Here is a 115,343-nt window from a genome sequence, read left to right as displayed (position 1 = left end):
TCTCCGTCATCGCCACCGATGACGCGATGCTGGTGATGCCCTCCGACCGCAGCCAGGATGTGAAGGAACTGGTTTCCCGCCTGAAGTCCGCCAAACGGAACGAGGTGGACGAGCACCTGACCATCCACCGTCCGTGGGGCACCTACCAGACCGTCTGCCGCGGCGACCGTTTCCAGGTGAAGAAGATCGTGGTGGAGCCGGGCGGCGTGCTCTCCCTGCAAAAGCACCACCACCGCGCCGAGCACTGGATCGTGGTGCGCGGCACCGCCGAGGTGACGCTCGCGGAACGCAAGTTCACGGTGAACGAGAACGAATCGACTTACATCCCCATCGGCGGCGTCCACCGGCTCGCCAATCCTGGGCGGATCCCGCTGGAACTCATCGAGGTCCAGACCGGCTCCTACCTCGGCGAGGACGATATCCACCGCTTCGAGGACATCTACCAGCGCGCCTGAGGCAACTCGGGCGTGGCGCCGTCAGGCCGCCCCGCCCACCCTCAGCAGCACCGCGAAGGCCGTCACGATGTGATAAAAGGAGGAGGCAGGCGCGGCCTCATCCACGAAGCTGCCATCGGCCAGAAGCTGATCGCGCCAGAGGCCGGGCACCCCTACGTCGAGATAGGACCGCGTGACCGCGAAGGCCTCCTGCGCCGCCGCGATGAACGGCGCGCGCTCCCCCTCCTCGGCCGCCTCTGCGAAGACGAGGGCCGTGCGCAGGCGCTCCGTCTGCGCCCAGAGGCGCGCACGCGGATCGATGACGGCACCCGCCGCATCGAGGGCGAACACCGCAGCGCTGCGCGCGGGATCGATGCCGAAGCGATCGCCGAAGGTATAAAGGCGCCGGCTCTCGACGTGCCGGTCCTCACCCAGCAGCGGGCCGGCGCAGTCCAGCAGGTAGGCCCATTCGAACTGATGACCGGGCTCGCGCACGCCGCCATCGGGCGCGGGCGCGAAACGCCAGTCGCCGTCGTAATATTCGCCGATAGCGCCGGTCTCGGGATCGATCATGCGCCGCGCCGCGAGCGCCACGATCTCCCGAGCCACATCAGCGAACGGCGCGTCGATGCCCGCTGCCACCCACGACAGGTTCGCCTCGAGCATGTGCATGTGAGGATTGGAGCGCAGCGGCAGCGCGCGGGGCTGCGCCTCCTCGAAACCGGCCTCGGGATGGGCGTGCTCGGACTTCAGCGTCGCAATCAGCGTGCGCGCGGTGTCAACCAGCGTCCCATCGCCCAGCCCCATCGCATGGGCCTGGGACAGCGCGAAGAGAACGAAGGCCTGATCGTAGAGATCCACGGTATCGTCGAGGGGCGCGCCCTCGGCCGAGACGAGGGTGCGGAACAGCCCGTCCGGCCTGCGGTAGCGAGCCAGCAAGAAGCCGAGCCCGTGCTCGGCCGCCGCGCGCCATGGACCTTCCCAGCCTAGACGACCGGCCTCCGCATAGACATAGGCCTGCCGGGCCTGGACCCGCAGCCTGCGCGGGGCGGAAACAGGCTGGCCGTCCAGCCCGATCTTCTCATAGAAGCCGCCCCGGCTGTCAGCGCCGCGCTCCCACCACAGCGGCAGCGCCTTGTCGAACAGCCATTCCCGCGCCCAGCGGGCCTCGCTTTCCATCAACGCCATTACCCTACTCCCAGCAGCCTGACGCGAGGATATCGCGGCGTTTGCCGCAGTGCGAAGAAGGCTCGGAGATTGTCTCCGGGGATGGACAATTTGCCACATCGCGCAGAGGCAGGGCGGACGCGAGCCCATATTGGTCAGCCGGCTGTCATTGAAGCCGCAGCATCGTCCTGTATATCGGCGTTGCGTCGTCCGGGGTGACGCTCCAGGTTGAGGTTCATGGGTGCTACATGCAAGTTGCAATGATTGGTGCGGGTTATGTGGGCCTTGTTTCCGGCGCCTGCTTTTCTGACTTCGGCCACCGCGTCACCTGCGTGGACACGGACACGGCGAAGATCGCCGCGCTGAAGGGCGGGGAAATCCCGATCTACGAACCGGGCCTCAGCGAGCTTGTGGCCACCAATGTCGCCGCCGAACGCCTGTTCTTCACCACCGACCTTGCGGGCGCGCTTGAGGAGGCGGAGGCCGTCTTCATCGCGGTCGGCACCCCCTCGCGGCGGGGCGATGGCCATGCGGACCTGTCCTACGTCTACCAGGCGGCGCGCGACATCGCCCGGGCCATCCGCCGCTATACCGTCGTGGTGACGAAATCCACGGTCCCGGTGGGCACCGGCGACGAGGTGGAGCGCATCATCCGCGAGTTGCGGCCGGACGCCGAGTTCGCCGTGGTCTCCAATCCCGAATTCCTGCGCGAGGGCGCGGCCATCACCGATTTCAAGCGGCCGGACCGCATTGTGGTCGGGACCGAGGACGAGCGCGCGAAGCAGGTGATGACCGACCTCTACCGGCCGCTCTATCTCAATCAGGCGCCCCTGCTCTTCACCTCCCGCCGCACGGCGGAGCTCACGAAGTATGCGGCGAACGCCTTCCTCGCCACCAAGATCACCTTCATCAACGAGATCGCCGATTTGTGCGAGAAGGTGGGCGGCAACGTCCAGGACGTGGCGCGCGGCATCGGTCTCGACAACCGGATCGGCTCGAAGTTCCTGCATGCCGGGCCCGGCTATGGCGGCTCCTGCTTCCCCAAGGATACCCTCGCCCTCATCAAGACCGCGCAGGACCACGGCGCCCCCACCCGCATCGTCGAGACGGTGGTGGCGGTGAACGACCAGCGCAAGCGCGCCATGGCCCGCAAGGTGATCCAGGCGCTCGGCGGCTCGGTGCGCGGGCGGACAGTCGGCATCCTCGGCCTGACCTTCAAGCCCAACACCGACGACATGCGGGACGCCCCCTCCATCGCCATCATCACCGCGCTGCAGGATGCCGGCGCCATCGTGCGCGCCCACGATCCCGAAGGCGTCGAGCAGGCCCGGCTGGTGCTATCTGACGTCACTTATGTGGACAGCCCTTACGAGGCGGCGACGGGCGCGGACGCCCTCGTCATCGTTACCGAGTGGGACGCCTTCCGCGCCCTCGACCTGAAGCGCATTCGCGCGCTGATGGGTCAGCCGGTGGTGGTGGACCTGAGGAACATCTACCGTTCCGACGAATGGCTGCGCTGGGCTTCGACTATTCGAGCGTGGGGCGTGAGCTGTCGCCCGGCTGAGACCTTCTGCCGCGACCCGGCTACCGGCCGCCTTGCGACCCAACTTCTCCCAGGTTTCCCATCGACCGAAAACCCATTAGAAGCCATGCCATGACCGCATTCACTCCGCTTGCCATCCCGGATGTCGTCCTGGTCCAGCCGCGCCGCTTCGGCGACGCCCGCGGCTATTTCTGCGAGACCTATGTGAAGCCGCGCTACGCCGCCAACGGCATCGGGGCGGACTTCGTGCAGGACAACGAGTCGCTGTCGGCCGAGACGGGCACCATCCGTGGCCTGCACATGCAGGCGCCTCCCTTCGCACAGGCCAAGCTCGTGAGGGTGCTGAGCGGCGCCATCTATGACGTTGCGGTGGATGTGCGCAAAGGCTCGCCGACCTATGGCCGATGGGTGGGGGCGCGGCTCACCGCCGAGGGGGGCGAGCAGCTCTACATTCCTCAGGGTTTTGCTCACGGCTTTTGCACCCTCGCGCCGGACACGCGCGTCGCCTATAAGGTGGACGCGGGCTACGATCAGGCGAGCGAGCGCGGAATCATCTGGAATGATCCCGACCTTGCCATCGACTGGACCTGCGGCGACGGCGAGAAGATCCTCTCGGACAAGGATCGCATCCTGCCGCGCCTCAAGGACTTCGACAGCCCGTTCGCCTATCAGGGCACGGCGAGCGAAAGGTAGATTGATGCGGGTGCTGGTGACGGGAGGGGCGGGCTTCATCGGCTCGGCGGTGGTGCGGCACCTCGTGGGGCTCGGCCACCATGTTCTCAATTTCGACAAGCTGACCTACGCCGGGAATCTCGCCTCCCTCGCGCCGGTCGCGGACAGCCCGCTTTACGCCTTCGTGCAGGCCGACATCTGCGACGCCACCGCTGTGCGCACCGCGCTAGAGGGGTTCAAGCCAGACCTCGTGATGCACCTCGCGGCCGAGTCGCATGTGGACCGTTCCATCGACGGGCCGGGCGACTTCATCTCCACGAATGTGGTGGGCAGCTACACGATGCTGCAGGAGGCCCTGCGCTACTGGCGGGCGCTGCCGGGGCCGCAGAAGGAGGCCTTCCGCTTCCATCACATCTCCACCGATGAGGTGTTCGGCAGCCTCGGCGCGGAGGGGCTGTTCCGGGAAGACACCCCTTACCAGCCGAATTCGCCCTACTCCGCCTCCAAGGCGGCCTCGGACCATCTCGTCCGTGCGTGGTTCCACACCTATGGCCTGCCGGCGGTGATGTCGAACTGCTCGAACAATTACGGGCCGTACCACTTTCCCGAGAAGCTCATCCCCCTCGTCACGCTGAACGCGCTGGAAGGGGCCGAGCTGCCGGTCTACGGCACGGGCGAGAACGTGCGCGACTGGCTGTTCGTGGAGGACCACGCGGAGGCGCTGGTCCTCATCGCCACCAAGGGCCGTCCCGGCGAGAGCTACAATGTGGGCGGCGCCTGCGAGCGGCGGAACATCGACGTGGTGCGCACCATCTGCGCCATCCTCGACGATATCGTGCCGGATGCCGCTATCGGAAGGCGTGAGGGGCTGATCCGCTTCGTCACCGACCGGCCCGGCCATGATGCGCGCTACGCCATCGACTTCTCCAAGCTGAACGCCGAGCTCGGCTGGTCGCCGCGCGAGACGTTCGAGACGGGGCTCGAGAAGACCATCCGCTGGTATCTCGCCAACCGCCCGTGGTGGGAGCCTCTGCGCCAGCGCTATCAGGGCCAGCGGCTGGGGCTGGACAAGGCGCCGGCGACCGGCGCCAAACTGGGGCTCGCATCTTGACGCGCATTCTTCTGTTCGGAGCCGGTGGGCAGCTCGGACGCGAAACCGTGGCGCTGGCCGCCGAGCGCGGCATCGAACTCACTGCCCTCGGCCATGCCGAACTCGATATTTCCGATCCGGTCGCCGTCGCGCGCGCGCTCGAGGCCGCGCGGCCGGATGCGCTCATCAACGCTGCCGCCTACACCGCCGTGGACAAGGCCGAGAGCGAGCCGGACCTCGCGGCCCGCATCAATGCCTTCGCGCCCGGCCTCATCGCCGAACGCTGCGCCCGCTACCGCACGCCGCTGGTGCATGTCTCCACGGACTATGTGTTCGACGGCACCAAGCGCGGCGCTTATGTGGAGGCGGACCCCGTGGCGCCGCTCGGCGTCTACGGCCGCACCAAGGCGGCAGGCGAGGCGGCGCTGCGCGCGGCCTATGATCGCCACGTGATCGTGCGCACCTCGTGGGTCTACGGCGTCCACGGGAACAACTTCCTGAAGACCATGCTGCGCCTCGCGGGCGAGCGCGACCAGCTGCGCGTGGTTGCCGACCAGCACGGCTGCCCCACGGCCACGCGCGACCTCGCCGAGGCGGTGCTGGCCGCGGCTCTCGCGGCCGCGAGCGGCGATGCCCGCTGGGGCACCTACCATTTCGCCGGGCGCGGCGTGACCACCTGGCACGACTTCGCCAGCGCCATCGTCGCAGCGGCGGAGCCCCACACCGGCCGCAAGCCGCAGGTGACGCCCATCACCACGGCCGACTATCCGACCCCCGCCAGCCGGCCGAAGAATTCCGAGCTGGCCAGCGACCTGTTCGAACGCGCCTTCGGCGTGCGCGCCGCCCCGTGGGAGCAGCGCACCCGCGAGGTGGTGGACACGCTGCTGGCCAAAGTGCCCCAGCCGGAGGCGCCCGCACATTCCGCGCCGGCAACGCCCGCGCCGCAATCCGAGGAAGCATCGTGAAGGGTATCATTCTGGCCGGCGGCTCCGGCACCCGGCTTCACCCCATCACGCTGGTCGTCTCCAAGCAGCTACTGCCGGTCTACGACAAACCGATGATCTATTATCCGTTGTGCACGCTGATGATGGCGGGCATCCGGGACATCCTGATCATCACCACGCCGCACGATTCCGCGCTGTTCCAGGCGCTGCTGAAGGACGGCAGCCAGTTCGGCATCAACCTCACCTATGCGGTGCAGGAGCATCCGCGCGGGCTCGCCGACGCCTTCATCGTCGGCCGCGAGTTCGTGGGCAACGACCGCGTGGCGCTGGTGCTGGGCGACAACCTCTTCTTCGGCCACGGCCTGCCCGAGTTGCTGGCCGGCGCGGCGCGGCAGGAGACGGGGGCGACGGTGTTCGGCTATCCGGTCCACGACCCCGAGCGCTACGGCGTGGTGGAGATGGATGCATCCGGAAAGGTCCTCTCGCTGGAGGAGAAGCCGAAGGCGCCGAAATCCAACCTCGCGGTGACGGGTCTCTATTTCTACGACAACCGGGTGGTGGACATCGCCGCCGACCTCGCCCCCTCCCCCCGCGGCGAAATCGAGATCACCGACGTCAACAAGGCCTATCTGGAGCTCGGCGCGCTGCACGTCGCCATGATGGGCCGGGGCTTCGCCTGGCTCGACACCGGCACGCCGGATTCCCTCGTCGAGGCCGCGCAGTTCGTGCAGATCCTGGAGAAGCGGCAGGGCCTGCGGATTTCCTCGCCCGAGGAAGTGGCCTATCGCGCCGGCTTCATCGACCGGGCGGGCCTCGAAGCGCGGGCACACGACCTCGCCAAGTCCAGCTACGGCCAGTATCTGGCGCGCGTTGCGGCCGGAACCGCCTGAACAGGGCTCGGTCCGAGGGGCAACTGCGGACTCCCGCCGCACTTTTGAAGCGCGGCCGCATCCTGTAGGGTGACGGCCGTCTTCCCTTGAGCATTGCGGGATTTTCGCCATTCCGGCGCGCCGCACCTTGTCGAGACCGGACTTTCGAGATGAGCAATTTCAACGAAGAGACCGTCACCAGCGTCCACCACTGGACCGACAACCTCTTCTCCTTCACCTGCACCCGCGATCCCGGCCTGCGCTTCCTCAACGGCCAGTTCACGATGATCGGCTTGCTTGTGGACGGCAAGCCGTTGCTGCGCGCCTATTCCATGGCGAGCGCAAACTACGAGGAAGAGCTGCAGTTCTTCTCCATCAAGGTGCAGAACGGCCCGCTCACCTCGCGCCTCCAGCACCTCAAGGTAGGCGACAAGATCCTCGTCGGCCGCAAGCCCACCGGCACGCTGGTGCAGGATAGCTTGCTGCCCGGCAAGCGCCTCTACCTCCTGTCCACCGGTACGGGCCTCGCGCCCTTCCTCTCGGTGGTGAAGGACCCTGACGCCTACGACCGCTTCGAAAAGGTCATCCTCATCCACGGCACCCGCACCGTGGCCGAGCTCGCATATGACGAGTACCTGACCAAGACTCTGCCTGACGACGAGATCCTCGGCGAGGAAGTGCGGGAAAAGCTCGTCTATTACCCGACCGTGACGCGCGAGCCCTTCCGCAACCAGGGCCGCATCTCCGATCTCATCACCTCGGGCAAGCTCTTCACCGACCTCGGCCTGCCGGTGATCTCGCCGGAGGAAGACCGCCTGATGCTCTGCGGAAGCCCGCAGATGCTGAAAGACGTGGTGGAGATTCTGGAGTTGCGCGGCTTCAGCGAGGGCAGCCAGTCAGCTCCCGGCCAATATGTGATCGAAAAGGCATTTGTGGAGCGCTGAGAGCCCTGAAGGATGGCCCGCTCTCGTAGATCCTTTGAAGCGCCGTTGAACTTGCGGTGTCGATGCTCCCTCTGGCCGGCATCATATGATGTCTGCGAGCGACTCAGTGGCGCTCTCAGGGCAGGAGTGTCAATGGGCGTGGAAACCTGACTCCCTATCGGCGCCGAATGTTGCCCCTGTCGGGGGTCAATGGTGGCGGAGGTCAGGCGCGGTTCTTGAAGCGCCAGCTCTCGTTTTCGGTCTCGACGATGTCGCAGTGGTGGGTGAGGCGATCGAGGAGCGCCGTGGTCATCTTGGGGTCGTTGAAGACGCTCGGCCACTCGCCGAAGGAGAGGTTCGTGGTGACGATGACCGAGGTCTGTTCGTAGAGCCGGCTGACGAGGTGGAACAGGAGCTGGCCGCCGGACTGGGCGAAGGGCAGGTAGCCGAGCTCGTCGAGGACGATGAAGTCCTTGCGGGAGAGATAATCGGCCAATATTGCGTTCTTTGCGGACCCTGGCGGCCGGATCGGGCCTCGGCCTCCAGCTTGTTGACGAGGTCGACGACGTTAAAGAAGCGGCCGCGGGCACCCGAGCGGATGCAGGCCCGGGCAATGGCGATGGCCAAATGGGTCTTGCCGGTTCCGGTGCCCCCGATCAGCACCACGTTGCGCTGGTGGGCGAGGAAGTTGCCGCCGGCGAGGTCGCGCACCAGGGTCTCGTTGATGGGGGTGTCGTCGAACACGAAGTCGTCGATGTCCTTGGCCAGGGGCAGCTTGGAAGGGGAGTGTCAGGAATACGGGGGGCTTTGCGTCGGGCCATCGGGAACCTCCTTAGGGAGTGTCAGGAATTTCGTGTGGGGGCGGCGGGTTGAAGATCAGGCCGCCATGGCCTTTGAGAAGCGCTCGCCGAAGATAACGGCGAACTGCGCCTTTGCCATCGCCCATTCACGAGGCGCCATCTTCCACTCCTTTTCGGCGCGGTTCAAGACCAGGAAGAGGAGCTTCAGGGCAGCATCGTCCGTGGGGAAGTGTCCCCTGGCCCGCACGGCGCGGCGCAGCTTGGCGTTGAGCGCCTCGATGGCGTTCGTGGTGTAGAGGATGCGGCGCACCTCGGCGGGGAAGGCATAGAACGGCACGACCTCGCTCCAGGCCCGCCGCCAGCTCTGGGCGATGGCCGGATAGCGCCGGCCCCAGGCCGTGTCCTCGAAGGCCGTGAGCGCCGCCTCGCCGGCGGCCGCATCCACGGCTCGATAGATGTCCTTCAGCGCCGCGGCGACAGCCTTGCGGTCCTTGTACGATACGAAGTCGAGGCTGTGGCGCAGCAGGTGGACGATGCAGGTCTGGACCACCGCTTCGGGGAACACCGCCCGGATCGCGTCGGGAAAGCCCTTCAGGCCGTCGACGACGGCCAGCAGCAGGTCCTCGACGCCGCGGTTCCGAAGCTCGTTCATAACGCGCAGCCAGAACTTGGCGCCCTCGTTCTGCTCCAGCCACAGGCCGAGGATCTCCTTGGCGCCATCGGCGCGCACGCCGAGCGCGATGTGGACCGCCTTGTTGCGGACGATGCCCTCGTCGCGCACCTTGACCCGCAGGGCATCGAAAAACACCAGGGGATAGACCGGCTCGAGCGGCCGGGCCTGCCACGCGGCGATCTCCTCCAGGACGGCGTCGGTGACGACGCTGACGAGATCAGGCGAGACCTCGATACCATAGAGCTCGCGCAGATGCCGACGATCTCCCGGGCGCTCATGCCCCGGGCATACATGGACACGATCTTGTCGTCGAAGCCGGGGAAGCGCCGCTGGTACTTGGCGATGAGCTGGGGATCGAACGTCGCCTGACGGTCCCGCGGGATCTCCAGCTCGATCCGGCCGGTCTCGGTGGTGACGGTCTTGCGGCCATAGCCGTTGCGGCTGTTGCCGGCCTCCTCGCCCGCCAGGTGATGGTCCATCTCGGCGTTCAGGGCGCGCTCGGCCAGCGCCTTCTTCAGATCGTCGAGCAGGCCATTGGTGTCGAAGGCCGTCTTGGGATCGGCACCGGCCAGCAACTGGTCCAGCAGTTCGTCAGGAATACGGGGGGCTTTGCGTCGGGCCATCGGGAACCTCCATAGGGTCCATCATGACCGCCCCCACACGAAATTCCTGACACTCCCCGCTGGCCTGCGTGGGCGTCGAACACCATCTCCTGCGTCTCGCGCGGATAGGCCCGCACGAACAGCATCCGCGAATGGCACAGCCCGCACATGGGCGACGCGCACCGACACCGTGGTGCCGTTGATCAGGACAGCTCCCGCACGATCTCCTTGATGGACTTGCCGCGCACGAAATGCTCGCGCCGGATCCGCGCAATCGTATCCACGCCCTTCATCCCCAGCCCGCCCGTCGCAACAAAACGACGGACCATGAGCCAAGAGGGGGGGCAAAATTACACGCCGATCCCCCTCACAACGGGGTCAATCTTCCATGCCGAAACACACCTAAACACCGTCATTCAGCTTTTCTGCCCGTAAGAAGAGACCAAAGAGCCATCATCTGTGGCCTTGCAATTAAAAAGAGAAGTACCGGATAAGACATGCCCCCAAAGGCGATAAGGATGACAATTCGCTCACTGGCCGGAAGGGACGACAGGACGGAATGCATTGCTTCAATCCCCAGCCACATAAAAAGCGCAGCGACGAGAGGGCGCGCAAATGCGACCAAAAATTCAACAGAATTGACGGAATAATATTTCCGCGCCAACCAGGCGGATAGTGTCAAGCCAAAAAAACTAGCTCCAACTGAATATACAATACAAACTAGAAATGCCGAATGAAATGCAGCTACAACACATGGTATTATAACGAGAAAATATATTGCGATCGTGCGTCTAAAAACAACAGTCGCCATCCCTCCGGCGACGAGGGCCTGATTTACTATCGAAACCGGGATTTCAAAAGGACCATATACCGAGATCAACCGGAACAATTCGACGGTTGGCCCGCCATTCGACTGGCCAAGAAGGAGAGGAAGCAAGTCGGGCGCAACTGCTAGCATTCCAACGTAAACAGGTGAGGCGATGCAGCTTCCGGCTGAGATGGCGCGCACGATTCCTCGTCGCAATGCCTCAGAATTACCCTGCACTCGGGCGAATAGCGGGAGCGCTATGAAGCGGAGCGGTGCTACCACCAAAGCGGACAACAACGTTTGAAGGCGGAAGGCCAACTGCAGGGTTCCACCTGTTGCCAAACCAAGTTGTGCTGTCGCTACCAATTGAATGAGAGGCGTAGTGATCGATGAAAGCCAATATCGCCCGACTATGGCACCGAGCTTTGGACCAATTCCTTTGAGAAAATTCAAATCGATAACGAAAGCTGGGCGCCAGGGATGACTAACCAGTGTGAGAGTTGTGGACGTGATCGAATTTACCAGTATAAAAGCGACCATCGCCCAACCTTCAAAACCACGAAGGGCTAGAATGATGGACGCGGTTCCGGCGATAGAGGAGGCGATCGTGGTCCGAACCGCCAGGAATCGCATATTCAAAGATTTCCTGAGCAAGCCCTCGTGAACGCACGCAATGGATAAAATCAGAGGGCCGGCCGAGAGGGCTTGGAAAAACGGCAGCACTTCTGGCTCTCCAACCAATCGTGTGAAGGTCGGACCGAGGCATAGCAGCAAGATTGAACTGGCTAAGCCTACGATCACAGACATCCAGAAATATGACGCGAGCTTGATCTCGCTCGGCTCCCTTTCCTGCACAACCGACTCCGGCACAGCTGCAACGAAGGCGGACTGGAACATGAGCACAGGTGCTTGCGCAGCAGCAACCGCACCGATGTCCGATAGACCGATCCATCGCGAGAGAACGATGAATACAGCTGCGTTTAAGCCGATACGTGACCATTGCAGCATTACCGACCAGAGGCCCGCCCATGCATTTTGGCTGAGGAAAGCCATTACTCTTGTCTCCCTCTAGTAGTAGGCAGCCACGTCATTCAATCAGCGCTGACCTGTGCCGCGTTTCTCCTCCGGTTGAGGAGCGAGTCCGCCGGCTGATTTGTGACCTCAGGCGGCCACGGTTTCTAGTGTGATTGTTGCGGCATAATCGGCCGGGGGGATCGATTGCCCAGCGCCGGAGGGTGTAGTTCAGGTTGTATTCCTCCTTCTTCGGTTACAGCCCTCTTGCCATTATGAACCGCCCCGGGTCTGCCGGAGGCTGTTTGATGTGAATCACGCCGCCCGTTTCTGCTCGTCGAGCATGGCGTAGTAGCGTTCCTTGGCTGCGACCGGCGGGATGTTGCCGATGGGCTCCAGCAGCCGGCGATGGTTGAACCAATCGAACCAGGCCAGCGTCGCGAACTCGACGGCCTCGAAGGATCGCCAGGGACCCCGCCGATGGATGACCTCGGCCTTGTAGAGGCCATTGATCGTCTCGGCGAGAGCGTTGTCGTAGCTGTCACCCACGCTGCCGACGGAGGGCTCGATGCCGGCTTCCGCCAGGCGCTCGCTGTAGCGGACACTCTCGTATTGGGCGGATTCAATCGGTCGTCGCAACAGGGTTTTCCGTCCTATTCTAGCCATCTGTCCAGCGACATTCGGAACTGACCCTTTTCGTCATGAAGAACTGACCCCCATGCCGATTGCCCTTCAGGCGGTTGCGGGTTGAGGCGTCGCAGCGGCCTTTTGCAAAAGGCCGCTGCGACGCTTTTCGCGGAGCCGATAGCTATCTCCGCGGATGGTGATGACGTGGCTGTGGTGGAGCAGCCGATCGAGGATGGCGGTCGCGACGACGGGATCGCCGAAGACCGAGCCCCATTCTCCGACGGCCCGGTTGGAGGTCACGAGCATGGCGCCGCGCTCATAGCGGCGGCTGACGAGCTGGAAGAACAGATGCGCGGCGTCGGGTTCGAACGGCAGATAGCCGAGTTCATCGACGATCAGCAGCTTCGGCTTGGCGTAGTGGGTCAGCTTCTCCTCGAGCCGCCCTTCGCCATGGGCCTTGGCCAGTTGTGCGACCAGCGTCGTCGCCGGCGTGAACAGGACCGAGTATCCGGTGACGATGGCTTCGCGCCGGGAGTGTCAGGAATTTCGTGTGGGGGCGGTCATGATGGACCCTATGGAGGTTCCCGATGGCCCGACGCAAAGCCCCCCGTATTCCTGACGAACTGCTGGACCAGTTGCTGGCCGGTGCCGATCCCAAGACGGCCTTCGACACCAATGGCCTGCTCGACGATCTGAAGAAGGCGCTGGCCGAGCGCGCCCTGAACGCCGAGATGGACCATCACCTGGCGGGCGAGGAGGCCGGCAACAGCCGCAACGGCTATGGCCGCAAGACCGTCACCACCGAGACCGGCCGGATCGAGCTGGAGATCCCGCGGGACCGTCAGGCGACGTTCGATCCCCAGCTCATCGCCAAGTACCAGCGGCGCTTCCCCGGCTTCGACGACAAGATCGTGTCCATGTATGCCCGGGGCATGAGCGCCCGGGAGATCGTCGGCATCTGCGCGAGCTCTATGGTATCGAGGTCTCGCCTGATCTCGTCAGCGTCGTCACCGACGCCGTCCTGGAGGAGATCGCCGCGTGGCAGGCCCGGCCGCTCGAGCCGGTCTATCCCCTGGTGTTTTTCGATGCCCTGCGGGTCAAGGTGCGCGACGAGGGCATCGTCCGCAACAAGGCGGTCCACATCGCGCTCGGCGTGCGCGCCGATGGCGCCAAGGAGATCCTCGGCCTGTGGCTGGAGCAGAACGAGGGCGCCAAGTTCTGGCTGCGCGTTATGAACGAGCTTCGGAACCGCGGCGTCGAGGACCTGCTGCTGGCCGTCGTCGACGGCCTGAAGGGCTTTCCCGACGCGATCCGGGCGGTGTTCCCCGAAGCGGTGGTCCAGACCTGCATCGTCCACCTGCTGCGCCACAGCCTCGACTTCGTATCGTACAAGGACCGCAAGGCTGTCGCCGCGGCGCTGAAGGACATCTATCGAGCCGTGGATGCGGCCGCCGGCGAGGCGGCGCTCACGGCCTTCGAGGACACGGCCTGGGGCCGGCGCTATCCGGCCATCGCCCAGAGCTGGCGGCGGGCCTGGAGCGAGGTCGTGCCGTTCTATGCCTTCCCCGCCGAGGTGCGCCGCATCCTCTACACCACGAACGCCATCGAGGCGCTCAACGCCAAGCTGCGCCGCGCCGTGCGGGCCAGGGGACACTTCCCCACGGACGATGCTGCCCTGAAGCTCCTCTTCCTGGTCTTGAACCGCGCCGAAAAGGAGTGGAAGATGGCGCCTCGTGAATGGGCGATGGCAAAGGCGCAGTTCGCCGTTATCTTCGGCGAGCGCTTCTCAAAGGCCATGGCGGCCTGATCTTCAACCCGCCGCCCCCACACGAAATTCCTGACACTCCCAAGCGCGTGCGGCGCCTCATGGCCCGCATGGGGCTGGCCGCCATCTACCAGCGGCCGAAGACCACAGTGCGGCATCCGCAGCACCGCGTCTTCCCCAATCTCCTGCGGAACATGGCGATCGACGAGCCTGACCAGGTCTGGTGCGCCGACATCACCTACATCCCGATGCGGCGCGGGTTCCTGTACCTGGTCGCCATCATGGACTGGCACAGCCGCAGGGTTCTGTCCTGGCGGCTGTCCAACACCATGGAGACCGACTTCTGCATCGAGGCACTGGAGGAGGCCTTGTCCCGGTTCGGGCGGCCGGGCATCTTCAACACCGACCAAGGCAGCCAGTTCACCAGCCCGCGGTTCACCCAGGTGCTGCTGGATACCGGCGTGCGGATCTCCATGGATGGCCGCGGCCGGTGGATGGACAACGTGTTCATCGAGCGCCTCTGGCGGTCGCTGAAATACGAGTGCATCTACCTCAACGCCTTCGAGACGCGGGCCGGGATCGGCCGATGGATCACCTACTACAACCGCACGAGGCCCCACTCGGCTCTCGGCGGCAGAACGCCGGAGGAGGTCCATACGGCCTGCGACGGCATCAACATGGCGGCGTGACACACACCAGAACCAAGCTTAGCGAAGCCGCCAAACTGTCCGCCAATGCGGGACCACCTCAATGCCTGCCAAGCTGCAGCTATTCTTGCCCAGATCGATCCCGAGCACGGCGATGGGGGCCTCGTCATCGGTCCTCTCCTCCAAATCCGACATCGTCATCATGCCGGGAAGTGTGGGGCGGGCCATTCCATAAAAGCCGCGCTCATCTTCGGAGCGGCCTCCCGATGAAGTTCGGGTTCGTCGATGAGCATCGCGCTGTGTGGCCAGTTCGCGTGATGTGCGCGGCCCTCGGGCTGTCGGCCAGCGGCTATTATGCCTGGCGTGCCCGGCCGGAGAGCTTGCGCGCGCACACCAACCGGGCGCTCACCGACGACATCCGGCTGATCCACGCGCAGAGCAGCGGGACCTATGGCGCGCCCCGGATCCATGCGGTCCTGAGGGGGCACGGTCGGCGCGTGGGCCGGTCCCGGATCGAGCGGCTCATGCGCCGCGCCGGCATCCGGGGCCTGGCCGCCGTGCCAAGGCGCACGCGGACGACCGACAGCCGCCATTCCTATCCGATCGCTCCCAACCGGCTCGCCCGCAACTTCATGACCCAGGCCCCGAACCAGGTCTGGCTGGCGGACCTCACTTGCATCCCCACAGGCGAAGGCTGGCTCACCCTTGCCGGCGTGCTCGACATGCACACCCGCAAGCTGGTCGGCTGGTCCATGCGCGAGACATTGCACACCCAGATCGCGCTGGAAGCCCTCGCCATGGCCATCGAGCGCCAGCGGCCGGCACCCGGCCTGATCTACCATTCGGACCGCGGCATCCAATACGCTTCCGAAGCCTATCGCGGGGCGCTGCCACCGCGGGCATCACCCCATCCATGAGCCGCAAGGGCGATTGCTGGGACAATGCGCCAATGGAGAGCTTCTTCCACACCCTGAAAACCGAGCGGGTCCACCATCGCCTCTATGCCACCAGGGCCGAGGCGCGACGGGATCTGTTCGGATACATTGAGGGCTTCGACAATCCCCGCCGCCTGCACTCGGCCCTCGGCTACATCAGCCCGGCCGAGATGGAACGCAGAGCGGCTTAACCCCGTCCACTTTTTCGGGGAAGATCAGAACCGGAACTTATACCAACTAGCCTCCGCTGAAGCTCGAAGGGTTCAAAAATACAAGCGGCCGGCACCTAAAGCGGCGGCACGGCATAATCCACAATAGCGGTCCACCCCCCACGGACTGCAGCAATTTCGGAGCAGAACTACATGCCATACCTATCTCGACGCGACATATTGGTGTCTTCAGGAGTCGCATTGTTAGCAAATGCAACCCCGATTGCCGCCCGCCCGGCTCGCGCGAGGACGCTTGATGCACAAGCTTTCAGTCCGGAGGCAGGCGCCGGCGACGATGGCTCAGGCGCTGACAGCACCGATGCGCTTCAGGCCTTTCTTTCTGAACTGTCGCTAGGTAATTATACTCATGCTCGCATTCCTCCGGGACGGTATCGTTTGACGCGGTCGCTCTCGGCCGTATCGCCATCAATTGGCGACCTCGTCTTAGAGGCGACTGGGACCGAGTTTGTTTTCGACATTCCGAAACCCGAACGAAATCGGGCGTATCTGAGGATCAGCAACTCCGCCCGATTGGGTGGACGGCTTACACTCGTCGGCCTCACTACGCGCCTTGCCCGCCCGGCCATACGGGTCGGGGGATCTGACATGATCCGTCTGTCGGGCTTTCGCGAATATAATGTCGCGGGCATCGCAATTCCGTCCGCTGACAATATGGGGCTGACCATAGGACGCGGCGACCCCATGGGCTGGACACCGGACCGAATTATCGTTGAAAGCTGCATCTTCGGGGGACGCCGGGAGTCGCGTCTACACTCGCATGGATCGATCGGCGACACGGCAGTATGGATCGTGAGTCCGGCTATCGAAACTCGCGTAACCGGATGCCGTATTAGCGAAACAGGGGACGATGCTATCTATGTCGGCCATTCCAACACTAAGGCGGTCCTCCGGGTCGAAATTCGCGAAAATACCCTTGCCGATATCGGGGTGGGAATCGGAATTTCCGTTCCCGGTGCCGAAGTTGTCGGCAACCGAATCGACCGCACGAATGTGTGTGCCATTCGCTGCGAGCGCCAGAACGACAACCAAGCCTCCGGCGCGATAATTGAAGGAAACGTTATCTGCCGCGCCGGCCAACTCGAGGCTGGCGACATCGGAGAACACATCATCCCCAAGACCCACCCACACGCGATATTCGTGCACGAACCGGTTGGTCGAGTAACAGTCAGCAATAATCAAATCAAAGGGACACGAGGATGTGCACTTGTCGTTCTTTCTCATAATGACGGCCCTACAGAGAGCCTCTACGTCGAAGGGGGCCAATATGATCGAATTGGAATTGATCGCAATGGTACTCCGCTTGCCCACGGACGCTCCGCCGTATTTCGCCGTGCCGGGTTCGTCCCAAATGAGATCAGAAATTTCATCGCCCGCGGCGTGAGTGTGAGAGGCAGCAACCACCCGTTGTTAGATTGGACCGTATCAGGCTTTCATGCGGACGGACCGATATCGATGCTAGACGCACAGCTCATAGGCTGCGACTTGGGAAACCAACCTATCATCAAGCTTACAAGCCGATTTGGCGCCGGCCTCGAACCTGTCCATGTAAGTTACTCCAAAGAGAATTCGAAGATCACCAAAGCGGTCGAGACGTCGTACTTCCTCCAGGATCCGGACTTGAACGTGGCAGAAAAGACGTAAGCGTCGTCCTCAGGCCACGTTGCTGAGAACCGGCTGTGCCGGGTTGGCCCATGGCATCAGGTCGTCGATGCGGCTGTTGGGGTGGCCGTTGACGATGCGGGTGATGACGTCCGCGAGGTAGGCCTGAGGGTCGATGGCGTTGAGCTTGCAGGTCTCGACCAGCGAGGCGATGACAGCCCAGTGCTCGGCGCCGCCGTCGGAGCCGGCGAAGAGCGCATTCTTCCGGGTCAGGGCCAGGGGCCGGATCGAGCGCTCGACGATGTTGTTGTCCAACTCGACGCGGCCGTCGTCGAGGAACAGGGTCAGCCCCTCCCAGCGCGAGAGCGCGTAGCGGATCGCCTCCGCGAGCTTGGTCTTCTTGACGTTGCCCCCAACTTCTATCCAGCGGTGAGTTCGTTCTGGCGGTTGGATTTGCCCTGTCGGGCGTGCTGGGCGGCGGGGGCAGATGCGGAGCCGTTCATGTTGCGGAGCGTCTGATCCCGCCGCGGGTGGAACGTCGAGGCGAAGGCGCTTGGCGTCTGCCATCCGAGCTTCGAGTGCGGCCGGTCGGTGTTGTAATCGACCTGCCACCGGCCGAGAGCGGCTCTGGCCTGAGACAGGCTGGAGAACAGCGTCTCGTTCAACAACTCGTCCCGCAGGCGGCCGTTGAAGCTCTCGATGAAGCCATTCTGCATCGGCTTGCCGGGCGCGATGTAGTGCCACTCGACCCGGGCCGCGTCGGTCCAGGCCAGAATGGCATTGGAGGTGAACTCGCTGCCATTATCGCTGACGATCATCTTGGGCCGGCCGCGCTCTGCCAGAAGCCTGTCGAGTTCGCGAGCGACCCTGACCCCGGACAGCGACGTGTCCGCCACCAGCGCCAGGCACTCGCGAGTGCAGTCGTCCACGATGGCCAGCATCCGGAAGCGCCGGCCATCGGTCATCTGGTCGGCGACGAAGTCGAGCGACCAGCGCTCGTTCGGCCGCAGCGGGATCATCATCGGCGCCCGTGTCCCGATCGCCCGCTTGCGGCCGCCGCGCCGGCGGACCATCAGCCGTTCCTCACGGTAGAGCCGGAACAGCCGCTTGTGGTTGACCCGGAAGCCCTCCCGCCTGAGCAGGACGTGGAGACGGCGATAGCCGAACCGCCGTCGCTCCCGGGCGATGGCCTTCATCCGCTCACGCAGCGAGGCGTCATTCCCGCGCGTGGCTTCGTATCTCATGGTCATGCGGCAGAAGCCGGTGGCTTTACACGCCCGCCGTTCGCTCATCCCATGGGCTTCCATGAGGTGGGCGACAGCCCTGCGCTCGGCAGCGGACGTCACCACTTCTTTCCCAGGAGATCCTTCAGTGCGACGTTGTCCAGCATGGCGTCGGCGAGCATGCGCTTCAGCTTGGCGTTCTCGTCCTCGAGCGCCCGCAGCCGCTTGGCCTCCGATACGTCCATCCCGCCGAAACGCGCCTTCCACTTGTAGATGCTGGCGTCGCTAACCCCGTGCTTGCGACACAGGTCCGAGACCGGCACCCCGGCCTCGTGCTCCTTCAGGATGCCGATGATCTGCTTCTGTATTCGGTCCGGTGTCGTCAACCCCGATGATGGCACGTCGCGGGTTCTTTGCTTCTGTCCGTGGTCGAGGATCGCCACATGATGGTGTTCGATGGAATGACCGGTTCAAGCTCTTCGGCGTGCTCGGCCGCGTCAGCGGCTGCGACGACAGATCATGCGAACTCAATCATCCCGCGCCCCGCGACGGGCGTTCAGGGAACCACAGCCGGGTCGATCACGCCGCGGCCGCAGTCCATCGGAATTCCGTGCCGTTCCGCCACATGCTGTGAAGAACGACCGCCATCTTGCGAGCCAGAGCGACCTTCGCCCGCTTACTTCCCTGACGCTGAGCAATGCGCACCGCCCAGGCCTTCATCGGTGACCAGCGTGTGCTCGGTCGCAGGATGACGTTGGCGGCCTCGAACAGCGCAGTTCGCGTCTCCCCGTCGCCCACTTTGGTGATCCGTCCGGTCCGATCGATCTCGCCCGATTGATACCGCCGAGGTGTGAGCCCGAGATAAGCCCCGACGGACCGGGAGCGGGCGAAACGCTCGGGCGCATCGATCGTTGCTCTGAACGTCAGAGCGGAAACCGGCCCGATTCCGGGCATGGTCGTCAACAGGCGGCAGACCGGATCATTCCGGACAGCCTGGACGACCAGGCGATGAAGGCGCTGGTACTCCTGCATCAGTGCGTCCCGGGCTGCCAATAGGGGAGCCATCACCTCAGCCAGGATGGCGTTGTTGCCAACCAGATCTCGGACACGAGAGGCAAATCCGGCCCGCGACACGATGCCGACCTTCAAGCCGAAGGGACGGAGCAATCCGCGAAGTGTCTGCTCCGACGCGGCAATGGAGCGGATCAGGTGCTTGCGCGCCGCCACCAACGTTCGCGCGTGCTGGCTGCCGATGCTCTTCACGTGCACGACCTTGTACCAACCAGCCCTGACCACCTGGGCAATGCCGCGCGCGTCGTTCCGATCGGTCTTGACGGGCATTGCCGACAACGCCGCCTTCACCTGCCGCGCCTCCAGGCTGATGGCGGGAAAACCAAGCTCCGCCAAACCCGCAGTCAGCCATTCCGACATCGGCCCAGCCTCAAGCCCAATCTTCGCAATCCGATCCCGCCAAGGCTGGAGACACTGCGAGATGGCGGACGCCTCCGACGCCACGCTCGCCTCCTTCAGGATTTGACCTTCCCGGTCGATGACACAGACGGCTACGGAGTTCAAAGAGACATCAAGGCCGACGTACACCATGGGGACCTCCCGGCGCTGGGTTCAGGCCCCGATCGTCCTCTTCGCCGCCGAACGCCGCAAACGGCTCAAGAGATCAGGACCGAATACCCCATCTCCTCGGTGAAGCGGCTGCGCCTCATGTTCTGGTCCTCTCATTGGGCCAGAACGAACTTCAAACTGGATTAGCCAGGAGGGGCAACGTCACCGTGCATGCGCCCAGCAGAACGCCAGGCTGACCGCGTTGCGTCCCGCCAACGTCTTGTAGCCACCATAGCCATCGACCTGCAGGATGCCGGTGAAGCCGTCGAGATGGGCGACGGGCCGCTCGCCCTTGCGATCGGGGGCATAGACATAAGTGACGGCGGGCGGATCGGCTCCGCCCCACGGACGGTCGTCTCGGGCATAGGCGAAGAGCTGCCCGGTCTTGGTGCGGCCACGGCCGGGATCGAGCACCGGCGCCGTGGTCTCGTCGGCGAACAGCTTGGGCGAGCTCCTCAGCACTGCGAGCAGCCGCTCGTGGACAGGCCGCAGCAGGAAGGCCGCCCGTCCGACCCAGTCCGCCAGCGTCGAGCGGTCGAGCGCGATGCCTTGGCGCCCGTAGATTTGGGCCTGGCGATAGAGGGGCAGATGGTCGGCATATTTGGAGACAAGCACATGGGCGACGGTTGCCTCGGTCGGCAGTCCGCCGTCGATCAGGGGAGTGTCAGGAATTTCGTGTGGGGGCGGTCATGATGGACCCTATGGAGGTTCCCGATGGCCCGACGCAAAGCCCCCCGTATTCCTGACGAACTGCTGGACCAGTTGCTGGCCGGTGCCGATCCCAAGACGGCCTTCGACACCAATGGCCTGCTCGACGATCTGAAGAAGGCGCTGGCCGAGCGCGCCCTGAACGCCGAGATGGACCATCACCTGGCGGGCGAGGAGGCCGGCAACAGCCGCAACGGCTATGGCCGCAAGACCGTCACCACCGAGACCGGCCGGATCGAGCTGGAGATCCCGCGGGACCGTCAGGCGACGTTCGATCCCCAGCTCATCGCCAAGTACCAGCGGCGCTTCCCCGGCTTCGACGACAAGATCGTGTCCATGTATGCCCGGGGCATGAGCGCCCGGGAGATCGTCGGCATCTGCGCGAGCTCTATGGTATCGAGGTCTCGCCTGATCTCGTCAGCGTCGTCACCGACGCCGTCCTGGAGGAGATCGCCGCGTGGCAGGCCCGGCCGCTCGAGCCGGTCTATCCCCTGGTGTTTTTCGATGCCCTGCGGGTCAAGGTGCGCGACGAGGGCATCGTCCGCAACAAGGCGGTCCACATCGCGCTCGGCGTGCGCGCCGATGGCGCCAAGGAGATCCTCGGCCTGTGGCTGGAGCAGAACGAGGGCGCCAAGTTCTGGCTGCGCGTTATGAACGAGCTTCGGAACCGCGGCGTCGAGGACCTGCTGCTGGCCGTCGTCGACGGCCTGAAGGGCTTTCCCGACGCGATCCGGGCGGTGTTCCCCGAAGCGGTGGTCCAGACCTGCATCGTCCACCTGCTGCGCCACAGCCTCGACTTCGTATCGTACAAGGACCGCAAGGCTGTCGCCGCGGCGCTGAAGGACATCTATCGAGCCGTGGATGCGGCCGCCGGCGAGGCGGCGCTCACGGCCTTCGAGGACACGGCCTGGGGCCGGCGCTATCCGGCCATCGCCCAGAGCTGGCGGCGGGCCTGGAGCGAGGTCGTGCCGTTCTATGCCTTCCCCGCCGAGGTGCGCCGCATCCTCTACACCACGAACGCCATCGAGGCGCTCAACGCCAAGCTGCGCCGCGCCGTGCGGGCCAGGGGACACTTCCCCACGGACGATGCTGCCCTGAAGCTCCTCTTCCTGGTCTTGAACCGCGCCGAAAAGGAGTGGAAGATGGCGCCTCGTGAATGGGCGATGGCAAAGGCGCAGTTCGCCGTTATCTTCGGCGAGCGCTTCTCAAAGGCCATGGCGGCCTGATCTTCAACCCGCCGCCCCCACACGAAATTCCTGACACTCCCTCGATCAGCCGTGCCGGCGCGGGCGCTTGCACCACCACGTCCGCGCAGGACCGGCAGGCATATTTCGGCCGGCGCACCACCAGGACACGGAACTGGGCCGGCACCATGTCGAGCCGTTCTGCCACGTCCTCGCCGATGCGGTGCAGCTTGCCGGAACAGCACGGGCATATGTCGCTCTCGATATCGACCACGGTCTCGATCCGCGGCAGATGGGCGGGCAGCGCGCCGCGGTTTGCCCGGCGCTTCGCGACCCGCTCGGCCCTCTCGGCCGGCACCTGCTCCTCGGACGCGGCGAAGCCGGCGCCTTCCACCTGCTCGGCCTCTTCCAGCGCCAGCAGCAACTGGTCTTCCGGCAGGCTCTCCGCCCGTCGGCCGAAGCGGTGACGCTGCAGCTCCTTGATGATCTGGCGCAGGCGCTCGATCTCCGCGTCCCGCGCGATCAGCATCGCCTGGAGCGTCTCGGGATCGCGGGGAAGCTCGGTGGAGAGCGAAGCCATGACCCCGATAGAATCATATTCGCCAAGCCCCTGCGGGCCTCTTCAACTGGCGGCGACCGGTGTCGTCGTACCGCTGTGCCTCATGCACCCGCCGCCAGTCCAGGCCCTCGAGCAGGGCCTGGAGCTGGGTCGAGGTCAGCTGCAGGGTGCCATCCTCGATCTTCGGCCAGCGGAACTCCCCATCCTCCAGCCGCTTCGCCACCAGCACGACCCCGGTGCCGTCCCAGAACACCAGCTTCACCCGGTCTGCCCGCTTGGCCCGGAACACGTACACGGTGCCGGAGAACGGATCGGCGCCCATGGTCTCACGCACCAGGGCGGCCAGACCCTCCGCCCCATTGCGGAAGTCGACGGGTTTTGTGGCCACCATCACCCGGACCGCGCCGGTCGCCCCGATCACGATCCGGCCTTCAGCGCGCTGAGCACCGCCGCGATGGTCGCCGGCGAGGCCCCGTTCTCGATCGTCACCCGGCCCCCGGCGACGTCCACCTCGATGGCCGCAGCCCGGCGTTGCCGGCCACGCCGCCTCGGCCGTGACGGTGGGGCGGACAGTTCAGATGCGGGAGCCGGCTCCGACGCGACGACCGCCGGCACGAACGCCGGGATCATCTCGCTCGTTCCCGTCGCCAGGTGAACAGCTGCTGCGGTGACAGGCCGTGGCGGTGAGCAACCGCGGACACCACGGCGCCGGGAGCGAGCGTCTCTTCCAGGATCCGCGCCCGGTCGTCCGCCGTCCAGCGTCGGCGCCCCATCGCTCCGTTGATCACCTCAAAGCGCCGGACCTCGACCTCCGGCTCAAGTCTATGGTCAAGTCCAGACACAAAACGATCCTCCAATCAGGATCGCCAAACTGCGCTCTCACGTCCCACCGATGAAGGTGCTCCCAGGACGACGCTTACGAAAAGACTTAGCGGGAGCGGAATAGATGGCGCCGCGGAGCAGGGCGGACAACCGACGCCATTCCGCTCGGCCTTGATACAATATACACAATCAACAGGCTATAAACCAATTCTTGGCTTGTAATAAATGACGAATGGGTAGTCATAATTAGGCCTCCACATAATAGTCCATAGATGGACGCCCACCGAACACTAAACATCGAACGCCTATACGCGAGCTGGCAGAAAACCCCAAAAATAACGAGCACCAGACTACCAAATAACCAAAAATCAACGAAAGGCGCCATTAGAAACGGAACCTCACCGGCTGTCCGCCACTGACCCACCGAAAGCATTGATTCATCAATAAAATTATAAAATATCTTATCGGTAAAGGTGAAGAAAAATACAAATCGGAAGGAAAACCAGCCGAATGTCATCGCGCCATCAAGCAGCTCGGGTGCATTGACGGCGTTTAAAAAGTCATTATATATATAAAATAAAAGACCGTCGATGGCCTGATCTGACACTGAACTCGTCTGTGCAGCCGCCAAATGACCTAGCGTTATATATTGTTTAGCAGTCCACACGCCGAGCAGAATTGGAACGCCAATAGTCAAATATCTCAGCCCGATCAGGCGTCGGGCGGAAAGAGTTGCAGCAATATATGAGCCGATGCATGCAACGAAAAAGGTAATGCGCCCCGACATCAACAGCGGCATTACTCCAAGATAGGTAAGCGAAACAATCAAAATGCCCGTCAGCACCCTCCGTTGGTTTGCGGCTTTCGCATGAACAACATACGCAGCGCTAATCGTCGCAAGGCCGATAAATCCAAAGCTGATAAGGCGCCCACCTGGAAACGATGCATTGCGTAACACATCTCGAGCAGCCATATTCTCGCTAGCCGCGAGGTCTGCTAGCTGCGCAACTCCCCCCACTGTCATTATGGCTCCCCCGACCCAAAGCAGAGCGACGGCCATCGTAAAGCAAGAGAAAAGAACGAGCCGCCTGATGTCTGGGCTGTAGCTGGCTTCATCGCGACCCACGCCCCCACCCACTCCTCTGGCTGGAGCGGATAAATCAAACATCTTGGCACCGAGAACAAACAATCCAAAATTTATACCAAGGATCGCATAAGAGAGGAAACTCGACTCGTCGCGCAAATTTTCAGCGGAAACCAAGTATTCGAAATAGGGCATATCGCCCCGGAGCTTCGTTAAATAAACGTATACTGAAGCCGATACCAGCCACGTCGCTGTCAAAATACGAACGGGGGAAATAAGCGAATAAATGAATGAAAATGCATCGGAGCCGCGCCTTGCTGTTCGCGATTCGATACTTCCGCTATTCTGATCAAGCCGCCTCATAAAGCCTCACTCCGCGCCTTGGGGAACTCGCCCCCTGATCATCTTCATTCGCATCCATTTAAGGAGCGGCCGCTCAATAGTCATAAATACCACCTGTCCGGTAATCACCGCACCTATAACGGCAACTATAAGATAAAACCCGCCATTATGCTCCGCGCCAAACGGAGATAGCTTCGTCGTCAGAATTTGGATTGGCCGCTGAACGAACCTATGGGTGAGATAAAGAGAATACGAACTATCGCCAAGCGCAACGCCAATACGAGGAAGACGTGCCTCCGCCTTTGCTGGAAACAATAACACCACTGACAGCGTTATAATTGCAGCCGGCACACCTGCCGAAATAAATCTAGGCAACTCAATCGGCCGAGGCGGCGTATTTAAATAGTATAGAAGGATAAATCCGACTGAAATTAACGTGACTGAAACATACAAGTTTGCTTTTATCCGCCCATACCTTTCATATGCCATAGCAATAACAATTCCAAACGCGAATTCGATGATAATATTATGCGTCCAGAATCTAACAGGGGCAGACGCCCCCTTCGGCACCAGAATCCCGAGAATGGCTAGAGTGATAATGATCGCCACGGCCAGAAAACCGACGTAGCGTCGCGGCATAAGCAAGCACAAGGAAAATAGACAATAGAAAAACATCTCGTAATTCAACGTCCACCCTAAAGACAAAATCGGCGCCATGCGGCCATCCAGCGCCCTTGCATATGGGATAAAGGTAAATGACGTGATGATTTGCCAAATATCAAACCTGGCTTCCTTCACTCCGCCTGGAAAGAATACGACCACAACAACCATCAAAGCGGTTGAAATATAGTAAAGCGGAACAACTCGAATAAATCGGTTCTTTGCAAACGTCATAAACGGAGTGGGCGAGTCAGAAAGCTTAATACTTGATAAATAAATAATAAATCCGCTAATAACGAAAAACAAGTCTACGCCCTTTCCAAAGGCTTCGGTCTGAACCCAGGGCGTAAATCCAAAGAAGTACTTCGCTTCTTCAGATGCGTGGGCAATCGCAACAAGCAAGGCGGCGGCCGCGCGAAGGTATTGGATCGCCGGAAGCTGCCCATCTGCTTTCTTGGTCAATTGGATTCCCCTTCAACAAACACCGTCAGACCATTTTCGACGAACCACCTCAATTCAGTCCGAGCGCCACTGCGAATCCGTGGATCGTGTTGAGGCGTCGCATGTCGTGGCAAACATCTGAGCCGAAATCGACCCTAATGGGACATCTCCGCTTGCGCTTTCGTCGTGGTGGCGGCGCCGTCGGCGGCGCACCGGCTGCCCAACGACTTCTGCCTTTGGTAAAAAGGCCCGCCCAAGCCCGATCCCGACTATCGCGAGACACACAATAAGATAACCTGGTACCTGAAGTGAAAAATCTACGCTGGAATGCAACGCGCCAAGAAGGCCAACAAGGAGGGCAGCTAACACGTAGGGATCGCCGGGCCGCCGGATCACCGCGCGCAGCAAAACGACCGCCAGCAAAGCGGAGAACGCTACTACAAAAAAAGCGAGAGGAAGTCCGCCTTCGAATGCAAGCTCCAGAGGGGTGCTATGCCCGATATTGAAGCTTTCACCCACCTCTAAAGTCTCATCGCGAAACTGGGGAAAGCTCGACGCAAAACTGCCCAGACCATAGCCCATCAGCGGCCGTTCCAAAATTGCACGCCATATTAGCCCGTAGGCCGACCAGCGGGCATCTGCGTCGACGTTTAATCGCGTTTGGCGCAGATGCCACGCTTCGCCTGAGAACGCGAACACAAATGCCAGAAGGATAACGCAGGCTACCGCCGCAGCACCCAATGTACGTCCACGAAGTGGCAATTTCGAACCGACAGCTCCTACCGCGAGTAGGGCCGTTAACGCTACACCAGCACGTGATAAGGTCAGAGGCAGCAATAGAACGAGCACCAATGCGCTGAAAACAAGGGAAAAGTCCCCTTTAGCATCCCTATTTGCTCTGAAAAACGGGCGCCCTTCCCGCAATCGCTTCGTCGCTCGTGAGCACAATAGCGCCAATGCTGCGAGGAAGGCGGAGCCTAGATATGTTGCCGTCGTGTTCTTGTTAATAAAAAAGGCTGTTAATGCATTGCCCTGTACAAAAGGCCTAATCTCTTCGACCGACATGAGCATGGCAACAAGCCCAATGAGGCCGAGAACACATGCTGAAAAGATTACCGTCCTCAGGAGGAAATCAGCACGGCGACTATCCGCTCCGAACAACATCCCACCTGTGAGAACTAAGATTGCGAGCAAAGGGCGCCCAAAAAATTGTAGTGGCGAATTCGCGATAGACCCTGATAGGGGTGCAATGTCGAGCTCCAGAAGCTCCGACGTGGCGGACCAGATCGCCATCGGCGCCGGACCAGGAGAAATGCTCTGGAGCCAAGCGACAGAACCATAAGCGGTAATTACCATCCCAAAACCAACAAGCAGCGCGAACTGCCCAGCCCCCATGTTCCGATAACTCGCTAGGAGGACTATGAGCACCACAACTGATAGCCAGATCGCTACCCAAAAGAACGAGATTGAGCCGTCCGGTATCGGCGCGAAAAGCACCATGAAGAGAAATAAGCCAAACGCAAGGCGATCCGCGATACTATATTTTCTTTCGTTCCGCCGGGGCGAAACCGCAACTTGGCAGGCGCCGGAGCTCACAACACACATCGCAGTTTCCCAAAATTTGGACACAGATGCGACTTTTGTTTTTTAAGGAGTATTGTTGCTCGCACTAATTCCACGGGCGCGATCCTCGTTGCCTTGCCAAAGGGAGTGCTATATTGCCTCCACTGTTCCAGACAATCTGCTCGGCGCGCTTTTGCACCTCTTCCGGAGACTCGGCCAGCAGGTTACGCAAATAGGCCTGCTGCTGTGGGCCAGCGCTCAAATAAAGCTGCGCAGGAACCTCGACAAGACCCCTTGCGATTAGCCAATTGATTTGCCGCTTCAATTGTTCAATTGACGAATTGTCGAGAGTCGGGAGGATGTGAAGCTGCAACTCCACCCGCCGCAACAACGACCACCCCTCAAAGGGCCCCGCCCTAAAAGACATATCCAAGAGGGACCGCAAGCGAGGCGTATCGTCGTTCTGCAAAAACTCAACCCAAGCCAGAATGGTCCAGCTTACGACCGACATTGGATTGCACACCAAGCTCTTCTTCGCCGCATCGGAAGCTTGACTAGATAGCCGGTCCGCGGCGTTGGAATCATTTGCTACGATCGCATTCTCCAACTGCGCACTTCGGATGATCGCCAGATCTTGAAATCCTAAGAAATTACACGGTTGAGCCTCGAGCACAGGTGCAGATTTGGCAGCGATCCCATCGAGAATTTCCGGAGGGAATGACTCACCATTCAACATTTGCTTCGCAGCAAGATTCAAATCATAGGTTGCCTGAATGTCCAGGCTAGGAGACACCACAACTAGCCATAAACCAGAAGCCGCAGCCAAGGCGAAGACAACCAAGCGCGCTCCGAGAGTACACCACGCGTTCTGGCATATGGTTTGCTTATGACTGTCGCGACCCGCGTCAGCAGTAGCCTCCCGAGACATATTGTCATCCCGCGGCATGCAATCTTACCGATCCCGACCATAGTTAGCATAGTATTTATGATAATAATACTTGCTACCATAGTCTTCAAGGCTCTTCATTGCCTTGACATCGACCTTGTTGAGCAAGCAGCCTAGAATCTTCTCGTAGACCTTTGGTGCGTTCCGCAGGGTATGGACCGCGAGGTCCCGATGAGAACTGCCCCAGTCCAACACATAGACGTATCCATCTACTAGTCGCGTCGACGCCATAACATCGACCACCGGCGCCATGGGCGGAAAGTCGATTACGATGTAGTCCGTCATCTGCCGCAACCGGTCGAGCAAGGTGGCCATCTTTTCCGACGCGAGAATCTCGTTCGTATGCGAGATCTCGCCCGGCACGGCCGCCGGAATAAATTTGAGATTTGTTAGCGGGTCGACGACCGCCACTTCCTCGAAGGTCGCCTGCCCAAGTAGGAGTTCCAGCAGGCCTTTCGTGGCCTTGGGGGCGATGCGTCGCGTGAGCGAAGGATTGCGTAAATCTCCATCGATCAAGATGCAGCGTTGTCCGCTGTGCGCAACGAGTTGCGCTAAATTTGCGGAGACTGTCGATTTGCCTTCTTTGGGCAGAGTTGACACGATGCCAATTGCGCGCACCGACTGGCCGAAGATGGACACGTCCGCGCTCACCTTCACGGCCCGCAGCGTCTCTGCGAAGCGCGAGAACGGATCGGTGACGACCTGTCGGAAGATGCCGACGGAGCTGTCGAACGCACTCTGGCCAGCAACGGGCCCCGCAGCACTGGGTACCAGGGGCAGCACTCCGAGGCAGTCGAGGCCCAAGTAGCGCTCAACATCCGCAGGCACCCGAAAGGAGCGATTCATCCGCTCACGCCAGACACCCATGCTGACGCCCATCAGAAGCCCGAACACCAGACTCCCGCCGATTATTAGTGCCGTCTTAGGCTCGGAAGGTGAGAGAGGCGCTGAAGCATCGGTGATCACCCGGGCTTCGGTCATCGGGAAAGACTGCTGCTGCGTCGCCTGCATAAAACGTTGCAAAAAGTTGTCATAAAGCGCGCGATAGGACTGAGCGTTACTCTCCAGCTCCCGCAGCTCAACCTGCGCCCGACCCGTGATTTTGGCTTGATTGACCAGACCTTCCAAACTCTTAGACAGGCTTCCCTCGCGTGCCATGGCGATCTCAAGGTCTGACTTGTAGGTCTCGGCGATGCGCGACAGCTCAGTGAAGAGCGCTCGCTGCAGGCCCCTAATCTCCGAGCGGAGATTGGCGACCGCAACATGGTCGGGACCATAGCGTTTTGACCAGTCCGCCTCGCGTTTCACCGCATCGAGATATTGCGAGCGAAGCTTGCTGATTACCTCATTGCTCAGGACATCAGAAACGGCTTCATCGCTCGTTCCACTGATGCCGCCCTGCTTCACAATGCTAGCCACACGATCGTATCGCGCCTGTGCCTCAGCAACAGCTGTGCGGGCGGTCACCAGCTGAGTATTCAGCTCCGATAGCTGCTGGTCGGACACCAAGCCTCGGGTCGTGTCGATGATGTTGTTTTTCGCCTTAAAATCCTGCACCGCCCGGTCGGCAGCCAAAGCCTGGTCGCGCAGTTCGTTAATACGATCCTGCAACCACACACTCGCGCGGCGTGTTGCTTGGTATTTCGACTCGAGCTGGTCGATGATGTAGGATTCCGCAACCTGATTCGCAACGTCTGCAGCCATAGCAGGGTCTGGCGAGCGGAAGTCAATATTAATTACGTATGACGGCGCTATGCGCTTGACCTTCAGCTCCCTGAGAAAGCTCCCGATCTGCTGACGCTCAATCTCGAAGTCACTCATCACCTGGGGCTTAAACAAGAATGGCAGAACCATACCGAGCGTGCGGGCGACCAATGATTCTTGCGACTGCTCCCGACGCTCCTTTGCCTGCTCGACAAACTTCAGTTCTTTTATTACCGCCTTCGCGATGCGCTCGGACAGCAATATCTGGACCTGACTTTCCACCATGCCGGAGTCGAGTATTCCGCTCAACTGAGGCAGGACGTCGAGACCACGATTCTGCTGGGTGTCGATCAGTAGCTCCGCCGAGGCTGTATACTTAGGGGTGGCGATCACGCAATAGAGGGTCGCCAATCCGACGAACACTGCGACAATGCCACCAATTACCCATTTTTGCCGTCGCAAAACCTGAAACAGAAATGTGGCAGTAGCCCCAGCTTCATTCTGGATGTTCAGGGAGGAACCCCCAGTCGTCCCATCGATGCGAAGCATGTCAAACTTATCCTTCGGTGCGAAGCACTTCGTACTTATCCTCCGCCGGAGTTCCCATAACCCATACGAACGATAGCGCGCCTCGGAGCGACACAGACCGTGAACTAACCCTTCACTCGCCCACGCAGCGGCGACCTACCCCAAAAATACCGCCCCCGCAAAACCCGCAACAGCGAAGTTCGTTACTAAAACATACCCAATGCGCACTGAAGGTGACAACAAATACCGTGCCACACGTTTGATATCAACTCCAACGCCTTAGCTGTTCAACTCTAGAACTACCCCTCAGCACAACTGCAACACGCTAAAGAATGTTATTTTTATTGTTGCATAGCATGACGGCTGCGGCGGCGCAACAAAAAAGCCCCATTGGCGGGCACGGACAAATTTCATTTTATCGATTGGGAGCGTCGTCGGCATCGAACGCAGAACGGATTAGGAAGCGCCCCGATTTTTTTAGACACCCCTCCCGGGGCTTTAGCCTGGTGCTGCCGATCGAACTCGTCGAGTGACAAAATTCTGTTGCGTGCTTGCTTGTCGGTGGGGTCGGGCGGCCCGGGCTGATCTGGCGGCATTCGGTGACGGTCATGCCGCCATAGTTGGCTGCTCGATCCCCGCGGAAGGGCACTCTTCGGCCTCGGCCGGTGGGATGTTACCGAAAGATTCAACCACCCGACAGCGCCGCGAATTCGACAGCCTAGAAGGAGCGCCAAGGCCTCCGGAGATTAACGAATTAGCTCGTAGAGTGAGGATTGATGACCATGGTAAGAGCGCTGCGGAGTGCTGTCGTAGCTGTCGCCGACGCTGGCAACAAAGCGTAAAATGCGGCTTCCGCCAGACGCCCTGCGGATGGTAACATAGCGCCACTCACTATCAGTATGATGCACCAAGTCACAAGCGATCAACTGCCCATCGCTCGTCAAGAGCCTACTCCAGCGCCTAGCGCACCGAGCCCGTATAAACCGCTCGCCTCAGCCGCTAACCGACGGTGCATCAAGGGCAGGTGGCGATCAGAAATGCGCGCAAACTGATCTAGACTAGGCACTGACGCAGGCGAAGCTGGGCGGCCACCACCCGTTCGGCGCCGGCACATGAAACACCTGATTCACATGCAAGAATGATAAGAACGTTGCGTTGCCCTTGATGCTCGCGAGAGCTCTGAATGATCGTGAGTATTGGAGTCCCACGTGTCACGCCCAAGACGACGATCACGTGCCCGTCTCGACAACCTTCAGCACCTAAATCAAAGCAATCGCGGATATGCTCCGCTGAGTAGCGCATTTCGCGCCTTCGATGTCTCTCGGGAATTATTGCACCAACTAGCTGCAACCTGACATCAATGAACGGATATCGGATGCGGGCAGAGGCCCGGCAGGGGCGCCCAATACAGAAATCAACAACGCCGGCAAAGCACCCGATCGCACCGAAAACAAACTCTAATGCTAACTATCCAATGCGTGAAAATGAACTCAGCGTTGATGCGACAACCACAGCCCAGCGATCCGCCCAACACGATTGACGACATGGCCAAAACGAGCGCCACGCGCCAGCTTGCTGGCTACTTGCGGATCGTCTCAACCTGCAGTTACCACTATTCTATCCAAAAAGTCGGAGAAGCCAGAAGCCCGCCCCCATCGGCCGCAGCCGATAGGCCAATAACAATGGCCTTCAAAACCTTCCAATTTGCGTCGCAAATTGGAAGGCAAACTTTGATAGGGCGATTTCCAGGCAGCGCCTGTGACAAACGTCAACAGAAAAGGCGGCAGAAGGGGCTCACCGGACGTCCAAAAAACCTGCTCAGCCTCTGGTCATACTTGTAAGCCCGGTACTGAATAAGCGACCATTTCCACCCCGACGCACCCTGGGCAGACACTGAATGAGTCTTGAGCGCCGACAGACGCTCGCCCCAAAGACCAGCCGCCTGCGATGTGCCAGACGCAGCAAAAAGCATACCAGCGACTGCTGCGCCGGTCAGGACCGTCTTAAAATGGAAAACTTTCGCCATCGCCCGCACTCCAGTTAGGTGCATCATGCTTACCACAAGGCGTGTGGCGCTGCAACAATCCCGCTGGGTGCCTCGAGCAGAGCGCGTGCTGCCCCTCCTCTCCACTCAGGGGAGATCTACCTAGGTACCGCACTATTCCGCCAACGGTTATTTGCAGCCCGAGCACGCATCCGGATGCGGTCTTAGCCTCTGCTGTTTCGGCAATCGAGTTGCTGCCCGCAGAGCCCGCGTTAGAGACTTGAGATCCTTTGATCTTATTGAAACTCGACGCGCGAAGATCGCGAGCGCTCAGTCGCCTCAACCGCTGGCCGGCCGTCCTCGGTGTTGCTTCCTCGTCACAGCAGACAAAAGGCCGACGTGAGGTCGCCGCCATCAATGCGCGATGGTCAAGCGAGCCGGATTCATCGCAGGCCTGGCCGGCGGCGGGCGCCGTGTCGGCGCACGGCGGGGAAGAACAATGGACAAGGGACGTTACCCCGGGACAATGCGCGAGATTGAGAACGTGGGGGTGGTTCCCAGACCGCCGCAGGAGCCTTTTCTATGGCGTGCATTCCGATGCCCTTCCCGGCTCAGGCGAGTTCGAGCCCGGACCACGGACCAGAAGAGATCGATTCGAATCCCGTCGACGCCTTCGGAGTCGCCACAACGCTGAATGGGGGCTGTCGCGCAGACGAGGGACCATATAGTCGGCGAGTTGAGCAAACGGCCGCGGAATGCTCACTTATGCGGCGCCCCGTCGCGCGAAACGCAGACACTACAGGCAGGAGCAAGGTCCGGCAGAATGGGATCAGCCGCAGCGGCACACCCGGGAAAAGCACTAAGCGCCGATCCTGCAATGCAACAATGCCCAGCAAATGAGCAGGCGTCTAGTCGCCGCAAAATGCTGAAGTAATCGCTCAACCTCTTATTCCATTAAACACGGATTCCGTTTTTCGATCTTTGCTTACTACTCGATCGCCCGAGATTGATCGGCGCCGTCCTGCTTCATCGTCATCGGAACTAGCAGCCACTTCGGCCCATTTTTGCATTTCGTGACAGATTGATTACATTTGTCGTTCGATCGTTTATTAACCTATACTCGCTTGTGGCGCGAGCGCGCCGATGCTATGTTGATGGAATAATAGCGATCATAGTTGCGGTATCGTTCTGCGGAAACGCCCGATCCGCTTCTCTATCGGTCAGGCGGACTTGAGGGACGAATGTCGCTGTCCACGGACAATCTGCGAATCGACCAGGCAAGCGGAGTCCGGGGCTCCGGAACCGTTGCCCGGTTCGACTACGCCTCCGTACCCCCTCTTTTCATGCTGACCGACGTGGCGCTGATCCTCGGGCTCAGCGTTCTCGTCGATTTCTTCTTCTCCACCCAGTCCAGCGCGGGGTTCGAGATCACGCGGCCGCTGGGCATCGGCATTCTCGCGGCCGTGGCCTTCGTGCTGACCAACATTTCCGGCGGCCTCTACAAGCCGTGGCGGATGGTCCGGCTCGTCGAGGAAACCCGCGCGGCCTTGGTGAACTGGACCTTCGCGATCTTCCTGGTTGCCACCGTCATATTCTGTCTCAAGGTGGGCGACTCTACCTCTCGCCTGTCCACCGGCATCTTTTCCGTACTCGGCTTCGTCGCCCTGCCCGCTTCCCGGTGGGCGTTGGGTATCTGGCTGCGCCGCGCGATCCGCACCGGCGCCGTGCGCGGCCGCCCGTCGATGCTGGTCGGTGACGCCGCTGAATTGGATAAGGTGGTGCCGGCCCAGATGCTGATGCGTCTCGGCCTGGATGAGGTGCGGCGTTTCGGTCTGTCTACTCCGGCGCCGGGCCGCGACGGCGGCGCGTTCACGCCCGCAGACGTGGAGGCGCTCAAGAGTGCACTGCAGTTCGCTCGCCAGAACCGCATCGAGGAAATCGTCCTCGCCATGCCGTGGAGCGACATCGAGCGCCTCGATGCCGTCCGCGCCAAGCTGCGCTCCGTGCCGCTGCCGGTGAAGCTTCTGCCCGACGAGGTGATCAGCGAGCTTCTTGATGCGCCGCGCGTGGATTTCGGCGTCTCCATCGCGATCGAGGTTCAGCGTGCGCCGCTCTCGCGCTTCGAGCTGGCGCAGAAGCGGTCGCTCGATCTCATGGTCGCCAGCGTTGCGATGCTGCTCCTTCTGCCCTTGTTCACCATCATCGCGATCGCGATCAAGCTGGACAGCCGTGGACCGGTCATCTTCCGCCAGCGCCGCAACGGCTTCGGCGGACGGGAATTCACGATCTTCAAGTTTAGGTCCATGACCGTGATGGAAGACGGCTCCAAGGTCGTCCAGGCGCAGCGGCACGACAAGCGCGTGACGCGGGTGGGACGCTTCCTGCGCGCCTCCAGCCTCGATGAGTTGCCGCAGCTGCTGAATGTTCTGCTCGGACAGATGTCCATCGTCGGTCCGCGGCCCCATGCCATTGCGCACGATGACGAATATTCCAAGCTGATTTCCGGTTACGCGTTCCGGCACCATGTCAAACCCGGCATCACGGGCTGGGCCCAGGTTCAGGGTCTGCGTGGGGAAACGCCGGAACTGGGTCTCATGGAACGCCGCATTGAGATGGACCTCTGGTACATCAACAATTGGTCGGTATGGCTCGACCTCAGGATCATCCTGCGGACCTTCCTCGAGGTCTTCCGCAATGACGCCTATTGAGGCTTGTGAAGCCCTCAGGTAGCGGCGCACGGTCGCAGACCTAACGCCATACTGCTCGTGATCGACCCGACTGGGAAAGTTCGAGCTGTGCGATGGTTCTGACCCGATCAACTGCGGTCGTTCACCCTCAAGCGTGCCGCCTGATGAACATGACCTGAGCCCGCGGCCGGGCATCGACGGGCACGCCCCCTACCCCAATTGGGTGGCGACGCGCCCGTCCCACCCCGGCACACTCGCTGCTTCCGTTGGAAGTTTCGGAGCGGCCATGCGGATGGATTGGATCGCCGTCGTCACGACGGCAGCGGTGCTGGGCGGCCTCTGGCTTATCCTTCATTAGCGGACAGGGCGCTCAGCCAAGCGTTTCGGGGTCCATGCGTTTCGGGGGGGGAGTGTCAGGAATTTCGTGTGGGGGCGGCGGGTTGAAGATCAGGCCGCCATGGCCTTTGAGAAGCGCTCGCCGAAGATAACGGCGAACTGCGCCTTTGCCATCGCCCATTCACGAGGCGCCATCTTCCACTCCTTTTCGGCGCGGTTCAAGACCAGGAAGAGGAGCTTCAGGGCAGCATCGTCCGTGGGGAAGTGTCCCCTGGCCCGCACGGCGCGGCGCAGCTTGGCGTTGAGCGCCTCGATGGCGTTCGTGGTGTAGAGGATGCGGCGCACCTCGGCGGGGAAGGCATAGAACGGCACGACCTCGCTCCAGGCCCGCCGCCAGCTCTGGGCGATGGCCGGATAGCGCCGGCCCCAGGCCGTGTCCTCGAAGGCCGTGAGCGCCGCCTCGCCGGCGGCCGCATCCACGGCTCGATAGATGTCCTTCAGCGCCGCGGCGACAGCCTTGCGGTCCTTGTACGATACGAAGTCGAGGCTGTGGCGCAGCAGGTGGACGATGCAGGTCTGGACCACCGCTTCGGGGAACACCGCCCGGATCGCGTCGGGAAAGCCCTTCAGGCCGTCGACGACGGCCAGCAGCAGGTCCTCGACGCCGCGGTTCCGAAGCTCGTTCATAACGCGCAGCCAGAACTTGGCGCCCTCGTTCTGCTCCAGCCACAGGCCGAGGATCTCCTTGGCGCCATCGGCGCGCACGCCGAGCGCGATGTGGACCGCCTTGTTGCGGACGATGCCCTCGTCGCGCACCTTGACCCGCAGGGCATCGAAAAACACCAGGGGATAGACCGGCTCGAGCGGCCGGGCCTGCCACGCGGCGATCTCCTCCAGGACGGCGTCGGTGACGACGCTGACGAGATCAGGCGAGACCTCGATACCATAGAGCTCGCGCAGATGCCGACGATCTCCCGGGCGCTCATGCCCCGGGCATACATGGACACGATCTTGTCGTCGAAGCCGGGGAAGCGCCGCTGGTACTTGGCGATGAGCTGGGGATCGAACGTCGCCTGACGGTCCCGCGGGATCTCCAGCTCGATCCGGCCGGTCTCGGTGGTGACGGTCTTGCGGCCATAGCCGTTGCGGCTGTTGCCGGCCTCCTCGCCCGCCAGGTGATGGTCCATCTCGGCGTTCAGGGCGCGCTCGGCCAGCGCCTTCTTCAGATCGTCGAGCAGGCCATTGGTGTCGAAGGCCGTCTTGGGATCGGCACCGGCCAGCAACTGGTCCAGCAGTTCGTCAGGAATACGGGGGGCTTTGCGTCGGGCCATCGGGAACCTCCATAGGGTCCATCATGACCGCCCCCACACGAAATTCCTGACACTCCCGTTTCGGGACCATGCGCCGCGCCGCAATCATGCGCCTCGTCCGCTCCGGCGTTCCCGCCAGATGAGCGCGAGGCCTGCCCCTACCACCACGGCGGCGCCCAGCACGACCAGTCCGCTCGGCCACTCGCCAAGCAGGGCCACACCGAAGAGGGTCGCCCACAGCAAGGTCGCGTAGTTGAGCGGTGCCACGATCGATGCCGGGGCGTAGCGCGTGGCCAGCGTCATGCAGATCTGCGCCACACCGCCGGAGACGCCCAGCCCGATCAGGATCGCAACCGTCCGAGCGTCCGGCATCACCCAGCCGAGCGGCAGCGTCGCCAGGCCGACGCAGGAAGATACGATGGAAAAATAGAAAACAATCGATTCCGCGGTTTCGCTCCGGGTCAGCTGGCGGACCTGGGTCAGGGCGAATCCCGCGCCCACGGCCCCCGCCAATGCCAGGATCGCCCCCGTCAAAGGCCCCTCCCCCGATCCAAGGGAGGCGTGGGAGAAGGAAGGCCACAGCATCAGCACGATACCGCTGAATCCGATGCCGAGCACGCCCCAACGAAAGGCGGGCACCCGCTCCCCCAGCAGGATGGCGGCCAGGATGACGACGACCAGCGGCGTCGTGTAGGTGAAGGCGATGGCTTCCGCGAGCGGTATGAAGGCGAGGGCGGCAAAGCTCAGCCACATGGAGCCGACGCCGATCAGGCCCCGCATCATGTGGCCGAAAGGCTGACGAGTCGCCAGCGCGCGGGCGAGGCGCCGCGTCCACAAAAGCCAGACGAGGAGGGGCAGCAGGCCGAACGCGCTGCGGAAGAAGACGATCTGGCCGCTGGGCACCTCATCCGCCAGAACCCGCGCCAGCGCGGACATCACGGCAAAGAAGAATGTCGCGCTGAGTTGCAGGGCGATGCCTGCGGGAACATTCATGGGATGATGGGACAAAGGCGGGTTGCGGGGCGTGTTCCCTATAGCGCTTTGCCGGCCGCAGGGGCATGCAGTTCACGCAAGTCTCGCGACGCAGCCCTGCGTCGAGAGCCCGAGACGGCCTGAAGGCCGGCTTAAGCTCAACCGCCAAATGCCTGCGCTCCAGCCTGTCGGTACCCCGGCGCTCAAGGGGATCGTCCGCGGACGCGTGACGGGCCTCGGAATTACCGGGGGCTTTAGAGAAGCGCGTCAGTGGGCTACAGAAACGGCATGTCCATCATCGACCAATTCTCCCAGGTCCGCGTGCTGTGCCTCGGCGACGTGATGCTCGACCGCTTCATCACCGGGGCAGCCCGCCGAATCTCGCCTGAAAGCCCGGTGCCCGTGCTGTCCGTCAGCAGCAGCGCCACCATCGCCGGCGGCTCGGCCAACGTGGCGCGCAACATCGCCTCGTTGGGTGGACAATGCACGCTGGTCGGCGTGATCGGCAGCGATGGGTGCGGTCACGAGCTGCGGCACATCCTGGAAGCAACACCGGGCGTCAGCCCCCTGCTCGTTGCCTCCGGGGATCGGCCGACCACCGAGAAGATCCGCTTTGTCGCGCAGGGCCAGCACATGCTCCGGTCAGACCGCGAGGAGACCGGGCCGGTTCCCGCCGAGGTCGAGGCGGCCATCCTCGCCCATGTGGCGGCGGCCCTGCCCGATCATGATTTGGTGGTGCTCTCGGACTATGCGAAGGGCGTCCTGACGCCCACCCTCATCCGGGAGGTGCTGGCGCTCGCGGCCGGGCGCGGGGCGCCGGTCATCGTCGATCCCAAGAGTTCGGACCTCGCCCGCTACGACGGCGCCACGCTGGTGACGCCCAACCTCCAGGAGATCTGGCTCGCCACTGGCATTTCCGGCGAAAGCGACGAGAGCGCTGTTGCCGCCGGCCGCAAGGTGCTGGAGCGCACCGGCATCGGGGCGGTTCTGGTGACGCGCTCGGAAAAAGGCATGACGCTGGTGCAGCGGACCGCCGAACCTGTGCACATCCCCACCGTGGCCCGGGAAGTCGCCGACGTGGTGGGCGCGGGCGATACCGTGATCGCGGCCCTGGCGCTGGTGGTCGGCGCGGGCGGGGCGCTTGACGAGGCGGCCTATATCGCCAACGCGGCGGCCGGCGTGGCTGTGGGCAAGCGCGGGACCGCGACGGTGTCCCGCGCGGAGCTTGTGAGCGAGCTCGACCGCCAGAGCCGCACGGCCGTCACCTCTTCGGCGATGAAGGTGGCCTCGCGCGCGGCGGCGGCGGCTCAGGTGGAGACGTGGAAGCGGCACGGCCTGTCCGTCGGCTTCACCAACGGCTGCTTCGACATTCTCCATGTGGGACACATCGGCATCATCGAGTTCGCGCGCGCCCATTGCGACCGTCTGGTCGTCGCGGTGAATTCGGATGCGTCGGTCTCGCGCCTCAAGGGGCCGAGTCGCCCCGTCAACGGCGAGATGGACCGCGCGCAGGTAATCTCCGCCATCGGTGCGGTCGACCTTGCGGTTATCTTCGACGAGGACACGCCGGAGCAGCTCATCGAGGAGCTCCAGCCGGACGTTCTCGTCAAGGGCGCGGATTACGAGGTTTCCGAGATCGTCGGCGCCGCGAGCGTGATGGCGCGCGGCGGAAGAGTGCTGCGCTTTGAGCTCGTGCCCGGGCGCAGCACAACGCAGGTCATCAGCCGCATGACGGCGGGCGCGCGATCCTGAGGCCCTAGAATGGCGTCAAGCGTCGCAGGACCGCGGGTGAGTTGGTCGAAGGCTCCGTTCATTTTGCAGGATTGCCAGACATGTATGTGATTACCGGTGGCGCCGGCTTCATCGGCTCGAACATCGCTGCCGCGCTCGACGATGCCGGCGAAGAGATCGTGATCATCGACTGGCTTGGCGCGGACGACACCAAATGGCGCAACATCGCCAAGCGGCGGCTGCTGGACCTCGTGCGCCCCGAGGCAGCCTCGGCCTTTCTCGCGGCCAACGCCGGGAAGATCGAAGGCATCGTCCACATGGGCGCGATCTCGACGACCACCGAGACGGACGTGGACCTGATCGTCCAAAGCAACATCCGCCTGTCGATTGACCTCTGGGACTTCGCGGCCCGGCACGCCATCCCTCTCGTCTATGCCTCCTCGGCCGCGACCTATGGCGGCGGCGAGAACGGCTTTGTCGACGACGGCAGCGAGGCCTACCTCTCCACCCTCCGGCCGCTTAATCCCTACGGGTGGAGCAAGAACGTGTTCGACCGCTTCGTGGCCGAGCGCGTGAGGCGTGGCGAGCGGACGCCGCCGCGCTGGGCCGGGCTCAAGTTTTTCAACGTCTACGGGCCGAACGAGTATCACAAGGGCGGCCAGCGCTCCGTGGCGGTGCAGCTGTTCGAGCAGATCCGCGCGAAGGGCTCAGTGCGCCTGTTCCGCTCGGACAATCCCGCCTATGCCGACGGCGCGCAATTGCGCGACTTCGTCTGGGTGCAGGATTGCGTGGACGTGGCGCTGTGGGCCCTGCGCACGGAGGGCATGACCTCCGGCATCTATAACGTAGGCTCCGGTACGGCCCGGTCCTTCCTCGACAAGGCCAGGATCATCTTCGCGACCCTGGGGATGGAGGAGCGCGTCGAATTCATCGATCTGCCCGAGCAGCTCAAGGGCAAGTACCAGTATTACACCTGCGCGAACCTCGAGAAGCTGTCGTCCGCCGGCTACAACTCTCCGACCACCGACCTTGAGCAGGGGCTGTCGCGCTACGTCAACGACTACCTGCTGAAGGACGATCGGTTCCGCTGAAGCGCCCGCGGCGATGGGAAGATCAGTTCCCCCGCCGTCGGCCATGCTCCTGCCTCTGTCCACGTTGATGCAGCTTGGGCATCGCTCTAAGGAAGGCGCGATGGCGCAACGCGGCAGGATAGGACGGGCGTGACCATATCGACCTTGCAGGGTGCCAGCATCCTCGTCACCGGCGCGGCCGGCTTCATCGGCGCCGCTGTCGCCGAGCGGCTGCTTGCGATGGGGCATTCCGTCGTCGGGGTTGACGACCTCAACGCTTATTACGACGTGCGCCTCAAGGAGGCCCGGCTCGCGCGCCTCCTCGGCCATCCCGGCTTCCGGTTCGAGCGGCTGACGCTGGCGGACCGCGCGGCCACCGCCGATCTCTTCGCCCGCCACCGGCCAACCCATGTGGTCCACCTCGCCGCCCAGGCCGGGGTGCGCTACTCCATCGAGCATCCCGAGACCTATATCGACTCGAACCTGGTCGGCTTCTGCAACGTGCTGGAGGGCTGCCGGCACGGCGGCGTCGCCCACCTCGTCTATGCCTCGTCCAGCTCGGTCTACGGCGCCAACACCGACCTGCCCTTCCGGGTGGAGCAGACGGTGGACCACCCCATCAGCCTCTATGCCGCCACCAAGAAGGCGAACGAGCTGATGGCCCACGCCTATTCCCACCTCTACCGGCTGCCGGTGAGCGGGCTGCGCCTCTTCACCGTCTACGGCCCATGGGGTCGGCCGGACATGGCGGTGTTCCTGTTCACCGACGCCATCTGGCACGGGCGACCCATCAAGGTGTTCAACAACGGCGACATGCAGCGGGATTTCACCTTCATCGACGATGTGGTGGATGCCGTGGTTGCCCTGCTGCCGACCCCGGCGACGCCGGACCCGGCGTGGACCGGGGCCGATCCCGACCCCGCCACCTCCAACGCGCCGTATCGCATCTACAATGTGGGCAACCACAGCCCCGAGCCGCTGATGGCGCTCATCGGCCATATCGAGGCGGCGCTGGGCCGCAAGGCGGAGCTGGACTTCCAGCCCATGCAGACCGGCGATGTCCCGGCCACCTTCGCCGACGTGACGAGCCTCGCGCAGGCCGTGGACTTCGCGCCACGGACACCCCTGAAGGAGGGCGTCGCCCGCTTCGTCACCTGGTATCGCGACGTGTGGCTGGCGGAAATCGCGAAGGGCTGAAGCGGCTCAGCTCTTGACGCCTCAGCTGTTGACGCTTCAGCTGTTGACGCCTCAGCTCTTGGCGCTGTCCTCGACCATCCGGGCCACCGCATCGCCGGCGGCGGCCAGCGTGTCGGCCTCGCGGGCGCGGACCACGAGATTGGTCTTGTAGCGCCCGTCCGCCTCGTCGCGGAACGGGTAGGAGCCGATGATGGCGTCGGGATAGGCCTCGGCGATCCTGCGCAGCGGGGCGGCGATGTCGCCCTCCTTCGCCTCGGCGAGGATGGTGCGCGAGAGCATGGGCCGGCCCTTGCGCAGGTCGGGCAGCACCGCCTCCAGCATGGACTGCATGATGCGCGGCACGCCGGCCATCACGATGACGTTCTCGATCCGGAAGCCCGGCGCCTTGGACACCTCGTTCACCACCAGGCTCGCGCCGGCGGGAATGCGCGCCATGCGCAGGCGCGCCTCGTTCAGATCCTTCTCGGCGATGTATTCGAGCAGCATGGCGCGGGCGCGCGGGTCGACATCGATGGACACGCCGAAGGCCTTGGCGATGGCGTCGGCGGTAATGTCGTCGTGGGTGGGGCCGATACCGCCGGTGGTGAACACATAGTCGAAGCGGGCGCGCAGGGCATTGACCGCCGCCACGATGTCCTCTTCCACATCCGCCACCACCCGCACCTCGCGCAGGTCGATGCCCACGTCGGTGAGGCGTTCGGCGATGTGGCCGATGTTCTTGTCCTTGGTCCGCCCGGAGAGAACCTCGTCGCCGATCACGATCAGCGCAGCCGTGACCGATCGCGCGTCGTCTGCCTCGCCCATGTTTTCGTTCCCTGCCCTTGCCGGCGCCAGCCGGTGTAAAATTGCCCAAAATTCATGCACGTTTAAAGCGTGAGCGGCGCCTTCGCTGCGCTTTCCCGTTTAGCACTTCTTTGGCACGATGTTTGTTAAGTTCACGGGGAGGCCCCCCGGGGCGCGGAGTGTCGATCCCAATGCCGCATGCGTTCGATGAAATGTCCAGTACCGACGGCGCGGTGAGGCCGGCCTACGAGACCCTCCAGCGCTGGCTGGCCGAAGTGCCCCAGGACGTGCTGGACCACCGGCGCAAGGAGGCCGAGTTCATCTTCCGGCGAATCGGCATCACCTTCGCGGTCTATGGCGAGCAGAACGCCCAGGAACGCCTGATCCCGTTCGACATCGTGCCCCGCATCCTCACCAAGGAGGAATGGACCCGCCTGTCGCGCGGGCTCGAGCAGCGCGTCAAGGCGCTGAACATGTACATCAAGGACGTGTACTCGAAGCGGGAAATCCTGAAGGCCGGCGTGGTTCCGGAGAACCTCGTCTACCAGAACCCCGCCTTCCGCCCGGAAATGAACGGGCAGCGCGTGCCCCACGACCTCTATGTCCACATCGCCGGCATCGACATCGTCCGCACCGACCCCGACAAGTTCTACGTGCTGGAAGACAATGCCCGCACCCCCTCCGGCGTCTCCTACATGCTGGAGAACCGGGAGATCATGCTGCGGCTGTTCCCCGAGCTGTTCTCCATGCACCGCGTCGCACCGGTGGAGAATTACGCCGACGACCTCCTCGCCACCCTGCGCTCGCTCTCGCCCCACGGCGGGCATGAGCCGAACGTGGTGATCCTCACCCCCGGCATCCACAATTCGGCCTATTACGAGCACTCCTTCCTCGCCGACAAGCTGGGCGTCGACCTCGTCGAGGGCCGCGACCTGTTCGTGAAGGACGGGGTGGTCTACATGCGCACCACCGAGGGGCCGAAGCGGGTGGACGTGATCTACCGCCGCCTCGACGACGACTTCCTCGATCCCCTCGCCTTCCGCCGCGACAGTGTGCTCGGCGTTCCGGGGCTGATGAGCGCCTACCAGGCCGGGAATGTCACCCTGACCAACGCCGTGGGAACGGGCGTCGCCGACGACAAGGCGGTCTATTCCTACATGCCGGACATCATCAAATTCTACCTCGGCGAGGAGCCCCTGCTCCCCAACGTGCCGACCTGGCGCTGCCGCGAGGCGGACCATCTGAAGTATGTGCTGGAGCACTTGCCCGAGCTGGTGGTGAAGGAAGTCCACGGCTCCGGCGGCTACGGCATGCTGGTCGGCCCGGCCTCCGACAAGGCGCAGATCGAGAAGTTCCGCGACAAGCTCAAGGCGGACCCGGCGAACTTCATCGCCCAGCCGACGCTGGCGCTCTCCACCTGCCCGACGCTGGTGGAAAAGGGCATCGCGCCCCGCCACGTGGACCTGCGCCCCTTCATCCTCTCCGGCTCCGACAAGGTGCGTATCGTCCCCGGCGGCCTCACCCGCGTCGCCATGAAGGAGGGCTCCCTCGTGGTGAACTCCAGCCAGGGCGGCGGCACCAAGGACACGTGGGTACTGGACGCATGAGCACGGGTGCCCATGCTTCGGGTTCTGGACGCATGAGCGCGAGCGCCCATGCTCTGGGTTCTGGACGCATGAGCGCGCACGCCCGCGCTATCGCTTTTCGGCGCGCGAGCGCTATCGTCGGTCAAGATCTCTCCCCGCGCACGGCCCTCCCGGTCCGTGCGACAGCCGGAGCCGGGGCCCCGCCCGGTTCCGCCGCCTGAACCGCCTCCGGAGGGCGCCACGCCTTCCGGGTGCAGGACGCCTGAGCGCGGCTGAACCGCGCCGCGCACTCTCTCCTTCCGCAACGGGCTCCCCATGCTTTCCCGCACCGCCGACAACCTCTACTGGCTGACCCGCTACGTCGAACGCGCCGACTGCCTGGCCCGCATCCTCGACGTCTCCCAGCGCCTCGCCTACACGCCCGTGACCTACGGCGGCTCCACCAACGAGTGGAGTTCGGCCGTGCTCACCGCCGGCTGCGCCGACGAGTTCGTCGCGCGCTATGGTCCGCTGGAGGAGGCGAAGGAGGAGAACGTGGTCTCGTTCCTCGCCTTCGAGACGGAGAACCCCTCCTCCATCCGTAACTGCTTCGAGGTGGCGCGCACCAACGCGCGCTCAGTGCGCACGGCGCTGACCTCGGAGATGTGGGACGTCATCAATTCGGCCTGGATCGAGCTGCGCAACTTCCCCAACCGGCCGCTCACCCGCGACGAGCTTTCGCGCTTCCTCGCCTTCGTGAAGGAGACCTCGCTGCGCTTCGACGGTGCGACCTTCCGCACCATGCTCCGCAACGACGGCTACTGGTTCGCCCGCTCCGGTGCCCAACTCGAGCGCGCTGACAACACCGCCCGCATCCTCGATGTGAAGTATCATGTGCTGCTGCCGGAGAAGGAGCACGTCGGCGGCCCGCTCGACTATTTCCAGTGGGCCTCCATCCTGCGCTCGGTCTCGGCCCTCACCGCCTTCCACTGGGTCTATCGCGACAGCGTGAAGCCGTGGCTGGTGGCGGACCTTCTCATCCTGAACCGGCAGATGCCGCGCTCGCTCGCCGCCTGCTACGACAGCCTCGCCCGCAATCTGGACGACATCGCCTCGGTCTACGGCCGGCAGGGCCCGTCCCAACGGCAGGCCCGCACCATGTTGGCACGGCTTACCAACAAGTCCATCGACGACATCTTCCAGACCGGCCTGCACGAGTTCATTTCCGAGTTCATCTCGGACAACAACAAGCTCGCAGCCGAGATCACCGAGCAGTATCTGACCTGATCTTGCGGGCTGCGGCCCGCTCAACGTCCCCGTCGGCGCGGGTGGGCCGCGCCGGGGAAATGTCCGTTGCGGCGCCAGTGTCGCGCCGTTATCGCCGCGCCGTCACCAGGGACGACCGCAATGCGCATCCGCATCCGCCACGAGATCACCCAGCACTTCGAGCCCGGCACCCGCAACATGGCCGTGACCGTGCGCCTGACCCCGCGCGCCCATGAGGGCCAGTTCATCCTGCGCTGGGCGCTGGATCTCAATTCCGATTGCCGCCTGCACCCGCAGGAGGATGCGTTCGGCAACCTCTGCCACACCTTCTCCGTGGACGGGCCGGCGGACCATCTCACCGTCTGCGCCGAGGGAGAGATCGAGACGCAGGACACGACTGGCATCGTGCGCGGCACGGTGGAGCGCTTCCCGCCCTCCCTGTTCCTGCGCCAGACCGACCTCACCGAGGTCGATCAGGCCGTGGCCGCTCTCGCGGATGCCGTCACCGCCCCCGCGGACGACCCGCTGGCCCAGCTCCACGCCCTCATGGTCAAGGTCCACAAGGCGGTGGAGGAGCAGGAGGGCCCGACCCTCGGTGATCCCCTGAGCGCCGTGGAGGCGCTGAAGGCGGGCACCGCCTGCGCCGGCAGCATCGCCCATGTCTTCACCGCTGCCGCCCGCCACCTTGGCCTGCCCGCCCGCCACATCTCCGGCTATGTGGCGCCGGAGACCGGAGAGGAAGGCGAGGGCGAGGTGCGACACTGGGCCGAGGCCCATGTGCCGAAAATCGGCTGGGTCTCGTTCGATGCCGGCCGCAAGATCTGCGGCACGGAGAATTATGTGCGCCTCGCGGTGGGCCTCGATGCCGTGGGCGTGCAGGCGCTGCGCAGCACCGGGCTAGACGTGGAGGAGCGCATCAGCGCCCTCGACGGCCGCGCGCCTCAGAAGCTCGTGCAGACCCAGAGCCAGGGCCAGAACTGAGCCCCATCGAGCCGCCGCGCACAAGGTGAGCCGGCACAGGATAGATCCCGCGTCCGGCCCCCGGCAAAGCCGCGCCGCCGCTGGATTTTTCGCGTGGCATCGGGCAGGCATGAGCTAGCGCAAGGACAGCCCGCCGAAGCGGGTCTAGGCAGGAGGCATTGGCTCCTGTCGAGGATTGCTGCCATGTCTATTCACACCCCGTCGTCGCTGCCCCCGGACGGCTCGGCCCATGCCGGCCTGCCCGCGCCGATGGTCTTCGCCAGCCGGCAGGCGATGCTGCCTCCGGTCAAGCTCTCCGTCCGGAACCTGAGTTTCCATTACGGCGAGACGATCGCGCTGCGGAACATATCGGTCGATCTGAGGGCGCATTGCGTCACCGCCTTCATCGGCCCGTCGGGCTGCGGAAAGTCGACCCTGCTGCGCATCTTCAACCGCATGTACGAGCTCTACCCCGACCAGACCGTTGAGGGCGACGTGCTGCTCGACGGCGTGAGCATCCTAGGCGACGCCATGGACCCCGCCAGCGTCAGGGCGCGCATCGGCATGGTGTTCCAGAAGCCGACACCGTTTCCCATGTCGATCTACGACAACGTGGCCATCGGCCTGCGCATCAACGAGGAGCTGACGCCGGCCGACCTCGACATCCGGGTGGAAGAGGCCCTGCGCAAGGCGGCGCTGTGGGACGAGGTGAAGGACATCCTGCCCCAGACCGGCCTCGGCCTCTCCGGCGGCCAGCAGCAGCGCCTGTGCATCGCCCGCACCATCGCGCTCAGGCCGGAGGTGATCCTGCTCGACGAGCCGTGCTCGGCCCTCGACCCCATCACAACGGCGCGCATCGAGGAAACCATCGAGGAGCTGAAGGCGCAATACACCTTCGCCATTGTCACCCACAACCTCCAGCAGGCGGCCCGCATCTCCGACTTCACCGGCTTCATGTACCTCGGCGAGATGGTGGAATTCGGCCCGACGCAGGACCTCTTCACCCACCCGCAGGACAGGCGGACGCAGGATTACGTCACCGGCCGGTTTGGCTGAGGCTTCGCCGGCCTGCGAGGAGTGCGGGCTTGACCCCCCGCCCGCACCCTGCAATCTCCTCCCCAACAGGGAGAGACACGCATGACCGCCACGCCGGCTTACGATCCGCAGAACATCTTCGCCCGCATCCTTCGCGGCGAGCTGCCGGCGCACAAGGTCTATGAGGACGACAAGGCCCTCGCCTTCCTCGACATCATGCCGCGCTGCCCTGGCCACACGCTGGTCATCCCCAAGGCGCCGGCGCGCAACATCCTCGACATCGCGCCCGAGGATCTCGCTTATGTGGCGACCATCGCCAAGAAGGTGGCCATCGCCGGCATGAAGGCCTTCGAGGCGGATGGAATCACCATCCAGCAATTCAACGAGGAGGCCGGTGGGCAGGTGGTGTTCCACCTCCATGTCCATGTCATCCCCCGCCACAACGGCGTGCCCATGAAGCCGCCGGCGAGCGCGATGGAGAAGCCCGACGTGCTCGCCGCCCATGCGGAGCGGCTGCGCGCCGCCCTCGCCGGCTGAGTCGCCGCGTGGATCTCATTCATGCGGCCGGGGTGAAGGTGCGCGCGCCGGCGCGCCTCCATCTCGGCTTTCTTGATCTCGGCGGATCGCTCGGCCGCCGCTTCGGCAGCCTCGGCATCGCCCTGGACCGCCCGACGACAGACGTGAGCGTCCGCCGCGCCAGCGCCGACACCGCCGAGGGCCCGGACAGCGACCGCGCCGGCCGCGCCCGGGATCTGGTGCGCGACAAGCTCGGCATTGAAGAGCACTTTGCCATCGACGTGGACGCCGCCTTGCCGGCCCATGGCGGCCTCGGCTCCGGCACGCAGCTGGCGCTGGCGGTGGGCGTCGCCGTGGCGCGGCTTTCGGGACACGACTTCACGCCGCGCGAGGTGGCGGGCGTGCTCGGCCGGGGCCGTCGCTCGGCCATCGGCATGGAGGCGTTCGCCGCCGGAGGCGTGATCCTCGACGGCGGCAAGGCGCTCGACGGTCCGCTGGCCAACGCGCCGCCGCCCCTGCTCGCGCGGTTCGCGGTGCCGGAGAGCTGGCGCATCCTGCTCGTCTTCGATACCGCCCGCGAGGGGCTCAGCGGCCCGCAGGAGACGGCGGCCATGGCGAGCCTTCCGCCCTTTGCGGCGGAACAGGCGGCGGAGCTTTGCCACCTGATGCTGCTCCAGGCCCTGCCGGCCCTCGCGGCCGCGGATGCGGTGGGGTTCGGCCGCGTCATCGGCCACTGGCAGCGCGTGCTGGGCGATCACTATGCTGCGGCACAAGGCGGCGGGCGCTTCCTGAGCCCGCAGGTGGCCGAGGTCATCGCCGCCATAGAGGCGGAAGGCATTCCCGGCGTCGGGCAAAGCTCGTGGGGGCCGACCGGCTTTGCCATCGTGGATGGCGCGGAGACGGCGGCGCGACTGGCCGACACCTTGCGTGAGCGCTTCGCATCGTTCACAAACCTGTCATTCGATTGCGTGCGGGGAAACAATCAGGGCGCGGAAATGATCGCTCTGTGAGGTCCGTCTGCACGACGCCGGACAGGACGGGAGGACGCGCGGTACCCCAAGGGCCGCGCCATATAAAGGGCCCCGCAAGTGGGCTCCGAACCAACAGGCTGGGATCCAGATGGATATTGCTCTGATCGCCATTTCCGCCCGGCCGCTGGCGGCCAGCGCCGCCCGCGCCGGCTTCGCGGCACTCTCGTTCGACCTGTTCGCCGATCTGGATACCTGTGCCCATACCGCCCGCTGCGTGCGCGTGCACAAGAAGAACGGCTGCGCCTTCGACGGTGACGACCTGATCCAGGCGCTGCATTCCCTCGCGCCCACCGGCCTGCCGGTAGTGCTCGGCGGCGGGCTGGAGGACGACACCGCCCTCATGACCCGCATCGCGGAGCGCAACCCCATCCTTGGCAACGCGCCGGCCATCGTGCGCGTGCTGAAGGACCCCATCGCCCTCGCCGCCCTCGCCGCCCATCTCGGGATTCCCTTTCCCTCCGCCACGCTCGAAGCGCCCACTCCCGACACGTTCGGCGACGCGCCCGTGCTGGAGAAGAAGATCGGCGGGGCCGGCGGCGCGCACATCCGCCGACGCGCGCCGGGCGACCTCTCTCCGCCCGCGGCCGGCCACTATCTCCAGCGGGAGGTGGACGGTCAGTCCCTCTCACTCCTGCTCCTGTCCAATGGCAGCGCCGCCCGCGTCATCGGCGCCTCGCGGCAATGGCATGCGCAGGATGAGGAGCACCCCTTCCGCTATGGCGGCGCCACGGGGCCCGTGGCGCTGCCGGAGCCGTTCGCGGGCGAGATGCTCAAGGCCGCGATCAGCGTGTCGCTCGCCTGCGGTCTGGTGGGGCTCGTCTCTCTGGACTTTGTGGTGAACGCGGACGGCTGGTTCATGGTGGAGGTGAACCCTCGCCCCGGCGCTACCCTCGACATCTTCGACACCGATCCCCTGCCGCCGCTGCTCGGCCTGCACCTCGCGGCCTGCGGCGGGAAGCTGCCCGAAATGCTGCCCGCCCCTGCGCAGGCCCACGCTGCCGGCGTCATCTATGCCGCGCACGACATGGTGGTGCCGCAGGATGCGTGGCCCGATTTCGTGGCCGACCGCCCGCCGGCCGGCGCCTCGGTGCTGAAAGGCGCGCCCCTGTGCACGGTGCGCGCCACCGGCCCGACGCCCGAGGTGGCGGAGGCGCGCATGCGCGAGCGCACACAGGCCCTGCTGCGCGATTTCGGCCTCGGCGCGGTGATGGAACCCGCCCCGTGAGCGCAGCCGCCATCGCCGCATGAGGGCGCTCGCTCCGGACGAGGTGGCGCAGGCCTTTCACGCCGCCTGCCTCGCCGAGCTTTCGGCCCTGAAGCCGGGCAACGTCCATGTCTTCGCCGCGGGGCACGGCATGGAGACCGCCCAGTTCGAGGCGGCTGCCAAGGCGGCCGCGCCGGCATTGGCCGCGCCCGGCCCTGTCGGCAGACGGGTGCGTGCGGCGGTGGAGGCCTCCCTCGCAGTCGCGGGCTGCAACACCAACCTCGGCATCATCCTTTTGTGCGCACCTCTGGCTGTCGCGGCAGAGGGCGGCGGCCCGCTTGAGGCGCGGCTTGCGCAGGTGCTGGAGGGATTGAACATCTTGGATGCGGAGGAGGCCTTCCGTGCCATCGCCGCCGCCTCTCCGGGTGGCCTCGGAGCTTCGGCGGAGGCGGACGTCCGGGCGCCGGCCAGCGTCACGCTCCGCGAGGCCATGGCGCTCGCGGCGGACCGGGACGCCATCGCCCGGCAATATGTGACCGGCTATGCGGACGTCTTCGCTCTCGGCGTTCCCGCGCTTGCCGGCGGGCCGCTGGAGCGACGGCGGATCGAGGACGCCGACCTTGCCTTTCTCGCGACGCTGCCGGACAGCCACATCGCCCGCAAGTTCGGTCCGGGCCAAGCGGAGGCCGTGCGGCTGGAGGCTGTGGCGCTCCGGACGCGGCTCGAAGGCCTTCCGCCGTCAGAACGCCACGCGGCGCTGCTTACCTTCGATACCAGCCTGAAGGCGCGGGGGCTTAACCCCGGCACCAGCGCCGATCTGACCGTGGCGAGCATCTTCGCCGTCCTCATCGAGGAGCGGGCGGCTCCGATCACCGCCGAATAGACGCGCCTCCGGCGGCCGTTCACGCTTGCCGGAAGATCGCGGCGGAGTTCTCCGCCGCGTCCCCCAAAGGCGTTCTCAGAACTTGACCGCCAGCGTCGCCTTGCCGGCGTTGTAGCTGGTGCCGTCGCCGGCCATGCCCTCGTAGCCCAGCGAGAAGGTGGCGCCGGTGGCGAAGGCGAAATCGATGCCCACCGAGCCGACGATGCTGTCCTCGGCAATGGCGAGGCCGTCGATGCCGAAGGCCGTGCCGGTGTTGATGAAGCTCAGCACCGTCTGGGGCGTCACGTCGCCGAAGGCATGGCGCCAGCCGGCAGAGGCGTGGGGCGTCACCACGAGGCCCGAGGCGTTGAAGCTGGTGGCGACGCGCAGACCCAGCGTCGAATAGGTCGTGTCAAACGACGTGCCGGTGGAGGCGAGGCCGGCGACGGGCGCGTTGTTCTCGATGAAGCTGCCGAGATCGACGCTGGTCCAGCCGATGCCCGCGAAGGGCTCCAGAGCGACGCCACCGAACGCAAAGGTGTAGCCCGCCTCGGCGAAGAGGTTGCCGGCGGAGCCGTTGTAGCTCGCCTTCGGGCTCTCGCCGGTGAGGGCGACGAAGCGGCTCTGGTCGATGCTGCTCCAGCCGTAGCTGGCGCCCGCCCGCAGCTTCACGGCGTCGAAGGAGGCGCCGCCATAGGCCGCGATGCGCCAGGTCTCGGTGTCCGCCGAGGCCCCATCCGCGCTCGTGGAGGCGGAGGAATAGCCGGCGGCGAGGCCCATCACCCAATTGCTGGCGGAGAGGTCGGCACCGATGAGCAGGCCGCCGAGATTGGTGTCGGCCGCCGCGGCATTGCCGTTGGCCGAGGTGGACAGCCACTGGCCGTAGCCCTGCGCCCAGGTGGTCCACACCGGCGTGGGCTCGGGCGCCTTGATGGCCTTGAACGCCTGCGCGCCGGGCGTCGCCGGATCGGCATAGGCGCGGGCCGGGCCGCCCGCGCCGAGCGCCGCTTCCGCCCCCCTGGCGCCGGTGTAGCCGGCCTGCCGCAGACGGCCGAGGATGAGGTCGTTGACCATCATGTTCTCGTTGGCCAACTGGCCGGGCAGCGTGGCGTAGAGATCGCCGGAGAGCTGGGAGAGCGCGAGGTTCGGGCTGTCGCCCAGCGACTGCGTGACGAACGCGGTGTAGAGCGCGGAAGTCTTCGTCGGTCCGACGCCTGCGCGCTCCAGAGCGCCGGCCACCGAACGCTGGTTCGGGGTCGTGGCATAGACGGCGAACGCGATGCCGTTGCGCTCCAGTTCCAGATAGACGTGGGTCGCGTCGTAGCTCAGTTCCGGAGCGATGAAGAGATAAGTGGGTCCGTAGGTGTTGAGCGTTCCGAACGTCCCGCTGATCCCGCCCGCGGACGACAGGAGGGTGTAGCGCGCACCCCATTCGAGATCACCGATGACGAAGACCCGATTGTCCGTGCCGTTGAGTGTCGTCTTGCCGTCGACCTTGATCAGGTCGGAGGAGCCATCGGGATTGATGTCGGCCCAGTAACTGGTGTTGGTCAGGGAAACATCGCCCTTCACGGCGATGGTGCCCGTCGCGTTGGACGGGCCGGTTGACGGGTCGATGATGAGGTCCACCGCGTCGAGGCTGCCGATGGTGCCATGGCCCCAGATTCCGCGCGGCCCGGTGGCACCGGCCTCACTCTTGAAGTGGGCGTCGGGGGCATCGAGGCCGTTGAGACCGAAGCTCCCGTTCTTGCCCATGTTCATGGTGCCGGAGAAGGTGCTGGTGCCGGAGAGGTAGACCGAGCCGTCGGTGGTCACCTGCTCGAAATGACGATAGGTCGCAGCGTCCCCGACCTGACCGAGATCGAAATTGAGGACCTCGCTCGTGGTCTTGAGCGAAAGCGTGTCGACGCCGCCTTCCGCGTCCACGATGCCGACCACCTTGCTGCCGGCGCCGACGACGAACAGATCGTTTCCGTTGCCCATCTGCACCGCATAGGTGGTGCCGGAGAAGGTGCCGTAATTGGTCACGGTCAGCGACTTGGTGGGGTCGACGCCGGAATTCACATAGCGGATGCCGTAGCCTTCGAGGCCCTGGATGGTGCCGTAGTTGGTAACGGTCGCGGCGGCGTAGGCATCGCCGCTGTTGCTGTCGTCGATGAGGATGCCGTTGTTGGCGCCGGAGATCAGCGCCGAGGTGTGGGCCGCATCGCCGTTGACCATGGTGCCGCCGCCGATGGCGATGCCCTCGGAGGTGCTGGGCTTGGTCTCGCCCGGCTTGATGCCCTTGGAGCCGAGGCCCTCGATGGTGCCGTAGTTGAAGATGGTGCCGGCCTGGTCGAAATCCACGCCGTCGCCGTCGCCGAAGCTCGCGGCGGGATCGAAGGTGCCGGAGATCGTGCCGTAGTTGAGCAGCGTGCCCGTGCCGTTGGAATTCACGCCCGAGCCGTTGCGGCCTTCGATGGTGCCGTTGTTGGTGACGATGAGATTATCGTCGGTGCCGGTGGCCTTGATGCCGTGGTAGGCGCCGGTGATGAGGGCGCCGGTATAATTGTTCACCGTGAGGGTGATCGCCTTGCCCTGATCGTCGCCGCTCACCTTGACGGCGGAATTGTTCTGCGTGTCGGCGGTGCCGGCCGCGTAATAGGACGAGATCGTCCCGTAATTGTTGATGGTGAGACCGTTGGTGCCCTGGATGCCGTCATTGTCGGCGGCGGTGATGAGGCCGGTCTTCTGGTTGGTGACGGTGATCGTGGCGTTGGTCGAATAGATATCGCCGAGATCCAGCCCCTGCCCGCCCGAGGTGGACTGGATCGTCCCGGCGTTGGTGATGGAGATCACCGGCGCGGCGGTGCTCAGGGTGGTGGACGAGATCTTGATCGCGTCGTCCGTTCCGGTGATGAAGCCGCCCGCCGCGTTGGTGATGGTGAGGCTGTTGAGCGTGTCGAAGCTCGATGCGGTGTCGAACTTGATGGCGCGCTTGCCGGACGAGGTGGTCTCGATCGTCCCGGAATTGGTGATGTCGATGGTGCCGCCGCCGAGGCGGATCGCATCGGCGCCGGCCGAGGTGATGGTGCCGGTGTTGCCGATGGTGACGGTCGCGCTGGCCGCGTTCGCCTTGTCGAAGTCGAGCGCCTGCCCGGTCTGCGAGCTGATGGTGCCGGCGTTGTTGACGATCACCGTGCCGTTGGCGAGCGGGCCGTTGATGCGGAAGGCGTCATCCTTGGAGACGACCTGACCGCTGGCATTGTTGTTCAGCGTGAAGGTGCCGGTGAAGGCGCCCGTGGTATCGATGGTCCGGCCGGTGGAAGTGACGGTGCCGGAATTGGTGATGACCACGCCGGGCGTCGTCGTGGCGTTGCCGTTCCACACGATGGAGTTGGACCCGCCCGTGTTCAGCGTCGCGCCCGCATCGATGGTGCCGGTGTCGCTGCCGGAGACGGTCTGCTGGCCGGAGGCCGGCGGCACCGTGAACGATCCCGCGAGCGCGGGCACCGCCGCGCCGGAGCACACGAGCGCCAGAACGATGCGGCTTGCGGACGAATGGAGCGGCAGGCGGATCATCATGGAAAGGCAATTCCGGGCGGGAGGAGCGTGAGGCTGGGCCCTGCCTAGGCGGCGGATGATACAGTTCCGTGACAACCGGTTTCGCCGCGGCACCTCGGCTGGCGACTGTGGCTCGCAGGTAACAGTGAACCTTGCCCAAGCCTAAGCATCGGTGACCGCCGCAAAGCGATGGGCGGGCCGCGCCTCAGGCCCAGAGCCGCGCGCTGTCACGGTCGATGCGGCCATCGTGAAGGGCGCTCGCCACCAGCGCGCCGGCGATCCCCGCCTCGGCGAGGGCTGCGAGATCATCCGGCCCGCGCACGCCACCGGCGGCGTAGAGGGCGGGCACGACACCCTGCCCCGCCGCGCGGCGGGCGGTGCGGTCCAGCGCCGTCATGTCCGGCCCCTCGCTGCTGCCAACGCGAGCGAGCGTCATGACGATCACGCGCGCCGGCCACAGGCGCGCATCGTTGTGCGCGCGCTCCGGCCCGCGCGGCCCGGTGGCGTCGTGGTCGAGGGAGAGAATCACGCCCTCGGCGCCGAGGGCGGCCTCCACGTCCGCCTCCCCGAGGCTCTCAGTGCCGACGATGGCGGTGCCGAGGCCGCTTTTGGCGCGTGCGGCAATGCGGGCCGGATCGCCGTCGCCGGCATCCACCCACAGTTCGAGCCCGGGGAAGGTCCGGGCGAGGTCGCGGATCGCAGTTTCATTGTCGCCGGCACCGGTTATGGCATCGATATCAGCCACATAGAGAGTGCGGAACGGCGCGAGCGCGAGCAGCCCCGCCACCACATCATCCGGACATGCGGAGGGCGAGAGCGGTGTCTGGATGGGACGATAGGCCTCGCGCTCGCCCCTGTGGGCTCGCACAACCACCCCTCCCTTCAGGTCAACGACGGGGATAAGCTGCATGTCGAGGTCCGGCTGAGCTTGTGCGAGAGGAGCCCCATGCGCGTCTTCATTTGCGAGTACGTGACATCCGGCGGCATGCGCGACAAGCCCCTGCCGGAGGCGGCCCTTGCCGAGGGGCGCCTGATCCGCGATGCCATCGTCACGGATCTGCAGGAACTGCCCGGCATCAGCGTGGTGCTCGCCTATGACGACCGCCTGCCGCCGCCCAACGAGGAAGCCGTGCCGGTGGGCAAGGGCGTCGATCCCTGGATCGTCTGGTCGAGCCTCGCGCAGGATGCGGACGTGGTGTGGCCCATCGCCCCCGAGGCCGGGGGCATTTTGGCGCGCCTCGCCCGCCTGATGCGCGAGGGCGGCGCCCGGACGCTTGCCAGCTCCGGCGAGGCCGTCGCCCTCACCTCCAACCGGCTTGCGCTCGCCCGCCGCCTCGCAGAGCACGACATTCCCCACGTCCCGACCTTCCCCATCGATGCGCTGCCGCCCGGGCTCGATGGCGATCTCGTCACCCGGCCCGAGGAGGGCACCGGCTGGTCGGCCGCGCGCGCCTGGCCGAACCGGGCGGCCCTGCCCCGCTCCGGCGGCCTCGTGGTGCAGCCTTTCCTGAACGGCACCCTCGCCAGCCTCAGCGTGCTGGTGCGCCCGGACGGGGCAACACTGCTCGCGGCCAACCGTCTCAGAATCAGTCACCTCGTCGGCGTCTTCGCCTTTGAAGGGGTTCAGGTCGGCGGCATCGCGGACGAGGACGGCCGGCTCGCCGATCTCGCGCGGCGTGTGTCGGAGGCCATTCCCGGCCTGTCCGGCATCGTCTGCATCGACGTGATCCAGACGCCGCAGGGTCCGGTGGTGGCCGAGGTGAACCCGCGCGTCACCGCCTCCTATGCCGGGCTTCATGCGGCGCTGGGGGTCAATCCGCTGGCTTTCGTCCCCGAGCTGATCCGCGAGGGCGTGCCGCCTTCCATGCCGCGCCTGCCGCGCCCCGCCCCCATCGAGGTGAAGATCCGTTGAAAGCGGCCGGGGAAACCAATAGGAAGGCAGCGAGTTTGAGGCTGGAGGCATGCCCATGACGGCGCCTCCGCGCGAGGATGATATGACCTCCGACGATCCCACCGCATTGGCGGACAGCCTGGCCGACGCAAGCCCCGCGCCCCGCACCCGCCCCCACAACACCGACCGGCTCTTCCTGAGGGCCCTGCCCTTCTATGCGCGCCACGGCGTGTACGATGCCGAGCGGGAGCTGGGCCAGCGCTTCATCATCGACGTGGACTGCTGGCTCGACACGCGGCCCGCCGCCTGGGCGGACGACGCATCCCTGACCGTGTCCTACCAGGGCATCTACGAGCAGGTCGCGGCGGTGGTGGCGGATGATCCCGTCCACCTCATCGAGACGCTGGCGGAGCGCATCGCCACGCGCCTGCTGGACCATTTCGACATGGTGGAGCAGGTGCGCGTGGTGGTGCACAAGCCCGGCGCGCCCGTCACGGGCGTGTTTGGAGATGTGGGTATTGAGATCGTTCGCACCCGCTGAGCCGGGCGAAGCGAAACCCGGTCGGAGTGCCGTCGGCTCAGCCGCCGGATCAAAGGAGAGCACAAGGTGAGCGTTGCGGTGAGCCTCAAGACTTATCTCGCGGATTGGGCAGGAAGCGACACGTCGCGGCAGGCCGTGGCCGCCACCGTGACCGCCATCGCCGAGGCCGGGCTCGGCATCGCCGATCTCGTCGCCCGTGGCCCGCTGGAGGAAGGTCTCGCCAAGATCCGCGGCGTCGATCCCAATGCCGGCGGCGACGCCCAGAAGGAGCTGGACGTGGTGGCCGAGGAGCTGATCCGCGAGAAGCTCCTGCCGACCCCTGCCGCCTTCCTCGCCTCCGAGGAGAGCGAGGAGCTGATCCCGCTCAATCCCCAGGGCAGCCTCGTGGTGGCGGTCGACCCGCTGGATGGCTCCTCCAACATCGACACCAACGTCTCCGTGGGCACCATCTATTCCATCATGCCCTATGACGCTTCGACGCTCGCCAAGCCCGAGGACGCGGTGATGCGGCCGGGTTCCGCGCAGGTGGCGGCCGGCTTCCTCGCCTATGGCCCGGCGACCATCCTTGTCGCGACCTTCGGCGCGGGCACGCAGGTGTTCGTACACGACCGCCGCACCGGCGAGTTCCTGCTGGCGCGCACCGATGTGGAAATCCCTGCCGAGACCAAGGAATACGGCGTCAACCAGTCCAACGTCCGGCACTGGGATGCGCCCATGCAGCGCTATCTCGCCGACTGCCTCGCCGGCAAGGAAGGCCCGCGCGGCAAGGATTTCAACATGCGCTGGGTCGGCTCCATGGTGGCCGATGCCTTCCGCATCTTCACCCGCGGCGGCGTCTATGTGTACCCGCGCGACAAGCGCAAGGGCTACGACAACGGCCGCCTGCGCCTGATCTACGAGGCCTTCCCCCTCGCCTTCCTCGTCGAGCAGGCCAAGGGCGCGGCCACCGACGGCACCACGCGCATCCTCGACATCACCCCCCACCACATCCATCAGCGCATCCCGCTGGTGTTCGGCTCGAAGGCCGAAGTGGAAGCCATCGCCTCCTATTACTGACCAAGGAGGCTCCCTCTCCCGCTTGCGGGGGAGGGGTTGGGAGGGGGAACCCGCCGACGGGCCACGCTTGACCTCCGCAGGAAAAAAACGTTCGATCGTTTCCTTCAGGCGCAGCCGCCGGCAGAGCGGCGCCGCGGGAGGTGACGATGCTCGTTCCGGCCGATGACTATGCGGGGCTCAAGCGCGCCTTTTCCTGGCAGGTGCCGGCGCGCTTCAACATGGGCGTCGCCTGCGCCGATGCCCATGCGGACGGCTCGGGCAAGCCAGCGCTGATCTTTGTCGAGGAGACGGGCGCCGTCCGCTCCTACAGCTTCGACGAGCTGACCGCCCTCACCAACCGCTTCGCCAATGTGCTCGTCGCCAAGGGCCTTGTGCGCGGCGACCGGGTGGCGGTGTTCCTGCCGCAGGCACCGGAGACGGCCATCGCCCATATCGCCGCCTTCAAGGCGGGCATGATCTCGGTACCCCTCTTCACCCTGTTCGGCGACGAGGCGCTGGAATTCCGCCTCGCTGCCTCCGGCGCGAAGGTGCTGGTGACGGATCTCGGCGGCCTCGCCAAGCTGATGCGGGTGCGGGACCACCTGCCCGACCTCGCCCATGTCTTCGTCATCGGCCCGGACGCAGGCGGCGCCCTCTCCTTCGACGCGGCACTGGCGCAGGGCTCGGACCGCTTCACGCCGGTGGATACGGGGCCGGACGATCCCGGCATCATCATCTTCACCTCGGGCACCACCGGGAACCCCAAGGGCGCCCTGCATGGGCACCGGGTGCTGCTGGGGCACCTGCCCTGCATCGAGTTCGTCCACCAATACATGCCGCAGCCCGGCGACCTGCACTGGACCCCGGCCGACTGGGCGTGGATTGGCGGGCTGTTCGACGTGCTGTTTCCCTCGCTCTATTTCGGCGTGCCGGTGCTGGCCCACCGGGCGAAGAAGTTCGATCCCGACGCCGCCATGGCTCTGATGGCGGACCACCATGTGCGCAACGTCTTCCTGCCGCCCACCGCCCTGAAGCTGCTGCGTCAGGCGGACGTGCGGCACAGCGGCCTCAAGCTGCGCTCGCTCCTCACCGGCGGCGAGACATTGGGGGCGGAGCTGGGCGCGTTCGTTCAGGAGCGCCTGGGGGTCGAGGCGCGGGAGATCTACGGCCAGACCGAATGCAATCTGGTGGTCGGCTCCAATTCCAGCTTCTTCCCCATCCGCCCCGGCTCCATGGGCAAGGCCATCCCCGGCCATGACGTGCGCATCGTGGACGACGCGGGCGAGGACGTGCCCACCGGAACCGAGGGACACATCGGAATCCGCCGCGGCGATCCGGTGATGATGCTGGAATACTGGAAGAACCCCGAAGCCACCGCCCACAAATATGCCGGCGACTTCCTCCTCACCGGCGACATGGGCCGGCAGGACGAGGACGGCTACCTCTGGTACGTCGGCCGCGCGGACGACGTCATCACCTCGGCCGGCTACCGTATCGGCCCCGGCGAGATCGAGGACTGCATCCTCAAACACCCGGCCGTGGCGCTGGTGGCGGTGGTGGGCGTGCCCGATCCGCTGCGCACCGAGGCGGTCAAGGCGTGGATCGTGCCGAAGCCGGGCGTCGCCCCCTCCGAAGCGCTGGCGAAGGAGATCCAGGATTTCGTGAAGACGCGGCTTTCCGCCCACGAATACCCCCGCCATGTGGCCTTCACCGATACCCTGCCCATGACCGCCACCGGCAAGATCCTGCGGCGCGAGCTGCGCGCGCGGGGGTAAAATGCGCGAGGGCAATATCCCGGCCCGTCCGCGCAACTCACCGTAAAATCCATGGCGAAGAACGCCCAGAATCCCTAGCCGGTTGTCAGCTTGGCCTTCACATGCCATGCGAAGACGGAGGGGAGGCTTGCGGCGCCCCCTGGATCACGGCGAGAACCGGTGCAGGCCGGGTCCGTGCGACCGTACCGTTTCGAACGGCCGCAGGACACCGCACAACGCATGCCGGATTCCGCGCCCGCCCCCTTCGGCTCCCCGTCTCTCCGCCGCCCCGGCATCGTGCGGCAGGGCTGCGCCGAGCCAAGGCCCGACGAAACGGCGCGGGCCTCCACGGAAGCGCTTGCCACTGTTCCTCGGCTTACCGTCGTCGTCCCGACCTTCAACGAGCGCGGCAATGTGGAGCGGATGTTCGCGGGCATCGACCGCGCTCTGACGGGCGTCCCCTACGAGATCATTTTCGTCGACAACGATTCGCCGGACGGCACTGCCGACCTGGCGCGGCAGCTGGGCGAGCGCGATCCCCGCGTGCGCTGCATCCGCCGGGTGGGTCGGCGCGGCCTCGCCGGCGCCTGCATCGGCGCGGTGTGGAACTTCGCCATGACCTCCCTGTTCGTGTGGGGACCGTCCAAGTGAGCCTGGCATCGCCGGGGCTCACGGGACCTGTCGATCAGGAGCGCCGCGCACGCCTGTCGAAGCTGCAGGAGCGGGTGTCGCCCGCGATGGCCCTTGGCTGGGTGATGGCGTTGGCGTTCGCCTTGCGCCTGCTGTTCGCCGCCACAACCGGCCTCGGCAACGACGAATCCTACACCGTCGTCACTAGCCGAAGTCTCGCACTCAGCTATTTCGACCATCCGCCCATGGCCTGGTGGCTGGCCCACATGTCGGCCGCCCTGTTCGGGACCGAGGCGCCTCTGGCGGTGCGCGCGCCGTTCCTGCTGCTCTCGATGGTCTCAAGCGGCTTGATGTACGTTCTCACCGCCCGCCTGTTCGGCCGGTGGGCCGGGGTTTGGGCGGCGCTAACGATGGCCTGCGCGCCGGTGCTTGGCCTCACCAGCGCCACCTGGGTGCTGCCGGATGGGCCGCTCATCACCTTTCTCCTCGCCGGAACGCTGGTGATCGCGCATGCGCTGTTCGATCCGCGCGCCCATCCGGCCACCTGGCTCCTCGCGGGCGCGCTCGGTGGATTGGCGCTCCTGTCCAAGTATCACGGCATCTTCCTGTTCGCCGGGACCTTCGTGTTCCTGCTGCTGAGCGCGCGCCACCGGCGATGGCTCGGCACCATCTGGCCCTATGCGGGAGTAGCGGTCGCCCTCGTCGTGTTCTCACCGGTGATCGTCTGGAACGTGGGCAACGGCTTCACCTCCCTCGCTTTCCAGGGCGAGCGGGCCTCTGCGGAGGGGTTCCACCCGCTGATGGCGTTGATGGTGGTGTCAGGCATCGCACTGTTCCTCACGCCATGGATCTGGCTGGGCCTCGTTGCGGCGGCGGTGCGGGCACTGCGGACGAAGCCGATCAATCCCCGCGCGCTGCTGCTGCTGTGCATCGCGGCGGGGCCGGTGCTGGTCTTTCCCGCGATCGCCGCATGGTCGGGCGCCAAGCCCTTCTTCCACTGGGCGGCCCCCGGCTATCTGATGCTCTTCCCGCTGCTCGGCCGGGCCACGGCGCGGCGGTGGGCCGGCAACGCCTGGATCCGGGGCTGGACCATCTGGTCGGCCGGCTTCGCCACCGTGGGCGTCGCCGCGATCGCGACGATCTCCCTTGTCCCCTCCCTCGGCACCGCCTTTTCCCCGACCAATGGCGATCCCCTGCGCGAACTCGCCAGATGGAGCGACCTCGATGCCGCCGTCCGGCGCCACGGCCTCGCACCGGGGCCCTATGCCTTCGTCACGGTGCCCGTCTGGCACATGGGCGGAAAGGCCGGCTACGCCCTGGGGCCCTCCTGGCCGGTGGCCTGCATGGGCAGCGACTGCCGCGGCTTCCTGATAAGCGACGTGCAGCGCGGGCGCGCGGGCGCCGATGCCGTACTCGTGCTCGATGCCGCATCGCCCGGCCAGATGGACGAGATGGCCCAACGCTTCCGGAGCGTCGAGACGCTGGAGACGGTGGAGATCCGCCACGCCGGCACCGCCGTTGCCCTGGTGGTGCTCGCCGTGGGACGCGGCTATCTCGGCGAACCGCGACCGCATTAGCCGCGGGCGACCGGCAACCACGAGGCGCTGGCGGCGCAGTATGCCAAGGTCACGGCGGAAATCGAAAAGTCTCGCGAGGCGCAGGAGCAACTGAACGAGATCAAGGAGGCGGTGGTTGGCAAGACCATCCTCGCCGCCCACGCCATCGTGGAGGCATTGAAGAACACCCGCCATCCCTATCGGCAGGCGCTGGACACGGTGTTCGAGGGGCGTGTGCGCGTGCTCGACATCGCCAATTTCGCCATGATCCGCCCGCACGACATCCGCGACAACGCCTGCGTGGTGGTCGGCACGATCCAGACCTTGCGCGTGAGCAATACCGAGGACCGCAAGGTCTACGCCCACAACGAGAACATGGAGCCGCATTTCTCCGCCATCCCGGCCTCCACCGCAGGTCTGGAGCGGCGCGACGGCTCCACGGACAAGACGGGCGATCCGCGCTTCTCCTTCGCCAACCTGATGCACATCCACCGCCCGCTGATGATCGTGGACGAGGCGCACAACGCCGTCACCGGCCTTTCGCGCGAGATGCAGGCGCGAGTGAACCCGTGCGCCATCATCGAGTTCACCGCCACGCCGCGCTTCGACTCCAACATCCTGTACAGCGTCACCGCGCAGGAATTGAAGGAAGCGGAGATGATCAAGCTGCCGATCATCCTCGCCGAGCACGACAGCTGGCAGAACGCGGTGAACGGCGCCATTGCCAGCCGCGCGGCACTTGAGGAGGCGACCAAGGGCGAGGCCGATTACATCCGGCCCATCGTCCTCTTCCAGGCGCAGCCGAAGAATGGCGAGGTGACGGTCGAGGCGCTGAAGACGCACCTCGTCGAGGTTGAGCAGATCGCACCCGAGCGCATTGCGGTGGCGACCGGCGACCAGCGCGAACTCGACGGCATCAACCTGTTCGACCCGAAATGCCCGATCGAGTAAGTCATCACCATCGAGGCCCTGAAAGAGGGCTGGGACTGCTCCTTCGCCTATGTGTTCTGCTCGGTCCAGAATATCGGCAGCGCCACCGACGCCGAGCAGCTTCTCGGCCGCGTGCTGCGCATGCCATACGCCCGCCGCCGCAAGGCCGATGCCCTCAACCGCGCCTACGCGCATGTCTCCTGACGTTGCCCCCAACTTCTATCCAGCTGTGAGTTCGTTCTGGCGGTTGGGTTTGCCTTCTCGGGCGTGTGGAGCGGCGGGGGCAGACGCGGAGCCGTTCATGTTGCGGAGCGTCTGATCCCGCCGCGGGTGGAACGTTGAGGCGAAGGCGCTTGGCGTCTGCCATCCGAGCTTCGAGTGCGGCCGGGCGGTGTTGTAGTCGAGCTGCCACCGGCCGAGAGCGGCTCTGGCCTGAGACAGGCTGGATGACAGCGTCTCGTTCAACAACTCGTCCCGCAGGCGGCCGTTGAAGCTCTCGATGAAGCCATTCTGCATCGGCTTGCCGGGCGCGATGTAGTGCCATTCGACCCGAGCCGCGTCGGTCCAGGCCAGAATGGCATTGGAGGTGAACTCGCTGCCATTATCGCTGACGATCATCTTGGGCCGGCCGCGCTCTGCCAGAAGCCTGTCGAGTTCGCGAGCGACCCTGACCCGGAAGCCCTCCCGCCTGAGCAGGACGTGGAGACGGCGATAGCCGAACCGCCGCCGTTCCTGGGCGATGGCCTTCATGCGCTCACGCAGCGAGGCGTCATTCCCGCGCGTGGCTTTGTATCTCATGGTCATGCGGCAGAAGCCGGTGGCTTTACACGCCCGCCGTTCGCTCATCCCATGGGCTTCCATGAGGTGGGCGACAGCCCTGCGCTCGGCAGCGGGCGTCACCACTTCTTTCCCAGGAGATCCTTCAGCGCGACGTTGTCCAGCATGGCGTCGGCGAGCATGCGCTTGAGCTTGGCGTTCTCATCCTCGAGCGCCCGCAGCCGCTTGGCCTCCGATACGTCCATCCCGCCGAAACGCGCCTTCCACTTGTAGATGCTGGCGTCACTGACCCCGTGCTTGCGACACAGGTCCGAGACCGGCACCCCGGCCTCGTGCTCCTTCAGGATGCCGATGATCTGCTTCTGTATTCGGTCCGGTGTCGTCAACCCCGATGATGGCACGTCGCGGGTTCTTTGCTTCTGTCCGTGGTCGAGGATCGCCACATGATGGTGTTCGATGGAATGACCGGTTCAAGCTCTTCGGCGTGCTCGGCCGCGTCAGCGGCTGCGACGACAGATCATGCGAACTCAATCATCCCGCGCCCCGCGACGGGCGTTCAGGGAACCACAGCCGGGTCGATCACGCCGCGGCCGCAGTCCATCGGAATTCCGTGCCGTTCCGCCACATGCTGTGAAGAACGACCGCCATCTTGCGAGCCAGAGCGACCTTCGCCCGCTTACTTCCCTGACGCTGAGCAATGCGCACCGCCCAGGCCTTCATCGGTGACCAGCGTGTGCTCGGTCGCAGGATGACGTTGGCGGCCTCGAACAGCGCAGTTCGCGTCTCCCCGTCGCCCACTTTGGTGATCCGTCCGGTCCGATCGATCTCGCCCGATTGATACCGCCGAGGTGTGAGCCCGAGATAAGCCCCGACGGACCGGGAGCGGGCGAAACGCTCGGGCGCATCGATCGTTGCTCTGAACGTCAGAGCGGAAACCGGCCCGATTCCGGGCATGGTCGTCAACAGGCGGCAGACCGGATCATTCCGGACAGCCTGGACGACCAGGCGATGAAGGCGCTGGTACTCCTGCATCAGTGCGTCCCGGGCTGCCAATAGGGGAGCCATCACCTCAGCCAGGATGGCGTTGTTGCCAACCAGATCTCGGACACGAGAGGCAAATCCGGCCCGCGACACGATGCCGACCTTCAAGCCGAAGGGACGGAGCAATCCGCGAAGTGTCTGCTCCGACGCGGCAATGGAGCGGATCAGGTGCTTGCGCGCCGCCACCAACGTTCGCGCGTGCTGGCTGCCGATGCTCTTCACGTGCACGACCTTGTACCAACCAGCCCTGACCACCTGGGCAATGCCGCGCGCGTCGTTCCGATCGGTCTTGACGGGCATTGCCGACAACGCCGCCTTCACCTGCCGCGCCTCCAGGCTGATGGCGGGAAAACCAAGCTCCGCCAAACCCGCAGTCAGCCATTCCGACATCGGCCCAGCCTCAAGCCCAATCTTCGCAATCCGATCCCGCCAAGGCTGGAGACACTGCGAGATGGCGGACGCCTCCGACGCCACGCTCGCCTCCTTCAGGATTTGACCTTCCCGGTCGATGACACAGACGGCTACGGAGTTCAAAGAGACATCAAGGCCGACGTACACCATGGGGACCTCCCGGCGCTGGGTTCAGGCCCCGATCGTCCTCTTCGCCGCCGAACGCCGCAAACGGCTCAAGAGATCAGGACCGAATACCCCATCTCTTCCGTGAAGCGGCTGCGCCTCATGTTCTGGTCCTCTCAATGGGCCAGAACGAACTTCAAACTGGATTAGCCAGGAGGGGCAACGTCAGTCTACCAACGCTTCCTTTTCGCGCCCGGAGCCAAAGTCGGGGTGTCTTTCGACAACGGCTTCGAGTTTCGGGAGGGGATGTACCGGGATGCGCGCAAGCAGCGCGACGGGCGGGCGCCCGTCAGCCGAACATCCCGGCGACCATGGCGCCATACCAGTCCGCATTCTCCTCCTGCTGCCGGCGGCGCAGGGCCGGAGGCTCGCCGGCTCCGGAGACTGTGCCCTCCGCCTCGCGGATGCGCCCGTCCACCGGCCGGTAGAGCCCGCTCACCTTCACGGCGTCGTCGGCCGTGATTAGGCTCCAGCAGGTACTGGCATAGGTCGCCGACGGGACAGCCTCGCCAAACAGGCCGGCGAGCAACGCCCGCGCGGCCACCTGCGCCTGGCTCCCCGCGGCGAAGGCGGATTTCGGGATATCGCCGCCGATGGCCGCATCCCCGATGACGAAGACGGCCGGGTCCATCGCCGAGGCCATGGAGGTGGCTTCAACCGGGCACCAGCCCGAGGCATCGGCGAGCGCCGCGCTGCGGGCGATGGTGCCTGCCTGCTGCGCCGGGATCACGTTCACCAGCGCCGCCTCGCGATAGGTCTCGAAGCCGGTGACGACCGTGCCGGTACCCGGATCCACCGACAGGAGGCCATCGGAGATGTCCGGTGCCATCCATTCCACCATGCCCGGGTAATGCCCCTCCCATCCCTCCTGGAAGAGGCCCTGCATGGAGAATTTCGGCTTCGGGTCGACGATGACGATGCGCGCCCCGCCGCGCCCCGTGCTCTTCAGGCGATGCGCCATCATGGACGCGCGCTCATAGGGCGCCGGAGGGCAGCGGAAGGGGTTGGGCGGGGCGATGATGACGATGAGGCCGCCGTCAGGTACCGCGTCCAGCCTTTCCTTGAGAATGCGGAGCTGGGCGCCACCTTTCCAGGCGTGGGGCATCACCGTCTCGGCGGCGCGGCTCCAGCCGGGCACGCTGTCATAGTCGAGATCGATGCCGGGCGAGAGAATGAGCCGGTCGTAGGGAAGGCGCCCGCCATCGGCGAGCCGCACCTCGCGCCGCTCCCGGTCGATGGCGTCGGCCCTCTGCGGCACGACGCGCACGCCGGCCCGCGCGAGGCCTTGATAGCCGAATTCCAGCGCGGCGAAATCGATGAAGCCGCCGAGCCAGAGATTGGAGTGAAACACCGCGACGTACCGCGGCTCCGGCTCCACCAGCGTGACCTCCACGCGGCCGTCGCGCAGGAGTGCGCGGGCGGCATTCGCCCCGCCGGCGCCGCCGCCCACGATCACCACGCGCGGCCTAGCCTGCGCCGCGACGTGCGGCGCGCAGAGCAGCGCCGCCGCGAGCGCCGAACCGCCCAGCAGCGCCCGCCGCGAGACGTCGCCGCGTGTCATGGCTTCAGCCGACCTTCAGGTAGCCGAACCCCTTGCCCTGCAATGCGCCGGCGGTGGCGATGCCGGAGGGTACGAAGGCGATGAAGGCCTCATCGCGCGCCTTCTCCTTGGGCACATGGTTGCGCTCGAAGGTGTAGGCGCAGAGGTAGACCTTCAGCCCGTTCTTGACGAGCGCGGCGATCTTCTCATTAAGCGTGGGATCGAGGGTTTCCTTCTCCCACATGGTGCCGTTGAGATTGTCGAGGAAGAACTTGATGCCGCCCGCATGGGCCACCATCACGATCTGCAGCGCGAAGGGATCGGCGCCATAGGAGGCGTAGTGGTTGTTGATGTTGTTCAGCGTCTGGGCGAAGCGGGCATGGTCGCCATAGTCCACATGATAGACGCAGGCGGTGTCCGCTTCCTTCTTGATGTCGGCGAGCTGGAGCGACTGCACGGCGGCATGGGCCGACGTTGAGGCCGCGATCGGCGCGGCGCCCGCAAGCGCCATGGTGCCGAGGAACGCCCGGCGGTCGAACTGGGGCATGGTTTCCTCCCGTCATCGGCGTCTGGCGCGCCGTGTGCTTTGGAATGTGCCCCCCGCAGGCCAGACTCCGCAACGGCGCGGGGCCGGCGGTGACTGTACTACTTCTTCGATCCGTCGGCGTTGAACTGGGCGAGGAAGGCGATCAAGTCCTTGCGCTCGTCCTCGTTCTTGATCCCGGCAAAGGCCATCTTGCCCTTGGGCGCGAGCGCCTTGGGGTTGGCGATGTAGGCGTCGAGGTTGGCCTCGTCCCACACCTTGCCGGCGGAGGCGCCGTCCTTGATGTCCTGCGAGTAGGCATAGCCCTCGAAGTGCGCCCACTTGGCGCCGACGATGCCATTGAGCGGCGGGCCGACCTTCACCTTGGCGTCGGGCCCGACCGCATGGCAGGCCATGCATTTCTTGAATACCGTCTCGCCCTTGGCGATGTCGGGTTCCGCGTGCGCCGGGGCAGCGGCGACGCCGAGCAGGAGGGCGACCATCACGGGGATGCGCACGATCCTCGTCCTTTCCGTTGGAGGGGCTGTGTGGTGTCCCGGACGAGCGGCCGGGACCCTTCCTTGGCGTTACGACGGGCGGCTCACTCCAGATTGCCCTTGGGCGGATCGCCGTCCGGCGTCACGTTGAGGATCTGGGCGCGGGCGGTGACATGGACCTCGCCGCTGCAGTCCTTCATGCAGGGGTTCTTCTTCCAGAAGGCCTTTTCCGAGGTCTCCCGGTCGTCGTCGTAGAAATTGGCCTCGTTGGGCAGGTCCACCTTGGGGAAGTTGTCCTTCGAGAGCACGAAGTCCTCGGCGACGAGATCGTTGAGGTTTAGAAGATACGCGACGATGGCGTAGGTCTGGTCCGGGGTGAGCGAGAGGTTGCTGCCGAAGGGCATCGCCCGGTGCACGTAGTCATAGACCGTGGAGGCGTAGGGCCAGAAGGAGCCGATGGTCTTTTCCGGCCGCTCCGACTTCAGGGTGCCGCGCCCGCCGGCCAGCACCGGCCAGCGGCCCGCGCCCTCGCCGAACTCGCCATGGCACTGGGCGCAGTTCTGCAGGAACAGCTCCTCGCCCTCCTTCACCGAGCCCTTGCCCGGCGGCAGGCCCTCGCCATCGGCGCGCACGTCGATGTTCCAGGCGGCAATCTCCTCAGGCAGAGCGGGGCGGCCGAGGGCGATGGCCTTCGCGGCGGCCCCTGGCGCGGCGAGCGGGGCGGCCATGTTCACCGCCTGCCGCGCCTTGTCGCTGCCGGTCTTCTCCGCCTTCGCGGCGGGCTTTCCGGCCGGCTGGGGATCGGCGACGGCGATGCCGGCAGCAGCCAGCCCGCCGGCGAGAAGGGTGGCGGCGAGCAGCCTCTCAGCCGACTTCCACATTTTCCGTCTCCCCGTTGGAGCGCACCAGCCAGGTCTGGATGCCGTTGTTGTGATAGATCGAGTTGGTGCCGCGCACGGCGCGCAATTCCTGTTTGGTGGGCTGCACATAGCCGGTGTCATCCATGGCGCGGGACTGCACCATCAGCTCCTGCCCGGCCCAGTCGAAATCCAGATAGAAGCGCGTCATGGACATGGGCATGGCCGGCCCGTCGATCCGCGCCGTCGTCCAATTGCGCCCGCCGTCGAGGGAAACATCCACCCGCGTGATGGTGCCGCGCCCGGACCAGGCGATGCCGGAGAGCACGTTCGGCCCCTTGTGCTTCAAGGGTGCCTGGGGGCTTGGGCTCGTCACCACGGATTTCGCGTCCATCACGAAGGTGAAGCGGCGCGAGCGGCCATCGGCGAGGAGGTCGGTATATTTCGACGTTTCCTCGCGCTGCTGCCAGGGCTGGTCGCCCACCTTGAGGCGGCGCAGCCACTTGACCCACATATTGCCTTCCCAGCCCGGCACCACGAGCCGCACCGGATAGCCCTGCTCGGGCCTGAGCGCCTCGCCGTTCATGCCGAAGGCGACGAGGCAGTCGTTCATGGCCTTTTCCAGCGGGATGGAGCGGGTCATCACCGCCGCGTCGGCGCCCTCGGCGAGCACCCATTTGCCCTTGGGATTGACGCCCGCCATGTCCAGCAGCGTCTTCAGCGGCACGCCGGTGTAGAAGAGATTGTGGATCATGCCGTGGGTAAACTGGCAGCCATTGAGCTGCGCGCCGCGCCACTCCATGCCGGAATTCGCCGCGCATTCGAGGAAATAGGCGCGGTTCACCCGGCCGGGCATGCGCTTCAGGTCTTCCAGCGTGAAGACGAGGGGCTTGTCCACGAGGCCGTGGATCATCAGCCGGTATTTGTCCGGCTCGATCTCCGCCTGCCCGCCATGGTGGCGCACGAAGCACAGGCCGTTGGGCGTGATGACGCTGTCGAGGGCATAGAGCGGGGTGAAGCTGACCGAGCTTTGCGAGCTGGCGGTGAGCCACGTCACCTCCCGGCGCACCACGTCCTTCTCGAACACGGACGGCTTGCCATAGGGGTTCTCGTTCACCGCCGCGCCGAGGGTTTTCGTCCAGTCGGGCACTGGCACGATATTGGGATCGGGCGTGCCGGCGGCCGGCGCGGCAAGGGCCGCCCCGCCTCCTGCTGCGACAGCACCCGCGCCCATGCCGGCAAGGTTGAGAAAGCGCCTTCGCGAAAGGGACGGCTTCGCGCCGGCCGCGCGCTCCGTCGGGGGCAGACTGGTGTCGGACATGGCGTCCTCCCTGATATTCTCTTATTCGTAGCTTTGAATATTTAGATTGGAATCGTGCGGCGGGGTGGCCGTGCGCCTCATGCGCCCGTCACCTTCACCGAGGCGTTGGGGGCGATCTTCACGGACTTCGTGTCGGTCACGTAGCGCTCCACCAACTCCCACACTGGCGGGCCTTCCACATTCTGGGCAATGGAGGCCCAGCCGGCGACCGTATAGGCCTTGTCCGCCTCCAGCGGCTTGCCGGTTTTCAGGAAGGTGAGGTCGGAGATGCGCTGGCCTGTCCCCTTGGATACGTCGATGGCGTAGCCCACCCCTCCGACGCGCACCATGTCGCCGCCGCCCTGGAAATAGGGATCGGGATTGAAGATGTTGTCGGCCACGTCCTCCAGCACCTCCTTCAGCTGCCGGCCGGTCATGGTGTTGCGGTAGCAGGCCGGATAGGTGATGGCGGTGGCATTGGCCACGGCATCGAAGGTGATGGGATCGCCCGGCAGCAGCGTGCCGCCCCAGCGGAATCCGGGGGAGAGGGCGATCTCCGCGTCGCGCTCCTTCATGATCGCATCGCAGATCATGTCGTCGAACGTGCCGTTGAAATTGCCCCGACGGTAGAGAAGGCTGTCGGCGCGGCCCAGCTCGCGGGAAAGGTCCTTCGCATAAGGCGCGCGGATGTCGGCGACGAGCTTCGCCATCTCCGGGTCCGGCGCGATGATGTCCGAGAACACCGGGATGAGCTGGAAGCGATAGCCGGTGACCTTCCTGTCCTTCACGTCGAGATCGAGGCGGGACACGAACTTGCCGTGGGAGCCGGTGGCCACCAGCAGCGTCTTGCCCACCTCCACCACGCGCGGCATGGCATCATGGGTGTGGGCGGTGAGGATCACGTCGATGCCGGAGACGCGGGACGCCATCTTGCGGTCCACGTCGAAGCCGTTGTGGGAGAGCAGCACCACCGCATCGGCGCCACCCGCGCGGGCGGCATCCACCTGCTTCTGCATGTCCTCCTCGCGGATGCCGAACTCCCAGTCCGGGATCATCCAGCGCGGATTGGAGATGGGGGTGCGGGGGAAGGCCTGGCCGATCACCGCCACCTTGGCGCCGCCCTTCTCGAAGGTCTTCGCCGCCTCGAACACCGGCTCCTGCCATTCGGCGGAGCGCACATTCTGGGCGAGGAAGGCGAAGGGCGCCTTCTCCTTGATCTCGGTGACGCGGTCGGCGCCGTAGGTGAACTCCCAGTGGCCCACCATGGCATCCGTGCCGAGGGCGGAGAACACCTTCACCATGTCCTCGCCCTGCGTCTTCAGCGAGGACCAGGAGCCCTGGAGCCCGTCGCCGCCGTCCAGCAGCAGCACCTTGTCCGCCCCGCGCTCGGCCCGGATGGCCTTCACGAGGGTGGCGATGCGGTCCACGCCGCCCATTCGGCCGTAGGTGCGGGCGAGCTGGGTGAAGTCTTCCGAGGTGAGGGAATACGCGTCGCGGGTGCCGGCCTTGAGGCCGAAATACTTGAGGAATGCTGCATCGGTGAGGTGCGGCGGCACGCCCCGCGCATCGCCCACGCCGAGATTGATGGAGGGCTCGCGGAAATAGAGCGGCACGAGCTGGGCGTGGATGTCGGTGATGTGCAGAATGGTGAAGGTGCCGGCATTGCCGAACTTCAAGAGGTCGGCCTGGCTCAGCGCCTGCGCGCCGACCGCCTGCGCCAGCCCGGTGCCGGAGGCGGCGAGCAGGCCGGCGAGGGCCGTTCCGGCGGACAGAAAATCGCGCCTTGAGATCATGAGGGCCACGCTTTCTCAGGTCATGGCGGGAGCGCCCACCGGATCGTGGGATCCGATGGCACGTCCACCGACAACGGAACAATGCGAGGAACGCCGCCTCAGGCGACGGTGAGCTTCGCGGTGGCCTTCTGCTCGGCGCCCGCGTCATCCTTCCAGGTGAAGGTGAACTCGCCGCTCTCCTTCGCCTTGAAGAAGAAGGACTGGTAGGGGTTCGCCGAAATGGAGGTGAACCACTCCGCGGTGAAGAAGGGCTTGCCGTTGAACGCGGCCTGGAAGGTGTTGATGATGTCGCGCGGCACGGTCTTGCCGGCGGCGTCCTTGCGCTGGCCGCTTTCCATCTCGTGCGAAATCAGCGTCTTGATCTCGATGATCTCGCCCGCCTTGGCCTGGGCGGGCACGCGCACGCGCGGCTGGGACTTGAGGGCCATGGTTTCCTCCGGTTTTTGCTCGGCGGCGCTCTGGCGCACGCCTGTTCTGTTCTTTTCTGTATTCGATCAGCGATTCGACTGTCGGATCAGCCGCCGCAGCCGCCGATGGTAACCTTCACCTGCACCTTGGCCGAATAAAGCTGTCCGCTGGACATCTCCGCCACGGCGATGACGTTCTGCGTCTGGGCGAGGCGCATGCGGGTGGAGGCGGAAGCTTTTCCGCTCTCGGGGGTGAAGTGATAGGTCACCACCTGCGGCAGCGGATTGCCATCGGCGAAGACGTGGACCGACTTCACGAAGTCGGCTTCGGTCATCGGGCTTTCCACATCGATGTTGATGGGCACGACAAGGCCGTTCTCGGCGATCTCGGGCATGTCGAGCTTGATCTTGCCCGCGCCCATGGTCTTGCCGGCGAACAGCTTCTTCATTTCGTCGGCCACCTGCGCCTCGGTGGCAAGCGCCATGCGCGGCGCCAGCACTGCGGCGAAGGCGGCGAGACCCGCGAGTTTCAGCGCGCCGCGACGTGTCGGGAGGCCGCGCGTAGAGACAAGGGTGACGTCGGGGTGGGGCGGCATGCGTTTTCCTCCTGGCACGACCGGCGCTTGAGGGCCGGCTTTTGGCGTCGTTCTTGTTGAATTCCGTCCCCGTGACGGCGGTGGTCGCCGGGGATCAATTTCACATATTGTGATATCGATTTTTTTGAATGTAAAGTAGCTCCTATCCGCTGATCGCATCCATCTATGAGGGATGGAGCGTCGCAGGTGGATCGCCGCGGCTCAAGGGCATCACGCAGAAGGCCCCAGGCCCCGGACGTCTCGCTGGGGAGGATACATGCGACCCAAAGCCACGTTTCTCACATGCCTGTGCGCCCTCGCCCTGGCGCTCTCACCCATGGTCACGGCACGCGCGCAGGACGACGCGAGCGAGAAGGAGATCGAGCGCTACCGCGCCATGATCAACGATCCCATGGCCAATCCCGGCTACCTCGCCGTGGATCGCGGCGAGGCCATCTGGGCCGATCCGCGCGGCACCAAGAACGTCTCTCTTGAGACCTGTGACCTCGGCCAGGGGCCGGGCAAGCTGGAAGGCGCCTACGCCGCTCTGCCGCGCTATTTCGCGGACGCCGGCAAGGTGATGGACCTCGAGCAGCGCCTGCTGTGGTGCATGGACAAGATCCAGGGCGTGGACATCAAGCCCATCATGGCCAAGCCCTTCTCCGGCCCCGGCCGCGGCTCGGACATGGAGGATCTCGTCGCCTTCATCGCCAACAAGTCGAACGGCATGAAGATCGACATCCCGCTTGCCCATGCCAAGGAGAAGGAGGCCTATGGCATCGGCGAGGCGCTGTTCTACCGGCGCTCGTCCATCAACGACTTCTCCTGCTCCACCTGCCACGGGGAACCCGGCAAGCGCATCCGGCTCCAGGGCCTGCCGCAGCTCGACAAGCCGGGCAAGGACGCCCAGCTCACCATGGCCTCCTGGCCCACCTACCGCGTCTCCCAGAGTTCGCTCCGGACCATGCAGCACCGGCTGTGGGACTGCTATCGGCAGATGCGGATGCCCGCTCCCGATTATGCCTCGGAAGTCGTTACGGCACTCACCGTCTTCCTGCAGGCGCAGGCGGCCGGTGGCGAGCTGAACGTGCCGTCCATCAAGCGCTGAGGGGAGGAAGAGCCATGAAGACAATCATCATCGCCGCGGCGCTTCTTCTCCCTGAGGTCGCTTTCGCGCAGCAGATCCCCCCTGCCCCGCCCGCCGTGGTGGACAGGGTGGTGAAGGAGAGCTTCACCAAGCTGCCGGACGGCTGGGCCGCGCGGCTCGTGCCGGACGAGACCATGGAAATCTGCTCCGTCACGCGCAATCAGCCCTCTGCCAAAGAGGCGGACGCTATCATGGCCCGCGAGGCCAAGACGGTGAAGTATCCGCAGGGCAGCGTGCTCGGCGACTGGAAGAAGGGCGCCGAGGTGGCGCAGAATGGGCGCGGCGGACAGTTCTCCGATCCGCCAGGCACGGTGAGCGGCGGCAATTGCTACGCCTGCCACCAGATGGACCCGAAGGAAGTCAGCTACGGCACCCTCGGGCCGAGCCTCGTCAACTACGGCGCGGAGCGCAAATTCTCCGCCGAGGATGCGAAAGCCACCTACGCCAAGGTCTACAATGCGCAGGCCGTCTTCGCCTGCTCGTCCATGCCGCGCTTCGGGCACAACGGGGTGCTCAGCGAGGAGCAGATGAAGGACGTGGTGGCCTATCTGTTCGATCCCAACTCGCCGGTGAACAAGCCGGCGAAATGAGGCGACCGGCGGGGCCGCTCCGGCGGCCTCGCCCTTTTGTCTTCAGCCCTTGCCCTGCTTGCCGAGCCACGCATCGAAGGGCTCTTTCGCATAGGCCCCTTGCGCCACATAGCGGAACAAGGCGGAGAATTCCGGCCGCGGCAGAAGGCCCGGCATGCGCGCCACCTCCTTGGGCTTTCCATCCACCTCCGCGAAGAACTGGAAGGTAGGCGTGGCGCGGATGCGCTCGCGCTGGCCGAGCGCCTTCTCGGTGAGGCGAGCGCCGTCGAGGAAGGTCACCTCCCGCGCGCCGAACAGATCCAGATGCACGATATCGAACGCCTCCCGGATGGGCGTCTCGATGGCCGGATCGGCGAAATAGGCGGTGTGCAGTTCCTTGCAATAGATGCACCCGCGCTGGCTCCACTGGAGCGCGAATCCCCGCCCCTTCCCGCGCGCGGCGGCGAAATCCTCGGAGAGGTCGAGGAAGCTGTCCACATACCAATCTTCCGTATAGAGCCCGTCATCGCCGAGGCGCGCCTTGGCCTGCGCCCCGGCGGGAACGAGCGCGGCCGCGAGGCCGGCGGAGGCCTTCAAGAGGCGCCGGCGGCTGAGCGTGGGGTGTGCCATGGGTGGTCCTCCTATCCGATGCGGCCAAGGCCGGGCGCGGCGTCGAGCAGCCATTGGGCAATCTGCGGCATGAAGCCGGTCATGAAGGCGATGCCGGTCAGGATGAGCAGCCCGCCCGCGATCTTCTCCACCAGGCCGAGCCGGCTGCGCGCCGCTCGCGTCCAGACAAGGAATCGCTCGGTGAAAGCCGCGGCGATGAGGAAGGGAATGCCGATGCCGGCGGCGTAGATGCCCAGCAGGAGCATTCCCCGCCCCACCGATGCCTCGGCCCCGGCGACGATGAGGATCGCCGCCAGAACCGGCCCCACGCAGGGCGACCAGCCGAAGCCGAAGGCGAGCCCCACCACATAGGGCCCGATGAGCCCCGCCGGCCGCGCCATGGGCTCCAGCCGCGCCTGCCGGTAGAGCAGCGGGATGCGCACCAGCCCCGTCATGTGCAGGCCGAACAGCACCAGCAGCGCGCCGGAGAGCCAAGTGAGGGTCTCGATGTGCTCCATCAGTACCCGCCCGATGGAGGACGCCGTGGCCCCCAGCAGCACGAAGACGGAGGAGAAGCCGAGCACGAACAAGAGCGCCGCCCCGAGGACGCCGCGCCGCGCGGGCGTACCTTCGGTGTCCTCGGTCGCGGCGCCCGCGAGGAAGCCGAGGTAGGCCGGCACCAGCGGCAGCACGCACGGCGAGGCGAACGAGAGCAGGCCGGCAAGGAATGCCCCTGCAAGGCTGACATCGAGAGACATGCTCCTCCCCGATCGTTGGAAACCGCGTCTTTGGAGGTGCGCGGATTGGTCCTTGCCCAAGATATATGCGAATGCGATAATATGTCTCCTGAAATCCACGTCGGGATTGTGAATTCATGCGTCCTTCAGCGTGCCTCGCGCTCGCGGCCGGCCTCATCGCCGCGGGTCTTTCTGTGGCCTTCGCGCCTGCTGCCTCGGCGCGCGAGCTGCTGATGTTCGAGCGCAAGGGCTGCGCCTATTGCCTGAAGTTCGACCACGACGTGGCGCCCATCTACGAGAAGACCGAAGAGGGGCAGCGCGCGCCGCTCCGGCGCGTGGACCTTTCCAACGGCACGCCGGGCGACGTGGTTCTGGCTGCCCCGGTCCGCTTCACGCCCACCTTCGTGCTGGTGGATGAGGGGCGCGAAGTCGGGCGCATTATTGGCTATGCTTCGGATGAAGCGTTCTGGGGCCTGCTCGGCTCGATGCAGGACACCATGACGGACAGGATGGCAGGCGCGCGGCCGTGAGGTCGCCCCGCCGGGATTGAGAAGGCAGGCACATGTCGATCGTTTCCAGGCGACTTGAGGACGAGCTGCGGGAAGGCCCGGAGATCTCGCCCGAGCTTGACCGCCTCATGCGCAACGCCCGCAAGGCGAGCGACTTCCTGAAAGCCCTCTCCCACGAGAACCGCCTGCTGCTCCTGTGCCTGCTGGCGGAGGGCGAGCGCTCGGTGACGGAGCTGGAGAACATCCTCTCGCTGCGCCAGCCCACCGTCTCCCAGCAGCTGGCGCGCCTGCGCCTCGACGATCTCGTCACCACGCGGCGCGACGGCAAGACCATCTATTACAGCCTCGCCAACGATGATGTGCGTCGGGTCATCTCGGTGATCTACGACATGTATTGCGGCACCTCTGCATCGGACGCAAAGTAAGCTCAAAAAAATGCGCCGGGCCGGCGACGGGACGCTTCACAAGTCCCGCTCCGGCCGTCTCAGGGAGGAGGGCGCGCAATGGATGTTTCAAGCCCCTGGTGGACCGCGCTCGCCGGTCTCGCCGTGGGCGGGGTGGTCGGCTTCGCCGTGTTCCGCGCCCGCCTCTGCACTTTCGGCGCGCTGGAAGACGCCATGGTGGGCCATGACTGGCGCCGCATGAAGGTGTTCGCGCTCGCCCTCGGCCTCGCCGTGCTGGGCACGCAGGCCCTCGCCATGGCCGGCATTCTCAGCCCGGACCGCACCAATTACGTCACCACCGCGCTGCCGTGGCTCGGCATCCTCACCGGCGGCGTGCTGTTCGGCCTCGGCATGGCGCTGGTAGGCACCTGTGCCTTCGGCTCGCTGGTGCGCTTAGGCTCGGGCGACCTGCGCAGCCTCGTCGTGCTGCTGGTGTTCGGGGCGGTCGCCTACGCCACCCTGCGCGGCATCTTCGCCGGCATCCGGGTGGATGGGCTGGAACGCATCGCGCTTTTGCTGCCGGCCGGCACCGCAAGCGACCTGCCCTCCATCATAGGGCGCCTCACCGGGCACGATGTCCGGGGCATCCTTACCGCCGTCGCGGGCGGAGCGCTGGTGGCGCCGGCCTTCGCCGACCGCAGGCTGCGCCGTGCCGGACGGCTGATGACGGCGGGGGTGATGCTGGGCCTCGGCGTGGTCGCCGGCTGGCTCGCCACCACCTGGCTGGTGGACGAATTCGCCCATCCCGTCGCGCCACAGAGCCTCACCTTCGTCTCGCCGGTGGCGCGCGCTCTGTTCGGCGTGCTGTTCGAGCCCACGAGCCTCGCCGAGTTCGGCGCCGGCAGCGTCTTCGGCGTCGCCCTCGGCGCCTTCGCCGCCGCCCGGTTGGCGGACGAATTCCGCTGGGAGGCTTTCGATGACCCCCGCGAGATGAAGCGGCATCTGCTCGGCGCGGTGTTCATGGGCGCGGGTGGCATTCTCTGCGGCGGCTGCACCATCGGGCAGGGGCTGACGGCCGGTTCCCTCTTCGCCCTCTCCTGGCCGCTTGCGGTAGCCGGCATGGCGGTCGGCGCGCGGCTCGGCATCGCGCTGCTGATGGAAGGCTCGCTGGCCGGCTTCGTCCGCCAGAGCGTGGCCGGCCGCTTCGACTTCCGCAATAAACCCTGACGGCGCGGAACGCACCAGCTTCCTCAGGAAGTGCCAAAAGGATGCGATCGCCGCCTTCAACACCCAGGCGGCCGACAAAAAGCTCCACGCCGCCGCCTAGACCAGCTTCACCACCAAGTGGGTGCGGGATGGCCTTGGGCAGTAGGTTGGCCCCCTGCCAGGGTGTCGTGGGATAGCCACGCTGCCCCCAGCCGGAATTGCAGGGCATTCCGGCTAGGGGGTGCATGGTCATCAGGCCACCCTTCATCGCCATTTCTTGGATCTCCACCTTGCCAGCGAAGTGGGTGGTGGCCAAGATAGGTCTTTCGAAAATGGCGCAGCTGTTTTAGCGAGTCAGATAGCCAGCCGCGACGGTGGCGCCGCCTGGGGGAGGCGCTGGACCAGGGATGGTCAATCTTGATCGAACCTACCTTGAACTCAGGCACCTTTGGTGCCTGAACGGTCAGAACGAGCGCACCGAAGACCAACGCCGAAACGGCCAGGACACCGCGCGGGCAGGCAAGCTCGGAGACATTGTGACGTCCTCAGCTTAGTCTTCCCGGTTCCCGGTCAAGACCTGTGAAGCATTGCTTTTGACTGCAGGCTAGAATTTGAAACGAAGCGTGTCCACGGATGGTCGGCGCGATCGGGAGGGCATGTGGCGCACTGATCACAAGGCGCCGACGCGCGCGAAGGCGGCGCGGCCAGTCTCTGCTGCATCCTTGAGGAAGCCGGTGAACATGCCTTCGGTGAGGGCGGTCACCTTGGCCGGCGCCCGCTGCGGCGTGCCGGCGTCGAACAGCGGATCCGGCGCATATTCGGCGAGAAGCTGCACACCCTCCGAATACATGCGGTCGCGGAGGCTGTCCGCCAAATCGGGGGAGGATCAAGAGTGGCCGGCGCACGGCCTTCGCGCCGCACCTTGTCGAGATATTCCTCGGCGACAAGGCGGAACGTGTTGCCGGAGGTGGCCACAGCCGCAATGCGCGATTCGCGCCGGGACTTGGCGGGATCGATGCCGTCCGCCAGTTGCGCCTTGGCTTCGTCCCGCTTCCCGCGCGCCTTGGCGAGCGTGACGATCGGATACGCGCCCAAGGCGAGGAGCTTCTCCTTGCCATCGTAGCGGTACTTCAGCCGCCAGAGGCGCGAGCCGTTCGGGTTGACGAGGAGATGCAGCCCACCGCTGTCCGATGCCTTGAACGGCTTCGCGGTGGGCTTGAGATTGCGAATGGCAAGGTCGGCAAGTGCCATCGGTGGGGGTATCGCCGCTGGGGGTATGGAGCCGATACCCCCAAAGCTACCCCCAGATTCGCCGGATGCAACCGCACCTTCCTGCACCATGCCGGACGGGCATGGCGGGTTAAGTTATTGATTTTTCAGGATGGGAGGATCACGTCGGACGCTATTGGAGCGTGAAATGGTGCCCAGGGGCGGAATCGAACCACCGACACTGCGATTTTCAGTCGCATGCTCTACCAACTGAGCTACCTGGGCATCCGCCGGGCCGGAGCCCGGGTCCGGAAGGCCGTCGGCGCTTCCGGAGCGGCGAGTGTATAGGGAGGAAATCGGGCCGTGTCCAGAGCCGGCGCGCGGGCGGCGAAACGGGCGGCGCTGGCTGTGGAAAAGGGGGGCCGGAGCGGGCTGCGGCTCGTTGCGGGACAAGGCGTTCCAGACATTCGGCCCGGTCGGCGCAAGGGACCTCTCGGGAGGTGTCCGTGGCGCGCAAGCGGGGCAACCGGCATGTTTCGCCAGCGCCCGGCAAGGCGCGAGTCGCCAAGTGTGCGATGCATTCTTGCGCGGAAGATGGCACAATGGCCGGCAAATCACCGCCTGGGCGCACATGCGGCCGTCGGGAGCATCGGGACGGACGGGGGCTGGCGTGGCCGAGCGTAAGATGAAGAGCGTCGCCGAGGTGAAGAGCGCCGAGCAGGAGGCCGCCGATTATGCCACCGGCTCCGGGGCGCCGGCGGCCGAGGCGGTGACGCTGGAAGAGGCGCTGGGCGTGCAGGTGCGCTCCATCCGCCGCGAGCTGGATCTCACGGTTTCCGATCTCGCGGGCGCGGCCGGCATCTCGGTGGGCATGCTGTCGAAGATCGAGAACGGGCAGATCTCTCCGTCCCTCGCCACGCTGCAATCCATCTCCAAGGCGCTCAACGTGCCGCTCACCACGCTGTTTTCCGCCTTCGAGGAGCGGCGCGACTGCTCGTTCGTGCGGGCGACGCAAGGCGTCATCATCGAGCGGCGTGGCACCAAGGTCGGCCATCAATATGAACTGCTGGGCCACGGCCTCGGCGGCGACATCGTGGTGGAGCCCTATCTCATCACCCTGACGGAAGAGGCGGCGCCCTACACCGGCTTCCGGCACGCGGGGGTGGAGTTCATCTACATGCTCTCCGGCGAGGTGCTGTACCGCCACGCGGACCGCACCTATCACCTGCGCCCCGGCGATGCGCTGATGTTCGATTCCGGCGCGGCCCATGGCCCGGAAGACCTCATCAAGGCGCCCATGACCTATCTCTCCATCATCGTCTACGGCCGCGACCGGCACTGAGGCCCCCCCACGCGGTCGCGATCGTGAAAGTTTTCTTCCAGAGAAAATTATATTCTCTTGTAATTGACGCCTCCGGCGAACGGGCGTACTCCTTGTGACAAGGCCGCAGCGGCGGCACGCAATGGAGCAAAATCAAACGCCATGTGCGGCATCGTCGGACTTTTCCTCAAGGACCCGAAGCTCGAGGGCGAGCTGGGCGCCATGCTCGCGTCCATGCTCTGCGTGATGACCGATCGCGGCCCCGACAGCGCGGGCTTCGCGGTCTATGGCGCAGGCGGCAAGGACAGCGTGAAGCTCTCCCTGCGCGCCCCCCGGGGCTATGATTTCGAGGGCCTCGCCGCCGGCCTCTCCGGCCCGGCCAACGGCATGCCCGGCCTCGTCCTTCACGGCACCCATGCGGTGGTGGAAATCCCGCAGGCGCGGGAGGCCGCCGTGCGCGCCTTCCTCGCCGAGCGCCATCCCGAGGTGGCGGTGGTGGGCACCGGCTCGCGCATGGAAATCTTCAAGGAGGTCGGCCTGCCCTCCTCCGTGGCGCAGACCTTCGGCCTTGCGCAGATGCGCGGCACCCACGGCATCGGCCATACCCGCATGGCCACCGAGAGCGCGGTGACCACCGCCGGTGCGCATCCCTTCTCCACCGGCGCCGACCAGTGCCTCGTGCATAACGGCTCGCTGTCCAACCACAACGCTTTGCGCCGGCAGCTGAAGCGCGAGGGCATCGCCATCGAGACGGAGAACGACAGCGAGGTGGCCGCCGGCTATCTCACCTGGCGGATGCGGGAAGGCGCCTCCCTCGGGCAGGCGCTGGAAGCGGGCCTCAAGGACCTCGACGGCTTCTTCACCTTCGTGGTGGGCACCGAGAGCGGCTTCGGCGTGCTGCGTGATCCCATCGCCTGCAAGCCCGCCGTGATGGCCGAGACCGACCAGTATGTCGCCTTCGGCTCGGAATACCGGGCTCTGGTTGACCTGCCCGGCATCTCCAAGGCCAAGGTTTTCGAGCCCGAGCCCGCCACCGTGTACTTCTGGGAGCGCGCACAGTGAACGCCATTGCGCCCGACGTGACCTTCGACCTCGCCACCACGCCGCTGCGCGAGCTGAACGAGGCCCTCCACAAGGCCACCGCCGAGACCAACGCCCGCCGCTGGCGGGTACTGAACCCCAACGGACGCCACGCGGTGGCGGTGGGTCTCAACCTGCCCCTCACCGTCGAGATCGAGGGCAACGTCGGCTATTACTGCGCCGGCATGAATGCGGAAGCCTCCGTCATCATCCACGGCAATGCCGGTCAGGGCGTCGCCGAGAACATGATGAGCGGCTTCGTGCATGTGCGCGGCGATGCCAGCCAGTCGGCCGGCGCCACCGCCCATGGCGGCATGCTCGTGGTGGATGGCAATGCCTCCGCCCGCTGCGGCATCTCCATGAAGGGCGTGGACATCGTGGTGAAGGGCTCAATCGGTCACATGAGCGCGTTCATGGGGCAGTCCGGCTCCCTCGTGGTGCTGGGCGATGCCGGCGAAGCGCTGGGCGACAGCCTCTATGAGGCGAAGCTCTTCGTGCGCGGCACGGTGAAGAGCCTGGGCGCGGACTGCATCGAGAAGGAGATGCGGGACGAGCACAAGGCGCTGCTGGCCGGGAAGCTGAAGGCCGCCGGCCTCGAAGGCGCGGTCGATGTCTCCGAGTTCAAGCGCTACGGCTCTGCCCGCCAGCTCTACAACTTCCACGTGGACAACGCGTCCGCCTACTGAGGCGATTAATCTCCCTCTCCCCCTCGAAGTCGGCTGTTGCCGACTTCGGACTCGGCAACAGCCGAGTTCGGGCGGGAGAGGGCCGGGGTGAGGGGTGGTTTCTCCGCTCATCCGGTGTTGAGGACCTTCGGCCGCCCTGCCCCCTCACCCCCAACCCCTCTCCCGCGAGGGGAGAGGGGAGGAAAACGGGACATGGCGCCGGCCGAGCTTCGCCAAACTGCTTTTCTCGGGTGAGGACCCCATGACCGCCCACAACAACACGCCGCGTACCCCGCCGCGCTTCTCCGCCACCTTCGATCCGGCGACGCTGGCGGAGATCCGCCGGGCCGCGGCGACCGGCATCTATGACATCCGCGGCGGCGGCACCAAGCGCAAGCTGCCCCATTTCGACGACCTCTTGTTCCTCGGCGCCTCCATGTCGCGCTACCCGCTGGAGGGCTATCGCGAGAAGTGCGGCACCGAGGTCACCCTCGGCACCCGCTTCGCCAAGAAGCCGATCACGCTGAAGACCCCCGTCACCATCGCCGGCATGAGCTTCGGCGCCCTCTCGGCGCAGGCGAAGGAAGCGCTGGGGCGTGGCGCGTCCACGGTGGGCACCTCCACCACCACCGGCGACGGCGGCATGACGCCGGAGGAGCGCGGCCAGTCCAAGACCCTAGTCTACCAGTATCTGCCCTCGCGCTACGGCATGAACCCGGTGGACCTGCGCAAGGCCGACGCCATCGAGATCGTCATCGGCCAGGGCGCCAAGCCCGGCGGCGGCGGCATGCTGCTCGGCCAGAAGATTTCCGATCGCGTGGCCGCCATGCGCACCCTGCCCAAGGGCATCGACCAGCGCTCGGCCTGCCGCCATCCCGACTGGACCGGCCCGGACGATCTCGAGATCAAGATCGAGGAGCTGCGCGAGATCACCGACTGGGAGAAGCCGATCTATGTGAAGGTCGGCGCCTCGCGGCCCTATTACGACACCGCGCTGGCGGTGAAGGCGGGCGCCGACGTGGTGGTGCTCGACGGCATGCAGGGCGGCACCGCCGCGACGCAGGACGTATTCATCGAGCACGTGGGCATCCCGATCCTCGCCGCCATCCGCCCGGCCGTGCAGGCGCTGCAGGACCTCGACATGCACCGCAAGGTGCAGCTCATCGTCTCCGGCGGCATCCGCACCGGCGCGGACGTGGCCAAGGCGCTGGCGCTCGGCGCCGACGCGGTGGCCATCGGCACGGCGGCGCTCGTCGCGCTCGGCGACAACGATCCCCAGTGGGAAGACGAATACCAGGCGCTGGGCTCCACCGCCGGTGCCTATGACGACTGGCACGAGGGTCGCGACCCGGCCGGCATCACCACGCAGGATCCCGTGCTCGCCGCCCGGCTCGACCCGGTCAAGGCCGGCCGCCGCCTCGCCAACTATCTGTCGGTGATGACGCTGGAGGCGCAGACCATCGCCCGCGCCTGCGGCAAGAGCCACCTGCACAATCTGGAGCCGGAAGACCTCGTGGCGCTGACCGTGGAGGCCGCCGCCATGGCCGGCGTGCCCCTGGCCGGCACTTCCTGGGTGCCCGGCAAGACCGGCGGATACTGATCCGACCCTTCAGGCCGCGCCGCTCGACCGGCGCGGCCTTTTTCAAAGAAAACCGCTTTCCAATTCCGGGGACTTTCGCATGGACCACCGCACTCCGCTCCGCGAGGCCGAAGGCCGCGCTTCTGCCGCCGCCAAGACTGAAAACGCCAAGGTGATCGACCTCGCCAAGGTCGCGAAGGATCGCGGCATCAAGTATTTCCTGATCTCCTACGTGGACCTGTTCGGCGGCCTGCGCGCCAAGCTCGTGCCCGCCGCCGCCATCGGCCCCATGCAGAAGGAAGGCGCGGGCTTCGCCGGCTTTGCCACCTGGCTCGACATGTCTCCGGCCGATCCCGACCTCTTCGCCGTGCCGGACCCGACCAGCCTCATCCAGCTGCCGTGGAAGGAAGAGATCGGCTGGCTCGCCGCCGACCTCTACATGGACGGCAAGGAAGTGGAGCAGGCGCCCCGCACGGTGCTGAAGCGGCAGCTCGCCGCCGCCGCCGCCCTCGGCTACGAGATGAAGACCGGCGTCGAGTGCGAATACTTCCTCATCACGCCCGATGGAAAGTCCATCTCCGATACCTCCGACACTGCCGAGAAGCCCTGCTACGACCAGTCCGCCCTGATGCGCCGCTATGAGGTCATCAAGGACATCTGCGACGCCATGCTGAAGCTCGGCTGGGGCGCCTACCAGAACGACCATGAGGACGCCAACGGCCAGTTCGAGATGAACTGGAACTACGACAACGCGCTGCTGACCGCCGACCGCCACGTCTTCTTCAAATACATGGTGAAGTCGATTGCGGAGCAGCACGGCCTGCGCGCCACCTTCATGCCGAAGCCCTTCATCAACCTCACCGGCTCGGGCTGCCATGCTCATGTGTCGCTGTGGCAGAAGGGCAAGAACGCCTTCTCCGATCCCAAGGGCGAGCTGGGCGTCTCCGAACTCGGCTACCATTTCATCGGCGGCCTCATCCACAATGCGGATGCGCTGTGTGCCCTCACCAACCCGACGGTGAATTCCTACAAGCGCATCAACGCCCCGCGCACCATTTCCGGGGCCACCTGGGCGCCGAACACCGTCACCTACACCGGCAACAACCGCACCCACATGATCCGCATCCCGGACGCGGGCCGCTTCGAGTTCCGCCTCGCCGACGGCGCGGCCAACCCCTATTTGCTCCAGGCGGGCCTCGCCGCCGCCGGCCTCGACGGCATCGCGAACAAGCGCGATCCGGGCAAGCGCCTCGACATCAACATGTACACCGAGGGCCACAAGGTGAAGGGCGCCAAGCGCCTGCCGCTCAACCTTCTCGACGCCATGCGCGCGCTGGAGAAGTCCAAGGTGCTGACGGACCGCCTCGGCAAGCCGTTCGTGGACGGCTTCCTGAAGCTGAAGACCGAGGAGTGGAACGCCTTCTCCCGCCACCTCACCCAGTGGGAGCGGGACAACACGCTCGACATCTGAGCCCTGCCCTGTCGATTGTCCACGAGAGCCCGGCGCATTCCCCGCGCCGGGCTCTCATTTTTTGGGAGCGTCACTCCGGTGCGGGAGTGGACAGGGGCTTGTCCTTCTCGACGATGTAGGTGATGGCGAGCTTGGTCTTGTCCGCCCCGACCTGGAAGGCGTGCGGCACCTCGGGCGGGATCTGGAAGCCGTCGCCGGGCGCCAGGGTGCGGTCCGCCTGCCCCTTTACAGAAAGCACCCCGCCGCCGGCCATGAGATAGGTGCTCTCGATGCCGGGATGGGTGTGGCGCGCCACCTTGAGGCCACCATCGAACTCCGCCTCCATGAGGATGGCGACGTATTTGTCCCCCGGCACATCAGTGCGGCCGAGCACCTTGCGGGTGATGCCCGTGGGCGCGGCGGCGGGCGCGGCCTGTCCCTGTGCCATGGCCTGCGTGCCGGCGACCTCAATTGCGGCGAACCCCGTCACCGCGCAGATGGCGCAGTTGATGAAGCCTCTTCTGTTGAGCATTTCCACCCTCCTATTGCCCGCGCCGCGCGCGAGGACATCAGGATAGGCGAAGTCTGCGTATACGGGCAGATGAGGCGATAAACATCCTACCCGCGCTCGCAGTTTGAGCAGAATTCGTCAGGACATCAATTCTTAACATTCTGATTTTCAATATTTTTTTTAAACTGACGAAATCAGCGCCTGCGGCGCAGGCAGTCTTGCCCTATCCCTACGTCAGGCCTGAGCATTTCTTGCGCGCCGGCGGCGGCAACAGGGTGCTCATCCGGCGGAAGGGTTGTCGCTCCCGCGCGCGAAAGCCCATGAACCCTTTGCTTTTCAAGGCACTGACCACGCCCCCGAGCCGTGCCCCGGCGATTCTGCCTCTCTGGCATATTTGTTGCTCAAGAGTGAACGGGGCTGGTGCGCGCCGAGCGCTCCGCACGCCTGTCATCGCCCGGACCTGCGATCATCGCACCTCCGGCACCAGCGTTGGGGATCTTCATGACGGATCAATTGGCCGCGCTGACGACCATATTCACGGAGTTCTATTACTTCCTGACGGTCGTCCTCATGTTCTTCATCCATGTGGGCTTCTGCATGTACGAGGTGGGCGCCGCCCGCGTGAAGAACGTGCAGCACACCCTGCTCAAGAACACCATGGCGATCCCGCTGGTGGGCCTCGCCTTCTTCCTGTTCGGCATGTGGATCTACATCGCCTTCCAGGGCTGGCCCATCTCGACCACCTCGCTGTCCTTCACCACCGGCTTCGAGCCGTGGTCCACCAAGATCGCGCCGAACCTGACGGACCGCATCTCCGGCGTGTTCTGGGCGGCCTTCGCCCTGTTCGGCATGACAGCCGCGTCCATCGTCTCCGGCGCGCTCATCGAGCGCACCAAGACGTCGGGCTTCTTCATCATCGCCATCTATGTGGGCGCCATTGCCTGGGTCATCCCGGCGGCGTGGGGCTGGGCCGGCAATGGCTGGATGGCGCAATATCTCGGCTTCCATGACCAGTATTGCTCAGCGGTGCTGCACTCGGTGGCGGGATTTGCCACGCTCGGCGTGCTGATCCATCTCGGCCCGCGCATCGGCAAGTTCGCTCCGGACGGCACGCCGCGGGAAATCCCGGCGCACAACCCCTGGCTGGTCACCATCGGCCTGTTCATGATCTATGTGGGCTTCTGGGGCTTCTATGCCGCCTGTCACATCCCGATCGTGGACGTGGGCACCGCCGGCGCGCCCTACTTCACCGCCACCAACATCTACGGCGTTCCGATCACCCTGTCGGGCGTGACCATGAACTTCCTGCTTGCCCTGTTCGGCGGCATGGTCGCGGCCTACATGATCTCCAACGGCAATGCCTATTGGACCTATTCCGGCGGCCTCACCGGCCTCATCTCGGCGAGCGCCGGCAACGACCTGTACCATCCCATCATTGCGCTGGTGATCGCCGTCATCGGCACCGTGATGGCCTACAAGCTGCACTATTTCGTCGAGCGGAAGTTCAAGATCGACGACGCGGTGGGCGCCGTCGCGGTGCACGGCTATTGCGGCCTGTTCGGCGGCATCGTGGCCGGCTTCGCTTTGTGGGGCTATCCGTCGGTGCTGCCGTCCGCCGGTGCGCTTGTGACGCTCGGCGAGGGGGTCGGCTGGTTCGGCACCAATGCCGAGGGCCTGCCGGTGATCACGCCCATGGGCAATATCATCGGCTCGCTCATCTTCGCCATCGGCTTCGGCTTCATCCCCGGCTGGGTGCTCGGCAAGCTGCTCGCCATGTTCGGCCTGCTGCGCGTGCCGGCGGCGGCGGAGGTCAAGGGTCTCGACGGCAAGCACGTCCCGGCAACCTACCCGCACCATTCCGGCATGGAAGCCGCCTTCGAGACCATCCAGCGCAAGGAGGCGAAGCTCTAGAGCACGCGCCGATCTGATTGCATCGCCATCAGATCGGATGACGCGTTCTCTTTCCAAGAGTGAGAGCAACGCGCCTTCCGGAGCCCGGCCCGCGCCGGGCCCGCCTTTCCTTTCACCCTGTTTGAAGGACATCATCCATGAACACGGGCGTCACCTCCCTCGCCAAGCTCACCGAGATGGCGGAAGTCTATCCCTTCGCCGGATACGAGCCGCTGTTCTCGGTCATCGCTCTGGTCTTCTTTGTCGCCTTCATCGCCAAGCAGATCGCCATGGACAAGGCGCTGCACGAGGAGCAGCTCGACCACACCGCCGAAGCCATGGCCACGCCGGCCGAATAGTCCGGCCCGGCGGCTTCAAACGGCAAAGGCGCCGCCCCCGAGGGGACGGCGCCTTTGTCACGTCCGGATGAGAGCTGGCCTCAGCGCGAGGCCATGCCGGGCGAAAGCCGCCCCACGGTGAAGATCTGGACGCGCCGGTTGATGGGATCGGTCGGCTTTTTCGGATCGAGCAGCACTTCCTCGCCGAGGCCCACCGCCTCAAGGCGCGTGGGATTGATGTTGAACACGCTGACCAGCGCGCTCACCACCGCGTCGGCGCGGGCCTGGCTGAGCTTGAGGTTCACGTCGCGCGGGCCGGTGACGTCGGTGTTGCCGGTGACGAGGAATTTATAGCCGTGCAGGATCGGGTTGTGCATGGCATCGGCGATGGCGCCGAGCGTGCCGTAGGACGACGGCTCGATGATCGCCGAGCCGAGGCGGAACTGGATCTGCACGTTGATCTGCGGCAGCTGGTCCAGCTTCAGCGCCAGCGACGGGCGGGAGAGCTGCTCGCCCGGATTCTGGGCCATGTGGGTCTGGACCATGGTGCGCAGCTGCTGCGCGGTGATGGTCGGGGCCTTCTCGCTGAGGCCTTGCAGGCCCTGGAGGATCTGGCTGTCGGAGAGGGCGGTCTGGGCATGCGCGGGGGTGAGGACCGGCACGGCGGCGGCGAGCAGCGCGGCCAGCGCGAGGCGGGTCAGAGGCGAGGTCATCGCGAAGCGTCCTTCGTTCGAGTGCGAGGATGTGGAGCGGACGCTCAGCGGTAGCCGGCGTTGGTGATGGCGGCGTTGCACTTGTCGCTCACCACGCGCGTCGCCTGGAGCAGGCAGGAGAGCAGATTGCCGTCCTGCGGCACCATGCCGGGGCACAGGCGCGCCGTATCCGCCGAGCAGACCTCGGCGATGGAATCCTGAGCCGCGTCCCGCTGGGCGATGGAGGCCTTCGCCATCGCATAGTCGGCTTTGCACTGGGCGCTGACCTGATTGATCTTGCCGTCCATGCAGGCGAGCAGCTTGCCCTCGCCCAGGTTCACGTTGGAGCAGAACTTGTTGATGTCCGCGCCGCAGCTGCGCGCCAGGAGCGCGCCGGCCTGCGCATAGCTCATGGTCTGGGCGCCTGCCGCAGAGGCCGACCCAGCCAGGATTACCGCCGCAAATAAAAGTCCACCGAGCCGCATGATGTCCCCACCCCGTTTCACGTTAACTCCCGAAACGGATGCAGGGGTATCATTAAACGGCATCGGCCGACAGCGGGCACGGCCCTCGTCCCCGCTGGACTTTTCCGCACAAACTTAACGTGAGGCCGGACCCTCGACTTTATTTTGCCCATCGAGAGCCATCACAAAGCGTGACCTTGACCGCAATGGCCAAGTAGCCGCGCCATCTATCGCAGCGTCTCGCCGAGCCATGGCAGCGCCGCGCGCAGGGCCGGCAGCACGTCATCCTCCAGGGTCTGCCGGCAGAAGCCCGCAACCTCCCGCGGCAGGCGACCAAGCTCCTGCCGCCGGCCGATCAGCGTGAGGCTGCGGGAGAAGGCCGGCCCCGGCAGCGGCGCGCACCGGAGCCGGTCGCCGTCGAGCCCCGCCTCGTAAAGGCAGAGCGGCGTCGTCACCGCGAACCCCTCCCCGGCCGCGACCGTGGCGGAGACGCCGAACGGCGTGTCGAACTCCAGCCGGCGTGGCAGATCGAGCTTGAGGCGCCTCAGGTGCCGGTCCACCTCGATGCCGGTGCGCGAGCGGGCGGAAAAGCGCACCAGCGGCAGGCGCCCGGCGAGCCGCGCCACCTCCTCCACCCGCTCGGGTGCCGTCTCTCCGGCGGGCAGCAGCAGCACATAAGGCTCGGTGAGGAGGGGGAAGCGCTCCAGCCCCTCGATGTCGGCGAGTTCGTCCACGCCCACCAGCAGATCGAGCTGGCGGGAGAGCAGCGCACTGGCATGGGCGGCGGTGAGGCCGGCGAGCAGCGACACCTCCTCCGCCACCGCGCACAGCCGCCCGGCAAGTGGCGCGGAGAGCGCACGGGAGAGGGAATCGACGAGGCCGGCGCGGATCAAAGGCAGGCGGCCGTGCTCGGTCTCCTTCAGCGCCGGCACGATCTGCCGGGCCTCGGAGAGGAGCGCGCTCGCCTTCTGCCGCAGCACGCCGCCCGCTGCCGTCAGCCCCAGCGGCCGGACGCTGCGGTCGAACAGCGCGACGCCCATGCGCGTCTCCAGCTCCGCCACCGCCTGCGACACCGCCGGCTGGGTGAGTCCGAGCCGTCGCGCCGCCCCCGCCATGGCGCCGGCCTCGCAGACGGCGAGGAAGATTTCGAGCGCCTTCAGATCGAACGGAAGCAGCTCCCGCACCGTCATCCCCACAGAATAAGCAGGATTTATATTACCTGTGGTTTCAGGCGGGGCTATATCTTTTCCAAAGGGGTGCATCGGCGTCCGCGCCGAGGGACCTCCGAGGGTTCCGAGGGGTTCAATGTCCCGCTATTCCGTATTCAGCCTGATCGCCAACGCGCTCAACGGCCAGAAGGGCTGGACGCCCGCCTGGCGCGATGCGGTGCCGAAGCCCTCTTATGACGTCATCATCGTCGGCGGCGGCGGCCATGGGCTAGCGACCGCCTATTACCTCGCCAAGGAGCACGGCATCCGCAATGTGGCGGTGCTGGAGAAGGGGCATATCGGCTCCGGCAATGCGGGGCGCAACACCACCATCATCCGCTCCAATTATCTGCTGCCGGGCAACGAGCCGTTCTACGAGTGGTCCATGAAATTGTGGGAGGGCCTGGAGCAGGACCTCAACTACAACGCCATGGTCTCCCAGCGCGGGATCATCAATCTGTATCACTCGGATGGCCAGCGCGACGCCTATGCCCGGCGCGGCAATGCCATGCGCCTCGCGGGCGCCGATTCCGAGCTGCTCGACCGCGAACAGGTGAAGGCGCTCTGCCCCTTCCTCGATTTCGACAATTCCCGCTTCCCCATCAAGGGCGGGCTGATGCAGGCCCGTGCCGGAACGGCGCGCCACGACGCCGTGGTGTGGGGCTATGCCCGCGCCGCCGACCGGCTGGGCGTGGACATCGTGCAGAATTGCGAGGTCACCGGCTTCATCCGCGAGGGTGACGCGGTAGTGGGCGTGGAGACCAATCGCGGCCCCATCCGCGCCGGCAAGGTGGGGCTTGCGGTGGCCGGCTCCACCTCGCGGCTGACCAGGCATCTCGGGCTGCGCCTGCCCATCGAGAGCCACGCGCTGCAGGCCTTCGTCTCGGAAGGGCTGAAGCCGCTGGTGCCGGGCGTCATCACCTTCGGCATGGGGCATTTCTACGTCAGCCAGTCGGACAAGGGCGGCCTCGTCTTCGGCGGCGACATCGACGGGTACAATTCCTACGCCCAGCGCGGCAATTTGCCGGTGGTCGAGGACGTGGCCGAGGGCGGCATGGCGCTGATGCCGCTCATCGGACGGCTCAGGATGTTGCGCTCCTGGGGCGGCCTCGTGGACATGTCCATGGACGGCTCGCCCATCATCGATGTCGGCCCCCTGCCCGGCCTGTTCCTCAACACCGCGTGGAATTACGGGGGCTTCAAGGCGACGCCCGCCTCCGGCTGGTGCTTCGCCTGGACCATCGCGAAGGAAGAGGCCCACCGCCTCAACGCCGCCTTCCGGCTCGACCGCTTCCGCACCGGCCATGTGATCGACGAAAAGGGAGTCGGCGCCCAGCCGAATTTGCACTGATGGGCGCGCTTCTCGATTTTCGCGCCCCGGACCAGCGACGGCGCCAGCTCCAGCGATGGGCGTCCGCGCTCTCGCCTTTCGGGCTCCCTCTCCCCTTGCGGGAGAGGGCTGGGGTGAGGGGTGGCTTCTGCGCCCAACACCGGCATGGCCGGTCAAGGCCCAACCCCCTCACCCCCACCCCCTCTCCCGCGAGGGGAGAGGGGAGCCAAACTGCTCTTCACCCCTCCACCCGGACCTGACCCATGCGCATCACCTGTCCCTATTGCGGCGCGAGGTCGTCCCATGAATTCGCCTATCACGGCGATGCCGCGCCCAAGCGGCCGGACCCGGCGGATGCGGACGCCTTCCACGCTTATGTCTATGAGCGCGACAACGTCGCCGGCGTGATGGACGAACTGTGGTACCACGCGGGCGGCTGCCGCCGCTGGCTCACCGTGACGCGCGACACCCGCACCCACGCCATCACTGAAGTGCGCTTCACGGCCACGCGCTTCACCGCGACGGAGGCGGCCGAATGACCCGGCTTTCCGCAGGCGGGCTGATCGACCGCAGCCGCACCCTCTCCTTCAGCTTCGACGGCAAGAGCTACACCGGCCATCCCGGCGATACGCTCGCCTCGGCCCTCCTCGCCAATGGGGTGCGGCTCGTCGGCCGCTCGTTCAAGTATCATCGCCCACGCGGCATCGTCACCGCCGGCTCGGAGGAGCCCAACGCGCTCGTCGAGCTGCGCTCCGGCGCCCGGCGCGAGCCCAACACCCGCGCCACCACCATCGAGCTGTTCGACGCGCTGGAGGCCACCAGCCAGAACCGCTGGCCCTCCCTCGACCACGACCTGCTCAGCATCAACCAGCTCGTGTCGCCCTTCCTCGGCGCGGGTTTCTACTACAAGACCTTCATGTGGCCCGCCGCCTTCTGGGAGAAGGTGTACGAGCCCATGATCCGCCGCGCCGCCGGCCTCGGCCGCGCCGCCGATGCGGCGGACCCGGACCATTACGAGAAGGCCACCCACTTCTGCGACGTGCTGGTCATCGGCTCCGGCGCGGCCGGCCTCGCGGCGGCCCTTGCGGCCGGGCGGACCGGCGCGCGGGTGGTGCTGGCGGATGAGGATTTCCGCCTCGGCGGCCGGCTCCTGTCCGAGCAGGCCGAGATCGACGGCGGCAGCGCGGCGGATTTCGTGGCGCGCGCCCTCGCGGAACTTTCGAGCCTGCCCAATGTGCGCCTCATGCCGCGTACCACCGTGTTCGGCGCCTATGACGGCGGCGAATTCGGCGCGGTGGAGCGTGTGAGCGACCACCTCGCCGTCCCCGCCCCCTTCCAGCCCCGCCAGCGGCTGTGGCGCGTCATCGCGAAGCGCTCCGTGCTCGCGGCCGGCGCGTTCGACCGGCCCATCGTCTTCCCCGGCAATGACCGGCCGGGCGTGATGTCGGCGCTGGCGCTTGCCACCTATGCCACGCGCTTTGGCGTCGGTGCCGGGCCGCGCGCAGCCGGCTTCGCCAACAACGACCACGCCGTCGCCGCGCTGCTCGATGCCGCCGCGGCCGGCGTGAAGCTGGAGGCCATCGCCGACGTGCGGGAGGCTGTCGCTCCTGCGCTGGCCGCGCGGGCGAAGGCGCTGGGCGTGGATCTCCTCGCCGGCAGCGAGATCATCGCCACCTCGGGCAAATGCCTGTCGGGCATCACGGTGCGCACGCCCAAGGGCATCCGCACCCTGTCGGTGGAGGCGCTGGGCGTCTCCGGCGGCGCGACGCCGAATGTGAACCTCACCTGCCACCAGGGCGGCAAGCCCATCTGGCGCGAGGACATCGCCGCCTTCGTGCCCGGCGCCGTGCCGGTGGGCATGGCGGTGGCGGGCGCGGCGGCCGGACATCTCACCCTCGCCGAATGCCTCGCGGACGGCACCGCGCTGGGCGCCGCAGCGGCCGAGGATGCGGGCTTCGCCCCCGTCGCGGCGTCGGCTCCCGTCGCGGCCGACGCGCCCAACGGCCTCAAGGCCTTCTGGCAGGTCCAGGCCAAGGGCCCCGCCTTCGTGGACCAGCAGAACGACGTGACCGCGAAGGACGTGGCCCTCGCCCATCGGGAAGGCTTTCGCGCGGTGGAATTGCTCAAGCGCTACACCACGATGGGCATGGCCACCGACCAGGGCAAGACATCCAACATGGCGGGCCTCGCGCTCATGGCGGCGCTCACCGGCAAGGGCATCCCTGAGACCGGCACCACCGTGTTCCGCCCGCCCTACACGCCCGTGGCCCTCGGCGTGCTCGCCGGCCACCATCGCGGCGTGGACTTCAAGCCCACCCGCCCGACGCCGACCCACAAATGGGCGGAAGAACAGGGCGCGGTGTTCGTCGAGACCGGCCAGTGGCTGCGCGCCGCGTGGTTCCCCAAGGCGGGCGAGGACTGGCAGGCGGCCGTGAACCGCGAGGTGAAGGCGACGCGCGAGAGCGTCGGTGTCATCGACGTCTCCACCTTCGGCAAGATCGACCTTCAGGGGCCGGATGCCGGCGTGCTGCTGGATCGCGTCTACATCAACATGTTCTCCACCCTTGGCGTCGGCAAGGCGCGCTACGGCGTGATGCTGCGCGAGGACGGGATCGTCATGGACGACGGCACCACCGCGCGCCTCGACGACGACCATTATGTGATGACCACGACCACCGCCAACGCGGCCAAGGTGTTCCAGCATCTGGAATTCTGCCTGCAGGTGCTGTGGCCGGAGCTGGACGTGTGCCTCGCCTCCATCACCGAGCAGTGGGCGCAGATCGCCGTCTCCGGCCCGCGCTCCCGCGACGTGCTGGCGAAGCTGGTGGATGGCGCCGATGTCTCCAACGCCGGCCTGCCCTTCATGGGCGCGCTCCAGACCACGGTGATGGGCGGCATCGAGGCGCGCGTCTTCCGCCTCTCCTTCTCCGGCGAACTCGGCTACGAGATCGCGGTCCCGGCCCGCCACGGCGACAAGCTGATGCGGGCGATCATGACGGCCGGCGCGCCCTATGGCATCACGCCCTATGGCGTCGAGACGCTGGCCGTGCTGCGCATCGAGAAGGGCCATGTCTCCGGCAGTGAATTGTCCGGGCAGACCTCCGCCCGCGACCTCGGCCTCGGGCGCATGGCCTCCACCAAGAAGGACTATATCGGCCGGGTGATGGCAGGCCGCCCCGCCTTCCTCGATCCCGACCGGCCGACCTTCGTCGGCTTCCGGCCGGTGGACCGAACCGCGCGGCTGAAGGCCGGGGCGCATTTCCTGGCGCTCGGGGCGGCCCCCACAACCGAGAATGACGAGGGCTACATGACCTCCGTCGCCTGGTCGCCCATCCTCGGCCACGCCATCGGCCTCGGTCTCCTCAAGCGCGGGCCGGAGCGCATCGGCGAGAAGCTGCGCGCCTATGACCCGGTGCGCGGCGGCGACATCGAGGTCGAGGTGTGCTCTCCCCACTTTATCGATCCCGAAGGGGAGAAGCAGCGTGTCTGACCTCTTCCAGTCCCTCTCCCCCGCCCGTCTCCTACCGGCCGGGCATTATGGCGTTCAAGGCGCCACCGGCGTCAGCGCGCAGGTGGTGGCGAACCTTGCCGCCGCGACGCTCATGGCCCGCAAGGGCAAGACGGCCGACCTGATCGCCGCCGCCACCGCGTCCGGCCTGCCCCTTGTGGATGCGCCGAAGGCCGTCAGCGGGGCGGGCCTTGAGGCCGTCGGCACCGGCCCCGGCAAGTGGCTCGTCTTCGCCGAAGGCTCCGACGGCGCGACGCTGCGCCGGCGCCTTGAAGCGCTGGCCGACGGCCTCGGTGCCGTGACCGACCAGAGCGACGCCAACCTCGTGCTCGATATCTCCGGCCCCAAGGTGCGCGAGGCGCTGGCGAAGGGCGTGGCGGTGGATCTCGATCCCCGCGCCTTCCGGCCGAGCGACGCGGCGACCACGCCGGTCTCCCATGTCGGCGTCACCTTCTGGCAGCGGGGCGACGCGCCCAGCTATCGCTTCGCGGTGGGCAACACCTTCGCCCCCGCCTTCCTGCGCTGGCTGGCGACGAGCGCGGCGGAATACGGCTTTTCGCTCGAAGGCACCGACCGAGGTTGACGGCAGCGCGGCGCGCGCCTCCTCTCCGCATCGAATTCCTCCGAGACCGGCGCCCGGCTGCGTGAGACGCGCGGCGCCATAAAGGACGCATCATGACCAGCCCCACCGCGCCGTTCATCCTCGCCTTCTCCTGCCCCAACCGGCCCGGCATCGTCGCCGGCGTCTCGACCTTCCTGTTCGAGAAGGGATGCAACATCCTGGAGGCGCAGCAGTACGACGACACGGAGACCGGCCGCTTCTTCATGCGCGTGGTGTTCAACGTGGTTGAGGGCGAGGCCAGCCTCGCCGAGATTCGCTCTGGCTTTGCGGCGGTGGCGCAGAATTTCTCCCTCAGCTTCACACTGCGCCCCGTTTCCGAGAAGCGCCGGGTGCTGCTGCTCGCCTCCAAGTTCGACCACTGCCTCGCCGACCTGCTCTATCGCTGGCGCATCGGCGAGATCCCCATGGAGATCGCCGGCATCGTCTCCAACCACCCGCGCGAGACCTACGCCCACCTCGATTTCGACGGCATCCCCTTCCATCATCTGCCGGTGACCAAGGCCACGAAGCTGGAGCAGGAAACGCAGGTCTGGGAGGTCTTCCAGTCGTCCGGCTCGGAGTTGGCCGTGCTCGCGCGCTACATGCAGGTGCTCTCCGACGGGCTGTCTGCCAAGCTCTCGGGCAAGTGCATCAACATCCACCACTCCTTCCTGCCGGGCTTCAAGGGCGCCAAGCCCTATCATCAGGCCCATGCGCGCGGGGTGAAGCTCATCGGCGCGACGGCCCACTACGTGACCTCCGACCTCGATGAAGGCCCGATCATCGAGCAGGATGTGGAGCGCATCTCCCACCAGGATTCGCCCGACGACCTGGTGCGCAAGGGCCGCGACATCGAGCGCCGGGTGCTGGCGCGGGCCATCTCCTGGCACCTGCAGGACCGGGTGCTGCTGAACGGTTCCCGCACCGTGGTGTTCCGGGACTGACCGCAAAAAGGGAACCCGGCACCGGGGCCGGGGCGTTGAGGGGGCGATATCCACGAAAAGGAGAGCCCCATGCAACGCCAGGGCATGCTCATCGCCGCGGCATTCGTGCTGGTCCTCGCGCTGGTCGCGGCGAACATGTTTTCCAATCGCGGCACGCCCGAACAGAGCGAGACCGCGCCGGAGAACATCACCGTGCCGAGCGGCAATCCCCCGCCGCTGACCACCTCGCCCGACGCCCCTCCCGGCCGCACCCCCTCGCCGACGGACCAGACCGGGACGCGCCCGTAAGCTAAGCCTAATTTTGAGGCATCTGACGTCTTTCCTGCGCCCCGCAGCGGCATATCTGGCCGTTGCGGGGCGCAGTGTATTTATATCAATACATTGATAAACATCACATTATCAGAAATTGCATACAAGTGGCGCGGTTCCTGCTAGACCCCTGCCATCAGGCGCTGGAGCGCCGTCATCAGGGTAGATCATGCAGACCGTCGCCAGCCTCCTCGAAGCCCACAGGTCCGGCCTCCGCTCCGTCTCGGATACGGTGCGCGGCGTCTATGCCCGGCTTGCGGTGCATGACGACCCGGCCATGTTCATCACCCTGCGCGCGGAAGCCGACGTGCTGGCCGAGGCCGCCGCGCTGGAGACCACCGGCAACACGGCGCTGCCGCTCTACGGCATCCCGGTGGCGGTGAAGGACAATATCGACGTCGCCGGCCTGCCCACCACCGCCGCCTGCCCGGCCTTCGCCTATGTGCCGGAGCGCGACGCCACCGTCGTGGCGCGGCTGAAGGCGGCGGGCGCGCTCATCATCGGCAAGACCAATCTCGACCAGTTCGCCACCGGTCTGGTGGGCGTGCGCTCGCCCTATGGCATCCCGCGCAATTCGGTGAATCCGGAGCTGGTGCCGGGCGGCTCCTCCTCCGGCTCGGCGGTGGCGGTGGGGGCGGGCATCGTGCCGGTGTCACTGGGCACCGACACCGCCGGCTCCGGCCGCGTGCCAGCCATGCTGAACAACATCGTGGGGCTGAAGCCCTCCCTCGGCCTCGTGCCCAACACCGGCCTCGTGCCCGCCTGCAAGACGCTGGACTGCATCTCCATCTTCGCCCTCACCGTCGATGACGCCATGGCGGTGCTGAACGTGATCTCCGGCTTCGACGCGGAAGACGCCTATTCTCGCGACCTGCCCGTGGCGCCCCTCGCCGCCGCCCCGCCCGCGCCGGTGCTGGGCATCCTGCCCGAGGCGCAGCGGGAGTTCTTCGGCGACGCCGAGTCCGCCGCGGCGTATGAGGAAGCGCTGGCCCGCTTCGCATCGCTGGGCGCGGTGCTGAAGGAGATCGATTTCTCCGCCTTCGCCGAGACCGCGCGGCTGCTCTATGAGGGCCCGTGGGTGGCCGAACGCTGGATCGTCGCCGAGCAGCTTCTCACCACCGATCCCGAAGCGGTGCATCCGGTCACGCGGGCCATCACCGAGCCGGGCGGCAAGGCCAGCGCGGCGGATGCCTTCCGCGCCATGTACAAGCTCAAGGAATTGCGCGCCCGCGTGGCGCCCATCCTCGCCGGCATCGATGGCCTGCTGCTGCCCACCGCGCCATCCGCCTACACGGTGGAAGAGGTGATTGCGGACCCCATCCGCCTCAACTCGCGCAATGGCACCTACACCAATTTCGTGAACCTGATGGATCTGTGCGGCATCGCCGTGCCGACGAAGATCACCGCCGCCGGCGTGCCCTATGGCATCACCCTCCTCGCCCCCGCCGGGAAGGATGCGGAGATGGCGGCGCTGGGCCGGGCCTTCGTCGCGGCGGGCACCCTCCCTCTCGGCTGCGGCCACGCGCCAGCGCCCGCCCTTCCGCCGCTCGCGCCCGCCACGGAACCGGGACGGCTCGATGTCTGCGTGTTCGGCGCCCACCTCTCGGGCATGCCGCTGAACGGCGATCTCAAGGCCATGGGCGCGCGCTTCGTGCGGGCTGCGAAGACGGTGCCGGCCTATCGCATGAAGCTCATTCCCGGTGCCGTGCCGCGCCCCGGCGTGGTGCGGGTGAACTCGGACGGCGCGGCGGTGGAGGGGGAGGTGTGGTCCCTGCCCTTCGAGGGCGTCGGGCGCCTCCTCGCCACCATCCCTGCGCCGCTTGGCCTCGGCCAGGTGGAACTGGAGGACGGCAGCCGCGTCACCGGCTTCCTCGCCGAGGCGGCGGCCCTCGACGGGGCGCGGGACATCACCAGCTTCGGCAGCTTCCGGGCGTTCGCCGCAGCGGCGGAGTAGGCGCCCCGCTGACCATGGGGCACCGCACAAATGCGTGCGGAGGAGGGACGGCGGGCTGGACAAGGGCGCCTGATACACTGTATCAAATGGCCATCGGAAACAGCGCACCGGCCGCCATGTCCTTGTCCCTTTCCCCCTCCGCAGCGACGCGGCCCGCCCCTGAGGCGACCGGCCGGCAGGAGCGCGCCACGCTCCTCGGCGCTGCCGCCGGAGGGCACGATCACGCCGGCGCGGCGCATAACCACCACGGGCACGACCACCACGCGCACACGGCGTCTCCGGCCTCCCGCAGGCCGCCCGTGCGCCTCGGCGCATCGGTGCTGCGCATGTCGCTCGCGGGACGGCTCGCGCTCGCGTCCGTGCTCATCCTCGTCATGTGGGGCGCCGTGCTGCTGGTGACGGGAGGCGGCGCATGAGCGCGCAGATCTCGTTCCGCAACCTCACCCTCGGCTATGAGCGCCACCCGGCCGTCCATCACCTCTCCGGTGAGGTGGAGAAAGGCGCGCTGCTGGCCATCTGCGGCGCCAACGGCGCCGGCAAGTCCACCCTGCTCAAGGGCATCGGCGGCGCGCTGAAGCCGCTCGGCGGCACCATCGACCGCCATGGCCTCGACCCGCGCGAGATCGCCTACCTGCCGCAGGGCGCCGAGATCGACCGCAGCTTCCCCATCCATGTCTATGACATGGTGTCCATGGGCCTGTGGCGGCGCGCCGGCCTGTTCGGCGGCATCGGCCGGGCCGATCGCGAGAAGATCGAGCACGCCATCGCCGCCGTCGGCCTCGAAGGCTTCGAGAACCGGCCCATCGGCACGCTCTCCGGCGGGCAGATGCAGCGCACCCTGTTCGCCCGCCTGCTGCTGCAGGATGCGCGCGTGATCCTGCTCGACGAACCCTTCACCGCCCTCGATGCCAAGACGGTGTCGGACCTTGTGGAACTGGTCCGCCGCTGGCACGGGGAGAAGCGCACCGTGATCGCGGTGCTGCATGATTTCGATCTGGTGCGCGCGACCTTCCCGCAGACCCTTCTCCTCGCCCGCACGCCGGTCGCCTGGGGTCCAACAGCGGAAGCGCTCGGCCCGGACAATCTGCTGAAGGCCCGCCGCATGGGCGAGGCGTGGAAGGACGACGCCGTCCCCTGTTCCGACGCAGCCTGAGATATTCGCCGACCGGCCGCGTGCCGGTCCGATCCAGACCACGCATTCGCGACCGGCTGACACCGGTCTTCTGAACGCATCATCGCTGCTCTTTCGCTTGGCCGGGGACCACGGGCTCCGTCCGAGGCCGGTCCGGCTCCTCCAACCCACCGGATCGGCTCCCCGGCCAAGCGCAAGGGCAGGACGATGACAGATCCGGCCGGCCGCCATCGCGCGGCACCGGCGCCTGGGACTATCGATGAACCTGTACGACACCTTCATCGCTCCCTTCGCGGAGTTCGAGTTCATGCGGCGGGCACTCGCCGGCGTGTTCGCGCTCTCGCTGGGCGCTGGCCCGGTGGGCGCCTTCCTGATGCTGCGGCGCATGTCGCTGACGGGCGATGCCATGGCCCATGCCATCCTGCCCGGCGCGGCCATCGGCTTCCTGTTCGCCGGCCTCAATCTCTACGCCATGACCGTGGGCGGCCTCGCGGCGGGCCTGCTGGTGGCGGTCGGCGCGGGCGTGGTGGCGCGGGCGACGGGCATGAAGGAAGACGCCTCGCTCGCCGCCTTCTATCTCATCTCGCTGGCGCTGGGCGTGCTCATCGTCTCGCTGCGCGGCTCCAACGTGGACCTGCTGCACGTTCTCTTCGGCACCGTGCTGGGCATCGACGATGCGACGCTGATGCTGATCGCCGGCATCACCACCCTGACGCTCCTCACCCTCGCCGTGGTGTGGCGGCCGCTGGTGCTGGAATGCGTGGACCCGACCTTCCTGGCCTCGGTCAGCCGAAGCGGCGGGGTCAGCCACATCGCCTTCCTGTCGCTGGTGGTGCTGAACCTCGTGGGCGGCTTCCACGCCCTCGGCACGCTTCTGTCGGTGGGGCTGATGATGCTGCCGGCGGCGACCGCGCGCTTCTTCGTGCGCGACCTCACGGCCCTCGTCACCACCGCGACGCTGATCGCCTTCGGCTCGGGCGTGGCGGGGCTGCTCGTGTCCTACCACCTCGGCACGCCGTCCGGCCCGTCCATCATCCTGGTCGCCGGGCTCGCCTATGCGTTCGCCGTCATTTTCGGGCCGATCGGCGGGCTTGCCGGCCGCCTCGTCCCGCGCCGTCACCTCGAAGCCTGATGAGGATTTCCATGATCTCCAGACGTTTCCTCCTCGCCGCCGGCCTCTCGGCCGGACTGGCCCTGCCGCTGGCCGGCCCGGCGCTCGCGCAGGCCCCCGCCCAGAAGATGCCCGTGGTGGCGTCCTTCTCCATCCTCGGCGATTTCGTGAAGGAGGTGGGCGGCGACCGCGTGGCCGTCACCACCATCGTCGGCCCCAACGGCGACGCCCACGTCTACCAGCCCACCCCCGCCGACGCGAAGGCGGTGGCCGCGGCCAAGGTGGTGTTCGTGAACGGCCTCGGCTTCGAGGGCTGGATGGACCGCCTCATCAAGGCCTCCGGCACCAAGGCGCCCATCGTCGTCGCCACCAAGGGCATCACGCCCCGCACCGGCTTCGACGACGATGACGACAAGCCCGCGGGCAAGGACAAGCACGCCCACGGCAAGGACAAGCACGACAAGAAGGACGCCCACGACCACGGCGGCATCGATCCGCACGCCTGGCAGTCCATCGCCAATGCCAAGGTCTATGTGGCCAACGTGCGCGACGGCCTGATCGCCGCCGATCCGGACGGCCGCGACGCCTACACCGCGAACGCCGCCGCCTACACCGCGAAGCTCGACGCGCTGGAAGCCGAGGTGAAGACCGCCATGGCCAAGATCCCGGCCGAGCAGCGCCGCATCATCACCTCCCACGACGCCTTCGGCTATTTCGGCGAGGCCTACGGCCTGGTGCTGATCGCGCCCGAGGGCGTGTCCACCGAGAGCGAGGCGTCGGCCAAGGACGTGGGCCGCATCATCCGCCAGATCAAGGCGCAGAAGATCCCCGCGGTGTTCGTGGAGAACGTCACCGACCCGCGCCTGATCCAGCGCATCGCCAAGGAAAGCGGGGCCAAGGTGGGCGGCGAGCTTTATTCCGACGCGCTGTCCGATGACAAAGGCCCCGCGAGCACCTACATCGACATGATGAAATCCAACGTGCGCCAACTCTCGTCTGCCCTGTCGAGCTGAGCGGCGCACGCCCCCTCCGGCGGCGGCCCTCTGGCCGCCGCTCCGCACCCCGGCGGCGGCCTTCCGGCCGCCGCTTGCATGAAGGTGAAGCCATGGCTGAAACGCAGGCCGAGAAGATCCCCGTCACCGTGCTGACCGGCTATCTGGGCGCCGGCAAGACCACGCTGCTCAACCGCATCCTGTCGCAGCCGCACGGCAAGAAATTCGCCGTCATCGTCAACGAGTTCGGCGAGATCGGCATCGACAACGACCTCGTGGTGGGCGCCGACGAGGAAGTGTTCGAGATGAACAACGGGTGCATCTGCTGCACCGTGCGCGGCGACCTCATCCGCATCATCGACGGCCTTTTACGCCGCAAGGGCGGCTTCGACGGCATCATCGTCGAGACCACCGGTCTCGCCGACCCCGCCCCCGTCGCGCAGACCTTCTTCGTGGACGAGGAAGTGCAGGCCAAGACCAAGCTCGATGCCGTGGTCACGGTGGCCGACGCCAAGTGGCTGTCCGACCGCCTGAAGGACGCGCCCGAGGCGAAGAACCAGGTGGCCTTCGCGGACGTGATCCTGCTCAACAAGACCGACCTCGTGACCGGCCCCGAGCTGGACGCGGTGGAAGCCCGCATCCGCGGCATCAACCCCTATGCCAAGCTCTACCGCACCCAGAAGTCCGAGATCGACATCGCCAAGGTGCTGAACCAGGGCGCCTTCGACCTCGAGCGCGTGCTGGAGCTGGAGCCCGCCTTCCTGGAGGAGGACGAGCACCATCACCACCACGAGCATGGCGAGGCCTGCGGGCCGGACTGCGGCCACGATCACCACGACCACGATCACGGCCACCACCACCACGGGCTGAAGGCGGTGCATGACGAGGAGATCCAGTCGGTCTCCTTCTCCACCGACAAGCCGCTGGACCCGGACAAGTTCTTCCCCTGGGTGCAGAACATCGTGCAGGTGGAGGGGCCGAACATCCTGCGCTCGAAGGGCATCCTCTCCTTCAAGGACGATCCGGATCGCTTCGTCTTCCAGGGTGTCCACATGATCCTCGACGGCGACCACCAGCGGCCGTGGAAGGACGACGAGAAGCGCCTTAGCCGCATCGTCTTCATCGGCCGCCAGCTCAAGCGCGACCTGCTGGAAGAGGGCTTCCTCGCCTGCGTGGCGTGAGCGAGGGCGCGGTCATCGCGACGCCGCCCTCCCCCATCATCACCGTCGCCCTCCGGCTTGACCGGAGGGCCCATGCACCCGCCGGGACGAATGTCGAGATGGGTGCTCCGGTCGAGCCGGAGCACGACGGCAATTAAAGCCGAGACGGCCCTTTATGGAGGCCCCCTCAGGCGACCAGCCCGCGCACCAGCAAATCGTGATACTCCAGCGCGACCTCCTCGGCCGACTTGCCGCCGCCGGGCTTGAACCAGCGCACCATCCAGCTCAAGAGCGAGAGCACCGCGCGCCCGGTCATGGCCGCGCCGACCTCCCGGAATGAACCGTCCGCGACCCCATCCGCGATGATCCGGCGCAGAAGGCCCTCATGGGCGTCGCGCAAGGCGAGCGCATCGTCCTTCAGCCCGGTATTGGCCATGCCGGAGAAGCCGACCAGCATGGTGACGAAGCAGTCGTAATTGTCGGCGAGGAAGCGCGCGTGGGCGACCATGAACTGCTTCAGTTGCTCGGCGGGCGGGTCCTCCCGCTTCACCGCTGCTGCTGACGCGTCGTTGAGGCCGGTGAGCGTATAGATGATGATGGCGTCATAGATCTCCTGCTTGGAGGAGAAATAATTGTAGATGGCGCCCTTTGAGTAATTGAGCGACCGCGCGACCTCGCTGAGCGAGCTATCCACATAGCCCTTCTGCGCGAACATCTGCGCCGCCTGCCGCAGGATTTCCGCGCGCGGGTCGTTCATCATCGGCGGACGGCCCAGGCGTGCGCCGTCGCCTTCCGCCGCCACGCGCATCGCGGCCGATTTCGGCGGACGTCCGCGCCGCCGGGCGGGGGCCGGGCGGGCCGGCGCCTCCTGTTCGTGGTCGCCTCGATCCTGCAGCGTCGTGCTCCTTGACTGTGCCCGGATATTTATATACCGACTGGTTGGAATGTAAATGCCAACCGCCACCCGGCGGTGCCTTCGAGCGCGGGAGACGCACCATGGCCGCATCCGGTAAGCCGACCTTCGACTGGGCCGACCCCTTCGATCTCAACAGCCAGCTCACCGAGGACGAGCGCCTCGTCCGCGACACCGCCCGCGACTATGCGCAGGAGAAGCTCCTGCCGCGCGTGACCTCCGCCTATCTCGACGAGCGCTTCGACCGCGAGATCATGAACGAGATGGGCGAGCTGGGCCTCCTCGGCCCCACCATTCCGGCGGAATATGGCGGCGCCGGCCTCGGCTACGTGGCCTACGGCCTCGCGGCGCGGGAAGTGGAGCGGGTGGATAGTGGCTACCGTTCGGCCATGAGCGTGCAGTCCTCCCTCGTCATGCACCCCATCTACGCCTACGGCACGGAAGAGCAGCGCAAGAAGTACCTGCCCAAGCTCGCCACCGGCGAATGGGTGGGCTGCTTCGGCCTCACCGAGCCGGACGCCGGCTCCGACCCCGCCGGCATGCGCACCCGCGCCGAGAAGATCGACGGCGGCTATCGCCTCAAGGGCGCGAAGATGTGGATCACCAATTCGCCCATCGCCGACCTCGCGGTGGTGTGGGCGAAATCGGCGGCGCACGACAATGCCATCAAGGGCTTCGTGGTGGAGCGCGGCATGAAGGGCTTCTCCACCCCCAAGATCGAGGGCAAGCTCTCGCTGCGCGCCTCCATCACCGGCGAGATCGTGCTGGAGGACGTGGAGATTCCGGAAGAGAACCTCCTGCCCAACGCCGCCGGCCTGCCCGGCCCCTTCGGCTGCCTCAACCGCGCCCGCTACGGCATCGGCTGGGGCGCCATGGGCGCGGCGGAAGCCTGCTACGCCGCCGCCCGCCAGTACACGCTGGACCGCAAGCAGTTCGGCAAGCCGCTCGCCGCCACCCAGCTGGTGCAGAAGAAGCTGGCGGACATGGCCACCGAGATCGCCCTCGGCCTTCAGCTCGCTCTGCGCGCGGGGCGGATGTTCGATGAGGGCACGCTGCCCATCGAGGCCATCTCCTTCCTCAAGCGCAACAATTGCGGCAAGGCGCTCGACATCGCGCGGGTCGCCCGCGACATGCATGGCGGTAACGGCATCGCCGCCGAGTACCATGTCATCCGCCACGCCGCGAACCTCGAGACGGTGAACACCTATGAAGGCACCCACGACATCCACGCGCTGATCCTCGGCCGCGCGATCACGGGGATTCAGGCGTTCTTTTGAGAGCGCCTGCGAGCCACAGAAGAACCGTCATGCCCCGGCTCGTCCGGGGCATCCACCACGCCGCTTGGCCGGCCGCCTGACAAACGGCAGAGTGGATCCCCCGCACGAGCCGGGGGATGACAGCGGACGCGGCGACGCCCCCATCGTCATCCGGCTCATTCGTCACAACGAGTCTCCCCCATGTCCCCTCCTGCCTCCCCTCCCCTCGCCGGCCTTCGCGTCCTCGAACTCGCCCGCATCCTCGCCGGACCGTGGTGCGGGCAGTTGCTGGCCGATCTCGGGGCGGAGGTCGTCAAGGTGGAGCGGCCGGGCGGCGGGGACGACACGCGCACCTGGGGGCCGCCCTTCCTGAAGGGGGCGGACGGGGCGGACCTCGGCGCCGCCTATTTCCACGCGACCAATCGCGGCAAGCGCTCGGTGGCGGTGGATTTCGAGACGGAAGAGGGACAGGCCATCATCCGCGATCTCGCCCGGCAAAGCGACGTGCTCATCGAGAACTTCAAGGTCGGCGGCCTGAAGAAATACGGGCTCGACTATGAAAGCCTGAGGAAAGAGAACCCCCGCCTCGTCTATTGCTCCGTCACCGGCTTCGGCCAGGACGGGCCATACGCGCCGCGCGCGGGCTATGACTTCCTCGTGCAGGGCATGGGCGGCATCATGGACTTGACCGGCGCGCCGGATGGGGAGCCGCAGAAGGTGGGCGTCGCCTTCGCCGACATCTTCACCGGCCTCTATGCCACGGTCGGCATCCTCGCCGCGCTGCGCCGGCGGGACGAGACCGGCACGGGCGGGCATGTGGACATGGCCCTGCTCGACACGCAGGTGGGCGTTCTCGCCAACCAGGCCATGAACTATCTCACCTCCGGCAGGGCGCCGAAGCGCATGGGCAATGCCCATCCCAACATCGTGCCCTATCAGGTCTTCCCCTGCGCGGACGGCTATTTCATCGCCGCCATCGGCAATGACGGCCAGTTTGCCCGCTTCTGCGCCGTGCTCGGCGCGCCGGAGCTGGCGCAGGAGACAGACTACGCCACCAATCCCGCCCGCGTCGCCAACCGTGCCGTGCTGGTGCCGAAGCTCACCGCGCTGACCATGGCCTTCGCCCGCGACGATCTCCTCGCCGCGCTGGAGGCGAAGGGCGTGCCGGCGGGGCCGATCAATACGGTCTCGCAAGTGTTCGAGGACCCGCAGGTGAAGGCACGCGGCCTGCGCGTGGACCTGGCCGAGGCCGGCGGCGGCACCATTCCCGCCGTCGCCAGCCCCATCGTGCTCGACGGCGTGCGGCAGGTGGCGAAAAGCGCCAGTCCGCGGCTGGGTGCGGACACGGAAGCGGTGCTCGCCGCGCTGAAGGCGCTGGCGGGGAAGTAGTCAAGGCTGCTCGCCCTCTCCACCCTGAGGGAGAGGGGAGGCAGTTACGCCGCTGTCATCGCCCGGCTCGTCCGGGCGATCCACGGTTGGGCCGGGCGATTATGGGGGCATTGCGCGGACGGATGGGTGGATCGCCCGGACGAGCCAGGCGATGACACGCGAATGGACATGCGCTGACCCGACGAAGGCTCCGAAAACGCCTCCGGCCATGCCGTCGCTTGTCCGGGGAACCTACGCCGGCGCGCCTTCCTTCAAGAGCTTCCAGGTGATCGAATCCAGCAGCGCCTCGAAGGACGCGTCGATGATGTTGGGAGAGACGCCCACCGTGGTCCAGCGGTCGCCGGTCTCGTCCGCGCTCTCGATCAGCACCCGCGTCACCGCCTCCGTGCCGCCGTTCAGCACGCGCACGCGATAGTCGGTGAGGTGGAGGCCGGAGATGAAGGGCTGGTACTTGCCGAGATCCTTGCGCAGGGCCACGTCGAGCGCGTTCACCGGGCCGTTGCCCTCGGCGGCGGAGATCATGGTCTCGTCGTCCACCTTCACCTTCACGATGGCTTCCGCCACGGTGACAAGCTCGCCCTGCGCGTTGTAGCGGCGCTCCACGTTCACCTTGAAGCGCTCCACCGCGAAATAGTCGGGCACCGAGCCCAGCATGCGGCGGGCCAGCAGCGCGAAGGAGGCGTCCGCCGCCTCGTAGGAATAGCCCAGCGCCTCGCGCTCCTTCACCTCGTCCAGCAGGCGGGCGATGCGCGGGTCCTTCTTGTCCACCGGCACGCCGAGGCGCTCCAGCTCGGACAGCACATTGGAGCGGCCGGCCTGGTCGGAGACCATCACGCGGCGGCGGTTGCCCACCTTTTCCGGCGCGACATGCTCGTAGGTGGCGGGGTCCTTCAGGATGGCGGAGGCATGGATGCCGGCCTTGGTGGCGAAGGCGCTCTCGCCCACATAGGGCGCGTGCCGGTCGGGGGCGCGGTTCAGCATCTCGTCCAGCGTGCGGGAGACGTGGACGAGTTCGCCCAGCGCCTCCTCGCTGACGCCGATGTCGAAGCGCTCGGCGAAATCCTTTTTCAGCAGCAGGGTGGGGATGAGCGAGCAGAGGTTGGCATTGCCGCAGCGCTCTCCGAGGCCATTGAGCGTGCCCTGGATCTGCCGCGCGCCAGCGCGCACGGCGGCGAGCGAATTCGCCACCGCCTGCTCGGTGTCATTGTGCGCGTGGATGCCCACATTCGTGCCCGGCACCACCTTCACCACCTCGGCGACGATGGCTTCCACCTCGTGGGGCAGCGTGCCGCCATTGGTGTCGCACAGCACCACCCAGCGCGCGCCGGCCTCGTAGGCGGTGCGGGCGCAGGCGAGGGCGAAGTCGGGGTCTTCCTTGAAGCCGTCGAAGAAATGCTCGCAATCCACCAGCGCCTCGCGCCCGGCGGCAATCGCCGCCTCGACGCTCTCGCGGATGGAGGCGAGGTTCTCCTCCTTGGTCGTCTCCAGCGCCACCCGCACCTGATAGGCGGAGGATTTGGCGACGAAGCAGATGGCATCCGCCTGAGCCGCCAGCAGCGCCGCGACGCCGGGATCGTTGGAGGCCGAGCGACCGGGGCGCTTGGTCATGCCGAAGGCGGTCACGCGCGCCTTGGCGTCGTGCTTCTGCGCGAACAGCTGCGTGTCGGTGGGATTGGCGCCGGGATAGCCGGCCTCCACATAGTCCATCCCCAGCCGGTCCAGCAGGGCGAGCACCCGGAGCTTGTCGGCCACGGTGAAATCGACGCCATTGGTCTGCGCCCCGTCGCGCAGGGTGGTGTCGAAGAGATAGAGGCGTTCACGCACCTCGGCAGTTGCGGCCGTCATTGCCCCGCCCCCTCCCCCAGCGTCTTCTCCATGGCCGTGTTGGCGAGCCAGGTGTCGGCCAGCGGCACCATGTTGCGGCGCTGGGGGACGTAGCCGCGCTTCTGGAAGAAGCCGAGGGCGGTGTCGCTGGCGTCCACGGTGAGCTTGCGGGTGCCGCGGGCCTTGGCCAGCGTCTCGGCGGCATCGCACAGGGCCTTGGCGACGCCCGTGCCAACCGCGTCGGGCGCCACATACAGCATCTCGATGTGGGCATTGTCCTTCAGCGAGACGAAGCCCGCCACCGCCTTGCCGCGCAGGGCGACGAGGGTGAGGCTCGCGGCGAGGCGGGCGGCAAAGGCCTCCGCGTCGTCGGCCTTGGCGGCCCAGGCCTCCTGCTGCTCGCTGTCGTAATCCTCGCCAGTCAGCTCGGCGATGGCGGCGCGGAACAGGTCGGCCAGCGCCGGCGCGTCGGCCGGGAGGTAAGGGCGCAAAGCGATCGCGCTCATCGCGACACCTCCCAGCTCGTGGTTCCGTCCTTGTTGTCCATCAGCACGATGCCCTTGGCGGCCAGCTCCTCGCGGATCTGGTCGGCGCGCTTGAAGTCCTTCGCCTTGCGGGCGGCGATGCGCTGGGCGATCAGATCGGCGATCACCCCCTCATCGAGGGCAATGGCCTCCTTCTGCCGCGCGCGCCACCCGGTTTCGGTGTCGCCCAGCAGGCCGAGGAGGTTCGCCGCGCCCTTGAAGCGGCGGCGCAGGGCTGAGGAGGTGTCCTCGTGCTCCGCCACCTCGGCGAGGTGGTGCAGGTGTGCGATGACGGACGGGGTGTTGAGATCGTCGGCGAGGCGATCTGCGATCTCGGTCTCGAAGGGGTTGCCTTCGCCCGTCTCGGCCTCCACGTCGCCGATCACGCGATACCACTTGTCCAGCGTCTTGGCGGCGAAGCCGAGGCCCTGGCGGGTCCAGTTGATGGGCTGGCGGTAGTGGGTGGAGAGCATGGCGAGGCGCAGCACCTCGCCCGGCCACTCGTCCAGCAGCTCGCGGATGGTGACGAAGTTGCCGAGGGACTTCGACATCTTCTCGCCTTCCAGCATCAGGAAGCCGTTGTGCATCCACATCTGCGCCATCACGCCGGAATGGAAGGCGCAGCGCGACTGCGCGATCTCGTTCTCGTGGTGCGGGAAGACGAGATCGATGCCGCCGCCGTGGATGTCGAAGGTCTCGCCCAGGTGCTTCCAGCTCATGGCCGAGCATTCGATGTGCCAGCCGGGCCGGCCGGGGGTGGCGATGCCGCAGGGCGAGGGCCAGCCGGGCACGCCCTCGGCGCTCGGCTTCCACAGAACGAAGTCCATGGCGTCGCGCTTGTAGGGGGCGACGTCCACGCGGGCGCCGGCCATCATCTCGTCCAGCGAGCGGCGCGACAGACGGCCGTAGTCCGGCATGGAGGGCACGTTGAACAGGACATGCTCCTCCGCCACATAGGCGTGGCCCGAGGCGACGAGCCGCTCGATGAGGATGCGCATCTCCTCGATATGCTCGGTGGCGCGCGGCTCCACGGTGGGCGGCAGGCAGTTCAGCGCCGCCGTATCCTCGCGGAACCAGCGGTAGGTCTCTTCCGTCAGGTCGCGGATGGAGATGGAGCGGTCGGCGGCGCGGGCGTTGATCTTGTCGTCCACGTCCGTGATGTTGCGGACGTATTTGACGTGGCTTTCGCCATAGAGGCGCCGCAGCAGGCGGAACAGCACGTCGAAGACGATGACCGGGCGCGCATTGCCGATATGGGCATGGTCGTAGACCGTCGGCCCGCACACATACATGCGCACGTTCAAGGGATCGAGCGGACGCAGAAGGTCCTTCGAGCGGGTCAGCGTGTTGTAGAGCCTGAGCTCCATGGATCGTTCCCCCGAATGGCGCACAAGCGCCAAGCCGGTCCACCGGCCGGGGCGTCCAGATCCTTGTCTAAGAAGATGAGCAAAGGACGGCCGCGGCCAGCTTTTCGGCTAACCGCAAATAATCGCCGCAATGGCGCAGATGGTGACGAGACCGCCGTTCATGGCGCGGGACAATGGTTCGGGCGCGGGCGCGCGTCAAGATGTTTCACGCCGCCCGACGGCGCGCCGGCTCGGCTGGAGCGAGGCGCCACCTCAGCGGATCGTTATCGTCCCTCGCTTGACCTGCCCCGGCGCGAGAGACTATCCGGACCTTGGAGCACCGGGCGGGGGTTCGGCGTGTATCCAGCCATCCCGCCCGTCGTCCCGGCGCTCGCAAGCGCAGGCACGCGCTTTCAACGAGGTTCCGACCTGTCCATGCCGCTGATCCGAACCCTCGCCGCCGTCGCCGTGGCGAGCCTGTCGCTGATGGCGCCGGCCATGGCGGAGACGCGCATCTTCCTTATCGACAATTCCGACGGCTCCAGCATCGATTCCTGCCTCGCCTCCGGCGCGCCGTGCGGGCAGAAGGTGGCGGAAGCCTGGTGCCGCACCCATGCCTACAGCCAGGTCATCGATTTCGGCCGCGTGACGGCGCATGCCTCCGCCTTCACACCGTCCAGCGTCGCCGCGCCGGCCCCCATCTGCATCGGCCCGCTGTGCCCGGAGACGGTGGCCATCACCTGCTCGCGGTAGCCGGCGGCCTTCCCGGCCGCCCGCTGCGAATTGCCGTTGCATGGCGATGCTTTAGGTCCCCTTTTTGTGATCGCGGTATTTCAGTCTTCCGCACCGGATCGGCTATGGTCGGCGCCGGCCTGTCCCCTGCGGCACGCAGGAGGACCGGTCCAAACACGCCAGAAACACCGTGACCGGGAGAGGACTGCCCCATGTGCGAGACGTGCTCATCACCATCCATCGGACGCCGTCGTCTGCTTGCCGGTGGGCTCGCGGGCGGACTGGCCCTCGCCGCCGCGCCGCTGTTCGCCGCCTCCGCCTTCGCCCAGTCCGGCTACGGCACGGCCACCCCGGTCACGCCGGACGAGGCCATGAAGCGCCTGGTGGACGGCAATGCCCGCTACGTCGCCGGCACGCCCCAGCAGGCGGACTATTCCGCCGGCCGCCTGAAGCGTGCCATGGGCCAGGCACCGTTCGCGGCCATTGTCGCCTGCTCGGATTCGCGGGTGGTGCCGGAGCTGGTGTTCGACCAGGGGCCGGGCGAACTGTTCATCGTCCGGGTGGCCGGCAACTTCATTGATGAAAACGGCCTGGCGAGCCTGGAATTCGCCACCGCCGTGCTCGGCGTGAAGCTGATCCTCGTGCTCGGCCATGCCTCGTGCGGGGCGGTGCAGGCGACCATCACGTCCATCAAGGACAACACTTTGCCGCCCGGCCACCTGCCGAGCCTCGTCAACGCCATCCGCCCGGCCGTCTATGAGGCCATGCGGAGCAATCCGGCCGATCTGCTCGCCGCCGCCAGCGACCAGAACGTGAAGCTGAACGCCAAGCTGGCGCAGACCGCGGCACCGATCCTGTCGGAGCGGGCCGCCGCCGGTAAGCTGAAGTCGGCCGCCGCCATGTACGACATTGGCACGGGCAAGGTGAACTTCCTCTGAACAGCACGCCGCGCGTCCGGGCGGAGAGGTCTCCGGCCCGGGCGCGCGGCGTTCATCCTGCCGCTACTTCAGGAAGTCCGCGCACTTCGGCACGTCGGTATTGCCACCCCAGGGCATGACCGGCACGGTGGAGGTGGAGTTCTTCGGGCTGCCGTCGATCAATTTGTCGGAATAGACGAGATAGACGAGCACGTTCCGTTTGGTGTCGCAGCCGCGCACGATCTGCATCTTCTTGAAGAAGAAGGAGCGGCTCTCGCGGAACACCACGTCGCCCTGCTCGAACTTCGACTTGAAGGAGATCGGCCCCACCTGCCGGCAGGCGAGGGAAATGTCGGAGACTTCCTCCGCGAGGCCCACCATGCCCTTCACGCCGCCCTTCTCGGGCGTGGTGTAGTGGCAGGCGACGCCGTTCACCACCGGGTCGTCGATGCCGTAGACGGCGAGCTTGTCGTCGGGCGTCAGGAACTTCCAGACCGTGGACTTGCGGAAGATGAGGTCGGGCTCCTGCGCCAGCGCCGGCCCGCCCGCGAGCGCCGCGACGCCGAGCGCGCACGCAAGTGCGAGGCGGCCGAGACGGCAGGTGACGGTGGGACGGACGGTCGAGAAAGCGTGCGTCATGGAACTCCCCGGAAAGCGGCCTCAGCCCGGCGCCCGAACGCGCGGGCATCCGACATATGGGAAGCGCCGCCCTGAGCGGAAGAGCGGCGCAATATCATGGTGCCACTCAGCGCCGACATTGACGGCCGGCGCGCCGCGTGACACCCCTTTCGCCCCACACGCGTTCGCCCCAAGCCAGAGAGCCGATCAACCGGCCCAAGGAGCACATCCATGGAGATCAAGCGCCGCCACTTCATTAGCGCGTCCGCCACCGCGCTCGCCACCGGCGCGGTCGCCGCCCCCGCCCTCGCGCAGACCCAGCCCGAGGTGAAGTGGCGCCTCACCTCCTCCTTCCCGCGCTCCCTCGACACCATCTTCGGCACCGCGCAGATCTTCGCCAAATACGTGGCCGAGGCCACGGACGGCCGCTTCCAGATCCAGACCTTCCCGGCCGGCGAGCTGGTGCCGGGCCTGCAGGCGCTCGATGCGGTGTCCAGCGGCTCGCTGGAGTGCGCCCAGACCGCCACCTATTTCTACACCGGCAAGGACACCGCGCTCGCCTTCGGCACGGGCGTGCCGTTCGGCTTCAACTCGCGCCAGCAGCACTCGTGGTGGTTCTTCGGCGGGGGCGCTGAGATCATCAACGGCGTGCTCGCCAAGTACAATGTCACCTCCATGCCGCTCGGCAATTCGGGCTGCCAGATGGGCGGCTTCTTCCGCAAGGAGCTGAACGACGTCGCCGACCTCAAGGGCCTGAAATTCCGCATCGGCGGCATCGGCGGGCAGGTGCTGGCGAAGCTCGGCGTGGTGCCCCAGCAGATCGCCCCGAGCGACGTCTACCCGGCGCTGGAGCGCGGCTCCATCGACGCGGCGGAGTTCGTCGGCCCCTATGACGACGAGAAGCTCGGCCTCGTGAAGGTGGCCAAATATTACTACTACCCCGGCTGGTGGGAGGGCGGCGCCATGCTGCATCTCGTCATCAACAACGCCCAGTGGAACGCGCTGCCGAAGCACTACCAGGCCATCGTCCGCAACGCCGCCGAGGCCGCCAACAACTGGATGCTGGCCAAGTACGATTCGGTGAACCCCCCGGCCCTGCGCCGGCTGGTGCAGCAGGGGGTTGAGCTGAAGCCCTTCCCGCAATCCATCATGGAGGCGGGCTACAAGGCGTCCTACGAGCTGTACAACGAGCTTGCCGCAGCCAACCCGGCCTTCAAGCAGGCGCTCGACTCCATGCTCGCCATCCGCGCCGACCAGCTGGTGTGGTGGCAGATCGCGGAATATGCGTTCGACAGCTACAACATCCGCTCGCGCGGCCGGGGCTGACGGCGGGGACTGGACCTGCCCCTCACCTTCCGGCGAGGGGCCACAGTTTCGTCACCATTGCCCCGCGCTGTGGGGTTATAGAGGGGCGCCGGACCGGTCACGGTTCGGCACGGCGCCAGTGGAGAGAAGAGCTGAGGATGGAGTCCGCGCGAGGGATCGGCGCCGGAAGCCCGGTTGCCCTGAAGGGTGCGAGCGGCACGACGGGCCGGCTGGCCATGGGTTCGCTCCGCCGTCTGGCCCTGGGCCTCATGGTCGCCGTCACCACGGCGGGGACCGCTCTGGCGCAGGCCGGCAGCCCCGCGTGCCAGCAGCTCGAAGGCTCCCTGATGGCCCTCGACCGCAGCGCCGGCGGCGCCGCCAACCAGCAGGCGCAGGCCGCCAGGCTCCGCGGCGATCTCGATCGCCTCACGGCGCAGGCGCGCGGCATGGGCTGCGATGCGCCGCGCGGCTTCCTCATCTTCCAGGGCCCGCCCCGGCCGCCCCAGTGCGACCAGATCGACGATCAGGTCTCGCGCCTCAGGTCGCAGATCGCCGGCCTCGAGCGCGGCGGCGCCGACACCGGCGGCCAGCGCCGGGCGCTCATCATCGCCCTCGCCCAGAACAATTGCGGCCCGCAATACACCGCCGCCGTGCAGGCCGCCCGCCGCGCCAACGAGCCGGCGCGGCCGAAGAACTTCTTCGAGGCCATCTTCGGCACCCAGCAGACCCAGCCCGAGGAATCCTCGCCCGACCTCGACCTGATGCCGCTGGAAACGCCGAAGACCTATTACTCGCGCACCGTGTGCGTCAGGACGTGCGACGGCTACTTCTTCCCCATGGCCAATTCCACCAACGCCAGCCGCTACGCGCAGGACGACCAGCTCTGCAAGCGGCTGTGCCCCGGCTCGGACGC

General features: G+C 65.9%; 94 protein-coding genes, 1 tRNA gene and 14 pseudogenes (2 of these 109 only partly in view). 62 read left to right on the top strand and 47 right to left on the bottom strand.

Features of this window, described 5'->3' with window-relative positions; all coding sequences use genetic code 11:
• Positions 1-455, top strand: the end of a protein-coding gene (locus J2126_RS21905; protein ID WP_209490469.1) for a mannose-1-phosphate guanylyltransferase/mannose-6-phosphate isomerase. The gene continues 1,000 nt to the left of window position 1, outside the view; 455 of the gene's 1,455 nt are visible here — the last part of the coding sequence; its start codon lies beyond the left edge, outside the window; its stop codon occupies positions 453-455.
• A gap of 21 nt (positions 456-476) precedes the next feature.
• Here the strand turns inward: J2126_RS21905 and J2126_RS21900 are convergent, their stop codons facing one another.
• Complete coding sequence (locus tag J2126_RS21900; protein WP_209488910.1) at positions 477-1,622, bottom strand: AGE family epimerase/isomerase; 1,146 nt, start codon at positions 1,620-1,622, stop codon at positions 477-479.
• Between the two features lie 227 nt (positions 1,623-1,849).
• Here J2126_RS21900 and J2126_RS21895 point away from each other — a divergent pair.
• The 6 genes and pseudogenes from J2126_RS21895 (at position 1,850) to J2126_RS21870 (ending at position 7,663) form a co-directional block, all read left to right on the top strand.
• A pseudogene (locus J2126_RS21895) lies at positions 1,850-3,165 on the top strand (UDP-glucose dehydrogenase family protein).
• Between the two features lie 90 nt (positions 3,166-3,255).
• A complete protein-coding gene (rfbC, locus tag J2126_RS21890) occupies positions 3,256-3,837 on the top strand; it encodes a dTDP-4-dehydrorhamnose 3,5-epimerase (RefSeq protein WP_209488909.1) in 582 nt (193 codons plus the stop codon).
• Positions 3,838-3,841: 4 nt separating this feature from the next.
• On the top strand, positions 3,842-4,927 hold the full coding sequence (rfbB, locus tag J2126_RS21885; protein WP_209488908.1) for a dTDP-glucose 4,6-dehydratase: 1,086 nt from the start codon (positions 3,842-3,844) through the stop codon (positions 4,925-4,927).
• Positions 4,924-5,871: a dTDP-4-dehydrorhamnose reductase gene (rfbD, locus tag J2126_RS21880; RefSeq protein WP_209488907.1), complete on the top strand. Its 948-nt coding sequence runs from the start codon at positions 4,924-4,926 to the stop codon at positions 5,869-5,871. The genes rfbB and rfbD overlap by 4 nt, the downstream gene beginning before the upstream one ends.
• A complete protein-coding gene (gene rfbA / locus J2126_RS21875) occupies positions 5,868-6,740 on the top strand; it encodes a glucose-1-phosphate thymidylyltransferase RfbA (RefSeq protein ID WP_209488906.1) in 873 nt (290 codons plus the stop codon). The genes rfbD and rfbA overlap by 4 nt, the downstream gene beginning before the upstream one ends.
• Positions 6,741-6,889: 149 nt before the next feature.
• Positions 6,890-7,663: a ferredoxin--NADP reductase gene (locus tag J2126_RS21870; protein ID WP_209488905.1), complete on the top strand. Its 774-nt coding sequence runs from the start codon at positions 6,890-6,892 to the stop codon at positions 7,661-7,663.
• 202 nt (positions 7,664-7,865) lie between these two features.
• Here J2126_RS21870 and istB read toward each other — a convergent pair.
• The 5 genes and pseudogenes from istB to J2126_RS21845 form a co-directional block, all read right to left on the bottom strand.
• Positions 7,866-8,422, bottom strand: a pseudogene (istB, locus tag J2126_RS21865) (IS21-like element helper ATPase IstB); the annotation flags it as partial.
• A gap of 96 nt (positions 8,423-8,518) precedes the next feature.
• Positions 8,519-9,738, bottom strand: a pseudogene (locus tag J2126_RS21860) (IS256 family transposase).
• Between the two features lie 391 nt (positions 9,739-10,129).
• Positions 10,130-11,578 carry an oligosaccharide flippase family protein gene (locus tag J2126_RS21855; protein ID WP_209488904.1) on the bottom strand — a complete coding sequence of 483 codons (1,449 nt, stop codon included), beginning with the start codon at positions 11,576-11,578 and terminating at the stop codon, positions 10,130-10,132.
• Between the two features lie 273 nt (positions 11,579-11,851).
• Positions 11,852-12,154, bottom strand: a pseudogene (locus J2126_RS21850) (integrase core domain-containing protein); the annotation flags it as partial.
• 114 nt (positions 12,155-12,268) lie between these two features.
• A pseudogene (locus J2126_RS21845) lies at positions 12,269-12,691 on the bottom strand (ATP-binding protein); the annotation flags it as partial.
• Between the two features lie 59 nt (positions 12,692-12,750).
• Here J2126_RS21845 and J2126_RS21840 point away from each other — a divergent pair.
• From J2126_RS21840 to J2126_RS21825, 4 genes and pseudogenes are all read left to right on the top strand, one after another.
• Positions 12,751-13,970 (top strand): annotated as a pseudogene (locus J2126_RS21840) (IS256 family transposase).
• A 41-nt stretch (positions 13,971-14,011) separates the two neighbouring features.
• A pseudogene (locus J2126_RS21835) lies at positions 14,012-14,617 on the top strand (IS3 family transposase); the annotation flags it as partial.
• A gap of 191 nt (positions 14,618-14,808) precedes the next feature.
• A pseudogene (locus J2126_RS21830) lies at positions 14,809-15,701 on the top strand (IS3 family transposase); the annotation flags it as partial.
• Between the two features lie 624 nt (positions 15,702-16,325).
• Positions 16,326-17,381, top strand: a complete 1,056-nt coding sequence (locus tag J2126_RS21825; protein ID WP_209488903.1) for a right-handed parallel beta-helix repeat-containing protein — start codon at positions 16,326-16,328, stop codon at positions 17,379-17,381.
• Between the two features lie 9 nt (positions 17,382-17,390).
• Here J2126_RS21825 and J2126_RS21820 read toward each other — a convergent pair.
• From J2126_RS21820 to tnpC, 4 genes and pseudogenes are all read right to left on the bottom strand, one after another.
• Positions 17,391-17,741: pseudogene (locus J2126_RS21820) on the bottom strand (IS66 family transposase); the annotation flags it as partial.
• Between the two features lie 17 nt (positions 17,742-17,758).
• Positions 17,759-18,948 (bottom strand): IS3 family transposase gene (locus J2126_RS21815; protein ID WP_209490465.1). Its coding sequence is split into 2 segments (ribosomal slippage): positions 17,759-18,699 and positions 18,699-18,948, totalling 1,191 coding nucleotides; the frame shifts between segments, so codons are not numbered across the junction.
• A gap of 193 nt (positions 18,949-19,141) precedes the next feature.
• On the bottom strand, positions 19,142-20,164 hold the full coding sequence (locus J2126_RS21810) for an IS110 family transposase (protein ID WP_209483277.1): 1,023 nt from the start codon (positions 20,162-20,164) through the stop codon (positions 19,142-19,144).
• A 183-nt stretch (positions 20,165-20,347) separates the two neighbouring features.
• Positions 20,348-20,839 (bottom strand): annotated as a pseudogene (tnpC, locus tag J2126_RS21805) (IS66 family transposase); the annotation flags it as partial.
• A gap of 57 nt (positions 20,840-20,896) precedes the next feature.
• On the opposite strand from tnpC, the pseudogene J2126_RS21800 reads away from it, so the two are divergent.
• Positions 20,897-22,116, top strand: a pseudogene (locus tag J2126_RS21800) (IS256 family transposase).
• Between the two features lie 37 nt (positions 22,117-22,153).
• Here J2126_RS21800 and J2126_RS21795 read toward each other — a convergent pair.
• The 9 genes and pseudogenes from J2126_RS21795 to J2126_RS21755 form a co-directional block, all read right to left on the bottom strand.
• Positions 22,154-22,654, bottom strand: a pseudogene (locus tag J2126_RS21795) (IS66 family transposase zinc-finger binding domain-containing protein); the annotation flags it as partial.
• 13 nt (positions 22,655-22,667) lie between these two features.
• Positions 22,668-23,054, bottom strand: a complete 387-nt coding sequence (gene tnpB, locus J2126_RS21790) for an IS66 family insertion sequence element accessory protein TnpB (protein WP_209488902.1) — start codon at positions 23,052-23,054, stop codon at positions 22,668-22,670.
• Positions 23,051-23,263 carry a hypothetical protein gene (locus J2126_RS21785; RefSeq protein WP_209488901.1) on the bottom strand — a complete coding sequence of 71 codons (213 nt, stop codon included), beginning with the start codon at positions 23,261-23,263 and terminating at the stop codon, positions 23,051-23,053. Before J2126_RS21785 ends, tnpB begins: the two co-directional genes overlap by 4 nt.
• Entirely contained in the window at positions 23,260-23,406 is a 147-nt protein-coding gene (locus J2126_RS21780; protein WP_209490463.1) for a transposase, read from the bottom strand. Before J2126_RS21780 ends, J2126_RS21785 begins: the two co-directional genes overlap by 4 nt.
• Before the next feature lie 155 nt (positions 23,407-23,561).
• The gene (locus J2126_RS21775; RefSeq protein ID WP_209488900.1) at positions 23,562-24,902 is read right to left on the bottom strand and encodes an oligosaccharide repeat unit polymerase; all 1,341 of its coding nucleotides are present in this window, start codon (positions 24,900-24,902) and stop codon (positions 23,562-23,564) included.
• Between the two features lie 6 nt (positions 24,903-24,908).
• Positions 24,909-26,003, bottom strand: a complete 1,095-nt coding sequence (locus J2126_RS21770) for an acyltransferase family protein (RefSeq protein ID WP_209488899.1) — start codon at positions 26,001-26,003, stop codon at positions 24,909-24,911.
• A gap of 54 nt (positions 26,004-26,057) precedes the next feature.
• Positions 26,058-27,587: an O-antigen ligase family protein gene (locus J2126_RS21765; protein ID WP_209488898.1), complete on the bottom strand. Its 1,530-nt coding sequence runs from the start codon at positions 27,585-27,587 to the stop codon at positions 26,058-26,060.
• A 64-nt stretch (positions 27,588-27,651) separates the two neighbouring features.
• Positions 27,652-28,386 (bottom strand): hypothetical protein, encoded by a 735-nt coding sequence (locus tag J2126_RS21760; RefSeq protein ID WP_209488897.1) that lies wholly within the window; start codon positions 28,384-28,386, stop codon positions 27,652-27,654.
• A gap of 111 nt (positions 28,387-28,497) precedes the next feature.
• Positions 28,498-30,744, bottom strand: a complete 2,247-nt coding sequence (locus J2126_RS21755; RefSeq protein WP_209488896.1) for a polysaccharide biosynthesis tyrosine autokinase — start codon at positions 30,742-30,744, stop codon at positions 28,498-28,500.
• Positions 30,745-33,948: 3,204 nt separating this feature from the next.
• On the opposite strand from J2126_RS21755, the gene J2126_RS21750 reads away from it, so the two are divergent.
• Complete coding sequence (locus tag J2126_RS21750; protein WP_209488895.1) at positions 33,949-35,415, top strand: undecaprenyl-phosphate glucose phosphotransferase; 1,467 nt, start codon at positions 33,949-33,951, stop codon at positions 35,413-35,415.
• Positions 35,416-35,841: 426 nt separating this feature from the next.
• Here the strand turns inward: J2126_RS21750 and J2126_RS21745 are convergent.
• Together J2126_RS21745 and J2126_RS21740 are read right to left on the bottom strand one after the other, a co-directional pair.
• A pseudogene (locus J2126_RS21745) lies at positions 35,842-37,061 on the bottom strand (IS256 family transposase).
• A gap of 84 nt (positions 37,062-37,145) precedes the next feature.
• Positions 37,146-38,033, bottom strand: a complete 888-nt coding sequence (locus tag J2126_RS21740) for a DMT family transporter (RefSeq protein ID WP_209488894.1) — start codon at positions 38,031-38,033, stop codon at positions 37,146-37,148.
• A gap of 267 nt (positions 38,034-38,300) precedes the next feature.
• Between J2126_RS21740 and rfaE1 the strand changes: the two genes are divergently transcribed.
• The 3 genes from rfaE1 to J2126_RS21725 all read left to right on the top strand — a co-directional run bounded on the left by rfaE1 (position 38,301) and on the right by J2126_RS21725 (position 42,010).
• Positions 38,301-39,764: a D-glycero-beta-D-manno-heptose-7-phosphate kinase gene (gene rfaE1, locus J2126_RS21735; protein ID WP_209488893.1), complete on the top strand. Its 1,464-nt coding sequence runs from the start codon at positions 38,301-38,303 to the stop codon at positions 39,762-39,764.
• 80 nt (positions 39,765-39,844) lie between these two features.
• On the top strand, positions 39,845-40,834 hold the full coding sequence (gene rfaD / locus J2126_RS21730; RefSeq protein WP_209488892.1) for an ADP-glyceromanno-heptose 6-epimerase: 990 nt from the start codon (positions 39,845-39,847) through the stop codon (positions 40,832-40,834).
• Between the two features lie 144 nt (positions 40,835-40,978).
• Complete coding sequence (locus tag J2126_RS21725; protein WP_209490452.1) at positions 40,979-42,010, top strand: NAD-dependent epimerase; 1,032 nt, start codon at positions 40,979-40,981, stop codon at positions 42,008-42,010.
• A 51-nt stretch (positions 42,011-42,061) separates the two neighbouring features.
• Here the strand turns inward: J2126_RS21725 and J2126_RS21720 are convergent, their stop codons facing one another.
• Positions 42,062-42,814, bottom strand: a complete 753-nt coding sequence (locus J2126_RS21720; protein WP_209488891.1) for a competence/damage-inducible protein A — start codon at positions 42,812-42,814, stop codon at positions 42,062-42,064.
• A 170-nt stretch (positions 42,815-42,984) separates the two neighbouring features.
• Here J2126_RS21720 and J2126_RS21715 point away from each other — a divergent pair, with 170 nt between their 5' ends.
• From J2126_RS21715 to J2126_RS21680, 8 genes are all read left to right on the top strand, one after another.
• Entirely contained in the window at positions 42,985-44,400 is a 1,416-nt protein-coding gene (locus J2126_RS21715; RefSeq protein WP_209488890.1) for a circularly permuted type 2 ATP-grasp protein, read from the top strand.
• Between the two features lie 294 nt (positions 44,401-44,694).
• Complete coding sequence (locus tag J2126_RS21710) at positions 44,695-45,645, top strand: alpha-E domain-containing protein (RefSeq protein ID WP_209488889.1); 951 nt, start codon at positions 44,695-44,697, stop codon at positions 45,643-45,645.
• A 120-nt stretch (positions 45,646-45,765) separates the two neighbouring features.
• Entirely contained in the window at positions 45,766-46,605 is an 840-nt protein-coding gene (locus tag J2126_RS21705; RefSeq protein ID WP_209488888.1) for a transglutaminase family protein, read from the top strand.
• 249 nt (positions 46,606-46,854) lie between these two features.
• Positions 46,855-47,640: a phosphate ABC transporter ATP-binding protein PstB gene (gene pstB, locus J2126_RS21700; RefSeq protein ID WP_245328062.1), complete on the top strand. Its 786-nt coding sequence runs from the start codon at positions 46,855-46,857 to the stop codon at positions 47,638-47,640.
• Between the two features lie 81 nt (positions 47,641-47,721).
• Positions 47,722-48,156 (top strand): HIT family protein, encoded by a 435-nt coding sequence (locus J2126_RS21695; protein WP_209488886.1) that lies wholly within the window; start codon positions 47,722-47,724, stop codon positions 48,154-48,156.
• Positions 48,157-48,164: 8 nt separating this feature from the next.
• Positions 48,165-49,145 (top strand): beta-ribofuranosylaminobenzene 5'-phosphate synthase family protein, encoded by a 981-nt coding sequence (locus J2126_RS21690; RefSeq protein WP_348634361.1) that lies wholly within the window; start codon positions 48,165-48,167, stop codon positions 49,143-49,145.
• 109 nt (positions 49,146-49,254) lie between these two features.
• A complete protein-coding gene (locus tag J2126_RS21685) occupies positions 49,255-50,391 on the top strand; it encodes an ATP-grasp domain-containing protein (protein WP_209488885.1) in 1,137 nt (378 codons plus the stop codon).
• A gap of 19 nt (positions 50,392-50,410) precedes the next feature.
• Positions 50,411-51,253 carry a triphosphoribosyl-dephospho-CoA synthase gene (locus J2126_RS21680; protein ID WP_209488884.1) on the top strand — a complete coding sequence of 281 codons (843 nt, stop codon included), beginning with the start codon at positions 50,411-50,413 and terminating at the stop codon, positions 51,251-51,253.
• Between the two features lie 75 nt (positions 51,254-51,328).
• Here the strand turns inward: J2126_RS21680 and J2126_RS21675 are convergent, their stop codons facing one another.
• Positions 51,329-54,796, bottom strand: coding sequence for an autotransporter domain-containing protein (locus J2126_RS21675; protein ID WP_209488883.1), 3,468 nt, complete (start codon positions 54,794-54,796; stop codon positions 51,329-51,331).
• 184 nt (positions 54,797-54,980) lie between these two features.
• Positions 54,981-55,685: a HisA/HisF-related TIM barrel protein gene (locus tag J2126_RS21670; RefSeq protein ID WP_209488882.1), complete on the bottom strand. Its 705-nt coding sequence runs from the start codon at positions 55,683-55,685 to the stop codon at positions 54,981-54,983.
• 36 nt (positions 55,686-55,721) lie between these two features.
• On the opposite strand from J2126_RS21670, the gene J2126_RS21665 reads away from it, so the two are divergent.
• The 8 genes from J2126_RS21665 (at position 55,722) to J2126_RS25690 (ending at position 63,316) form a co-directional block, all read left to right on the top strand.
• Complete coding sequence (locus tag J2126_RS21665) at positions 55,722-56,687, top strand: ATP-grasp domain-containing protein (protein WP_209488881.1); 966 nt, start codon at positions 55,722-55,724, stop codon at positions 56,685-56,687.
• A gap of 55 nt (positions 56,688-56,742) precedes the next feature.
• A complete protein-coding gene (gene folB, locus J2126_RS21660) occupies positions 56,743-57,207 on the top strand; it encodes a dihydroneopterin aldolase (protein ID WP_245327510.1) in 465 nt (154 codons plus the stop codon).
• A gap of 66 nt (positions 57,208-57,273) precedes the next feature.
• A complete protein-coding gene (locus J2126_RS21655) occupies positions 57,274-58,263 on the top strand; it encodes a class 1 fructose-bisphosphatase (RefSeq protein WP_209488880.1) in 990 nt (329 codons plus the stop codon).
• Between the two features lie 146 nt (positions 58,264-58,409).
• Positions 58,410-60,017: an acyl-CoA synthetase gene (locus tag J2126_RS21650; protein WP_209488879.1), complete on the top strand. Its 1,608-nt coding sequence runs from the start codon at positions 58,410-58,412 to the stop codon at positions 60,015-60,017.
• Positions 60,018-60,236: 219 nt separating this feature from the next.
• The gene (locus tag J2126_RS25860; protein ID WP_209488878.1) at positions 60,237-60,647 is read left to right on the top strand and encodes a glycosyltransferase; all 411 of its coding nucleotides are present in this window, start codon (positions 60,237-60,239) and stop codon (positions 60,645-60,647) included.
• Positions 60,644-62,203 (top strand): glycosyltransferase family 39 protein, encoded by a 1,560-nt coding sequence (locus J2126_RS21640; RefSeq protein ID WP_209488877.1) that lies wholly within the window; start codon positions 60,644-60,646, stop codon positions 62,201-62,203. Before J2126_RS25860 ends, J2126_RS21640 begins: the two co-directional genes overlap by 4 nt.
• 111 nt (positions 62,204-62,314) lie before the next feature.
• The gene (locus tag J2126_RS21635) at positions 62,315-63,133 is read left to right on the top strand and encodes a DEAD/DEAH box helicase family protein (protein WP_209488876.1); all 819 of its coding nucleotides are present in this window, start codon (positions 62,315-62,317) and stop codon (positions 63,131-63,133) included.
• A gap of 51 nt (positions 63,134-63,184) precedes the next feature.
• Positions 63,185-63,316: a hypothetical protein gene (locus J2126_RS25690; protein WP_281066349.1), complete on the top strand. Its 132-nt coding sequence runs from the start codon at positions 63,185-63,187 to the stop codon at positions 63,314-63,316.
• 15 nt (positions 63,317-63,331) lie between these two features.
• Here J2126_RS25690 and J2126_RS21630 read toward each other — a convergent pair.
• The 10 genes and pseudogenes from J2126_RS21630 to soxY all read right to left on the bottom strand — a co-directional run bounded on the left by J2126_RS21630 (position 63,332) and on the right by soxY (position 73,019).
• Positions 63,332-64,275 (bottom strand): annotated as a pseudogene (locus J2126_RS21630) (integrase core domain-containing protein).
• A gap of 193 nt (positions 64,276-64,468) precedes the next feature.
• Positions 64,469-65,491, bottom strand: a complete 1,023-nt coding sequence (locus J2126_RS21625) for an IS110 family transposase (RefSeq protein ID WP_209483277.1) — start codon at positions 65,489-65,491, stop codon at positions 64,469-64,471.
• A 304-nt stretch (positions 65,492-65,795) separates the two neighbouring features.
• A complete protein-coding gene (locus J2126_RS21620; protein ID WP_209488875.1) occupies positions 65,796-67,067 on the bottom strand; it encodes an NAD(P)/FAD-dependent oxidoreductase in 1,272 nt (423 codons plus the stop codon).
• 4 nt (positions 67,068-67,071) lie between these two features.
• The gene (locus J2126_RS21615; protein ID WP_209488874.1) at positions 67,072-67,593 is read right to left on the bottom strand and encodes a DsrE family protein; all 522 of its coding nucleotides are present in this window, start codon (positions 67,591-67,593) and stop codon (positions 67,072-67,074) included.
• Positions 67,594-67,691: 98 nt separating this feature from the next.
• Positions 67,692-68,072, bottom strand: coding sequence for a c-type cytochrome (locus tag J2126_RS21610; RefSeq protein WP_209490446.1), 381 nt, complete (start codon positions 68,070-68,072; stop codon positions 67,692-67,694).
• A 98-nt stretch (positions 68,073-68,170) separates the two neighbouring features.
• Positions 68,171-68,947, bottom strand: a complete 777-nt coding sequence (locus J2126_RS21605) for a c-type cytochrome (RefSeq protein ID WP_209488873.1) — start codon at positions 68,945-68,947, stop codon at positions 68,171-68,173.
• A complete protein-coding gene (soxC, locus tag J2126_RS21600) occupies positions 68,931-70,244 on the bottom strand; it encodes a sulfite dehydrogenase (RefSeq protein WP_209488872.1) in 1,314 nt (437 codons plus the stop codon). Before soxC ends, J2126_RS21605 begins: the two co-directional genes overlap by 17 nt.
• A gap of 77 nt (positions 70,245-70,321) precedes the next feature.
• A complete protein-coding gene (gene soxB / locus J2126_RS21595) occupies positions 70,322-72,016 on the bottom strand; it encodes a thiosulfohydrolase SoxB (protein WP_209490444.1) in 1,695 nt (564 codons plus the stop codon).
• Between the two features lie 98 nt (positions 72,017-72,114).
• Positions 72,115-72,444: a thiosulfate oxidation carrier complex protein SoxZ gene (gene soxZ / locus J2126_RS21590; protein WP_209488871.1), complete on the bottom strand. Its 330-nt coding sequence runs from the start codon at positions 72,442-72,444 to the stop codon at positions 72,115-72,117.
• Positions 72,445-72,530: 86 nt separating this feature from the next.
• A complete protein-coding gene (gene soxY, locus J2126_RS21585) occupies positions 72,531-73,019 on the bottom strand; it encodes a thiosulfate oxidation carrier protein SoxY (protein WP_209488870.1) in 489 nt (162 codons plus the stop codon).
• A gap of 256 nt (positions 73,020-73,275) precedes the next feature.
• Between soxY and soxA the strand changes: the two genes are divergently transcribed.
• Together soxA and soxX are read left to right on the top strand one after the other, a co-directional pair.
• Positions 73,276-74,106 (top strand): sulfur oxidation c-type cytochrome SoxA, encoded by an 831-nt coding sequence (gene soxA, locus J2126_RS21580; RefSeq protein WP_209488869.1) that lies wholly within the window; start codon positions 73,276-73,278, stop codon positions 74,104-74,106.
• A gap of 14 nt (positions 74,107-74,120) precedes the next feature.
• Positions 74,121-74,735: a sulfur oxidation c-type cytochrome SoxX gene (gene soxX / locus J2126_RS21575; RefSeq protein ID WP_209488868.1), complete on the top strand. Its 615-nt coding sequence runs from the start codon at positions 74,121-74,123 to the stop codon at positions 74,733-74,735.
• 42 nt (positions 74,736-74,777) lie between these two features.
• On the opposite strand, the gene J2126_RS21570 is transcribed toward soxX, so the two are convergent.
• Entirely contained in the window at positions 74,778-75,344 is a 567-nt protein-coding gene (locus J2126_RS21570; protein WP_209488867.1) for a SoxW family protein, read from the bottom strand.
• An 11-nt stretch (positions 75,345-75,355) separates the two neighbouring features.
• Positions 75,356-76,081 carry a cytochrome c biogenesis CcdA family protein gene (locus J2126_RS21565; RefSeq protein ID WP_209488866.1) on the bottom strand — a complete coding sequence of 242 codons (726 nt, stop codon included), beginning with the start codon at positions 76,079-76,081 and terminating at the stop codon, positions 75,356-75,358.
• 116 nt (positions 76,082-76,197) lie between these two features.
• On the opposite strand from J2126_RS21565, the gene J2126_RS21560 reads away from it, so the two are divergent.
• The 3 genes from J2126_RS21560 to J2126_RS21550 all read left to right on the top strand — a co-directional run bounded on the left by J2126_RS21560 (position 76,198) and on the right by J2126_RS21550 (position 78,179).
• The gene (locus J2126_RS21560) at positions 76,198-76,590 is read left to right on the top strand and encodes a thioredoxin fold domain-containing protein (RefSeq protein ID WP_209488865.1); all 393 of its coding nucleotides are present in this window, start codon (positions 76,198-76,200) and stop codon (positions 76,588-76,590) included.
• Between the two features lie 32 nt (positions 76,591-76,622).
• Complete coding sequence (locus J2126_RS21555; protein WP_169123761.1) at positions 76,623-76,994, top strand: ArsR/SmtB family transcription factor; 372 nt, start codon at positions 76,623-76,625, stop codon at positions 76,992-76,994.
• Positions 76,995-77,072: 78 nt separating this feature from the next.
• Complete coding sequence (locus J2126_RS21550) at positions 77,073-78,179, top strand: YeeE/YedE family protein (protein ID WP_209488864.1); 1,107 nt, start codon at positions 77,073-77,075, stop codon at positions 78,177-78,179.
• A 738-nt stretch (positions 78,180-78,917) separates the two neighbouring features.
• On the opposite strand, the gene J2126_RS21545 is transcribed toward J2126_RS21550, so the two are convergent.
• Both J2126_RS21545 and J2126_RS21540 read right to left on the bottom strand, forming a co-directional pair.
• Positions 78,918-79,409: an Arm DNA-binding domain-containing protein gene (locus J2126_RS21545; RefSeq protein ID WP_209488863.1), complete on the bottom strand. Its 492-nt coding sequence runs from the start codon at positions 79,407-79,409 to the stop codon at positions 78,918-78,920.
• Between the two features lie 167 nt (positions 79,410-79,576).
• Positions 79,577-79,652 (bottom strand) — tRNA-Phe (locus J2126_RS21540).
• A 400-nt stretch (positions 79,653-80,052) separates the two neighbouring features.
• Here J2126_RS21540 and J2126_RS21535 point away from each other — a divergent pair.
• The 5 genes from J2126_RS21535 to glnT all read left to right on the top strand — a co-directional run bounded on the left by J2126_RS21535 (position 80,053) and on the right by glnT (position 85,483).
• Entirely contained in the window at positions 80,053-80,709 is a 657-nt protein-coding gene (locus J2126_RS21535; protein ID WP_209490442.1) for a helix-turn-helix domain-containing protein, read from the top strand.
• A 141-nt stretch (positions 80,710-80,850) separates the two neighbouring features.
• Positions 80,851-81,750 (top strand): class II glutamine amidotransferase, encoded by a 900-nt coding sequence (locus tag J2126_RS21530; protein ID WP_209488862.1) that lies wholly within the window; start codon positions 80,851-80,853, stop codon positions 81,748-81,750.
• On the top strand, positions 81,747-82,454 hold the full coding sequence (locus tag J2126_RS21525) for a protein glxC (protein WP_209488861.1): 708 nt from the start codon (positions 81,747-81,749) through the stop codon (positions 82,452-82,454). The genes J2126_RS21530 and J2126_RS21525 overlap by 4 nt, the downstream gene beginning before the upstream one ends.
• Positions 82,455-82,695: 241 nt before the next feature.
• Positions 82,696-84,033 carry an FMN-binding glutamate synthase family protein gene (locus J2126_RS21520; protein WP_209488860.1) on the top strand — a complete coding sequence of 446 codons (1,338 nt, stop codon included), beginning with the start codon at positions 82,696-82,698 and terminating at the stop codon, positions 84,031-84,033.
• A gap of 79 nt (positions 84,034-84,112) precedes the next feature.
• Positions 84,113-85,483 carry a type III glutamate--ammonia ligase gene (gene glnT / locus J2126_RS21515; protein WP_245327509.1) on the top strand — a complete coding sequence of 457 codons (1,371 nt, stop codon included), beginning with the start codon at positions 84,113-84,115 and terminating at the stop codon, positions 85,481-85,483.
• A gap of 70 nt (positions 85,484-85,553) precedes the next feature.
• Here the strand turns inward: glnT and J2126_RS21510 are convergent, their stop codons facing one another.
• A complete protein-coding gene (locus J2126_RS21510; protein ID WP_209488859.1) occupies positions 85,554-85,994 on the bottom strand; it encodes a cupin domain-containing protein in 441 nt (146 codons plus the stop codon).
• 480 nt (positions 85,995-86,474) lie between these two features.
• Here J2126_RS21510 and J2126_RS21505 point away from each other — a divergent pair, with 480 nt between their 5' ends.
• The gene (locus J2126_RS21505; protein WP_209488858.1) at positions 86,475-87,884 is read left to right on the top strand and encodes an ammonium transporter; all 1,410 of its coding nucleotides are present in this window, start codon (positions 86,475-86,477) and stop codon (positions 87,882-87,884) included.
• Positions 87,885-88,021: 137 nt separating this feature from the next.
• A complete protein-coding gene (locus tag J2126_RS21500) occupies positions 88,022-88,222 on the top strand; it encodes a hypothetical protein (RefSeq protein WP_209488857.1) in 201 nt (66 codons plus the stop codon).
• Positions 88,223-88,302: 80 nt separating this feature from the next.
• On the opposite strand, the gene J2126_RS21495 is transcribed toward J2126_RS21500, so the two are convergent.
• The 3 genes from J2126_RS21495 to J2126_RS21485 form a co-directional block, all read right to left on the bottom strand.
• Positions 88,303-88,914, bottom strand: a complete 612-nt coding sequence (locus tag J2126_RS21495; protein WP_209488856.1) for an OmpA family protein — start codon at positions 88,912-88,914, stop codon at positions 88,303-88,305.
• A gap of 44 nt (positions 88,915-88,958) precedes the next feature.
• On the bottom strand, positions 88,959-89,306 hold the full coding sequence (locus J2126_RS21490; protein WP_209488855.1) for a cysteine rich repeat-containing protein: 348 nt from the start codon (positions 89,304-89,306) through the stop codon (positions 88,959-88,961).
• A 278-nt stretch (positions 89,307-89,584) separates the two neighbouring features.
• Positions 89,585-90,547, bottom strand: coding sequence for a LysR family transcriptional regulator (locus J2126_RS21485; protein WP_209488854.1), 963 nt, complete (start codon positions 90,545-90,547; stop codon positions 89,585-89,587).
• A 115-nt stretch (positions 90,548-90,662) separates the two neighbouring features.
• Here J2126_RS21485 and J2126_RS21480 point away from each other — a divergent pair, with 115 nt between their 5' ends.
• The 12 genes from J2126_RS21480 (at position 90,663) to J2126_RS21425 (ending at position 103,627) form a co-directional block, all read left to right on the top strand.
• A complete protein-coding gene (locus J2126_RS21480; protein ID WP_209488853.1) occupies positions 90,663-91,916 on the top strand; it encodes a sarcosine oxidase subunit beta family protein in 1,254 nt (417 codons plus the stop codon).
• A gap of 242 nt (positions 91,917-92,158) precedes the next feature.
• The gene (locus tag J2126_RS21475) at positions 92,159-92,434 is read left to right on the top strand and encodes a sarcosine oxidase subunit delta (protein WP_209488852.1); all 276 of its coding nucleotides are present in this window, start codon (positions 92,159-92,161) and stop codon (positions 92,432-92,434) included.
• Complete coding sequence (locus J2126_RS21470; RefSeq protein ID WP_209488851.1) at positions 92,431-95,385, top strand: sarcosine oxidase subunit alpha family protein; 2,955 nt, start codon at positions 92,431-92,433, stop codon at positions 95,383-95,385. The genes J2126_RS21475 and J2126_RS21470 overlap by 4 nt, the downstream gene beginning before the upstream one ends.
• Positions 95,378-95,986: a sarcosine oxidase subunit gamma gene (locus tag J2126_RS21465; RefSeq protein WP_209488850.1), complete on the top strand. Its 609-nt coding sequence runs from the start codon at positions 95,378-95,380 to the stop codon at positions 95,984-95,986. The genes J2126_RS21470 and J2126_RS21465 overlap by 8 nt, the downstream gene beginning before the upstream one ends.
• 92 nt (positions 95,987-96,078) lie before the next feature.
• Entirely contained in the window at positions 96,079-96,948 is an 870-nt protein-coding gene (gene purU, locus J2126_RS21460; protein ID WP_209488849.1) for a formyltetrahydrofolate deformylase, read from the top strand.
• 69 nt (positions 96,949-97,017) lie between these two features.
• On the top strand, positions 97,018-97,236 hold the full coding sequence (locus tag J2126_RS21455; protein ID WP_209488848.1) for a hypothetical protein: 219 nt from the start codon (positions 97,018-97,020) through the stop codon (positions 97,234-97,236).
• Between the two features lie 190 nt (positions 97,237-97,426).
• Positions 97,427-99,211, top strand: coding sequence for an allophanate hydrolase (gene atzF / locus J2126_RS21450; RefSeq protein ID WP_209488847.1), 1,785 nt, complete (start codon positions 97,427-97,429; stop codon positions 99,209-99,211).
• A gap of 116 nt (positions 99,212-99,327) precedes the next feature.
• Positions 99,328-99,627 (top strand): hypothetical protein, encoded by a 300-nt coding sequence (locus tag J2126_RS21445; RefSeq protein WP_209488846.1) that lies wholly within the window; start codon positions 99,328-99,330, stop codon positions 99,625-99,627.
• On the top strand, positions 99,624-100,364 hold the full coding sequence (gene aztA / locus J2126_RS21440) for a zinc ABC transporter ATP-binding protein AztA (protein WP_209488845.1): 741 nt from the start codon (positions 99,624-99,626) through the stop codon (positions 100,362-100,364). Before J2126_RS21445 ends, aztA begins: the two co-directional genes overlap by 4 nt.
• A 238-nt stretch (positions 100,365-100,602) precedes the next feature.
• Positions 100,603-101,475: a metal ABC transporter permease gene (locus J2126_RS21435; protein ID WP_209488844.1), complete on the top strand. Its 873-nt coding sequence runs from the start codon at positions 100,603-100,605 to the stop codon at positions 101,473-101,475.
• 11 nt (positions 101,476-101,486) lie between these two features.
• Positions 101,487-102,467 (top strand): metal ABC transporter solute-binding protein, Zn/Mn family, encoded by a 981-nt coding sequence (locus J2126_RS21430; RefSeq protein WP_209488843.1) that lies wholly within the window; start codon positions 101,487-101,489, stop codon positions 102,465-102,467.
• A gap of 92 nt (positions 102,468-102,559) precedes the next feature.
• Entirely contained in the window at positions 102,560-103,627 is a 1,068-nt protein-coding gene (locus J2126_RS21425) for a CobW family GTP-binding protein (RefSeq protein ID WP_209488842.1), read from the top strand.
• A 166-nt stretch (positions 103,628-103,793) separates the two neighbouring features.
• Here J2126_RS21425 and J2126_RS21420 read toward each other — a convergent pair whose 3' ends face one another.
• Complete coding sequence (locus tag J2126_RS21420; RefSeq protein ID WP_245327508.1) at positions 103,794-104,366, bottom strand: TetR/AcrR family transcriptional regulator; 573 nt, start codon at positions 104,364-104,366, stop codon at positions 103,794-103,796.
• A 236-nt stretch (positions 104,367-104,602) separates the two neighbouring features.
• On the opposite strand from J2126_RS21420, the gene J2126_RS21415 reads away from it, so the two are divergent.
• On the top strand, positions 104,603-105,796 hold the full coding sequence (locus J2126_RS21415) for an acyl-CoA dehydrogenase (protein WP_209488840.1): 1,194 nt from the start codon (positions 104,603-104,605) through the stop codon (positions 105,794-105,796).
• Positions 105,797-105,976: 180 nt separating this feature from the next.
• Positions 105,977-107,164, top strand: coding sequence for a CaiB/BaiF CoA transferase family protein (locus J2126_RS21410; protein ID WP_209488839.1), 1,188 nt, complete (start codon positions 105,977-105,979; stop codon positions 107,162-107,164).
• A gap of 231 nt (positions 107,165-107,395) precedes the next feature.
• On the opposite strand, the gene cimA is transcribed toward J2126_RS21410, so the two are convergent.
• The 3 genes from cimA to cysS are packed head-to-tail and all read right to left on the bottom strand — an operon-like array spanning position 107,396 to position 110,879.
• Positions 107,396-109,009 (bottom strand): citramalate synthase, encoded by a 1,614-nt coding sequence (cimA, locus tag J2126_RS21405; protein ID WP_209488838.1) that lies wholly within the window; start codon positions 109,007-109,009, stop codon positions 107,396-107,398.
• Positions 109,006-109,494 carry a GNAT family N-acetyltransferase gene (locus J2126_RS21400; protein ID WP_209488837.1) on the bottom strand — a complete coding sequence of 163 codons (489 nt, stop codon included), beginning with the start codon at positions 109,492-109,494 and terminating at the stop codon, positions 109,006-109,008. Before J2126_RS21400 ends, cimA begins: the two co-directional genes overlap by 4 nt.
• A complete protein-coding gene (gene cysS, locus J2126_RS21395) occupies positions 109,491-110,879 on the bottom strand; it encodes a cysteine--tRNA ligase (RefSeq protein ID WP_209488836.1) in 1,389 nt (462 codons plus the stop codon). The genes J2126_RS21400 and cysS overlap by 4 nt, the downstream gene beginning before the upstream one ends.
• 414 nt (positions 110,880-111,293) lie before the next feature.
• On the opposite strand from cysS, the gene J2126_RS21390 reads away from it, so the two are divergent.
• Together J2126_RS21390 and J2126_RS21385 are read left to right on the top strand one after the other, a co-directional pair.
• A complete protein-coding gene (locus J2126_RS21390) occupies positions 111,294-111,611 on the top strand; it encodes a hypothetical protein (RefSeq protein ID WP_209488835.1) in 318 nt (105 codons plus the stop codon).
• 191 nt (positions 111,612-111,802) lie between these two features.
• Positions 111,803-112,528, top strand: coding sequence for a carbonic anhydrase (locus tag J2126_RS21385; RefSeq protein ID WP_209488834.1), 726 nt, complete (start codon positions 111,803-111,805; stop codon positions 112,526-112,528).
• Between the two features lie 63 nt (positions 112,529-112,591).
• Here J2126_RS21385 and J2126_RS21380 read toward each other — a convergent pair whose 3' ends face one another.
• On the bottom strand, positions 112,592-113,146 hold the full coding sequence (locus J2126_RS21380) for a CreA family protein (RefSeq protein WP_209488833.1): 555 nt from the start codon (positions 113,144-113,146) through the stop codon (positions 112,592-112,594).
• Positions 113,147-113,362: 216 nt separating this feature from the next.
• Between J2126_RS21380 and J2126_RS21375 the strand changes: the two genes are divergently transcribed.
• Positions 113,363-114,451, top strand: a complete 1,089-nt coding sequence (locus tag J2126_RS21375) for a TRAP transporter substrate-binding protein (RefSeq protein WP_209490438.1) — start codon at positions 113,363-113,365, stop codon at positions 114,449-114,451.
• 137 nt (positions 114,452-114,588) lie between these two features.
• Positions 114,589-115,343: the 5' portion of a DUF2865 domain-containing protein gene (locus J2126_RS21370; RefSeq protein ID WP_209488832.1), read on the top strand. Its footprint extends 463 nt past the window's final position; 755 of the gene's 1,218 nt are visible here — the first part of the coding sequence; it begins with the start codon at positions 114,589-114,591; its stop codon lies beyond the right edge, outside the window.

The sequence above is a fragment of the Xanthobacter flavus genome (genome assembly GCF_017875275.1).
Classification (GTDB): Bacteria; Pseudomonadota; Alphaproteobacteria; order Rhizobiales; family Xanthobacteraceae; genus Xanthobacter; species Xanthobacter flavus_A.
Note: the sequence above shows the minus strand (reverse complement) of the source record. Positions and strands in the feature narration are given on the sequence as shown.

Bases quoted from the DNA above. Each gene is read 5' to 3' on its own strand.
- J2126_RS21900 (WP_209488910.1), bottom strand. From the start codon at position 1,622: ATGGCGTTGATGGAAAGCGAGGCCCGCTGGGCGCGGGAATGGCTGTTC.
- rfbC (WP_209488909.1), top strand. From the start codon at position 3,256: ATGACCGCATTCACTCCGCTTGCCATCCCGGATGTCGTCCTGGTCCAG.
- rfbB (WP_209488908.1), top strand. From the start codon at position 3,842: ATGCGGGTGCTGGTGACGGGAGGGGCGGGCTTCATCGGCTCGGCGGTG.
- J2126_RS21870 (WP_209488905.1), top strand. From the start codon at position 6,890: ATGAGCAATTTCAACGAAGAGACCGTCACCAGCGTCCACCACTGGACC.
- J2126_RS21855 (WP_209488904.1), bottom strand. From the start codon at position 11,578: ATGGCTTTCCTCAGCCAAAATGCATGGGCGGGCCTCTGGTCGGTAATG.
- J2126_RS21825 (WP_209488903.1), top strand. From the start codon at position 16,326: ATGATCCGTCTGTCGGGCTTTCGCGAATATAATGTCGCGGGCATCGCA.
- J2126_RS21810 (WP_209483277.1), bottom strand. From the start codon at position 20,164: ATGGTGTACGTCGGCCTTGATGTCTCTTTGAACTCCGTAGCCGTCTGT.
- J2126_RS21785 (WP_209488901.1), bottom strand. From the start codon at position 23,263: ATGATCCCGGCGTTCGTGCCGGCGGTCGTCGCGTCGGAGCCGGCTCCC.
- J2126_RS21780 (WP_209490463.1), bottom strand. From the start codon at position 23,406: ATGGGGCGCCGACGCTGGACGGCGGACGACCGGGCGCGGATCCTGGAA.
- J2126_RS21775 (WP_209488900.1), bottom strand. From the start codon at position 24,902: ATGAGGCGGCTTGATCAGAATAGCGGAAGTATCGAATCGCGAACAGCA.
- J2126_RS21765 (WP_209488898.1), bottom strand. From the start codon at position 27,587: ATGTGTGTTGTGAGCTCCGGCGCCTGCCAAGTTGCGGTTTCGCCCCGG.
- J2126_RS21755 (WP_209488896.1), bottom strand. From the start codon at position 30,744: ATGCTTCGCATCGATGGGACGACTGGGGGTTCCTCCCTGAACATCCAG.
- J2126_RS21750 (WP_209488895.1), top strand. From the start codon at position 33,949: ATGTCGCTGTCCACGGACAATCTGCGAATCGACCAGGCAAGCGGAGTC.
- J2126_RS21740 (WP_209488894.1), bottom strand. From the start codon at position 38,033: ATGAATGTTCCCGCAGGCATCGCCCTGCAACTCAGCGCGACATTCTTC.
- rfaE1 (WP_209488893.1), top strand. From the start codon at position 38,301: ATGTCCATCATCGACCAATTCTCCCAGGTCCGCGTGCTGTGCCTCGGC.
- rfaD (WP_209488892.1), top strand. From the start codon at position 39,845: ATGTATGTGATTACCGGTGGCGCCGGCTTCATCGGCTCGAACATCGCT.
- J2126_RS21720 (WP_209488891.1), bottom strand. From the start codon at position 42,814: ATGGGCGAGGCAGACGACGCGCGATCGGTCACGGCTGCGCTGATCGTG.
- J2126_RS21715 (WP_209488890.1), top strand. From the start codon at position 42,985: ATGCCGCATGCGTTCGATGAAATGTCCAGTACCGACGGCGCGGTGAGG.
- J2126_RS21710 (WP_209488889.1), top strand. From the start codon at position 44,695: ATGCTTTCCCGCACCGCCGACAACCTCTACTGGCTGACCCGCTACGTC.
- J2126_RS21705 (WP_209488888.1), top strand. From the start codon at position 45,766: ATGCGCATCCGCATCCGCCACGAGATCACCCAGCACTTCGAGCCCGGC.
- pstB (WP_245328062.1), top strand. From the start codon at position 46,855: ATGGTCTTCGCCAGCCGGCAGGCGATGCTGCCTCCGGTCAAGCTCTCC.
- J2126_RS21695 (WP_209488886.1), top strand. From the start codon at position 47,722: ATGACCGCCACGCCGGCTTACGATCCGCAGAACATCTTCGCCCGCATC.
- J2126_RS21685 (WP_209488885.1), top strand. From the start codon at position 49,255: ATGGATATTGCTCTGATCGCCATTTCCGCCCGGCCGCTGGCGGCCAGC.
- J2126_RS21680 (WP_209488884.1), top strand. From the start codon at position 50,411: ATGAGGGCGCTCGCTCCGGACGAGGTGGCGCAGGCCTTTCACGCCGCC.
- J2126_RS21675 (WP_209488883.1), bottom strand. From the start codon at position 54,796: ATGATGATCCGCCTGCCGCTCCATTCGTCCGCAAGCCGCATCGTTCTG.
- J2126_RS21670 (WP_209488882.1), bottom strand. From the start codon at position 55,685: ATGCAGCTTATCCCCGTCGTTGACCTGAAGGGAGGGGTGGTTGTGCGA.
- J2126_RS21665 (WP_209488881.1), top strand. From the start codon at position 55,722: ATGCGCGTCTTCATTTGCGAGTACGTGACATCCGGCGGCATGCGCGAC.
- folB (WP_245327510.1), top strand. From the start codon at position 56,743: ATGACGGCGCCTCCGCGCGAGGATGATATGACCTCCGACGATCCCACC.
- J2126_RS21650 (WP_209488879.1), top strand. From the start codon at position 58,410: ATGCTCGTTCCGGCCGATGACTATGCGGGGCTCAAGCGCGCCTTTTCC.
- J2126_RS25860 (WP_209488878.1), top strand. From the start codon at position 60,237: ATGCCGGATTCCGCGCCCGCCCCCTTCGGCTCCCCGTCTCTCCGCCGC.
- J2126_RS21625 (WP_209483277.1), bottom strand. From the start codon at position 65,491: ATGGTGTACGTCGGCCTTGATGTCTCTTTGAACTCCGTAGCCGTCTGT.
- J2126_RS21620 (WP_209488875.1), bottom strand. From the start codon at position 67,067: ATGACACGCGGCGACGTCTCGCGGCGGGCGCTGCTGGGCGGTTCGGCG.
- J2126_RS21615 (WP_209488874.1), bottom strand. From the start codon at position 67,593: ATGCCCCAGTTCGACCGCCGGGCGTTCCTCGGCACCATGGCGCTTGCG.
- J2126_RS21610 (WP_209490446.1), bottom strand. From the start codon at position 68,072: ATGGTCGCCCTCCTGCTCGGCGTCGCCGCTGCCCCGGCGCACGCGGAA.
- J2126_RS21605 (WP_209488873.1), bottom strand. From the start codon at position 68,947: ATGTGGAAGTCGGCTGAGAGGCTGCTCGCCGCCACCCTTCTCGCCGGC.
- soxC (WP_209488872.1), bottom strand. From the start codon at position 70,244: ATGTCCGACACCAGTCTGCCCCCGACGGAGCGCGCGGCCGGCGCGAAG.
- soxB (WP_209490444.1), bottom strand. From the start codon at position 72,016: ATGATCTCAAGGCGCGATTTTCTGTCCGCCGGAACGGCCCTCGCCGGC.
- soxZ (WP_209488871.1), bottom strand. From the start codon at position 72,444: ATGGCCCTCAAGTCCCAGCCGCGCGTGCGCGTGCCCGCCCAGGCCAAG.
- soxY (WP_209488870.1), bottom strand. From the start codon at position 73,019: ATGCCGCCCCACCCCGACGTCACCCTTGTCTCTACGCGCGGCCTCCCG.
- soxA (WP_209488869.1), top strand. From the start codon at position 73,276: ATGCGACCCAAAGCCACGTTTCTCACATGCCTGTGCGCCCTCGCCCTG.
- soxX (WP_209488868.1), top strand. From the start codon at position 74,121: ATGAAGACAATCATCATCGCCGCGGCGCTTCTTCTCCCTGAGGTCGCT.
- J2126_RS21570 (WP_209488867.1), bottom strand. From the start codon at position 75,344: ATGGCACACCCCACGCTCAGCCGCCGGCGCCTCTTGAAGGCCTCCGCC.
- J2126_RS21565 (WP_209488866.1), bottom strand. From the start codon at position 76,081: ATGTCTCTCGATGTCAGCCTTGCAGGGGCATTCCTTGCCGGCCTGCTC.
- J2126_RS21560 (WP_209488865.1), top strand. From the start codon at position 76,198: ATGCGTCCTTCAGCGTGCCTCGCGCTCGCGGCCGGCCTCATCGCCGCG.
- J2126_RS21555 (WP_169123761.1), top strand. From the start codon at position 76,623: ATGTCGATCGTTTCCAGGCGACTTGAGGACGAGCTGCGGGAAGGCCCG.
- J2126_RS21550 (WP_209488864.1), top strand. From the start codon at position 77,073: ATGGATGTTTCAAGCCCCTGGTGGACCGCGCTCGCCGGTCTCGCCGTG.
- J2126_RS21545 (WP_209488863.1), bottom strand. From the start codon at position 79,409: ATGGCACTTGCCGACCTTGCCATTCGCAATCTCAAGCCCACCGCGAAG.
- J2126_RS21535 (WP_209490442.1), top strand. From the start codon at position 80,053: ATGAAGAGCGTCGCCGAGGTGAAGAGCGCCGAGCAGGAGGCCGCCGAT.
- J2126_RS21530 (WP_209488862.1), top strand. From the start codon at position 80,851: ATGTGCGGCATCGTCGGACTTTTCCTCAAGGACCCGAAGCTCGAGGGC.
- J2126_RS21520 (WP_209488860.1), top strand. From the start codon at position 82,696: ATGACCGCCCACAACAACACGCCGCGTACCCCGCCGCGCTTCTCCGCC.
- glnT (WP_245327509.1), top strand. From the start codon at position 84,113: ATGGACCACCGCACTCCGCTCCGCGAGGCCGAAGGCCGCGCTTCTGCC.
- J2126_RS21510 (WP_209488859.1), bottom strand. From the start codon at position 85,994: ATGCTCAACAGAAGAGGCTTCATCAACTGCGCCATCTGCGCGGTGACG.
- J2126_RS21505 (WP_209488858.1), top strand. From the start codon at position 86,475: ATGACGGATCAATTGGCCGCGCTGACGACCATATTCACGGAGTTCTAT.
- J2126_RS21500 (WP_209488857.1), top strand. From the start codon at position 88,022: ATGAACACGGGCGTCACCTCCCTCGCCAAGCTCACCGAGATGGCGGAA.
- J2126_RS21495 (WP_209488856.1), bottom strand. From the start codon at position 88,914: ATGACCTCGCCTCTGACCCGCCTCGCGCTGGCCGCGCTGCTCGCCGCC.
- J2126_RS21490 (WP_209488855.1), bottom strand. From the start codon at position 89,306: ATGAGCTATGCGCAGGCCGGCGCGCTCCTGGCGCGCAGCTGCGGCGCG.
- J2126_RS21485 (WP_209488854.1), bottom strand. From the start codon at position 90,547: ATGACGGTGCGGGAGCTGCTTCCGTTCGATCTGAAGGCGCTCGAAATC.
- J2126_RS21480 (WP_209488853.1), top strand. From the start codon at position 90,663: ATGTCCCGCTATTCCGTATTCAGCCTGATCGCCAACGCGCTCAACGGC.
- J2126_RS21475 (WP_209488852.1), top strand. From the start codon at position 92,159: ATGCGCATCACCTGTCCCTATTGCGGCGCGAGGTCGTCCCATGAATTC.
- J2126_RS21470 (WP_209488851.1), top strand. From the start codon at position 92,431: ATGACCCGGCTTTCCGCAGGCGGGCTGATCGACCGCAGCCGCACCCTC.
- purU (WP_209488849.1), top strand. From the start codon at position 96,079: ATGACCAGCCCCACCGCGCCGTTCATCCTCGCCTTCTCCTGCCCCAAC.
- J2126_RS21455 (WP_209488848.1), top strand. From the start codon at position 97,018: ATGCAACGCCAGGGCATGCTCATCGCCGCGGCATTCGTGCTGGTCCTC.
- atzF (WP_209488847.1), top strand. From the start codon at position 97,427: ATGCAGACCGTCGCCAGCCTCCTCGAAGCCCACAGGTCCGGCCTCCGC.
- J2126_RS21445 (WP_209488846.1), top strand. From the start codon at position 99,328: ATGTCCTTGTCCCTTTCCCCCTCCGCAGCGACGCGGCCCGCCCCTGAG.
- aztA (WP_209488845.1), top strand. From the start codon at position 99,624: ATGAGCGCGCAGATCTCGTTCCGCAACCTCACCCTCGGCTATGAGCGC.
- J2126_RS21435 (WP_209488844.1), top strand. From the start codon at position 100,603: ATGAACCTGTACGACACCTTCATCGCTCCCTTCGCGGAGTTCGAGTTC.
- J2126_RS21430 (WP_209488843.1), top strand. From the start codon at position 101,487: ATGATCTCCAGACGTTTCCTCCTCGCCGCCGGCCTCTCGGCCGGACTG.
- J2126_RS21425 (WP_209488842.1), top strand. From the start codon at position 102,560: ATGGCTGAAACGCAGGCCGAGAAGATCCCCGTCACCGTGCTGACCGGC.
- J2126_RS21420 (WP_245327508.1), bottom strand. From the start codon at position 104,366: ATGATGAACGACCCGCGCGCGGAAATCCTGCGGCAGGCGGCGCAGATG.
- J2126_RS21415 (WP_209488840.1), top strand. From the start codon at position 104,603: ATGGCCGCATCCGGTAAGCCGACCTTCGACTGGGCCGACCCCTTCGAT.
- J2126_RS21410 (WP_209488839.1), top strand. From the start codon at position 105,977: ATGTCCCCTCCTGCCTCCCCTCCCCTCGCCGGCCTTCGCGTCCTCGAA.
- cimA (WP_209488838.1), bottom strand. From the start codon at position 109,009: ATGACGGCCGCAACTGCCGAGGTGCGTGAACGCCTCTATCTCTTCGAC.
- J2126_RS21400 (WP_209488837.1), bottom strand. From the start codon at position 109,494: ATGAGCGCGATCGCTTTGCGCCCTTACCTCCCGGCCGACGCGCCGGCG.
- cysS (WP_209488836.1), bottom strand. From the start codon at position 110,879: ATGGAGCTCAGGCTCTACAACACGCTGACCCGCTCGAAGGACCTTCTG.
- J2126_RS21390 (WP_209488835.1), top strand. From the start codon at position 111,294: ATGCCGCTGATCCGAACCCTCGCCGCCGTCGCCGTGGCGAGCCTGTCG.
- J2126_RS21385 (WP_209488834.1), top strand. From the start codon at position 111,803: ATGTGCGAGACGTGCTCATCACCATCCATCGGACGCCGTCGTCTGCTT.
- J2126_RS21380 (WP_209488833.1), bottom strand. From the start codon at position 113,146: ATGACGCACGCTTTCTCGACCGTCCGTCCCACCGTCACCTGCCGTCTC.